The sequence below is a fragment of the uncultured Solobacterium sp. genome (genome assembly GCF_963550625.1).
Classification (GTDB): Bacteria; Bacillota_I; Bacilli_A; order Erysipelotrichales; family Erysipelotrichaceae; genus Bulleidia.
This window is the reverse complement of the sequence record NZ_CAUVCV010000006.1, coordinates 1-107,196: the sequence shown is the minus strand read 5'-3', so window position 1 is coordinate 107,196 and position 107,196 is coordinate 1. Positions and strand designations below refer to the sequence as shown.

At 36.5% G+C, this 107,196-nt stretch carries 87 protein-coding genes, 8 tRNA genes, 1 other RNA gene, 1 pseudogene and 1 riboswitch; of the genes and pseudogenes, 22 read left to right on the top strand and 75 right to left on the bottom strand.

Going from position 1 to position 107,196, the window contains the following annotated elements:
• Positions 1-47: 47 nt before the first annotated feature.
• The 6 genes from RYK16_RS05125 to RYK16_RS05100 all read right to left on the bottom strand — a co-directional run bounded on the left by RYK16_RS05125 (position 48) and on the right by RYK16_RS05100 (position 594).
• Positions 48-121, bottom strand: a tRNA-Gly gene (locus tag RYK16_RS05125).
• A gap of 14 nt (positions 122-135) precedes the next feature.
• Positions 136-211 (bottom strand) — tRNA-Lys (locus RYK16_RS05120).
• Between the two features lie 8 nt (positions 212-219).
• Positions 220-294 (bottom strand) — tRNA-Gln (locus RYK16_RS05115).
• A 48-nt stretch (positions 295-342) separates the two neighbouring features.
• Positions 343-427, bottom strand: a tRNA-Tyr gene (locus tag RYK16_RS05110).
• Positions 428-435: 8 nt separating this feature from the next.
• Positions 436-511, bottom strand: a tRNA-Thr gene (locus tag RYK16_RS05105).
• Between the two features lie 7 nt (positions 512-518).
• Positions 519-594, bottom strand: a tRNA-Val gene (locus tag RYK16_RS05100).
• A 212-nt stretch (positions 595-806) separates the two neighbouring features.
• Between RYK16_RS05100 and RYK16_RS05095 the strand changes: the two genes are divergently transcribed.
• Together RYK16_RS05095 and alr are read left to right on the top strand one after the other, a co-directional pair.
• Positions 807-1,250 carry a hypothetical protein gene (locus tag RYK16_RS05095; RefSeq protein WP_314851213.1) on the top strand — a complete coding sequence of 148 codons (444 nt, stop codon included), beginning with the start codon at positions 807-809 and terminating at the stop codon, positions 1,248-1,250.
• A 9-nt stretch (positions 1,251-1,259) separates the two neighbouring features.
• Complete coding sequence (gene alr, locus RYK16_RS05090) at positions 1,260-2,378, top strand: alanine racemase (protein WP_314851212.1); 1,119 nt, start codon at positions 1,260-1,262, stop codon at positions 2,376-2,378.
• Positions 2,379-2,393: 15 nt separating this feature from the next.
• Here alr and RYK16_RS05085 read toward each other — a convergent pair whose 3' ends face one another.
• From RYK16_RS05085 to RYK16_RS05060, 6 genes and pseudogenes are all read right to left on the bottom strand, one after another.
• On the bottom strand, positions 2,394-3,215 hold the full coding sequence (locus tag RYK16_RS05085; RefSeq protein ID WP_314851211.1) for a metallophosphoesterase: 822 nt from the start codon (positions 3,213-3,215) through the stop codon (positions 2,394-2,396).
• 5 nt (positions 3,216-3,220) lie between these two features.
• On the bottom strand, positions 3,221-4,645 hold the full coding sequence (locus tag RYK16_RS05080; protein ID WP_314851210.1) for an MATE family efflux transporter: 1,425 nt from the start codon (positions 4,643-4,645) through the stop codon (positions 3,221-3,223).
• 31 nt (positions 4,646-4,676) lie between these two features.
• The gene (locus tag RYK16_RS05075) at positions 4,677-5,495 is read right to left on the bottom strand and encodes a serine acetyltransferase (RefSeq protein ID WP_314851209.1); all 819 of its coding nucleotides are present in this window, start codon (positions 5,493-5,495) and stop codon (positions 4,677-4,679) included.
• Between the two features lies 1 nt (position 5,496).
• A complete protein-coding gene (gene cysK, locus RYK16_RS05070; RefSeq protein ID WP_314851208.1) occupies positions 5,497-6,429 on the bottom strand; it encodes a cysteine synthase A in 933 nt (310 codons plus the stop codon).
• 280 nt (positions 6,430-6,709) lie between these two features.
• The gene (locus tag RYK16_RS05065; RefSeq protein ID WP_314851207.1) at positions 6,710-8,827 is read right to left on the bottom strand and encodes a DEAD/DEAH box helicase; all 2,118 of its coding nucleotides are present in this window, start codon (positions 8,825-8,827) and stop codon (positions 6,710-6,712) included.
• 73 nt (positions 8,828-8,900) lie between these two features.
• Positions 8,901-9,257 (bottom strand): annotated as a pseudogene (locus RYK16_RS05060) (oligopeptide/dipeptide ABC transporter ATP-binding protein); the annotation flags it as partial.
• Positions 9,258-9,489: 232 nt separating this feature from the next.
• On the opposite strand from RYK16_RS05060, the gene guaC reads away from it, so the two are divergent.
• From guaC to RYK16_RS05040, 4 genes are all read left to right on the top strand, one after another.
• Positions 9,490-10,476: a GMP reductase gene (gene guaC, locus RYK16_RS05055; protein ID WP_314851206.1), complete on the top strand. Its 987-nt coding sequence runs from the start codon at positions 9,490-9,492 to the stop codon at positions 10,474-10,476.
• 59 nt (positions 10,477-10,535) lie between these two features.
• On the top strand, positions 10,536-11,696 hold the full coding sequence (locus RYK16_RS05050) for a CobW family GTP-binding protein (protein ID WP_314851205.1): 1,161 nt from the start codon (positions 10,536-10,538) through the stop codon (positions 11,694-11,696).
• Between the two features lies 1 nt (position 11,697).
• Positions 11,698-12,639, top strand: coding sequence for a GTP-binding protein (locus RYK16_RS05045; RefSeq protein WP_314851203.1), 942 nt, complete (start codon positions 11,698-11,700; stop codon positions 12,637-12,639).
• A 116-nt stretch (positions 12,640-12,755) separates the two neighbouring features.
• On the top strand, positions 12,756-15,095 hold the full coding sequence (locus tag RYK16_RS05040) for an LTA synthase family protein (protein ID WP_314851202.1): 2,340 nt from the start codon (positions 12,756-12,758) through the stop codon (positions 15,093-15,095).
• Positions 15,096-15,121: 26 nt separating this feature from the next.
• Here RYK16_RS05040 and RYK16_RS05035 read toward each other — a convergent pair whose 3' ends face one another.
• Complete coding sequence (locus RYK16_RS05035) at positions 15,122-16,423, bottom strand: carboxylesterase family protein (RefSeq protein ID WP_314851201.1); 1,302 nt, start codon at positions 16,421-16,423, stop codon at positions 15,122-15,124.
• 481 nt (positions 16,424-16,904) lie between these two features.
• On the opposite strand from RYK16_RS05035, the gene RYK16_RS05030 reads away from it, so the two are divergent.
• Together RYK16_RS05030 and RYK16_RS05025 are read left to right on the top strand one after the other, a co-directional pair.
• Positions 16,905-16,981 (top strand) — tRNA-Arg (locus tag RYK16_RS05030).
• Between the two features lie 374 nt (positions 16,982-17,355).
• On the top strand, positions 17,356-19,749 hold the full coding sequence (locus RYK16_RS05025) for a hypothetical protein (RefSeq protein ID WP_314851200.1): 2,394 nt from the start codon (positions 17,356-17,358) through the stop codon (positions 19,747-19,749).
• A 161-nt stretch (positions 19,750-19,910) separates the two neighbouring features.
• Here the strand turns inward: RYK16_RS05025 and RYK16_RS05020 are convergent, their stop codons facing one another.
• The 5 genes from RYK16_RS05020 to RYK16_RS05000 all read right to left on the bottom strand — a co-directional run bounded on the left by RYK16_RS05020 (position 19,911) and on the right by RYK16_RS05000 (position 23,404).
• Positions 19,911-20,267: a VOC family protein gene (locus tag RYK16_RS05020; protein WP_314851199.1), complete on the bottom strand. Its 357-nt coding sequence runs from the start codon at positions 20,265-20,267 to the stop codon at positions 19,911-19,913.
• On the bottom strand, positions 20,264-20,950 hold the full coding sequence (locus tag RYK16_RS05015) for an MBL fold metallo-hydrolase (protein WP_314851198.1): 687 nt from the start codon (positions 20,948-20,950) through the stop codon (positions 20,264-20,266). Before RYK16_RS05015 ends, RYK16_RS05020 begins: the two co-directional genes overlap by 4 nt.
• A 224-nt stretch (positions 20,951-21,174) precedes the next feature.
• The gene (locus tag RYK16_RS05010; RefSeq protein ID WP_314851197.1) at positions 21,175-21,918 is read right to left on the bottom strand and encodes a GNAT family N-acetyltransferase; all 744 of its coding nucleotides are present in this window, start codon (positions 21,916-21,918) and stop codon (positions 21,175-21,177) included.
• Between the two features lie 166 nt (positions 21,919-22,084).
• Entirely contained in the window at positions 22,085-22,654 is a 570-nt protein-coding gene (locus RYK16_RS05005; RefSeq protein ID WP_314851196.1) for a histidine phosphatase family protein, read from the bottom strand.
• A 309-nt stretch (positions 22,655-22,963) separates the two neighbouring features.
• Entirely contained in the window at positions 22,964-23,404 is a 441-nt protein-coding gene (locus RYK16_RS05000) for a hypothetical protein (RefSeq protein ID WP_314851194.1), read from the bottom strand.
• A 231-nt stretch (positions 23,405-23,635) separates the two neighbouring features.
• On the opposite strand from RYK16_RS05000, the gene ftsH reads away from it, so the two are divergent.
• Positions 23,636-25,492, top strand: coding sequence for an ATP-dependent zinc metalloprotease FtsH (ftsH, locus tag RYK16_RS04995; protein ID WP_314851193.1), 1,857 nt, complete (start codon positions 23,636-23,638; stop codon positions 25,490-25,492).
• Positions 25,493-25,549: 57 nt separating this feature from the next.
• Here the strand turns inward: ftsH and rpiB are convergent, their stop codons facing one another.
• The 11 genes from rpiB to RYK16_RS04940 all read right to left on the bottom strand — a co-directional run bounded on the left by rpiB (position 25,550) and on the right by RYK16_RS04940 (position 36,769).
• Entirely contained in the window at positions 25,550-25,996 is a 447-nt protein-coding gene (gene rpiB / locus RYK16_RS04990; RefSeq protein WP_294022519.1) for a ribose 5-phosphate isomerase B, read from the bottom strand.
• A complete protein-coding gene (locus tag RYK16_RS04985) occupies positions 25,993-26,766 on the bottom strand; it encodes a prolipoprotein diacylglyceryl transferase (RefSeq protein ID WP_314851192.1) in 774 nt (257 codons plus the stop codon). The genes rpiB and RYK16_RS04985 overlap by 4 nt, the downstream gene beginning before the upstream one ends.
• A 57-nt stretch (positions 26,767-26,823) precedes the next feature.
• Complete coding sequence (locus RYK16_RS04980; protein WP_314851191.1) at positions 26,824-27,468, bottom strand: DUF308 domain-containing protein; 645 nt, start codon at positions 27,466-27,468, stop codon at positions 26,824-26,826.
• Positions 27,469-27,571: 103 nt separating this feature from the next.
• Complete coding sequence (locus RYK16_RS04975) at positions 27,572-28,294, bottom strand: L-2-amino-thiazoline-4-carboxylic acid hydrolase (protein ID WP_314851190.1); 723 nt, start codon at positions 28,292-28,294, stop codon at positions 27,572-27,574.
• A 191-nt stretch (positions 28,295-28,485) separates the two neighbouring features.
• Positions 28,486-28,841: a transfer-messenger RNA gene (ssrA, locus tag RYK16_RS04970) on the bottom strand.
• 119 nt (positions 28,842-28,960) lie between these two features.
• Entirely contained in the window at positions 28,961-29,422 is a 462-nt protein-coding gene (gene smpB / locus RYK16_RS04965; protein ID WP_294205592.1) for an SsrA-binding protein SmpB, read from the bottom strand.
• Positions 29,403-31,781 (bottom strand): ribonuclease R, encoded by a 2,379-nt coding sequence (gene rnr, locus RYK16_RS04960; RefSeq protein ID WP_314851188.1) that lies wholly within the window; start codon positions 31,779-31,781, stop codon positions 29,403-29,405. The genes smpB and rnr overlap by 20 nt, the downstream gene beginning before the upstream one ends.
• 115 nt (positions 31,782-31,896) lie before the next feature.
• Positions 31,897-32,121 (bottom strand): preprotein translocase subunit SecG, encoded by a 225-nt coding sequence (secG, locus tag RYK16_RS04955; RefSeq protein ID WP_006525712.1) that lies wholly within the window; start codon positions 32,119-32,121, stop codon positions 31,897-31,899.
• A gap of 65 nt (positions 32,122-32,186) precedes the next feature.
• Positions 32,187-33,338 (bottom strand): hypothetical protein, encoded by a 1,152-nt coding sequence (locus tag RYK16_RS04950; protein ID WP_314851186.1) that lies wholly within the window; start codon positions 33,336-33,338, stop codon positions 32,187-32,189.
• A 156-nt stretch (positions 33,339-33,494) separates the two neighbouring features.
• Entirely contained in the window at positions 33,495-35,288 is a 1,794-nt protein-coding gene (locus tag RYK16_RS04945; RefSeq protein WP_314851184.1) for a glycerophosphodiester phosphodiesterase family protein, read from the bottom strand.
• 98 nt (positions 35,289-35,386) lie between these two features.
• Positions 35,387-36,769, bottom strand: coding sequence for a Sapep family Mn(2+)-dependent dipeptidase (locus RYK16_RS04940; RefSeq protein ID WP_314851182.1), 1,383 nt, complete (start codon positions 36,767-36,769; stop codon positions 35,387-35,389).
• 165 nt (positions 36,770-36,934) lie between these two features.
• On the opposite strand from RYK16_RS04940, the gene RYK16_RS04935 reads away from it, so the two are divergent.
• Positions 36,935-37,330 carry a hypothetical protein gene (locus RYK16_RS04935; RefSeq protein WP_314851180.1) on the top strand — a complete coding sequence of 132 codons (396 nt, stop codon included), beginning with the start codon at positions 36,935-36,937 and terminating at the stop codon, positions 37,328-37,330.
• Positions 37,331-37,512: 182 nt separating this feature from the next.
• On the opposite strand, the gene eno is transcribed toward RYK16_RS04935, so the two are convergent.
• The 26 genes from eno to RYK16_RS04805 form a co-directional block, all read right to left on the bottom strand.
• Complete coding sequence (gene eno / locus RYK16_RS04930; RefSeq protein WP_366756396.1) at positions 37,513-38,862, bottom strand: phosphopyruvate hydratase; 1,350 nt, start codon at positions 38,860-38,862, stop codon at positions 37,513-37,515.
• 59 nt (positions 38,863-38,921) lie between these two features.
• Positions 38,922-39,674, bottom strand: a complete 753-nt coding sequence (gene tpiA, locus RYK16_RS04925) for a triose-phosphate isomerase (protein ID WP_294019895.1) — start codon at positions 39,672-39,674, stop codon at positions 38,922-38,924.
• A gap of 11 nt (positions 39,675-39,685) precedes the next feature.
• Complete coding sequence (locus RYK16_RS04920) at positions 39,686-40,864, bottom strand: phosphoglycerate kinase (RefSeq protein ID WP_314851178.1); 1,179 nt, start codon at positions 40,862-40,864, stop codon at positions 39,686-39,688.
• Between the two features lie 185 nt (positions 40,865-41,049).
• Positions 41,050-41,376, bottom strand: a complete 327-nt coding sequence (locus RYK16_RS04915; protein WP_314851176.1) for a hypothetical protein — start codon at positions 41,374-41,376, stop codon at positions 41,050-41,052.
• 9 nt (positions 41,377-41,385) lie between these two features.
• A complete protein-coding gene (locus tag RYK16_RS04910; RefSeq protein WP_314851174.1) occupies positions 41,386-42,093 on the bottom strand; it encodes an HAD family hydrolase in 708 nt (235 codons plus the stop codon).
• 110 nt (positions 42,094-42,203) lie between these two features.
• Positions 42,204-43,652, bottom strand: coding sequence for a glycogen synthase GlgA (gene glgA, locus RYK16_RS04905; RefSeq protein WP_314851173.1), 1,449 nt, complete (start codon positions 43,650-43,652; stop codon positions 42,204-42,206).
• A 17-nt stretch (positions 43,653-43,669) separates the two neighbouring features.
• The gene (gene glgD / locus RYK16_RS04900) at positions 43,670-44,782 is read right to left on the bottom strand and encodes a glucose-1-phosphate adenylyltransferase subunit GlgD (RefSeq protein WP_314851171.1); all 1,113 of its coding nucleotides are present in this window, start codon (positions 44,780-44,782) and stop codon (positions 43,670-43,672) included.
• Positions 44,783-44,793: 11 nt separating this feature from the next.
• Complete coding sequence (locus RYK16_RS04895; RefSeq protein ID WP_314851169.1) at positions 44,794-45,927, bottom strand: glucose-1-phosphate adenylyltransferase; 1,134 nt, start codon at positions 45,925-45,927, stop codon at positions 44,794-44,796.
• 115 nt (positions 45,928-46,042) lie between these two features.
• The gene (gene ung / locus RYK16_RS04890) at positions 46,043-46,708 is read right to left on the bottom strand and encodes a uracil-DNA glycosylase (RefSeq protein WP_314851168.1); all 666 of its coding nucleotides are present in this window, start codon (positions 46,706-46,708) and stop codon (positions 46,043-46,045) included.
• A 60-nt stretch (positions 46,709-46,768) separates the two neighbouring features.
• A complete protein-coding gene (locus RYK16_RS04885; RefSeq protein ID WP_314851166.1) occupies positions 46,769-48,622 on the bottom strand; it encodes a DUF885 domain-containing protein in 1,854 nt (617 codons plus the stop codon).
• Between the two features lie 53 nt (positions 48,623-48,675).
• Positions 48,676-49,302: a hypothetical protein gene (locus tag RYK16_RS04880; RefSeq protein WP_314851165.1), complete on the bottom strand. Its 627-nt coding sequence runs from the start codon at positions 49,300-49,302 to the stop codon at positions 48,676-48,678.
• Positions 49,303-49,370: 68 nt separating this feature from the next.
• A complete protein-coding gene (locus RYK16_RS04875; RefSeq protein ID WP_314851163.1) occupies positions 49,371-51,359 on the bottom strand; it encodes an FAD-dependent oxidoreductase in 1,989 nt (662 codons plus the stop codon).
• 751 nt (positions 51,360-52,110) lie between these two features.
• A complete protein-coding gene (locus tag RYK16_RS04870) occupies positions 52,111-54,555 on the bottom strand; it encodes an Sgo0707 family adhesin (RefSeq protein ID WP_314851161.1) in 2,445 nt (814 codons plus the stop codon).
• Positions 54,556-54,687: 132 nt separating this feature from the next.
• Entirely contained in the window at positions 54,688-57,012 is a 2,325-nt protein-coding gene (gene secA / locus RYK16_RS04865; RefSeq protein WP_314851159.1) for a preprotein translocase subunit SecA, read from the bottom strand.
• Between the two features lie 3 nt (positions 57,013-57,015).
• Positions 57,016-59,130, bottom strand: coding sequence for a type I pullulanase (gene pulA, locus RYK16_RS04860; RefSeq protein WP_314851157.1), 2,115 nt, complete (start codon positions 59,128-59,130; stop codon positions 57,016-57,018).
• A 2-nt stretch (positions 59,131-59,132) separates the two neighbouring features.
• Positions 59,133-60,956: a 1,4-alpha-glucan branching protein GlgB gene (glgB, locus tag RYK16_RS04855; protein WP_314851155.1), complete on the bottom strand. Its 1,824-nt coding sequence runs from the start codon at positions 60,954-60,956 to the stop codon at positions 59,133-59,135.
• Positions 60,957-61,104: 148 nt separating this feature from the next.
• Positions 61,105-62,787, bottom strand: a complete 1,683-nt coding sequence (locus RYK16_RS04850; protein WP_314851153.1) for a phospho-sugar mutase — start codon at positions 62,785-62,787, stop codon at positions 61,105-61,107.
• Positions 62,788-62,867: 80 nt separating this feature from the next.
• Positions 62,868-63,134, bottom strand: coding sequence for a phosphocarrier protein HPr (locus RYK16_RS04845; RefSeq protein WP_006525883.1), 267 nt, complete (start codon positions 63,132-63,134; stop codon positions 62,868-62,870).
• A 121-nt stretch (positions 63,135-63,255) separates the two neighbouring features.
• Positions 63,256-63,732 carry a 23S rRNA (pseudouridine(1915)-N(3))-methyltransferase RlmH gene (gene rlmH / locus RYK16_RS04840; protein WP_314851151.1) on the bottom strand — a complete coding sequence of 159 codons (477 nt, stop codon included), beginning with the start codon at positions 63,730-63,732 and terminating at the stop codon, positions 63,256-63,258.
• Positions 63,729-64,769, bottom strand: coding sequence for a S1C family serine protease (locus RYK16_RS04835; RefSeq protein ID WP_314851150.1), 1,041 nt, complete (start codon positions 64,767-64,769; stop codon positions 63,729-63,731). The genes rlmH and RYK16_RS04835 overlap by 4 nt, the downstream gene beginning before the upstream one ends.
• Complete coding sequence (locus RYK16_RS04830; RefSeq protein WP_314851149.1) at positions 64,693-65,514, bottom strand: MBL fold metallo-hydrolase; 822 nt, start codon at positions 65,512-65,514, stop codon at positions 64,693-64,695. The genes RYK16_RS04835 and RYK16_RS04830 overlap by 77 nt, the downstream gene beginning before the upstream one ends.
• Positions 65,514-67,019, bottom strand: a complete 1,506-nt coding sequence (locus RYK16_RS04825; protein WP_314851148.1) for a peptidoglycan DD-metalloendopeptidase family protein — start codon at positions 67,017-67,019, stop codon at positions 65,514-65,516. The genes RYK16_RS04830 and RYK16_RS04825 overlap by 1 nt, the downstream gene beginning before the upstream one ends.
• A gap of 14 nt (positions 67,020-67,033) precedes the next feature.
• A complete protein-coding gene (dnaB, locus tag RYK16_RS04820) occupies positions 67,034-68,395 on the bottom strand; it encodes a replicative DNA helicase (protein WP_314851146.1) in 1,362 nt (453 codons plus the stop codon).
• Positions 68,396-68,397: 2 nt separating this feature from the next.
• Positions 68,398-68,847, bottom strand: coding sequence for a 50S ribosomal protein L9 (gene rplI, locus RYK16_RS04815; protein WP_314851144.1), 450 nt, complete (start codon positions 68,845-68,847; stop codon positions 68,398-68,400).
• The gene (locus RYK16_RS04810; protein ID WP_314851142.1) at positions 68,831-70,801 is read right to left on the bottom strand and encodes a DHH family phosphoesterase; all 1,971 of its coding nucleotides are present in this window, start codon (positions 70,799-70,801) and stop codon (positions 68,831-68,833) included. Before RYK16_RS04810 ends, rplI begins: the two co-directional genes overlap by 17 nt.
• On the bottom strand, positions 70,776-71,726 hold the full coding sequence (locus tag RYK16_RS04805; RefSeq protein ID WP_314851140.1) for a DUF2232 domain-containing protein: 951 nt from the start codon (positions 71,724-71,726) through the stop codon (positions 70,776-70,778). The genes RYK16_RS04810 and RYK16_RS04805 overlap by 26 nt, the downstream gene beginning before the upstream one ends.
• A gap of 176 nt (positions 71,727-71,902) precedes the next feature.
• On the opposite strand from RYK16_RS04805, the gene RYK16_RS04800 reads away from it, so the two are divergent.
• The 3 genes from RYK16_RS04800 (at position 71,903) to RYK16_RS04790 (ending at position 73,333) form a co-directional block, all read left to right on the top strand.
• A complete protein-coding gene (locus RYK16_RS04800; protein ID WP_298663608.1) occupies positions 71,903-72,304 on the top strand; it encodes a hypothetical protein in 402 nt (133 codons plus the stop codon).
• Positions 72,305-72,357: 53 nt separating this feature from the next.
• A tRNA-Pro gene (locus tag RYK16_RS04795) sits at positions 72,358-72,431 on the top strand.
• A 152-nt stretch (positions 72,432-72,583) separates the two neighbouring features.
• Positions 72,584-73,333, top strand: a complete 750-nt coding sequence (locus RYK16_RS04790; RefSeq protein ID WP_314851139.1) for an MBL fold metallo-hydrolase — start codon at positions 72,584-72,586, stop codon at positions 73,331-73,333.
• Between the two features lie 86 nt (positions 73,334-73,419).
• Here RYK16_RS04790 and RYK16_RS04785 read toward each other — a convergent pair whose 3' ends face one another.
• Positions 73,420-74,631: an aminotransferase class I/II-fold pyridoxal phosphate-dependent enzyme gene (locus RYK16_RS04785; protein WP_314851137.1), complete on the bottom strand. Its 1,212-nt coding sequence runs from the start codon at positions 74,629-74,631 to the stop codon at positions 73,420-73,422.
• Between the two features lie 107 nt (positions 74,632-74,738).
• Entirely contained in the window at positions 74,739-76,028 is a 1,290-nt protein-coding gene (locus RYK16_RS04780; RefSeq protein ID WP_314851135.1) for a glycosyltransferase family 2 protein, read from the bottom strand.
• An 85-nt stretch (positions 76,029-76,113) separates the two neighbouring features.
• On the opposite strand from RYK16_RS04780, the gene RYK16_RS04775 reads away from it, so the two are divergent.
• Positions 76,114-76,599, top strand: a complete 486-nt coding sequence (locus tag RYK16_RS04775; RefSeq protein WP_399554528.1) for a VanZ family protein — start codon at positions 76,114-76,116, stop codon at positions 76,597-76,599.
• A gap of 49 nt (positions 76,600-76,648) precedes the next feature.
• On the opposite strand, the gene RYK16_RS04770 is transcribed toward RYK16_RS04775, so the two are convergent.
• The 11 genes from RYK16_RS04770 to RYK16_RS04720 all read right to left on the bottom strand — a co-directional run bounded on the left by RYK16_RS04770 (position 76,649) and on the right by RYK16_RS04720 (position 91,368).
• A complete protein-coding gene (locus RYK16_RS04770) occupies positions 76,649-81,925 on the bottom strand; it encodes a Cna B-type domain-containing protein (RefSeq protein WP_314851132.1) in 5,277 nt (1,758 codons plus the stop codon).
• A gap of 727 nt (positions 81,926-82,652) precedes the next feature.
• The gene (gene rpsI, locus RYK16_RS04765) at positions 82,653-83,054 is read right to left on the bottom strand and encodes a 30S ribosomal protein S9 (RefSeq protein WP_006526831.1); all 402 of its coding nucleotides are present in this window, start codon (positions 83,052-83,054) and stop codon (positions 82,653-82,655) included.
• Positions 83,055-83,069: 15 nt separating this feature from the next.
• Complete coding sequence (gene rplM / locus RYK16_RS04760) at positions 83,070-83,504, bottom strand: 50S ribosomal protein L13 (RefSeq protein WP_006526830.1); 435 nt, start codon at positions 83,502-83,504, stop codon at positions 83,070-83,072.
• Positions 83,505-83,596: 92 nt separating this feature from the next.
• Positions 83,597-84,682: a tRNA pseudouridine(38-40) synthase TruA gene (gene truA / locus RYK16_RS04755; RefSeq protein WP_314851131.1), complete on the bottom strand. Its 1,086-nt coding sequence runs from the start codon at positions 84,680-84,682 to the stop codon at positions 83,597-83,599.
• Entirely contained in the window at positions 84,679-85,479 is an 801-nt protein-coding gene (locus RYK16_RS04750; protein WP_314851130.1) for an energy-coupling factor transporter transmembrane component T, read from the bottom strand. The genes truA and RYK16_RS04750 overlap by 4 nt, the downstream gene beginning before the upstream one ends.
• Positions 85,472-86,332 carry an energy-coupling factor transporter ATPase gene (locus tag RYK16_RS04745; RefSeq protein WP_314851128.1) on the bottom strand — a complete coding sequence of 287 codons (861 nt, stop codon included), beginning with the start codon at positions 86,330-86,332 and terminating at the stop codon, positions 85,472-85,474. The genes RYK16_RS04750 and RYK16_RS04745 overlap by 8 nt, the downstream gene beginning before the upstream one ends.
• On the bottom strand, positions 86,308-87,135 hold the full coding sequence (locus RYK16_RS04740) for an energy-coupling factor transporter ATPase (RefSeq protein ID WP_314851127.1): 828 nt from the start codon (positions 87,133-87,135) through the stop codon (positions 86,308-86,310). Before RYK16_RS04740 ends, RYK16_RS04745 begins: the two co-directional genes overlap by 25 nt.
• Before the next feature lie 187 nt (positions 87,136-87,322).
• Complete coding sequence (locus RYK16_RS04735; protein ID WP_314851126.1) at positions 87,323-87,835, bottom strand: hypothetical protein; 513 nt, start codon at positions 87,833-87,835, stop codon at positions 87,323-87,325.
• 68 nt (positions 87,836-87,903) lie between these two features.
• Positions 87,904-88,890 (bottom strand): aspartate-semialdehyde dehydrogenase, encoded by a 987-nt coding sequence (locus RYK16_RS04730; protein WP_314851124.1) that lies wholly within the window; start codon positions 88,888-88,890, stop codon positions 87,904-87,906.
• Positions 88,887-90,224, bottom strand: coding sequence for an aspartate kinase (locus RYK16_RS04725; protein WP_314851122.1), 1,338 nt, complete (start codon positions 90,222-90,224; stop codon positions 88,887-88,889). Before RYK16_RS04725 ends, RYK16_RS04730 begins: the two co-directional genes overlap by 4 nt.
• The gene (locus tag RYK16_RS04720) at positions 90,211-91,368 is read right to left on the bottom strand and encodes a homoserine dehydrogenase (protein ID WP_314851120.1); all 1,158 of its coding nucleotides are present in this window, start codon (positions 91,366-91,368) and stop codon (positions 90,211-90,213) included. The genes RYK16_RS04725 and RYK16_RS04720 overlap by 14 nt, the downstream gene beginning before the upstream one ends.
• Positions 91,369-91,457: 89 nt before the next feature.
• On the opposite strand from RYK16_RS04720, the gene thrC reads away from it, so the two are divergent.
• The 3 genes from thrC to RYK16_RS04705 are packed head-to-tail and all read left to right on the top strand — an operon-like array spanning position 91,458 to position 94,252.
• A complete protein-coding gene (thrC, locus tag RYK16_RS04715; protein WP_314851118.1) occupies positions 91,458-92,948 on the top strand; it encodes a threonine synthase in 1,491 nt (496 codons plus the stop codon).
• On the top strand, positions 92,935-93,807 hold the full coding sequence (gene thrB / locus RYK16_RS04710; RefSeq protein ID WP_314851117.1) for a homoserine kinase: 873 nt from the start codon (positions 92,935-92,937) through the stop codon (positions 93,805-93,807). The genes thrC and thrB overlap by 14 nt, the downstream gene beginning before the upstream one ends.
• 4 nt (positions 93,808-93,811) lie before the next feature.
• Complete coding sequence (locus tag RYK16_RS04705; RefSeq protein WP_314110894.1) at positions 93,812-94,252, top strand: ACT domain-containing protein; 441 nt, start codon at positions 93,812-93,814, stop codon at positions 94,250-94,252.
• 31 nt (positions 94,253-94,283) lie between these two features.
• Here the strand turns inward: RYK16_RS04705 and gpmA are convergent, their stop codons facing one another.
• The 4 genes from gpmA to RYK16_RS04685 form a co-directional block, all read right to left on the bottom strand.
• A complete protein-coding gene (gene gpmA / locus RYK16_RS04700) occupies positions 94,284-95,030 on the bottom strand; it encodes a 2,3-diphosphoglycerate-dependent phosphoglycerate mutase (RefSeq protein ID WP_314851116.1) in 747 nt (248 codons plus the stop codon).
• A 127-nt stretch (positions 95,031-95,157) separates the two neighbouring features.
• Positions 95,158-96,333 carry an alanyl-tRNA editing protein gene (locus tag RYK16_RS04695; protein ID WP_314851114.1) on the bottom strand — a complete coding sequence of 392 codons (1,176 nt, stop codon included), beginning with the start codon at positions 96,331-96,333 and terminating at the stop codon, positions 95,158-95,160.
• A complete protein-coding gene (gene pfkB, locus RYK16_RS04690; protein ID WP_314851112.1) occupies positions 96,334-97,233 on the bottom strand; it encodes a 1-phosphofructokinase in 900 nt (299 codons plus the stop codon).
• Between the two features lie 67 nt (positions 97,234-97,300).
• A complete protein-coding gene (locus tag RYK16_RS04685) occupies positions 97,301-98,668 on the bottom strand; it encodes an NCS2 family permease (RefSeq protein WP_314851111.1) in 1,368 nt (455 codons plus the stop codon).
• Between the two features lie 82 nt (positions 98,669-98,750).
• Positions 98,751-98,850: riboswitch (purine riboswitch) on the bottom strand.
• A 176-nt stretch (positions 98,851-99,026) separates the two neighbouring features.
• On the opposite strand from RYK16_RS04685, the gene RYK16_RS04680 reads away from it, so the two are divergent.
• Positions 99,027-99,383, top strand: coding sequence for a CidA/LrgA family protein (locus RYK16_RS04680; protein WP_314851110.1), 357 nt, complete (start codon positions 99,027-99,029; stop codon positions 99,381-99,383).
• A complete protein-coding gene (locus RYK16_RS04675; protein WP_314851109.1) occupies positions 99,376-100,068 on the top strand; it encodes an LrgB family protein in 693 nt (230 codons plus the stop codon). Before RYK16_RS04680 ends, RYK16_RS04675 begins: the two co-directional genes overlap by 8 nt.
• A gap of 78 nt (positions 100,069-100,146) precedes the next feature.
• Here the strand turns inward: RYK16_RS04675 and rpsR are convergent, their stop codons facing one another.
• From rpsR to rpsF, 3 genes are read right to left on the bottom strand one after another with little or no spacing between them, the layout of a single operon-like run.
• Positions 100,147-100,377 carry a 30S ribosomal protein S18 gene (gene rpsR, locus RYK16_RS04670; RefSeq protein WP_006526812.1) on the bottom strand — a complete coding sequence of 77 codons (231 nt, stop codon included), beginning with the start codon at positions 100,375-100,377 and terminating at the stop codon, positions 100,147-100,149.
• A gap of 17 nt (positions 100,378-100,394) precedes the next feature.
• The gene (gene ssb, locus RYK16_RS04665) at positions 100,395-100,877 is read right to left on the bottom strand and encodes a single-stranded DNA-binding protein (RefSeq protein WP_298664992.1); all 483 of its coding nucleotides are present in this window, start codon (positions 100,875-100,877) and stop codon (positions 100,395-100,397) included.
• The gene (gene rpsF, locus RYK16_RS04660; protein WP_298664995.1) at positions 100,877-101,182 is read right to left on the bottom strand and encodes a 30S ribosomal protein S6; all 306 of its coding nucleotides are present in this window, start codon (positions 101,180-101,182) and stop codon (positions 100,877-100,879) included. The genes ssb and rpsF overlap by 1 nt, the downstream gene beginning before the upstream one ends.
• A gap of 250 nt (positions 101,183-101,432) precedes the next feature.
• On the opposite strand from rpsF, the gene RYK16_RS04655 reads away from it, so the two are divergent.
• The 3 genes from RYK16_RS04655 to RYK16_RS04645 all read left to right on the top strand — a co-directional run.
• Positions 101,433-101,648, top strand: coding sequence for a helix-turn-helix transcriptional regulator (locus RYK16_RS04655; protein WP_314851108.1), 216 nt, complete (start codon positions 101,433-101,435; stop codon positions 101,646-101,648).
• A complete protein-coding gene (locus RYK16_RS04650; RefSeq protein ID WP_314851107.1) occupies positions 101,645-104,842 on the top strand; it encodes a helicase-related protein in 3,198 nt (1,065 codons plus the stop codon). The genes RYK16_RS04655 and RYK16_RS04650 overlap by 4 nt, the downstream gene beginning before the upstream one ends.
• A 2-nt stretch (positions 104,843-104,844) precedes the next feature.
• On the top strand, positions 104,845-107,196 hold a 2,352-nt coding region (locus RYK16_RS04645; protein ID WP_314851105.1), incomplete at its 3' end, for an Eco57I restriction-modification methylase domain-containing protein.

The window sequence follows — 107,196 nt, the reverse complement described above, 5'->3', positions numbered from 1 at the left end:
AAAAATAGGTAGCTATAAGTTACCTATAGCTACCTATTTGAATGTAATGGAGCGAGTGATGAGAATCGAACTCACGTATACAGCTTGGAAGGCTGTCGTTCTACCATTGAACTACACTCGCATATCTTACAAAAGTGGTGTCTCGGAAGGGACTCGAACCCTCGACCCACTGATTAAAAGTCAGTTGCTCTACCGTCTGAGCTACCGAGACATCTTAAATGGCTGGGGTAGTAAGATTCGAACTTACGAATGAGGGAGTCAAAGTCCCTTGCCTTACCGCTTGGCTATACCCCAATAATCAAGTCCAACTCGTAAGCATCACTCGATGCATCAATCAGTAAATGGTGGAGACGGGTGGTTTCGAACCACCGAACCCAGAGGGAGCAGATTTACAGTCTGCCGCGTTTAGCCACTTCGCTACGTCTCCAAATAAAATGGTGCCGACTATAGGAATCGAACCTACAACCTATTGATTACAAATCAATTGCTCTGCCAATTGAGCTAAGTCGGCAAAAAAATGGTGGAGGTTAACGGGCTCGAACCGCTGACCCTCTGCTTGTAAGGCAGATGCTCTCCCAACTGAGCTAAACCTCCATCTATCCCTTACATTCCTGTTTCATGGAATGCTTTAATATAGTAGCATGGTGACTTTTTATCGTCAACACTTTTTAATTTCTTTTTTTAAATTATTTTCAAAAAGAATTCAAATCTCATTTATAGAGGTTTACTTTCATATGAATATGAAACCCACAATAAAGAATTTTAATGAATGTGCTACAATAGTATATATTTTATGGAGGTTGTATATGAAAATCTATAACGCCAAATATTTAGATAATAATCAGCGGTTTATTGTGGCAATTATCACTGGATTGATTGCGGCTATTATACTAGGTACCTTATATGGACTTATTACATCATTTTTACATATCGAGTTCTCTGTGATGTTTGTTGCGGTTGGCTATGGCATCGCTGCAACAATCAAACATTTTGGTAGAGGTGTTCATACTAGATTCATGGTAGTTGGGGCAATTATGACTTTCCTTGCAATTTTTATCGGTGACTTGGTAAGTGCCATATCACTCAATGGAGTTGCTGTCCTATTCACGAGTGGAAATATACCTGTTATTACAACCACCTTCCTATCATATCTTCGTAGTTTTGCTTCATCGAATCCATTTACATTAATTAGTTTAGCATTCCGCTTAATTGGAATATATATTGGTTATACGCAATCCGTCATTTTATAGAGGTGTAATATGTATAGAAAAACATGGATGCAAGTCAATCTAGACAAGATTGAACGCAACTTGATCAAATTAAAAGATATCTGTCAGAAAAAAATTATTGCTGTTTTAAAAGCAGATGCGTATGGCTGCGGTGATATTCACGTTGCCCGTGCGGTATTGGAAGCAGGTGCAGAGATGATTGCTGTATCTTCTTTAGATGAAGCTCTCGTTCTTCGCAATGAAGGTTATTCAGGTAAACTCTTAATACTTGGTGCTACAGAAGCTAGTGATATTCCTGTTTTGATTAAACAAGGTATTTCTTGTACAGCTTACTCTAACGAATGGGTAGAACACGCAATCCAACAAAACTGTGAAGGTTTGCATGTACATCTAAAGATGGATACCGGCATGAGTCGTATTGGTTTTCGTACGATTGACGAATTACATCTAGCCTTCGATAAACTCCAGACCACAAAATGTGATATGGAGGGTATCTTCACACACTTCTGTTGTGCAGACAGTAATTTAGAACTCACAAACCTACAGTTCTCTAAATTTAAGGAAGCAGTCGAGTCCTTCTCTTACTCCTTTCCTTGGGTACATTGTGATAACAGTGATGCAACAGCATTCTTTAAAGAAGATACATCCAATGCCTGCCGTATCGGTATTTCACTGTATGGAATTTCCACTTATGAGAAATCCCTTGAACCCGCAATTTCTCTTCTAAGTGAAATCATTATGGTAAAGCATATGCATGCAGGTGATACAGTTGGATATGGTGCTACTTATACTGCTAAAGATGATGAAATTATTGCTACCCTACCAATTGGGTACGCAGATGGCTTCATCCGCGCTAATCAAGGTAGAAAAGTATATGTTGATGGACAATACGCTGAGATTGTAGGACGTGTATGTATGGATCAAGCGATGATTCACTTAGAACATGAAGTACCAGTTAAAACAGTTGTTGAAATCTTTGGTGATCACATCTCACTAGAGAAGATGGCCGAAGAATTAAATACAATCCCATATGAAATTATCTGTCTACTCAGCAGCCGTGTAACGCGTCGTTACATTTGGCATAACCAAATCCAAGACGAAGAAAATTCTCGTTTGGAAAAGAGTATTTTAGCAAAAGAGAAGAACTAAAACGATGAGCCTCGCTCATCGTTTTTCGTTGATTGGTAAAAGATCAATAAATCCTAACTCGGGATTATTATATAAGCGAACAAAGAACTTATTTCCTGTCGCAAAACCTCTTGATATGTATAATAGTCTTCCATCAAGATTCTTAATACCATGTGTATATTTTGGAAATAGACCCTGTTGTGGTGCATATAATCCTTGTCTTAAGAATGGAATTGCCCATTGGCCACCATGCGCATGGCCGCTGATAATTAAATTAACCGGTAGCTGCTCATAGAATGCCACATGGTGTGGACGATGTGATAAAAGAATACGATAATACGACGTCATACAGAGAGAGTCAACCTCCTCTACTGTCTTATCCATCTTAGGGCCACCATCTGTTAGACCAATAATCTCTAATAATTGGCCATTGATATTCATCACTTCACTATCATCAAGTAGAACTTGCACTCCATCTGAACGCATCGCAATCACATAATCATGTAGTTTCTCTTTTAACATCTTATCGTGATTTCCACTGATATATACTCGTGGATACGCATTTAATGCATGCATGAGCGCAAGCATACTTTCGTTATCTCCCCTAGGCGTAAAGATATCACCAGGAAAAACAATTACATCTGGTTTATGTTTATTTACCATACGAATAATACGCACATTATCTTTACCAAAACTTTGAGAGTGTAAATCAGAAATAACACAGATACGTACACGTTTTGAAATGAGTGGTGAATAAATCTTTTTACGTGTCGCATCTATTTTATGCGGCCACCCTAAGAATACAATCAGCGCAACCAATAAAACTGATACCACAGATACAATGATAATTGTCTGCATACCTTCTAACCTCCAACTCCACTTAACCAATTTGTCTTATATAACCGAATTAAATATAATACACCTCTTATCGCAATATCAATCGTCATTGCAAGCCAAGCACCCATAAGTCCCATGATTGGTGATAAGAAGAATGCTAGTGTAATACGAATCCCCCATAAACTCAATAAATTTAGTATAAATGGAATTACTGTATCACCCGCACCTCGTAACACACCTGTAATAACTATGGATGCCGCAAACAGCGGCTCTGCAATCATGACAACACGAATTACGTTTACACCAAGTTGCTGTACATCTACATCTGGTGTTAATATTGCAAATATTATCGGAGATGTAAAAAACAATATAATCGCAAGGATACCCATAATAGCCATACCCAATAGTGTAATGATATTGGCAAAGTCTTTCGCAAGATCTTTCTTACCAGCACCAATTGCTTGTCCAATTAATGTTGTGGCTGCTGCTGCGATACCATATCCAGGCATATAACAAATTGACTCTACTGTATTACCGAAGGAATGTGCCGCAATCGCAACTGTTCCAAGTGGAGCGATAATCTTTGTGGACGCAATTTGTCCCATACATAAGACACTTTGTGCTAATGCATTTGGCATCCCTATCTTCCACGCAGAAGATAATACGTCTTGACTTGCAAACCAATTTCCGCGAATCTCTTTGATGTGTAATTCATTCGATTTTGTTAAGGCTACCTTGAAAGAAATCACTGTGCAAACACAAACTGCAAGTGATGTACCAAGTTGTGCTCCTAAAACACCTAAATTAGCTCCATACACCCATATCTCTAAACCAAAGATGGAAATCATTCTAGATGGGAAGATTAAAAAGAAATTGAAGATTATATCTAAGATGCACATCAACACAGCCATCTTACCTGGAGTCTTCATATCCCCTGCACACTGCAACATACTATTCACAAGATAATTCAACTGACGAATTGGGAGGAAGATTGCATATAATCCAAGATAATTCGTCGCATCTTTCCATATCTCTGGTTGAGCCTGTAACCATGACGGTGCAACTTGAGCCCACACATAACAGACTCCTGCAATTAGAAATGAAATGAACAATGAAGTTAAAATGGACCCTTTAAATATCCTTTTACTACGTTCAAGTTTACCTGCACCTACTGCATGAGCAACCTGTACAGAGAATCCAATCGCTACGCTATTAATGAGTTCTCCAAATAGCCAGGTACTCGACATAACAAGACCAATTGAAGCAGAGGCTAATGCACCCAGTGCACCAACCATCGCTGTATCAATAAATCCCATGACTGTTTCGGTGATGACTGCTAGGATTCCAGGGATACTTAAATCTCGTATAAGTTTTATCTTATTGGAAAATGTTAACTGTTCTGCATTCCGTATTTTTTCTGCAAGCTGTGTATTCATACGCCTATTATACAAAAAGGTACTCCCTTTGGAGTACCCCTTATACCTATTTATTTGGATTAAAATATACAGTTGTGCCAGCTTCTACAGATTTTGTAATCCACACGCTCGCTCCGATAACACAACCATCACCAATTACGGTATCACCACCAAGAACTGTTGCATTGGCATAAATAACAACATTATTACCAATGTTTGGATGACGCTTTCCACCCTTCACAAGTTCGCCATTCTCATTGACTTTGAAACTCTTTGCGCCGAGTGTAACACCTTGATATAGCTTCACATGGTGACCAAGTACTGCCGTTTCACCAATGACTACACCAGTACCGTGGTCAATACAAAAGTAATCACCAATTGTTGCACCGGGGTTAATATCAATACCTGTCTTTTCATGAGCATATTCTGCCATAAGACGAGGAATATATGGAACGCCTAACTTATATAAGACATGCGCAATACGATAGATAAAGATTGCATAGAAGCCAGGATATGCAATGACTACCTCTGACTTGGTTCTAGCTGCTGGATCGCCATCATAGATTGCCTGTATGTCTGTTAAAACGGAACGCTTAATCGCTGGTAGTTCTGCCAAAAACATATCTCTTAAGTTTCCACAGATGGAACAATCGGCACCCTTAAATTGTAGAGACGCCTGAATCTCCTTCTGTAGACCTTCCGATAAATAGTTTAGAGCTTGTTGTTGGTTTAACATGCCTGCATGATAATAATCTGGCAAAATCACTGCTTGTACTTGCTTTAAGATCGTAATGATATTTGTACGATCTGGTATACGCATTTTTAATGCAAGATCTTTATCTTCAATTTCATTTAGTTCATTGAGTAGTGTTTCGTAATTTTCCATTTTATTCTGCGAATAATGCAGTTGATAAATAGCGATCTCCTGAGTCAGGTAATAATACAACAATTAGCTTACCTGCATTCTCTTCTCTCTTCGCTACTTCAAGTGCAGCGTGCACTGCTGAACCTGAAGAAATACCAACTAATATTCCTTCCTTTCTGCCAATTTCAGCACCTGTTGTGAAGGCTTCTTCATCTGTAACTTTGATTACTTCATCATAGATTTCTGTATCTAATGTTGTAGGGATGAAACCTGTGCCGATACCTTGAATCTTGTGTGGACCTGGTGCACCACCTGATAATACTGCACTAGTTGCTGGTTCAACACCAATCACCTTCACATTTGGATTCTTTTCCTTGAGATACTTACCTGTACCAGAGATTGTTCCTCCTGTTCCGATAGCGGAAATAAAGATATCAACCTCACCATCTGTATCTTCCCAAATTTCTGGTCCTGTTGTTAAGTAATGTGCTTTGCGATTTGACATATTTTCGAACTGCTGTGGAATAAATGAGTTCTCAATACCTGCCGCAAGTTCTTCTGCCTTAGCAATTGCGCCCTTCATACCCTTGGCACCTTCTGTTAATACAACCTCTGCACCATAGCCCTTAACCATCTTACGACGTTCAACAGTCATTGTATCTGGCATTACTAGAATAACACGATAACCCTTCGCTGTACCAACGGCAGCTAAACCAATGCCTGTATTTCCTGATGTAGGTTCAATAATTGTAGAACCTGGCTTTAATAAACCGGCTTCTTCAGCATCTACAATCATCTGATATGCAATTCTGTCCTTTACGGAACCCGTTAAGTTAAAGTATTCAACCTTAGCTACAACACGTGCCTTTAGGCCAAGTTCCTTTTCAAAGTGTGTAAATTCTAATAGTGGTGTGTGACCAATTAATTCAGTTGTTGATTTTTTGATATTTGACATAGTATTTTCCTCTTTTCTCTCATGTAATATATGGAGCGGTAAAAACAAAAATCCGAGCATGCAATCATATGCCCGGATTTATTTACTATTGTGCTTACGAATCACTGCAATAAAGGTAAATTAAAGCAGCCCCGACGCAGAAACAGCATTCATCCGGACATCATTTAAATTACAACAGCAACACATTTGATTCATCACTAGTTTGTTCATGCCCGTTTCCTCCTGTTCACCGTTCTTATTACGGAAAATATCATAGTACTATCAGTTTTATTTGTCTACTCTAATGATTCATCTTTTTTCTTTCAATTTGTATCAGGGTTTGTACATCATCTTCTTTCAACTGCTCTAATTGATCGGATATCTCGGATTCATCCGCAAATTGATTGAAGATATTTTGTTTATCATGTAATCGTTTTACCAGTACTTCATCTATCGTATCTGCCGATAATAGTCGGTATACAAATACGTGATTAACCTGACCCATACGATAGATGCGAGAGATGGCTTGCATTTCATCAGATGGTTTAAGCTGGGGTTCACAAAGAATGACAATCTCTGCCGTCTGAATGTTTAATCCAATTCCTCCAGCACGAATCTGTATTGGTAATACCTGTGCAACAGGTTCATCAAACTGACGTAGAATTTCCTGTCGTTTCTCTAGCGATAATTTTCCACTAATGACTGGCAAAGATTTTCCTAATAGTAAATCTGTCACGAAAGATAACGTTTCTATGAAATAAGAGAATATGACTACCTTTCTTCCTTCACTTAATGCCTGCAAGCATAATTCAACCATTCTCTCTGCTTTTGTGGAGTTAAGTGAATCCCAAGATACTCTACGCATTGCCATAAAGTTTCCAGATTCAACTGCTTTGCGATAAGAGAATATCTCCTCCTCATTCATCATGCACCATTCGTCATGAATCGTTAGCTCGGGAAGTTCCATAAGTACATCCGCACGCTTGCGGCGTAAATATACTGGTGCAATCTTCTTGCGGAACAAATCTGCTTTCGCTAGATATTTCATATCTTTTACTTCGCTTGCAATTGAAGGATTTAAACATTCAATTAAATAACACATTTCATCTACGTTATTTTCAATCGCTGTACCAGTCATATAGAGTGCATACTCGGCTTGTTCGATCATTCGAACTGTGTTACGTGTACGCTGTGCCTCTTTATTTTTAACAAAGTGTGCTTCATCCACAACAACCATATCGAGTGGGAAATCCTTATCAAGGATGATCTTATCCAATCCTTCATAATTGATGATTGCAATACCACCATCACTCTTCCAGATTTCAAAATTACTAAAACTGGTTCCATGCAACATATATGCTTGCATGTCTGTTAGTTTTTCAATCTCACGCTTCCAGTTAAGTAATATCCCAGCTGGACAGATAACAAGAAAATAACGATGACCTTTATGATGTAAATGATTCATCGCCGCAATTGCTTGAATGGTTTTTCCTAGACCCATCTCATCTCCAAGTAATACTCTTTTCTGATGCAAGATATACTTGGTTCCAAATTCTTGATAATGACGCAACTCCGTATGGAATGATTCTAACAATAATGGTGTTGCTTGTATTTGTTTCAACAGCGAAACATCAATATCTTCATCAATATCATCCTTGATTTCAATTTCCGCAAGTTTTTCAATTACCGTATAGTATTGAATCGCATGTTCTCTGTAGTCCTGCAATATCGTTTCAAAATCTACATTTTTTAGTGCAGTACAATTATCATAAAATTGCTTAATTGTTTCTGCGTAAGAAGACCGGTTAAAGTACTTTACATCTTCTACGGCTTTTAAAAAACTCTGTTTCTTTTTTCTACCACTAAAAATCCAACCAAAGAAATTTCGAATCAGACCACTATTATCATAGGCTTCTTGGATTCCGCGCTCTGTTTCTTGATAGATTGAATTTAAATTCGCAAAGTTTTCTTTTGTATGCAGATAGAAGTAAATTTCTTGAAGAATCTCTTTATCTCTGTCTGTTAGATGTTCTAAGTCTATACGATAGTGGATCTGACTTTTAACAGCTGCAATACTACGGTGTAGTGCCAACATAAGTTTATCTGCCGTTTCATCCCCAATACCATCTAACGCTTCTAGTTGTCTACGATTATATTTCAATAAATCATACATCGTTGTGATGTGGTTGTCTTCAAGTGCCTGCAGTGGAAGTCTAGCAAAAGATTTCGCTAGATCTGTAATTGGAATTTGTCGAATTTCATCCTCAACTTTATCCATGATGATTCCTTGGCAACGATCATGAATCATTTGAATATTTTTCTTTTCTTGCGTACGCAATGAAAAGAGTTGATCTTTTATCATCTTCAACTGTTCACGTTCATACCGAATCTCTTTATAGTTGATATTTCCTATATACATTTTTCCTCATATGAATTATAAATTGTTCTTATAAAAAAACAAATGACCATAATTATAGCCATTTGCTTATTTTCTATTTTGTCCACTTTGCGAATTCTTCATCTGTCGCAAGAACTGTATGCGTTTCAGTAATCTTATGATAGCTTCCTGCAGTGTAATCAACACCCTCTTTGGTCTTATCATAACTAAGTGCGATGCGTTTTTTCTCTACGACTGGATTGGCTTTTGGAATCGCAGATAAGAGTGCTTTTGTATATGGATGTACTGGATTTTCAAAGATTTCGTCCGTTGTACCTGTCTCTACAATATGGCCTAGGTGCATAACTCCAATATGATCCGAGATATACTTTACCATCGAAAGGTCATGTGCGATAAAAAGATACGTAATTCCAAGTTCTTGTTGTAAGTCACGCATTAGGTTAACAACCTGCAAGCATCGCCATGCTCATTGCTACAATTAGACCAGTTACTGCTATCTTCTTTCCTTTCATTATTTATGTAAATATTTTCTAATTATTTTATGTAAATTATTTCATTTATAAAGATTCAAATTAAAAATTATCTTTGTATTTCTTTATCTAACGCAAGATATTTCCTTCGAATCATGATATTGTATATGAGGATACCAAATTTTCCCCATTTTATAGAAAGTGGGTTTTTTTATGGATAATTTTACAGTTTTTGATTATGAAGACATTCAACTAATACCAAATAAGTGTATTGTTAACAGTCGTGCTGAATGTGACACAACAACAAAATTTGGGAAACATCGTTTTAAATTACCAGTTGTTCCAGCAAATATGCAGACGGTTATCGATGAATCTCTAGCAATCAAACTTGCTGAAAATGGATATTTCTATATTATGCATCGTTTCACTCCTGAAAGTCGTCTTTCATTTGTGGAAATGATGCACAAAAAAGGACTGATTTCTTCTATTAGTGTTGGCGTAAAAGAAAATGAATATACCTTTATTCTTGATCTCGCTAGCCATCAGTTAATTCCAGACTATATTACGATTGATATTGCTCACGGTCACTCCAACGCCGTCATCAATATGATCAAACATATCAAAAAACACCTACCTGATACATTTGTCATTGCAGGTAACGTAGGCACACCTGAAGGTGTTCGTGAACTTGAAAATGCAGGCGCAGACGCAACGAAAGTCGGTATTGGTCCTGGAAAAGTATGTATCACAAAACTTAAGACAGGCTTTGGCACAGGTGGTTGGCAGTTAGCTGCTTTACGTTGGTGTGCGAAAGCTGCACGTAAACCAATTATTGCCGATGGCGGTATCCGTTCAAATGGCGATATTGCAAAGTCGATTCGCTTTGGCGCAAGTATGGTTATGATCGGTTCCCTATTTGCTGGACATACCGAATCACCAGGTAATACTGTTATGCAAAATGGTATTGAAATGAAAGAATACTTTGGTAGTGCCTCTGAATATCAAAAAGGCACCCGTAAAAATGTGGAAGGCAAAAAGATGCTTGTGCCATGTAAAGGTTCTATCATGGATACACTAATCGAAATGCAACAAGACCTTCAATCATCCATCTCTTATGCAGGCGGAAAAGATTTAAACGCAATTCGTTATGTTGATTATGTCATTGTAAAGAATTCTATTTTCAATGGTGATACGCATTAGGCATTCTATTTGGTGAATTTGACGCAAAGGATATAATAATAATGAAAGAAGGTAACGAAATGACAAAGATTGATATTATCTCCGGCTTTCTAGGAGCTGGAAAAACAACATTGATACAAAAGTTAATCAAAGAAGTATATGCAGGTAAAAAAGTAGTTCTTGTTGAAAACGAATTTGGCGAAATTGGAATTGACGGTGGTTTCTTAAAAGATGCCGGTATCGTTGTCAATGAAATCAACAGTGGATGTATCTGCTGTACATTACAAGGTGACTTCCGCAATGCTTTACAAGAAGTAGTCAAGAAGTATGACCCTGACCATATCATTATTGAGCCTTCAGGTGTTGGTAAATTATCCGATATCTTAGCAGTCGTAAAAGATGTAGAAGGTTTACATCTAAATAGTTACAGTACTGTTGTAGACGCAAAGCGTTGTGAAATCTACCATAAAAACTTTAAGGAATTCTTTGATGATCAAATTTCAACAGCTGCTTGTGTCATCTTATCCAGAACTCAACTTGTTGATGAAGAAACATTACAGAAGGATATCACCATTATCCGCGAATTAAATAATGACGCAAGAATCATCACTACTCCATGGGATGACCTATCAGGTCAAGCAATCATCGAAGCGATGGAAGGTTCTACAGATGGCTTCCCAGAACTTGAAGAGGAAGAAGAATGCTGCTGTTGTGGATGTGGTTGTCATGATGAAGACGATGATGAAGATTGTTGTTGTGGTCATGAGCACCATGAACATGAACATCATCACCACCATGAGGAAGAAGAGTGCTGCTGTTGCTGTGGCACTCATGAACAAGAGGAACATGAACATCATGAACATGAGCACCATCATCACGACCATCACCATGACGAAGATGAAGGCTGCTGTTGTGGATCTCATGACCACGATCACGAACACCATCACCATCACCACCATCATCATGGGCATGATGCAGATGAAGTATTCACATCTATCGGTATCGAAACAGTTAATAAGTACTCTGTAGAAGATATCGCATTAGCACTTTCCGAACTAGATGAACATATCATCCGTGCAAAGGGTATTGTTCCTAGTCATGATGGAAGTTGGTTATTCTTTGACTATGTTCCAGGAGATGCAGATATCCGTATTGGTTCCCCTGCTTATACTGGTTTAATCACAGTCATTGGTGATAAGGTAGATGTTGCTCGCATCAAAGAAATCTTTGCGGTGAAGTAAGATGGCAACTCCTGTATATCTCTTTACGGGATTTCTTGATTCCGGTAAAACTTCTTTAATCTTAGACACACTAAACGACCCTTCCTTTATGGAAGAAAATAGCCGTACGTTAATCATTTGTTTTGAACAAGGTGAAGTTCGATACAACGATAAATACCTCGCAGAGCGCAAAGCATTCGTTGAATATATGGACTCTCCAGAGGATTTAAACGTAGAAAAGATTCGCGAGTTAGATACCATCTATCATCCAAACCAAGTATTTATTGAATACAACGGAACCCTCGCAATCACACCGTTTATCTTGTCACAGATGCCAAACTTCTGGCCTTTGGTACAGATTCTTACAACAGTAGATGCGACAACTTTCCAAATGTATATTAACGCAATGCGTTCTGTCATTTACGAGCAGTTAAAGTACAGTGATACAATTATCTGTAATCGTTGTACACCAGATACCTCCGCATCAATGCTGCGTGGCAATATTAAAGCTATTAATAAAAAAGCTCAGATTTTCTACGAAGGCGAACACGGTGCCCAGGTCACTCTTAAAGAAGGTGTACTACCATTCAATATCAATGTCCCTATCATCGATATCAAAGATGATGATTATGGCATTTGGTATATGGACGCAATTGAAAACCCAGATAAATATGATGGAAAAGAAATTATCCTACGCGGGAAGTTCACCGAGACATTACCAGGCTATCATCAGACCTTTATCATGGGCAGACAAGCAATGGTATGCTGTGCAAATGACACAAGTCTTTGTGGATTAACGGTTACAGGCGTTAAAGTAGAAGAACTTGTAAAGGATAACTGGTATGAAGTACAAGGTAATCTTAAGACCATCCCATTGGATAATGGCGGTAAGACACTCGTCCTATACGCAAACCGCATTCAAAACTACCAAAAACCACAAGATGAGTTCGTATATTTCAGCTAATCACTAGGGTAATTCTTAAGAATTACCCTTTTTTATTCTGAACTTTTTTAATTTTCACCTATGTTAGTTAACGCACTTTACTCATTTGTGCTACCATTATTCAGGGAAGTGATAAAATGATGAAATTTTTAAAAGAAAAACTAAATATTCGTAGAGCCGTTTGGTTCTTACTCATTTCGGCAATGTTCTTACTGTTTTATGCGCCACATCTTTCCTTTGATGTACACATGAAAAAAGGTATCCAAGGTACTGTAGTGGTTTCAAACTTCAATACAGACCGTGGAGAAGAAATCTTTGCAAACTATAACTATAACTCTCATAAGACATGGCTAGATGCACAACCATCTTGGGAAGTAATTCACCTCAGTAACATTCCAATCGTTACAAACTCTTTACGTTTAGGCTTTAATAACGTAAAGACAGACATCTCTATTACGAAGATTGACGTTTCATTTGGACCATTCAAACTTGCAGAGTATACACCAGAGAATATCTCTAACAAGATCATCGCCTCTCAAGGTATGGTCATCAACACAAATGACAGCACCATTAACTTAACCGTAAACGGTGTTGAAGGCTGGCTCCAGCTTGAAACCCAAGAGTACCTACCAAAAACAGCTTGGGTTGCAGTATATCTTTCTATCTTAGTACTAAGCTGGATTATCGCATATCTTATTGACAAGAAGCTTTTATGGTCAAAGCACATTCCAGAAAATGAAATGATGTTAATTGCGGCTCCGATTTGGTGCTTCTTTATGTCAGAAATCTGTACTGGTAACTACTACTACATCAACTTGATGAATCGTTTCTATAACGTTGCTATCTATATTATTCTATATAAAGTAATCTACTTAATATTCCGTCGATTACCAATCTCAGTTCTAATTAGTAACTTATTTGTTGTAATCTTCGGCATCGTAAACATGTACGTAACACAGTTCCGTAACCGTCCAATCGCACCATGGGATTTAACCGCAATTGGTACAGCTGCAGATGTCATCTCAAACTATCAAGTTCAGATTCGTTACTTCATGGTTATCGCTATTATTATCGCCATCTTAATTTATCTTTTGATGCGCTCTGTTCCTCGCGATACCACTAAGATTAATGTTTACTACGCAACATACCCTATTTTGATTATTGTTGTAGCACTCTTCTTAAATAGCGTTGGTCAATACTATCTATGGGATATGAACCTATTATCCATCTTCCAAACAGATGGTACAGCACTAAGCTTTACAGGTCTCGTAAATCAATACATCTCTGATCAACCAAAGAAACCTGAAGGATATTCTGTAGAGGAACTCAAAGAACTGGGTAAACAGCTTGCTGAAAGAGCTGCAGCCAACGTTGATCCTAATGGTACTAAACCAACGAATATCATCATGGTAATGAACGAATCCTTTGCGGATATGAATATTGGTGGTACAAACTATGCTGATAACATCATCCCTTACTACCTGTCTCTAGAAAATACGATTCGAGGAAACCTCTACGTCGATGTACGTGGTGGTGGTACATGTAATAGTGAATATGAATCCTTAACAGGTAATACAACTGCATTCTTTGCGGGTGGTGTATATCCATTCAACATGTATATGCATAGAAACGTACCTTCTATGATTTCCTACTTTAACCAAAGCGGTTTTACTACAACAGGTATTCACCTTGGTAAATCCACAAACTGGAACCGTGCTTCTGCATGGAAAAAACTGCAGTACCAAGATAAAGTATTTGCAGAAACCTTTGATGGTCTGGAAACAATTCATGGATATCCAAGTGATGCACAGAATTTCAAAGTCCTAGAAGAAACATATGAAAAGGAAAAGGACAAGAAAAACTTTATCTTCAATATCACCTACCAAAACCATGGTGGTTATGATGATAAGGATGACTTAAAGAAGACCGTCAATTTCAGTTCTATTGGTGGTGGATATGGTCATGCGGAAAACTACTTCTCATTAATGAAGATTTCTGATCAAGACTACAAGAACTTGATTGAATACTTCTCAAAGGTAAAAGAACCTACCATGATTGTGATGTTTGGTGACCACCAACCATCCTTAGGTGCAGAATGTGATAACCTTTTATTCCCACATGCAGGTACGCCTGAAAACGACATGACACAATATATTACCCCATTCTCCATTTGGGCAAACTATGATATTCCAGATGAGACAATTGATAAGTTAAGTATTAACTACCTATCTTCACTCATTATGAAGACCGCAAACTACCAAATGACTCCATACCAGGAATTTTTATATGAACTAAAAGATAAGTATCCTGTAATTGGTCTATATGGTTGTTATGACGCAGCTGGTAAATACTACCAATCTGTATATGATATTGATGATGCGGATATCAATACATACCGTTGCTTACAATACAATAACGTATTTGATTCTGACCGCATTTCATCCCTATTCTATCCAGAAGGAAAAGAGAGTAACTAAAAAGAACACTTCATGTGTTCTTTTTCTTATAGAAACATACGAATAAAACTATTTTCTTCCGTATAAGGTTTCCAACCTTTACCTGGTTCAGCACACTTCATAAAATTCGTCCAAGCAGAAACCATTTCATCGCTAATCTTATAATCGCGCACTTCCATCTCTCTCCAACAGCGACTCAACGTTCCAAACATATACCATAACTCAGCAGAGTGGAATGCACCAGCGTCATCTGATGGCAATTTACGATTAAATAAATATAAGTATGTCGGTTTCCCGTGATATTCATTTCTTAAATTCGCAAAATCAATCATACTCTGATAGTACTTAGACTTACGCATCGGCTCATCTACACCTAAACCAAAGTCATTGCCATTAGCACCTATAATATATGGGATATTCTGTACATCACCACGTTTTGCTAGTTCATCCAAAGTATCTTCAAGCACAAAGCCATCAACCACTGGTCCAAACAACAAGCGATTATCATGCTTGGAAAGCTTTGGTAAGATATCCACTAACTTCTGAGCAGGAATTTGACGTAATGCTTGAATATTCTTCGCACCCACAAGCTTCATAATTTCTTCACCAGTTTCATACGCTTCTTCAACAGTCTTATGTTTAAAGATAGGATTATCTACCCCAGCACCACTTTGAATAATTGCCTTGGCAATCATACCACGTGTTGTAGGACTGGAAATTAATGTCTGAACACTAATTGCACCTGCGCTTTGTCCAAATAGTGTAATGTTATCAGGATTTCCTCCGAAGGCCTCGATATTCTTACGAATCCAACGAATCGCAAATACCTGGTCTAAGATTCCATAGTTAGAAACGCAATGTGCAGGATCTTCCTCTTTTAGTTGTGGATGCGCAAAGAATCCAAATACACCAACACGATAATTGATTGTCACCAGTATGACATCATTCTGTACAAAAGCTTCTCCATCAAACGGAACTTCATTTCCATATCCATGGTCAAAAGCACCACCATGGAGCCAGATTGCGACTGGATATCCATGTTCCGATTTACGATTTGGTGCCCAGATATTTAAATACAGACAATCTTCACTCATTTCTGGATAAGGATACTGCTCATAGTTATAAAACTCTTTCCGATAAAATGGATTCGCTGCCTTAGGTTGTGGGCAAATCTTACTATATTCCAAAGCATCTCTAACGCCTAACCAACGATCAGGTGCCTGTGGGGAACTAAAACGTAAATTCCCAATAGGAGGTTTCGCATAAGGTACACCCTTAAAAATTAATTTAGATTCTGTCTCTTCACCACGCAATATACCCTGTTCCACTTTTATTTCAACTGTTTTCATAAAAACCTCCAGTTCGAATTCTAATCGTATTTTTCAACATTATATCATTTCTAATTTTCAAACTAATGAAGAATACATGAAAAAGAGATCCGCTGGCACAGATCTCGATTTCTTTTTTATTTTTTTGGGAGGGAAAGAAATTTATAATTTCTCTGTCAATTAAGACACTTATAATATACCCAAACCATGTGTTAGATATATGGTGAAATAGTGAAAGTATTGTGAAAGTGTATTTTTCATATAATTTTTCTATATTTTTTATTAGAAATGCTTATTTAAGCATACATTTTTAATATTAATATTGTTTTTATCAATATTATAGTTTCATTATCTTTGTAATAAGTTTTCAAAAACATATCTAGCTTAAGTATTTTTAAATCATAGAAAATAGTTAAATATAACAAATAAATCAAAAAAAGTATAATATTAAATATGGTGGTCTTAATATGCATTCCAAAATGTATCATTCATGATTCCCTACGTCCTCGTAGCTCAGTTGGATAGAGCGACTGCCTCCTAAGCAGTAGGTCGTGCGTTCAAATCGCATCGAGGACGCCATAGTATATGAACTCTAAGCCTTTATTCATCAGGCTTAGAGTTTATTCTTTTCAAGTTTCCAAACATGATTTATTAGATAATGTCATTATAAAATGACAGAAAGCACACACCAAAACAACGGGAGGTTTTCTCTCGCTCATTCTGATGAAACTATATATCGGCTTTCAAATTCAAATCCGTGTCGTCTGCTCCTTAACTAACCACGCAAGCAGGCAATGCGGTAACGGTTGGTACGGCAATTATCAGTTACCGCAGGCACTTCCTAAAATCGAGTTTCATTCGTATTCAGTTGTCACTCTCATTTGTTCAAATAGCTATGGTATAATTTTATGTAGATACCAATAGATATTGAAATTCACGAGGAAATAATTGCTATGGACGATAAAAAAGAACTTCAAGTTAAACTTGTGCCAAATAATGAAATGGCTATTGCGAATGAATATGACTTTGATAAAATCATTTTCGACTTAGATAGTCAAGTTGATTTGTTATCCAGCCAAGCGGATAAATATGATTATTTAGTATCTGTTGGTAGCGGAATACTTTGCGGCTTGCTTGATATTCTTTGGGTTGGAGAGTTCAATTTAGAGCGAGGACGAACTATAGCGAACGATAAAGTTGACGAATTCGTTAAAAAGACCGCCAAGATGTTTGGTTGTAAAGATAATGATTTGCAGTCTTCAGTTAAATTCCTTGAAAAAAAATTTCCTATACCGAGTGACGGCAATACACCTGATTTTGGTGGCGGATTGCAACATCATCTGCGTGATTTTGCTCATCATCCAACAATAGTGGGATTGATGTTTTCGCTACTCACTCAATTTACTTCAAAATCATATGGCACAGATGTAAACGGTTGTTTTATGGTTGTGAATGTTCCTGAAAAGAGCAAGGCTTTTATCGGTAAAGATGTTCCTACAAAAATATTATTCGGCACTTTGGTTTGGTTTTTCCATCTTGTTAGTGATATGGCTGGATCAAGCAGTTCTGTTGGAAAAAGCGGAGGCACAGGAATACCCGGTCCGATACTGGCTTTAGCAAAAGAATTATCGGTACTTCCAGTCTTTAAAAATCTAAAGGTTGATGATAATTCTCTATCTATGTTTTTATCAAAACTCTTCAACGGAACTTTACTTGCAAAGCACGATAAATCTGGGGAAATTATCAAAGACACTGTATTAAAGTTCGATTTGCGTGGAGAACTTGGTGTTGGAATTGAACTTGGACGACAAGCTATTCCTGTTATTGCAAATGAATGTATCGTAAGGACTTTTTATTTTCTTCGCCGTCTTGCAATGGAAATGCATGCAAATAATGTTCATTCAATCTCTGATATGAAGAATATTGACTGGGCAAAAGTAAAGCCATCGAACAATCCGACGATTGCGAGAATGCTTACAATTTCAACTGGAGTTTTTACCACTCTCGATATAGGTGAAGCTGTAATTTCTCAAAAATATTGGGTTTCTGTTAACTATATAGGTGTTGGACGGTTTGCTATTGCCATAGGCGAAGATGTTAATTGGTGCTTAAAGGCAAGAAAAGTCAAAAAAGTAAAGCAAATGTATGAGGATATAAAACGGTTTTCATTTTCACAATCAGATGAAAAAATTTATGAAAGAATAGGTAATGATATGGATATAGATAAACTTGGCTTAACAGTTGAGCAAACAGAGATTTTATATAATCTTGAATACTATAAAACACTGAACGATATAAAAAACACTAAGCTACCAATTAACAACGACGGTGTAAAACAATTAAAGCAGGAATGGCTTGATGAGTGGAAAAAGTATATAGCAAGAGGTTTTGCGAGCTTTTTGCAAATTGAGGGTGTGGAACTCCATTGGTATAGCGATGAAAAAGAACTAATACAAAAAGTGGAAGAAAACGAGCCGAATAATACTTGGTTTCGTTTAGTGCTACTTGAGGCTATGCTTTTTGAGCCATACTATCCGTTAAGTCTTGAAAAAGATAAAAAAGGTAATGATATACCGAGTCGAAAATATAAGGAACTTCAAAATATCATTAGTGGTTATAAAAAAGGTGTTGGCGATAGCTATCTTGATTTGATTTTCAGCGGTGATTATTATACAAAAGGCTATATAAACAGACTTAGAAAATGTTATGATAAAGTACTGCGTGAGTTAAATGAAGTTCTAAAAACCGTCTTAACATCGATAACCGTTACTGCAGGCATTGCGATTGTTGCTACTGCAACAGCAGGAGTATTTGCACCTGCAATCGCCGTCGCTTTGGTCGGATCAAATTTTGCAGGACTCAGCGGTGCAGCCCTAACCAGCGCTTGTTTGGCTTATCTTGGCGGCGGAGCGATTGCGATAGGTGGATTAGGAATGGTAGGAGGTACAGCAGCTATTGTTGGCGGCGGTGCTATTCTTGGACTTGGCGTCGGTGCAGGTGTAGGTGGTGCTGTTGGTGCAGCAGGTTTGATGGGTAAGAAAAACACCATTATGCAGTCCGCAAAGTTACTCGTATCAATTAGGGAAATATTCCTTAATGATGAACACGATGTTGAATACTCAAACAGCATTTACGAAAAGTATGTTCAGAATATCACAGATATTGAAAAAGGTTTGGTTGAGTTAAGACTAAAGGCAGATGTAGCAAGCGGAAGAGAGAAAAAAGAATTAAAGGACAAAATCAAAAAGACAGAAGAGTCTGTCGAAGCTATGAAAATCGCACGAAAGAGCTTGCTAAAATTCAAAACTTCTTTTGAAGAAGGATTAAAAGTATCCTCAACTAATTAACAATTACAAATAATGGCGGCAAGGATTTTCCCTGCCGCCATTGCTATTAAAATATGTCTGCTTCGATTGTTCTGATAAATCACACAAATATTTATATAGAAGTTGTTTAGAGGAAAGGTAATCCGTATTAAAAGCCTTATAAGCTTTTCTGTCCTTTTACTTTATGGCAAGATTTCTAACCAATATCCATCTGGGTCTTCGATAAAGTAAATACCCATTTCCTCATTTTCAAAACAAATACAACCCATTTCCTCATGCTTCTTATGAGCTGCATCAAAATCATCTACCCTAAATGCAAGGTGAAATTCACACTCACCCAAATCATATGGCTGTGGATGATCCTTGAGCCAAGTGAGTTCCAATTCAAACTCACCAACCTCACTCTTCAAGTAAACAATAATAAAATCATCACTTGTCTTTCTTCTCACCTCGTGTAAGTCGAGGGCTTCATTGTAGAAACGAATGGATCTTTCTAAATCTGAAACATTTAAATTCTCATGAATCATTTTAAACTTCATATCTCTTCTCCTCTCGCTACCTCTGTGTTTCTAATGCGTGACTGATACTCTGGGTATTCCATGATAAAACGTTGAATCACGCTAGGATCTCCCCAGTAGTGAATTGGATAGATGGCATCACAGTCCACATTTTCTAAAAAATATAATAACCCGTCAGCGTAGTGCATTTCCAGTCTTGGGTCAAGTGGAACAAAAGCAACATCAAAATGTCTACCCTTAATTTTTCCAATCTCCGTGTGATATATAGTGCGAAGTTCTAGGTTTTCCTCTTCCGGTTCACCTTCCCAATACCAATCGTTTAAATCGCCACCATGGTAAATCATTCCTTCATCAGTAATAACAATGAAAGCGACACCACTATCGTTTGAAAATAGAGTCTCAACTTGAATTCCACCATCAAACTGATAGCATTCATCAGGTTTAACAAAGCGATGCTTAATCTTCGATAATCTATTTTCATCACTGATGTCGTTTGCTAATATGGCTTGATAACGCATCTCCATCTGATTGAGAAGGTCAAATATCAACGGATTATAGTGATCATTGTGAGAGTGACTACAAAAGACCATTACGTCCTTCTCCTTATCGAGAGGTGGTAGCTCTCCCTTGTAATAATCAAAGATACAATAGTAATCTTTGAGTTCAACCAATATACCACTATGAACTAGATATGTTATTTTCATGGTATCACCCCCTTGGAATTAACCCACTAACTTTCCTATATTACCTAAAATCAATAAATTAATTTGTATATTAAATTTTTTATCCTACTTTCTGAACTTAATAACCATAATTTTTAAATATTTAACCACATATACGTAATATCACCATTCTTGCATGTTTAGCAGCAGTATACTAGTTTGATAACCTTCGTTTCCCTTCTCCTTCATTTATATATTTTTTCGATTTACGATTCCTCAAAGATAAATGCTTGAGCAAACTCTTTATAACCGATTGATTTTGCTACTTGAATCGATGCAATGTTATCTAAAGCACATTCCCATTGAGGAACAATACCTGATTGAATATGGTGATGTGTTGCTAATGCTGCACATAATTTTGCATAGCCTTTTCTTCTATACTCCGGTAAAGTTACTATTCCTGTATGCTGAATATCCCCCTCCATATATGGCATATCTGGTGCATCACATAACGCTACAAGTTCATCATCAATGATATATCCAAAGAAAAAGCCTTTATCAACTTTTCCTTCAAAATAGGCTTTAAGCCAACCTATTTCAGTAACTGATGGATATGCTTTTTTGAAAAAAGTCTCAAACAGTGGATAATCATCTCTTTTTAGTATTCTTGCATCTTTATAATCAAAAACACGTTCTTTTACAAACTCCATTAATTGGTATGCTTTTAAAGGATAAGTCTGGTTGATTGTAGTAATCAATTCCTTAGCATCTGTTAGTTTCGTAAGTTCATCAAAATAAGACTGGTATTTAGGTGAATAAGCTATGATACAAGCATCTCCTTTACACAAGATATATATCGAGTATTTACATCCAAATCCTTTTAATATAAGACTTCTTTCATCGGCACAAACAAACTGTATACCATGTTCAAAATTACTTATATCTACTCCACAAAAGTAAGAATAATAATCATATGTTATTTTTTTAATTTCTCTAGCATCTATTTTCATATAATCCCTATCTATTAATATGAGTTTTAAAAATAACTATCTAATATAGCATCTTTATAAAATATTATACATTGCAAAATATGCTCTAAAGAGAAAACAGTAACCAATATTAAATAGCAACAATACTATTTCTATTTTTTATTACAACCTTTTAAGTTCAAAACATCTATTTGTGAAAAATAATAGAATAAATATTGTTTTCATGATATTTAATTTCAAAAAAACTGGTCGGTTCAATTTTTCCATTCAAAATAATATCATTATTAAAGGTGATTCTTCTACTTTTCTCCAAAGCATTGGTTATTATAATTTGACAGCAATTCAATAAATATGCACAGATAGCCGTAGCATGAGAAACAACCAATACCTGCTCACCTTCATTTATGCTTTTCAAAATTTTATTAATAACAATTTTCATCCGTTCTTTTGCTTGGTTTAAAGATTCTCCATTCTTATTAGCATAATCATAATCTAAATATTGTTTTAGCCAAAAATCCTCATAAGCTTCCCCAATAATTCGCTCATGCAAATCATATAAAATCTCAATTTTATTACTTATTTGCTTTGCAGTTTCTACTGCTCTAGTATATGGAGATGTATAGCAATAATCTATATTTAAAAACAATGCACGCTTAGATTCTGCAAGTTTCAAACCTTCAGTCGAAAGAGGGATTAATGATGTTTCTAGATTAATCTTTTCAGGAATTGAGTGTCTCATTAAATATATTGTTTTCATTTTATCCTACACTTTTATTTTTAATAATCATGATTTGTCTGTACTTAGCTTACTAATACTTCAGAAGCATTCACATACATCATTTGCTCGAGATTCAGATTGTTAATGATACTTGTTTAAATAATCAATAAAAATAGTTAGGAATACAAGCACTGATTTGTTATCATCATCTTCACAAACCACACCATATCTCTTGTTTTTATATGTAGTATTTGTTATAGAACCAATCGTTTTCCCGGAGGCTGTATCGATCACCCTATATTTCCCCAAATTGAAATCGCCCATTGCTACCCAAGAATTAAAATTTGTCTAATAAACCCTTCTATTCCCTTCTGTTGCAATGATGATATCCCCAAAAGAATGACCTAGATTAAATGAATATTTTACATATTCTTTCTTACTGAAGAGTGTTTTATCTTCAATTACCTTTTTCTGAATACTACCAATCTTTCCCTTTGATACTTCGTAAAAAGCCAAAGTATACCCATCTTTATTTGTAGTTAATAAAGTACTATATAGCTCTTCGTTCTTTTTCGTATAAACTCTATATATGCCATCACCTATTTCTTTATCACAATCTACAAATAAACAATATTTATTTTCTTTTGCAATCTTACCCAGTTCTGATTTAGTAGTATTTTTTTCAATTATGCTAAAAGCACCTCCAAGAACGGTTAGTCCCGTACTAACAGTTGTCCCTACAATCACTTCTTTCATAGCACCCTTAAAAGCATCTTTAATTATCCCCATAATGTCCCCTTTAACTAACTATGTATATTCTAAATCTTATTAAAAATACCCCATTTTTTCAATGCACGATTATAAAATCATCATAATGATATGCACTGATACTACACTTATTATTTTGATTCTGTCTTTAAAACCAATAATAAATTCATTTCACATCAAATCACATAGTATTTTATTAGCACTCTCTAAATGAATGTGCTAAAATCTTTTTATCCGAAAGGAGTTTTATATATGAATGATAACAAGAAGAGAAAACCTCTTGTGTACTACTATGCATTTGTCGCAATTGTATTAGTATTACTCAACTTGGTTTTACGACCTGTACTTCAGCAGGCACAAATTGAAGAAGTTCCTTATAGTACATTTATTCAACAAACCACCGATGACAAAATTGATGAGGTGACAATTGAGTCTTCTCAGATTGTATATAAGCTCAAAGATGGTGATACAGTATACTCTACTGTAAAAGTAAATGACCCTGATTTAGTTGATCGTCTCGAAACTCATGATGTGAAATTTTCTGGTACACGTGTACAACAGGGTTCGCTATTTATGAACATCTTCTTTGGTTGGATTCTTCCAATCATCATTGCGGTAATGTTAATGCGTTATGTTAACCGTACAATGCAAGGCGGAAAGGATTCGCCACTTGGAGGTGGCGGTCTAGGTGGTATGTTCAACCTAGGTAAGTCAAATGCTCGTGTATACGATAAAGATAAAACAACGATTCGTTTCCATGATGTTGCTGGTGAAGATGAAGCAAAAGAAAATCTTCAGGAGATTGTAAACTACCTACATGATCCAAATCAGTTTAAATCCATTGGTGCGACAATGCCAAAAGGCATTCTCTTAGTTGGTCCTCCAGGAACAGGTAAGACCATGCTTGCAAAGGCAGTTGCTGGTGAATCAAACGTACCATTCTTCTCTATCTCGGGTTCAGAGTTTGTAGAGATGTTCGTAGGTATGGGTGCCTCCAAAGTTCGTAGCTTATTCAAAGATGCAAAAGAAAAAGCACCATGTATTGTATTCATCGATGAAATCGATGCGATTGGTGGCAAACGTAATGCAGGTAACTTTGGTGGTAATGATGAACGCGAACAAACATTAAACCAGTTACTCACAGAAATGGATGGATTTGAAGGTAATAACGGTATTGTCGTACTAGCAGCTACAAACCGTCCTGAAAATCTAGACCCTGCTCTACTACGTCCAGGAAGATTTGACCGCCGTGTTCCAGTTGAGTTACCTGACCTTCAAGGTCGTGAAGATATCTTAAAAGTACACGCAAAGAAAGTTAAAACCGAGCCAGGTATTGATTATAACGTAGTTGCACGCATGGCTTCTGGTGCTTCTGGTGCAGAACTTGCGAATATTATCAATGAGGCAGCTCTACGCGCTGTACGCGAAAAGAGAAATGCAGTAAGTCAGAAAGACTTAGAAGAAAGTATTGAAGTTGTTATTGCAGGATATCAAAAGAAGAATGCAATTCTAACGGATAAAGAAAAACTAGTTGTTGCATATCACGAAGTAGGACATGCATTAGTTGCGGCATTACAAACACATAGTGCACCAGTACAGAAGATTACAATCATCCCACGTACAAGTGGTGCTCTAGGTTATACAATGCAAGTAGAAGAAGGTAATCATCCTCTTTACACAAAGTCTGAATTAGAAAACCGTATTGCGACACTTACAGGTGGTCGTGCAGCAGAAGAAGTTGAATTTGGACAAGTTACTACAGGTGCATCCAATGATATCGAACAAGCAACAAAGATTGCTCGTGCTATGATTACACGTTATGGTATGAGTGATGAATTCGATATGGTCGCAATGGAAACTGTAAATAACAAATACCTTGGTGGCGATGCTTCACTAGCATGTTCAGATGGTACAGCTTCAACAATTGACCAAAAGGTTGTAGCACTCGTGAAACAACAACACGAAAAAGCAAAACAACTATTAACGGAACACAAAGCAGATCTTGATCGAATTGCACAGTTCTTATATCAAAAAGAAACAATTACTGGCGAAGAATTCATGGCGATTCTTGAAAAGAAAGAAGACTTTGAATTACCAGTAGTACAATAGCCTTCACATTCGTGAAGGTTTTTCTTTTTGCCAAAAGAAAAAACCGGTATTCACCGGTTAAAAGTTTCTCGCTTCAATGTCCATCACCATGTTTACTCTACGTTCATGGCGGCCACCTTCAAATTCAGTATTCATGAATTCATCTACAAGCATCTTCGCTGTTTCGATTCCAATGACTCTTGAACCAAACGCAATGATATTTGCGTTATTATGTAATCTTGAATATCTAGCACTATATGGTTCAGAGCAGATACATGCACGAATACCTTTAACTTTATTACATGCAATACCGATTCCAACACCAGTTCCACAGATGGCGATACCACGTTCTACCTCACCATTTACAACAGCCATTGATACCTTTTCACCCCAGATAGGATAATCTGTGCTTTCAGATAAATCTGTACCATAGTTAATAACCTCATGACCTTGTGATTCAAGATATGCAACAAGTTCCTTCTTCATCTCTACGGATGCGTGATCATTTGCAATACCGATTCTCATGCGGCTACCTCTTTTTTCAAATCTGAATGATTCTGTCTATTCCATAACAAGAATGCTCCTGCTAAGAATACAAAGATAGAAATAAACTGTGATGTAGAGAAAATCCAAATCTGTCCACGGATTAAATCACCACGTAAGAACTCAACTAAGAATCTACCTAATCCATAAAGAACTAAGTACCATGCTGCTGTATCTTCAGGATGCTTGCCCTTCAATAAGTTTCTCAATAAGAATGCGAAGATTAAGAAGTTGCCAGCAGAAGAAATTAACTCTGTAGGAACAACCTTGATACCAGCACCAGGTCCAAGAGACTCTGCTGGGAATTCTACACCATACCAAGCTGTTGTTTGAATACCATAACAGCATCCTGCAAAGAAACAACCGATACGTCCAAAGCCTTGTCCAAGTGAAACTGCAGGCATTAATACATTTGCATACTTCATGAAGTCCCACTTCTTCCACTTACAGTAGATCCACGCCGCAATAATACCAGCGATGATACCACCATAAACTACAAATCCTTCATTACTCAAAATTACGACAGGATTCTTAACAAATGTATCCCATACCGTCGCAATATAGAGTAACTTCGCTCCAATAAATCCAAAGATGATGATAAAGAAAATCATTCCATCAATCTTTTCATATTCTAGTCCTTGCTTTTTTGCTAGACGTTCTGATAACCAGAATGCGAACAAAATACCAACTGCAATCATGAATCCATATCCATGTACAGTTACAGGACCAATTTTAAACCAATCATTAAACATTAAAAACTTCCTCCATGTATCTATTTTAAGTGATTGTATTGAAAATGAGAAGTCAGGCTATTCCGACTTCCCTTCTTCACTATTCTCTTTTTCAGTTTCTACTATTCTTTCTTCTTCAACTTCTGCATCAATAATCTTTCCATTTACTTCAAAGCTCTTTAAGAACTTATGGAATTTATCTGCGATAAATAAGACTACGAAGATATCAGAAACTCCACAGTAAACTAAACTTACTCCAATTACAACAAACAAGATTTTTTGTAGTTCTGCTCCAGTCAAAACAAACATAACAACAAAACCAAGTACGATAGAAACAGCTGCTAATACAATGTACGTTGCGTATTGGGATGAACCTATTCGTTTCGCAACGACTGCATTCTGTAACTTATCAAAACCATCCGCAACGATAACAAGTCCAAGTAGGATTGGAATGATATCTAGCAAGATTTGTTGTTTAAAGATAATAATAAGACCAGCAAATATTGCCATGATTCCGATTGAGAATTCATTACGACGCAAACTCTCTTTTACATTGATAACAAAGTATGTTGTAAGAGAAACAATACCATATACAACTAATGCAATACCTAATACATAAGCAATCAGATCTCTACTACTTTCTGGATAAACGATTAGTAATAAACCTGCAAGAATATATCCAATTCCAACTAATATAGATCTCCATTTAATTTGTTTTAACATAGTAACCCCTTTTCCATAGAACTATAGTATCACCAAAATCACAAAAGAAATAATAGGAAACACATCTTACTAAAAAATTCTTTATATTTTTCAGTATTTGAACTTATATTTTCTTTGTCAGAATCAATCCATCGTCCTTAACAAAAATAGGATTATTTTCTACCAAAGGATTTTCATTTGTGACGATTGTATACTCACAAATATCATCACCGTTTGAACATGTTTTTGATCGTATTAGATATAGTTGTAATGCCTGTATCATCTGATGATCCATATTACAAAAATGTGGCAAGATCTCCATCATTTCATGTTCCTCACAATAGTCTTTAATCGGACATCCTCTTAGTACAAAGTGAATACCATCATCGATATCATGTTGTACTTCCATTCCCCAAGTATTGTTCCAATCATTATGAAGATGTGGTTCTAGTTTTTTCTGATATTTATCTAACGATTTAATGATAAGATTCCGCACAAATTTTCTTTCTATCAAAAACTTACCTGGAATTTTTCGAAGTGTATTCAAACCATCTTCCATAACATCATGAATTACAGTATTGATTTCTTCCGTTGTTAGGTTTCTTCCTACCACATCATATAGAGCAATTATCCACGCTACTTCATAGAGATTGTGACTCATTGAATTTGCTTCACCGCCAATATCTGGTGCTTCATCCAAGATTTGATTATATCGTTCTTCTACCTTTTGCCAATAAGGTTCTACCTTATCTATACCATATCTTTTTGCAAGTAAATTTTGACATGCACGTTTCATTCTCTTTTGGTATTTTCTTGTAATTGTTGCCTTTTCTTTCTGACTTAGCATTCTTATCACTATTCCTTTCGGTTATACTTACAGTCAAAAACACACATAACAACTTCATTATTAGCTCAAAATTTAATCTAACTTCAGTTTTAGATTAGCACAGTTCACTATAACTAACAATGTGATTCACAATATTCAAATTTTTTCCACATAGTCATAATAAAAACGACTCTAAGGTCGTTTTTATCTTTTAGTGGAGCTGAGGAGAGTCGAACTCCTGTCCAAGAATAGTCCCACATTTGCGCATCTACAGTTTATCTCACTGTAAAGTAAGACAATAACCACGACAGTGAGCGAACAAGTTATTGAATTTACCTGTAAATTGTCGGGTTCCCCCTACAGGCATTGGGTTCACCGTATCCATTTATTTACGCAATCAATACAGAATGGCTAAAGCATTGATTGGGTTGCTGCAACGCATCAAGCGTTCTTAGGCAGCAAAAGCGAAACTATTTGTTCTATTTGCGTTTAAATTTATTTAGTGATTAGGTCACCACTCCACTGCCGCACAAATCAAACATAAACCTGTCGAAACCATGACAGCCCCATTCGTTATTTGTAACGCAATTGGAATATATCACGCTACAAGTTTCATTGCAAGTACCTTGCTAAAAATGAAACTATAGGTTTAAAAACAAAATCCCAAAAAAGGGATTTTATTTTTAATTAATGTAATTTTAACGCTTTCTCCATTGCACGTTTTGCATCACGTAATTTCTCTGTTTCACGTTTGTCATACAGATCTTTACCCTTTGCTAATGCAATTTCGAGTTTAGCTCTTCCATCCTTCAAGTACATGCGTACAGGAATTAGCGTATAACCTTTTAACTTTACTTTTTGATGTAAACGGAAGATCTCTAACTTATGTAATAGTAGCTTTCGATCACGTGTTTCATCAACGTTAAAGATATTTCCATACTTGTAAGGAGAGATATGCATTCCCTTAATCCAAGCTTCACCACGATAAATTGAGATATAGGAATCTTGGAATTGAATCTTTCCCTGTCTAACTGATTTTATTTCTGTACCTGTCAACACAATACCACACTCGAACTTCTCCTCAAGGAAGTAGTCGTGTGAGGCACGTCTATTTAGGGCTACTGTTTTTTCATGCGTCTTTTCTGCCATGCGTCATCTTCCTTCCGGTTGATTTTCCTTTCAAGAAAGGCTTCTTATCGCCTTGTTTTGCATGTCCTGGTTTTGAACCATCAAATTTACCACGTTTAGAAGATGAGAATGATTTATTATCCTTCTTATCTCCAAATTTTTTATCAACAAACTTCTTATTACCGAATTTCTTATCACCGAACTTCTTATCATCTCTTGGCTTACGTGATGATGTTGAACGATGGTCGTTTGAAAAACGATTACGTCCCGAAGTAAATTTAGAAGGTTTTTTTGCAATTGCAAAATCAACAGTACCTGCATCTTTATTCGCATCAACAACTGTTACCTTTATAGGCATACCAATACGATATGTCTTCTTACGTCTTTGACCCACAAGTTCAAAGCGATCTTTATTAAACTCATAATAGTCATCATCCAAGTCTGCAACACGAATCATGCCTTCCACAGTATTCTCTAGTTTTACATACATTCCAAAACTTGTAATACTTGAAATAATACCAGGGTATGTCTTACCAATTCTTTCATGCATGTATTCAGCAATCTTCATATCTTCACATGCATATTCTGCATCTTGACTGTTTCTTTCACGAATGCTTGCATGTTCAGCTTGTTCTTTGCATTTTTCTAAATCAATTGCACGCTGCTCTAAGTTGTCATTTGCTTGGAAACAATACTTACGTAACATACGATGCACAATCAAGTCTGGATAACGACGAATTGGAGATGTAAAGTGTAGATACTCATCTTCTGCTAGACCAAAATGTCCAATACAAGAAGCGTCATATCTTGCCTTCTGCATGCATCTTAGTAGCATCATACTTAATACTGGATATTCAGGAATATCGTGTACTGATGCTAAGTATCTCTGTAATTCATTTGGATAAATTGCTGTTTTACCTAATACTAGTTTATGTCCCATTCCTTCAGAGATACGAACAAATTCTTTCATCTTCTTTGCGGTTGGAGACTCATGTATACGATAGATAGATGGTACATCTAACCACTTCATATAGTTGGCCACGGACACATTAGCCGCAATCATACAGTCTTCAATGATTCTTTCCGCATGACCACTCATGCGTGCATGTACATCAATTGGATGACCACTCTCATCAACTTCCACAACTGTCTCTGTGCCATCAAAGTCAATAGCACCCTTCGCTGTACGATTCGCACGAATTGCGTCAGCACAATCTCTTAAATCGAAGAATAGATCTCCTAAATGCTTATATTCCTCCTGAAGTTTTTTATCACCATCAAGAATTTTGTTTACATTTGCATATGTCATACGCTCTGTAGAACGGATAACACTTGGATAGATAGAGTATTCAGAAATCTTACCATTAAAATCAACATTCATTTGGCATGTGATTGTCAATCTTTCTACATATGGATTTAGGGAACAAATACCATTACTCAATTCGTGCGGCAACATTGGCACAACTCTATCAGTTACGTATGTTGAACAACCACGCGCAAGAGCTTCTTTGTCTAAAGCACTATTCTCTGTTACATAATGTGATACATCCGCAATAGATACCTTTAATACCCAACCGTTTTCAACAGGAGTTACACCCACAGCATCGTCAAAGTCTTTCGAATCATCACCATCAATTGTAACGATTGTTTCATTTGTTAAATCAACGCGGTCTTTCTTATCACTATCTTGAATTTCCTGGGGAATTGTTTTAACTTCTTCCATAACAGCTTCAGGGAATTGTGGATCAATATCGTGATCCAAAAGAATCGCAAGAATATCTACTCCTGGATCATCCTTATATCCAATAACACGTTCAACGTATACAACAATGGCAGTACCATACTTCTGTATACGACAAAGAACCTTCATCCCCTCGACAGGCAGAAAATCTTGATCATATTTCACTGTAATTAATTTATCCTGTAACTTTTCATCATCAGGAATAAACTTTAGTCTCTTTCCTCGTGGTAAGAAGGTACCAATCATGAAATCCTTTGCACGCGAAATAACTCTTAAAACTTCACCATACGTTTCCCAAGGTTTGCAGCGGACAAGAACAGTATCTCCATCCAATGCAGTATTTTGATCTGTAGGATCAATCTTAATTGATTCCCTATCCTCACGGTCTACAAAACCTAGTCCTGAACGGTTGATAGAAATTCTACCCGTCACTACACCAGCCTGTTTTTGTGTTAAATATTGGTTATCATCTGCTCTAAATAATAGTAATTCACGTTCTAATTCAGATAATGCTTGGCTTACTTTTACGAAATCTGATGAAGAAGTCATTCCAAGCGCACTTAAAATATCGTCCACTCTACGATTCTTCTTTGGATGATTTTCAATATATTCTAATAGCTTCTCTTTTAAATTTTCCATAATTCTTCTTTCTGTTACAGCTTATTGAAGCTGTATCTGTTCTTAATCTTCTGTAAATAAGCAATATCTGATAACAACCAATGTCTCTTCGTAAGAAAAAACCGGCTTTCACCGGTTACTTAATCACTCTTATCGCGATAACTAAAGCAAAAAATGCAATTCCAAGTACCAACGTTAGATTAGAAATGACCTTCTCAGATCCTCTTTCCTTTGTGTTGGCAAATAGATTTAAACCGCCATTTCCAGTAAATGCACTAGAAATACCGTCAGATTTTCCACCCTGTAATAGTGATAAAATAATCAGCAAAGCCGATACAACCATTAATATAGCGTTAAGCATCTAAAAAGCTCCTTTCGCTTGCCACAGTATTATAACATCGCTTTATATTGATGTCCAATACCACTTTACTTCTTCTCAGGATCCTCTTCTTCTGATTTAGAAGTTTCTTCATTTACAACACCCTCATCCTTAGCAGGCTGTTCTTCTACTACAGTTTTCTCTTCCTGGATAGTTACTTCAGGCTGTAATTCTTCTTTATCAACTGAGTGCTCGTCTTTAACAGACTGCTCTTCCACTGTAACAGTTTCTGCTTCCTTTATAGACTCTTCAGGTTTTGTAGTTTCTTCTTGCTTTACAGGCTGTGGTTCTACTACTTTCTTTGCATCACGGCGTTTAATATAGACAACACCAAGTGTAATAATCGCAACTAAATATAATAGATATCCTATACCAACACCCTGACGAAACGCAAAGATTGGATTCCAAATGATAAATGAAATTAGCGCTATAAGGATAGATTTCTCTAATTTCTGTTCATCTTTTACAAGTACACCACGAATCACAAATACACCAAGAGCTATGATCGCTGATGCAACGAATGGTCTTGTACCGAATGCAGGTACTTCAATACGACCATTACTCATAAATCTCAAGAATGGTGAAATAATTAATGCAATACTCGCTCCTGTTACAACCTTATCTGCTTTATATGCAGCCTGTAACTTTGCAATTAAACTACCTTCAAAACATGGTGTCGTATCAAATTCATCCTTTTTGAAAAATCTTAAATATACAAATATTAGTAAGATAACCAAACTAATATCCGCTAGAATTCGAATAACATTGACTGTGCCTAATAAATAAGAATATCCAGATCTAGGGATTGAGAAATTAACAATTCCAAATGATAACCATGAATAAAGATTCTCTACCACACCAGTACCAAAATCTACAAGAGCTTCTGTCTTTTGTAAATTTTCAATTTGCTTTACGAGATTTCCAATTAAACTAAATAGCCATAACAAGTTAACAATTCTAAGTGTAATGAATACTTTTTCATTTTTCTTTAATGTAAACACTATTTCAATGACTGATGAAATCAAAAATAGTGTTGCCATACTAGCCATTGCGTATAGATTTAATTTTCCGAAGCTTGGCAATACTGCAATCTTAAAGAATGAAGCTATAATGATTGCCAACTGGCTGCATAATAATGCAAGGAATACTTTATTAATCAGAGTTTTCTCTTTTGTTAAATTACGAATGAAGTTTTCCATATTATCTCCCTTTTATATTTATAAAACCACTATAAAGCCAGGAATGATTCACCTTATCTTTACAGTGGTTTTATTATACATCATTGTTGATTGTAAGAAAATTAATACATTATAAATTATTTAGATATATATCACTCACAAATACATGCATGCATATTAGAATTGCGGGAAGAAAATTCGTAGCAACCTTGTAAAATCAGGTAAATCACTCTTTCCATCTCTAATGTTCAAGGCCAGTTGAACACTATCTGTGATAATACCATCTACATCTGACACCATAAAGCGTATGATTGATCCAAAGGAATTTGCAGTCCATACGTCCACTTTCTTTCCTGCTTCATGTAGGTTATCAATCCTTTTTGACGTTGCTAATTCTTCTTCCAACCCAACCGCATCCACTTCCATTGTCTCTATTTCTCCATAGGCAATAAAGCATAGATACTCTGTTTCTACATCAGGATAGGTACTCTCAACTTGTGTAATCAAGTTTGCATTCAAACTGATAATACGTACTTGATTAACCATATCTCTTTCTACAAGCATTTGATAGACATCATTTGCCATCTGCATACCTGCACTCTTTCCCTTTAATTCAATGTAGAGTTTAATTTCATCTTTTGCAGTATTTAGTATCTCTTCTAAGGTTGCGATTCTCACCTGATGCCCATCAGGAGCTGTAATTCTGAGTTTTTTTATCTCCTCTAGCGTGAGCTCCTGTATTGTACGCGGATCATTACATAAGCGTTTTAGCGTATTATCATGGAAGATAACATAATGACCATCTGCAGTTCTTTGAACATCTATTTCGGATGCAGAGGCACCAGCCTCTATTACAGCACGAATTGACTCTACTGTGTTTTCTGTCGATAAATCTCCGCCACCGCGATGTGCAATTACTTCTGTTGCATATTCCTTTGGGAATAAGTCATCAAAAATCCTTGCACCAACATAACCTAATACAAGTGATACCAAGATACTTATCGTTATAACAAAGCGGAAACTCTTTTGGAAAAGAACTGGAGTTGTAAACTTTTCTTCTTGATAACCCGCAAGTGTACATTCATCATAGACACGAGTGATACACATTGCTTGTGCCTGAATAAATATCATTGTAAATAAGAAGATAAAAATCAGACCCATAATCACTACCATAATAATCAGATAGTGGTACCAGAATTTCGCTTGCATAAACCAATGTGATACATAGTACGGTATAACAATAATACTTACTACCCCTACCACAAGTATCAATAAGAACATTCCAAAGAATTTTAAGTACGACAAAACAATTCTCTTCCAATTCTTGAAAAATAAACTTCGGGATTCATGCATGGATGTAGCTAGTGAATAGTTATCAAAAAGAACTCCATGGAAAGTAAATACATGAATAATGCCAACAAAGTCTAAAAGTAATACTAAAATAACATATGCAAGCATATATACGTGGTTTGATCGTATGACAGAATAAATAAACTGTGGTACTGCATGTTTTGTTAGACGCAAGCCTATCATTGCGGTATTTAGTGGAATAATCACCGCAAAGTACATTCCAACTAAACAACCTCTAAAGTTAATGAACTTTCGAGATATGCGAACTGCAGTAGAAATGATTTCCTTCATCTTTTTCTTTTGATTGTATAGAATATTACGGCTTAATAAAATCAGTATGATAATATCAAGTGCCATATATATCGTAAATAATATTGTTAAAGCAATTAAAACAACCCAACCATACCAACTACGTAGCAATGATGGAAGTTCCCCACTACTGACAGAGTATATACCCGTTAGGTTCATGATAGAGCCAAGGATGCCTTCCGCAAAAGAAACCATCATAAAAAGAATGATTTTTGCAGGAATCTGATAATATAAGATTTCTGGTAACCCATGCCAATAATAGCGTAATGAAAATACTCTATCTTGTGCCGGTAACTTCTTGGTTGTTTTCATACATATTATTTAACCACATAATTACACCATTCGCACATGGATTATCCATCATAAAAGGAAGTATCCGTAGATACTTCCTAATTTAAATCATTTAGTTCTTATTGTTCACAAGCTAAATCAAAGAGTACGTTTGCGTAAATTGCACAAGCAAGAATCATTGTTTCAATTTCAAATCCTTCATCTGCTTCATGTTCAGCACCTACCCATGACGCATATTCACGTGTTGGGAAGATAGGGCCAAATGCCGCAAAGTTGTCAAAACTACGAGCATATGTACCACCACCGATACGTAGAGGAGGTGTATAAGTATCACCACTAAATGCACGATAGTGCTTCAAGCAAGTTTGAATCAGTTCACTGTTAGGATCATTCAATAACCACTTAGAATCATCTACTAATTCTGTATCAATATGTAATACTTCCTTGATAATATCTGCACTTCTCTTTAGTAAATCACTACCTTCGCACTCATTTGGATAACGATAGTCTAATGCAAAATACACCTGACCATCTTCAATATTTGCCTTACCCATATTGAAAGTTAAAGGCCCCATATATGCACCATCATACGCAACCTTTAATCCAACACCATATGGATCCTTAAATAACTTCACAGCATTTAAGCTGAATTCATCGTTATAGCAACTACCAACAAATTCAAACATCTTCACAGCCGCATTTACGCCCATATAAGGACGAGACGCATGGAATGGCTTACCATCGATATGATAATGTGTTCCAGCTTCATCTCCATAGCATTCACCAGTTAACTCATTGGCAAGTAAGAACTTTTCAAAGTATTCTTTTGCAAGCGGCTTATCAACGATTACATCAGCCTTACTGATAACTACATTAAATGCAGTACCAGACTTCATATACTTGATACAAGAGTCAATCTTGCCTTGTGCAGTAAAGTCTAAAATACCCTTTTCTGCATAGATACATGGGAAGTCTGCATCTGGTACGATACCCATAATTGGATTCTTACGTACTTTTTTATAGTAAAGAATTCCTGCAGATGTGTTCTCTTCATCTGTACCCAATATCATTTGAATATTATGTTTTAACTTATAGCCCTTGTCTTTTAATATCTTCATTGCGTAATATGCCGCAATTGCAGGACCCTTATCATCACAAGTACCTCTACCCATGATATAGCCATCTTTGATTTCTCCACCAAGTGGATCAAATGTCCAGCCGTCACCGATAGGCACAACATCTAAATGTCCAAGTACACCAACAGATTCTTCTAAATCACCATACTGAATCACACCAGCATAACCATCTACATTCTCAACTTTAAAACCATCGCGTTTACCAATCTCTAATGCTTTGTCTAAGCACTTTGCGATGTTTGGTCCAAAAGGTGCTTCTTTTGTTGCAGCAGCATCATCACGTACGGATTCAATCTTTACAAGCTGTCGTAAATCTTCAATCATATTATCTTGATACGCACGTGCTTCATCAATAAATTTCATCATTGAAATCCTCCTACTCTAATAGTATCATTCAATTCTTTTTTAAAGGGAATCCACATGATAAATTATTTGTATTTTTTTTGGAATTTGACACGAATCATTTGGCCTGTCTTGACAAGTACTTGCATGTAAGATTACTATTTTCTATATTTTTAGGAGGTCTGCAACATGAAGCAACAGCGAATGAATCTTCTCTTACGTATATTATTTATTGTTTTAATCATTGCGATATCTGGTGCAGCAATTCTTCAAATCTTCGCACCAGAATATATGGGTAGTCATGCGGCATATGGTATCTCAACAGGATGGCAAAGAGAAATTGGTTTTTGGAATATAGCAGTCCTTGTAATATTAATTACTACATATCGTCATTACAATTGGATCTATTTACAATCCATCCTACTCGCTTTGATTCTTGGTGGTATAGGTATTGGCACAAACCATTTTATCCATTATTTACAAATGCATGAAACCGTTAATCTAGTAGGAGCAATCGAAAATTATCTACTCGTGATTGGTTGGATCATTGGATGGAGTATTGAAAAGAATAAACAACACAAATAATATATAAAGACACTTGGGGTACCTGCAAAAATAAAAACCTCTCATATTATTATCTTTTTGTTAAAAAAGAAATGAACTAGAGAGGATTACTATGAATTTATACCAATACTAAATTCATAGTCTATACAAAATCTATATTTATGAAAAAAGTTCACATTGAAGTGAACTTTTTCAAATCATTCTTATTTTGAAGAAAGAGCCTTAACGTTGTAGAAAGCCTGTCTTCCACGGTATTCTGCAACTTCACCTAATTCTTCTTCGATTCTCATCAACTGGTTGTACTTAGCGATACGGTCTGTACGGCTCATAGAACCTGTCTTGATCTGGCCAGCGTTTGTAGCAACTACTAAGTCAGCGATTGTTGAATCTTCAGATTCACCTGAACGGTGAGATACAACTGCTGTGTACTTAGCTTCCTTAGCCATTTCGATAGAATCTAATGTTTCTGTTAATGTACCAATCTGGTTAACCTTGATTAATACAGCATTAGCTGCCTTTAATTCAATACCCTTCTTGATATATGTTGTGTTTGTAACGAAGAGGTCATCGCCAACAAGCTGAACCTTTTCGCCTAAACGTTCTGTTAACTTAACCCAACCATCCCAGTCGTTTTCAGCTAAGCCGTCTTCGATTGAGATTAATGGATACTTCTCTACCCATGAAGCTAACATGTCAATCATCTGTTCAGATGTCTTATCACCTTCACCAGAACGTGTTAATTCATAAACACCCTTTTCAGCGTTATAGAATTCAGAAGCAGCTAAGTCCATAGCGAAGCAGATTTCTTCACCTAACTTGTAGCCAGCCTTCTCAACAGCTTCAACCATTAAAGCTAATGGTCCTTCGTTACCTAATGTCTCTAATGGACCGTTATTTCCAGGTACGCATGATGGAGCGTATCCACCTTCGTCACCTACAGCTGTATTGTACTTGTAGGACTTTAATACCTTCTTTAAGTTATGGAATACTTCAGAACCCATACGAACTGCTTCGTGTAAGTTCTTAGCGCCTACAGGCATAATCATGTATTCTTGGCAGTCTGCAGAAGAATCAGCATGCTTACCACCATTTAATACGTTCATCATTGGGATTGGTAATACCTTAGCGTTTGCACCACCAATATACTTGTATAATGGTAAGCCACAAGCATCAGCAGCAGCACGAGCAGCAGCTAATGAAACAGCTAATGTAGCATTTGCACCAAGGTTGCTCTTGAATGGTGTTCCATCAAGATCAAGCATTGTCTTATCAATTAAGTTCTGGTCAAATACATTTAAACCGATAACTTTTGGAGCAATCTTTTCATTTACGTTAGCAACAGCCTTTAATGTACCTGTTCCTAAGAAACGGCTCTTGTCACCGTCACGAAGTTCTAAAGCTTCACGTTCACCTGTAGAAGCACCTGATGGAACGATAGCACGTCCCCAAGCACCTGACTCAGTTGTAACTTCACATTCTACTGTTGGATTTCCACGGGAGTCTAAGACTTCGCGTGCATGCACTTCAGCAATTGGATCAATAAAATTAGGCATCTAAATTTTCCTCCTATGATAACCTAAAACATATTCTCTCAGCTAAGCTGAGTAAGAACCTATTTTGTAGCGTCAATAATTTCCTTGAAGGATTCAACCTTTAAGGATGCACCACCGATTAACGCACCATCGATGTCTTCGCAAGCCATATATTCCTTGATGTTTGTTGGCTTAACAGATCCACCGTATTGAATACGAACTGCTTGAGCAGTTGCTTCATCATATAAGCCCTTCACTGTTTCACGAACTAGCTTGCAGCAAGCTTCAGCTGTATTTACATCAGCACTCTTACCTGTTCCGATAGCCCAGATTGGTTCATAAGCGATAACCATCTTGGATACTTCTTCAGCTGTTAATCCAGCTAAAGAACCAGCTAACTGAGACTTAACAACTTCTTCAGTCTTACCAGCATCGTATTCAGCTTCTGTTTCACCTACACATAAGATAGGTGTGATGTTGTCAGCGAATAATCTCTTGCACTTAGCAGCACAAGCAGCATCTGTTTCGTTGTAATATGTACGTCTTTCGGAGTGACCGATAATGCAGTATGTAATACCGATTTCCTTTAACATTGGTACAGATACTTCACCTGTGTATGCGCCAGAATCCTTTTCATGGCAGTTTTCAGCAGCGATTAATAAGTTCTTAGCAGCCTTAACGCAAACGTCTAAGTCTACGTATGGAGCACCGATACCATAATCAGCGGCTTCTGTGCCTGTTAACACTTCTTCAATACCCTTCATGAACTCAGCAGCTTCAGAAGGTGTCTTGTTCATTTTCCAGTTACCAAAAATTACTGGTTTTCTTGTCATGTTTCTTTTCCTTACTTCTCAGGAATAATAGCGATTCCTGGGAGTTCCTTTCCTTCCATATATTCTAGAGATGCACCACCACCTGTAGAGATGTGGCTGAACTTCTCTGCGAAACCTAAGTTCTTAGCAGCAGAAGCAGAGTCACCACCACCGATGATTGTTGTAGCACCTTCAAGGTTAGCTAATGTTTCGCAGATAGCGATTGTACCCTTAGCAAATCTTTCATCTTCGAATACACCCATTGGTCCATTCCAGAATACTGTCTTAGCACCTACTAATTCATCTTGGAACTTCTTGATTGTTTCAGGACCGATATCTAAGCCCATAAAGCCATCTGGAATTTCTCCAGCAGGTACTGTCTTGATTTCTGTTGGGTTAGAGAAGTCATTTGCTACAACTGTATCTACAGGTAAGAACAACTTTCCTTCACCCTTGTTCATGAACTCATTAGCTAATTCCATCTTGTCAGCTTCTAATAAAGATGTACCAATCTTGCCACCCTTAGCAGCTGAGAATGTATAAGCCATTCCTCCACCGATTAATACCTTATCTGCAATCTTCAATAAATTTTCGATAACACCAATCTTATCAGAAACCTTCGCACCACCTAAGATAGCAACGAATGGTCTTTGTGGATCATTAACTGCCTTACCTAAAACATTAACTTCCTTTTCAACTAAGAAACCTAAAGCTGAAGGAATATGTGTTGGAATACCAACCGTTGATGCGTGAGCTCTGTGTACAGAACCAAATGCATCTTCTACGAATAAATCGCCTAATGAAGCCCAGTATTTACCTAACTCTTCATCATTCTTTGTTTCGCCTTTCTCATAACGAGTGTTCTGCATCAATACGATAGAACCCTCTTTTTGAGCAGCAACCGCTTCTTCAAGTTCAGCACCACGAGTTGCATTTACAAACTTAACAGGTGCACTCTGTAGGGAAGCTAAGCAATCCGCAACGATAGACATGTCGTTCTTTGCATAGTCCTCATCAGTCTTAATCTTACCTAAGTGGCTCAAAAGTAATACTTTTGCTCCATTTTCTGTAAGATAATTAATTGTTGGCAATGCTGCACGAACACGATTATCATCAGTGATTACATTTCCCTTGTGTGGAACGTTGAAGTCAACACGAACAATGACGTGTTTTCCTTTAACATCTAAGTCTTTTACAGTAACTTTAGACATTTGAATTATCCTCCTATGTACTGCAGAAATTATAACACTTGCGAGCCAAACTTGAAAATGAAGAAACGCAAATAATGAGGGTTTTAAGACATTTTTTAAAGATTATCAAAAAGTAAGCGTTTCCAAAATTTCCGTAAAATTTATTTTGTGTAAAAAATAACAAATGGTCTAATCAAACTTTCTGATTAGACCTCTTTTTTCTTTAAAAATTTATTCCCAATTACCATTCCAAGACCCATTATAACTACATAAATTCCTGCAAAAGACATAATGCCCCAGCCAGCAAATAGATTGAGACTAACCGGAATGAATAGTACTATCACTAAACCTAAAATCAACCAATCAAAACCTTGTACTCTTCCATATAACAATCCACCTATAAGAAATACAATTGGATTCACGATTAATAGACCAAAGAAGAAAATCGCACGATCTAATGCCATATAAGAAAATATAAGATACAAGCCTACTATTAAAGTAATCGCTATTGCTCTATTTTTTAACTTATTCATATTGTTCCTTTAATCTAGTCGAATATACTCTTTCAAGTCCTCAAAACTTCCATGTAATTCATGCTCAATATCAATCTCTTTTGGATTGATTAAGCAATCTGTAACGTAAAAGATATCCAAACCTAACTGCTTTACAACACCATCTTCATCAATATCATTACCAACCATAAGGCATTCACTACCGTCTAAACCTAATGTATCTAATATCTCTTGATAATATAATAGACTAGGTTTGCATGAATGACTATTTTCATAAGTAGTAACTAACTCAAAATCACTTGGTTCTAGTCCTGCCCAACGAATTCTTTCTTCAGTAGCGATTCTTGGAAATACAGGATTCGTTGCAAGCACAACCCTATATCCCTGCTGCTTTGCATACTGAACAATCTCTTTTGCAAGTGGTTGGAAACCACAAGTACTCTGCACTTTCGGGAAATCTTCCCGATAGAACTCATCAAATTTTGCACGGTCATTTCGTGTTTTTTCATCCCCATACACTTCCGCAAAGCACTTCCAAAATAAATCCTCATTTGTTAGTGTTCCATCATTTTTTATAACAGCTGTAATACCAGTCCAAATCGTATGGATTAACTCATCTGGTTTATATCCAAACTGCGCCATTCTCTTTGCCATTAATCCAAAATATGTTTTCACAAATATATCCTGATCCATTGGTAATAATGTACCATCGAGGTCAAATAGTATTGCTTTCTTCATGCCAAGTACCAACTTTCTAATATTATTTTAATCATTTTCACATTTTATTACCAATCAACATAAAAAGACAGATATTCTCTGCCTTTTTAATCGGATATTCTATAAATCACTTAATCCCAGTTACAAATTGAGTAATACAACTGTTCATACTGATTTGCGCTTTGTTCCCAACTAACGTCAGTATTCATCGCACTCTTCACTAAGCCCTTCCAGCCAGTCTTATTGTTGTAGTACTGCTCTAATGCATAACGTAATGTATACATCATGTCATTAGGATTTGCTGCCCAGAAACTAAAGCCATTACCTTCGCCTGTATATTGGTTATATGGATGAACAGTATCCTTTAGACCACCAGTTTCACGTACGATTGGAAGCGTGCCATAATGCATGGCAATTAACTGACCAATTCCACATGGTTCATAGATGGAAGGCATAAAGAACATATCACAACCTGCATAGATTAGGTGTGCAAGATCTTCGTTATAACCGCAATAGTATACTGCTCTACCTTTATATTCTGACTCTAACCACTTAAATGCATTCTCTGCGTTAGCTTCACCTGTACCAAGCACAACAAACTGAACATTCTGGTCCATAATCTCACGTAACTTCTCTGTGACCATGTACATGCCCTTTTGTTCTGTTAGTCGAGATACGATACCGATAAGCGCAACATCGCTCTTCACCTCTAAGCCAAGTGTTTCCTGTAGAGCCTTCTTGTTTTCCTTCTTACCAGACACATAGTTTCTGATATCAAAATTCTTTGCGATATGTATATCTGTCTTTGGATCCCAAGCTACAGTATCAATGCCGTTTACGATACCCCAAAGATCTCCACGACGATAACGCAGTACAGAATCCATACGTTCACCATAGGTTTGTGTCAAAATCTCTTCAGCATATGTTGGAGATACTGTTGTAATCTTATCTGCGTATACAATCGCAGCCTTCATAAAGCTGATACCTGTATCAAATTTAATGGAACCATTATCGAAGTAACTGTAATCAAGCCCTAGGCAACTCTCCATCATTTCGACACCAAAGTTACCTTGGAATGCTAAGTTGTGGATTGTATAGACATGCTTAATCTGTTGATAACGATAATCATCTGCATAGCATGCATGTGCTATTAATGGCATCATACCAGTCTGCCAATCATTTTCATGAATAATATTTGGCCACCAATTAATGAAATAAATCATATCTAATACAGCACGTTGGAAGAAGGCAAATCTTTCGCCATCATCTTCATAGCCATATAGTCCATCTCTTTCAAAATATCCTTGGTGTTCAACGAAGTAATATACAACTCCATCTACATCACAACGATAGAAAGTGGCTGGTTGATCAATCCATCCAGAACGAACTTGAATTGTACCAAGTCTTTCTAACTTATCATAATGTTTTTCAATAATCTTTTTGTACAAAGGCAAAACTACACGTACATCATGACCACGCTTCGCTAATGTTCTTGGCAAACTACCGATAACATCAGCTAGACCTCCCGTTTTAATAAATGGTAAGCCTTCTCCTGCCACAAACAATACTGATCTGCTCATTGAATACTCCTCGCTTCCTAGATGCAATCTCTACGTTTTACGTAAATAAGATTATCTTCTGTTCCAACAAGTTCTTTTACCTTATGGATTGTCGCGTACTTATCAACGATGACATGATCCAGGTGAACGCCATCACCAATAACCGCACCCGGTAAAACAATACTATTTTCAATTACAGCATCTTTACCAATCTTTACGTTTCTACTGATAATTGAATTCTTAACTGTACCATCTACTTCACAACCATTCGCAACTACGCTTGCACTAACATCTGAATCCTTTGTAAACAAGGATGGACTAGAGTTATTTGTATGTGTATAGATTGGCCAATTGGACTTAAATAAGTTAAAGGCAACCTTGTAATCCTTCAACAACATATTAATACGATAGTATTCTTTTTGATTGTTGATACATGCAACAAATCCCTTAACTGCATATCCACGAATATCTACTTCGTTTACTACTTCACGTAATACATCCTTAAACCAATATAGTGATGAAATTTCAGCACCAGTCTTTACTAATGTAATAAACAAGTCTTTTCTCATTACATATGCTTCTAAGGAAACAGAGCGTGTCTTGTACTTTCCACGGTTCTTATCGATAGAAAGAACTCTCTTATCCTTATCCATTGTGAATGTATCGCATCCATGGAATGCTGTCTTAGCATCAGATGTATTCGTATAGAGTGCTGTAATATCTGCACCACTTTCAATATGTGTATCTAATACTTCGCTAAAGTCAATATTATAGATAAAGTAGCTTGGTGCGATGACAACATATGGGTTCTTATCTTTCTCAATGTACTGCATGTTCAAGATATAGTTTGCAATATCATGATTATATACTGGTGATGAGAATGTCTTTTCACCAAATAAGATACGTAACTTACCACGCTTAGAGTTAATGTTGTAATGACGACCATCTCCTAAGTGTTCAATTAAGTTACGAGGTTTTTCTTTACAGTAAACCTGAACACTATCAATACCAGAGTTTGTCATATTACTGAGAATAAAGTCGATAATACGATATCTTCCCATAAACGCTGTTGCTGGAACAGGTCTGAAATCACCAAGTCCCTCAATATTTACGGAACTGTCTTCAAATGAAATAATACCTAAAGCTTTCATGATTTCTCCCCCTACTCCATAACATCCTTGGCAATCAATTCAATATGATCGCTATCTGCTGAGCCTAAGACAACACCCGGTCCAATCTCCACATTATCCGCGACAATGCAACGTGTAATCTTCGCACCTGCACCAATCTTAGCACCTGTTAAGATGACAGAATCTTGTATATTAGCACCTTCATCAATAAAGGAATTTGTACCTAATACCGAATTCTTAACCTGTCCTAATACAACAGTCCCCTGTGTAATATAGCTATTATGTACAACCGCATTTTCACCAATAAATTGTGGTAATGCATTGATATCTTCTGTATAAATCTTCCAATCAGGGTCACCTAAGTTGAGTGTATTGTCATTATTCAACAGATCCATATTGGATTCCCAAAGTGAATCAATTGTTCCAACGTCTTTCCAATATCCCTTAAAGCGGTATGCCGCAAGAACTTTATTATCATCTAAGTATGCAGGAATGATATCCTTACCAAAGTCATGTGAGGAATTTTCATTCTTGTCATCTTCAAGCAAGTATTTACGCAATGTCTTATATGTAAAAATATAAATACCCATTGAAGCTAAGTTACTCTTTGGATGTGCAGGCTTCTCTTCAAACTCTTGAATCATGTCGTTTTTATCACAGTTCATGATACCGAATCTAGAAGCTTCTTTTAGTGGTACCTGTAATACGGCAATTGTCGCATCAGCACCTTTTGCGATATGATGTTTTAACATCTTTTCATAGTTCATCTTATAGATATGGTCACCTGATAAAATCAGTACATATTCTGGTGCCATACTATCTAAGAAGTCAATATTCTGTGTAATTGCATCTGCTGTACCACGATATACTTCAAAACCCTTCTGATCTCTTTCACGTGGTGGAAGTACGAATACACCACCATCGTTTGTATCAAGACCCCAGAACTGGTCCTTTGCAACATAAGCATTTAATAAAACTGATTCATATTGTGTTAAAACACCTACTGTGTTAATACCTGAATTTGCACAATTACTCAGTGGAAAATCGATAATTCTATACTTTCCTCCAAAATGCACCGCAGGCTTTGCGACCTTCTTTGTTAAGTCATGCAGACGGCTTCCACGGCCACCGGCAAGAATCATCGCAACCATTGCATTAGATCTCATAAAGTCCTCCTTATTAAAACTATGGATACGCTTACATTATAAACTAATATTGATAATCAGAACATTACCAATCCGCAAAATAAATAGATTTTTACTCATTTTTTTGGTGAATTTATCAAATATATTTAATCTGCCAATCAATTCCCTTACGATGATTATTTTCCAGAAATTCATTGGCTTTCTTGAAGTGATCACAGCCGAAAAAGCCATTGTATGCAGACAGAGGTGATGGATGTGCAGCCTCCAGTACAAGATGCTTCGTTTTATCAATCATGCATGCTTTATTTCTAGCTGCTCTTCCCCACAATAAGAAGACTACCGGCTCCTCTTTTTCATTGATTTTTTGAATCACATGGTCCGTGAACGTTTCCCATCCCATGCCAGCATGACTCTGTGGATGAGAATCTTCTACAGTCATCACTGTATTCAATAGGAATACGCCTTGTTTTGCCCATGGCACAAGATATCCGTTGTTTGGAATTGGATAGCCATATTCTGCTTGTAATTCTTTGTACATATTCAAAAGACTTGGTGGTATCTTTACACCTGGATTTACAGAAAAACACAAACCATGAGCTTGTCCTTTTTGGTGATATGGATCTTGGCCAAGAATAACTACCTTGATATCCTTATAATCACAATGATGAAAGGCAGAGAAAACTTGTTGTTTTGGTGGATAAATCTCTTTTGTTTCATAGGCATTCTTTAAAAAGTCAGATAGCTTCAAGAAGTATTCTTTCTTCCACTCTTGATGCAACCATTCTGTCCATTGATTATCCATTTTAATATGTACTCCTCTTATATAAAAAATCATACCACTTCGGTATGATTTTTTACTAGTTTATTGATAGTTATTTTCTTTTTTCTTACGGATAAATACAACAACTAAAATTAATACTGTAGCTGCCAACGATACCCAAAGACCAATCTTACCTGGATTGATAAATGGCTTGTTAGAAGTAGATGTTGTAGCACTTACACCACTAGCTTCAAGATACTTTTCTAAGTCCTTTTGTACGATATCAAATGGACGATCACCATGTGTTAATAACATACGGTTGAATTCTACTACATCAAACTTTCTTCCAAGTGCAGCTTTCGCCTGATCACGGAAGTGAAGGTAATATGTTAGACCTATACCATAAGGAACAATAGAAGCTGGTTCTTGTGTTACAGCCGCAATAACATTGGATGCTGCTGCCGCATTTAATCCTAATGATTCATAGTACTTTCCTAACTTCTTCTCATCCCATCCCATACCATTTACTAAGAAATCAGCCTGTGCAGGTAAGATGTAGTTAAGGTTTGTATTGATACGATTTTCTTCCTTTGCACCATCATTTAACTCAGAATATGCCCAAGCAACATCTTCACAGTACATTGCCCAACCTTCTGTATAACCAATATTGCTGAGCTGTGTACGTAATGGATTTGGATTTGTATTCAAATACCAAGTAATCTGGAATAAGTGTCCAGGGAAACCTTCGTGTGCTAAAGTAGTAAACATTTCATTCGTTGAATTTACGTTAGCACCATTAATCTTGATAACGTTATTTACGATGTCATCGATTGGTGGCTGCATGTAATATGCAACAATCGCATCATTAGCAACAGATGGATCTAAGTAACTTGCTGTAAATGTTACTTCAGGACCTTCAGGGAATTCCTGTAATTGTCCTTGTAATGTTTTTAAAATCTCTGTTGGATCTTTTTCTGGTAATGTTTCTTCTAAGTTATCAGACTTCTTAGCGTTCAAGTATAAACTTCTAGCTTCATCAATTAACTTCTTTAACTGCTCATCTGTTAATTCAAATAACTCTTGTAAAGAAGCAGATGAACTAGACTTAGAGCGTAATAATGCTGCGTAGTATTCTTTTCCATCTGGCAAGTCATATAAGCTTAAAGATGTACGAGTTCCACGGAATGTTTCAAGTTCTTGCGCAAGTTTCTGATATTCAGGAATATATGTATTTAAGATAAAGTCACGATTTTTTTCTTTATATGCAACACGTTGTTCCTCTGTCAAACCTTCAAACTTATCAATATTTTGATTAAAAATTTGAATAAGTGGATTGTTATCAGTCTTCGCAACAAACTTTGCTATACCATCTAATGTGCTATCCAAAGCAGCGTCTGTCATGAAGTATCCGTTTGCTACCTGTGTACGAGTGACTTCTAATGCTCCTTCAATATATGCTGGAACACTCTCTAATACTGATAGATAGTCGTCAATATCTTCTTGCTTATAGAAAATAAACTCTGTAAAGTTTGTAATCAGATTGCTTTGAATACCACGGTTTGGTAAGAACTGGAAATCAAACATTGGATAGTTTAATAACTCACGAGTACTTTCTAAGTAATACTTATATGTATCGTAGTCATGTTGTTGTACATCAGACAATGTATCATAATCAAACTGTTCTAATGCCTTTAAACTCTTTTCAACCTTTGCAATACTCTCTGAGTTATCAATCGTAGGTGGTTCACCAATCGTTGGTTCTGGCTTTGTAATACCATATTTCTCATAATCCTTTAATGCGAAATGTAGTGATATATAATCACTCTCCATCAGTTCGATGAACTCATCTTTCATAAACTGATCAAAATCCGCATTTGTTTCTTCTGCATGTACAGGTGAAATTACACAAAGAAGTGCCATGGCAATTAAGCCAAGTAAAAACTTTCTTATCTTCATTTATTCATTCTCCTTGTTCCTTAGTATAACAGAAGTATGCTTTTTGAGAAATATTACGATTTATATTCTGTTCCACCCCATTCAACAACTGTAAATCCATTACGTTCTACACTGTCTAACTTCTGGGGTTGAATCGTTATTGATTCTTTCAATGGTTTCCATGCCATCATGACACGAATGACTGTATCTGGCTTTGGAGAAATGTCGAGTGCCGCATGATTTGTATAGTTTTCATTCTGAAAGGAAATTAAGTTATATGCATTATCCTGCATGTGAGGTAACCAATAGATAATAAACTCATTTCTCTCACGATCATTTAGTCCTAGTTTGGTAAGTGCTTCTTCTAAGAAAGCCTCTGTTTCAGACCCCTTCACAACAAAACCAGTCGAAAAATCTGGAGTATAGTTTACAACACCTTCCCAGAATAAGCAGTAATATGAATTCTTATTATCTAATGCATGTAATGTTCCATCCGGTTCTGCCACAACTTTCCAGCCATCATTATACTTTGGATAAGTTGCAGTAAATTTCCCATCGAGATTTACTTTTACATCTACCTCAGTTGTATTCTCTGGATATAGATAAATAACAGGCTTCTCAGTAGGTGGTTCCCAGAATAGTTTACACCCTGTCATAAAAATAATCGTACACGTAAGAAATACCTTTTTCAGTTTATTCATATCTATTTCTCCTGATTTACAAGAAAGGTCTGAGCGAACTCAGACCTTAGCTTATTTATTCTAATTACTTACTTTTTTGTATCAGCTAGTAATGTATCAGCAGATAACTTACCGAATACTACTGTATCTACTACAGCGTTACCACCTAAACGGTTAGCACCGTGGATACCACCAACTACTTCACCAGCAGCGTATAAGCCCTTGATTACTTCGCCCTTTTCATTGAGTACGCGTGCTTCTGGGTCAATTGTTACACCACCCATTGTATGGTGAACGCAAGCCTGACGAGGAGTTGCAACCCATGGTCCCTTTTCAAGTTTTGTGGAGTATAGAGTTCTTCCGAATTCATCGTTTCCACTTTCAACGCTCTTGTTGAATTCATCTACAGTTGCCTGTAATGTTGCAGGATCCATGTCTAACTTCTTAGCGAGTTCTTCTAATGTATCCGCGTAAACAATGAAACCATTCTTTTCTAGATATTCAAATGTAAATCCGTCACCACTTCTCCATGATGGATCTTTAATATCTTTATAACCAGCACCATCGCCACTTTCAAGGATATAGAACATCTTATCTGTTTGATTTAGAACGCCACCGCAAATCTGGTCACGACGACCGTCTTCACGAACGAAACGCTTACCTTCCTTATTGATGAAGATAATCTGGTCTGTACCATTAACATCACGTGCTGGGAACTTAGAAATCTGACCGTCAACTAAGTTACCTAAATATAGAAGCTGTAATTGTTCCATATCTGTTAATGAAGCACCAATATCCTTAGCCATTGTGATACCATCACCCTGTGATGCTGAGAAACGGTTTGTTGTACCTGTCTTAGAAAGATCTGGCCACTTACCTGTTGTGTTGTATTCTTGAACCATCTTAGCGTTAGCGCCGAAACCACCAGTTGCTAATACGACACCGTCTTTACCAGTAACTGTAATTTCTTTGCCTGTGTGGTTATCTGTAGCCTTAACTGCCTTAACTTGGTTATTATCAACTACAAGCTTAGTAGCTGTTGTTTCTGTTAATAATGTAACCTTATCGCCATACTTTTCAAGCATATCAGCATATACGGAGATAAAGCCTGTACCCATCTTCATTGTAGATGTGTGTGTACGTTGCCATAGAGAACCAGCACCCTGAGAAATCTTATCCTGGAATTCCATACCCATGGATTCGATCCATTCATAGCCACCAAATGCGTTGTAGCATAATGCCTTAACTAAATCTAAGTTAGCAACCTTATCACCATTGATCCAAGTCTGTAATGCATACCATTCCTTGGAGTCGAATAAGTCTGTTCTACCTGCAGCCTTGTATGCATCCCACTGAGCTTGAACTTCTGCTTGTAATGCTGCATGTTGTTCATTAATTGGTGTTTCAGCTAAAGCCTTCTCAATAGTAGTCTTAACTGCATCACTCATTTCAGCATGTTGCTGTAATGCTGGATCTGGTGCATTATAAATAGCACCACAAACTAATGTATCACCACCGACTTCACCGGCTTTTTCGATAATTGCTACGCTCTTACCACCTTGTAAGAGTTCAACAGCACTTGCAAGACCAGCACCGCCGCCACCTACTACGACAACGTCTGCTTCAACGTCTTTTCTTTCTTCGTATGTTGCGTCCTTCTTAAATGCATCTGGATCGCCACCTGCTTGTTTGATAGCGTCCTTAACAGCAGTCTTAATAGCTCCTGATGTAATTGTTGCACCAGTTACGTTATCTACCGATAAACTTTGATACTTAACGATTTCTTCTGGAATTAATTGAACAGGTGCTACACCCCCAGTTGTAACAACCTTTCCAGCCTTGTCAACAAGTTCTCCACCGATACCAGGTGTTTCAGCGTGAGAAGTAACCTTGACTGACTTGATTTCGTTTTCTGTTACTTCAACTTCTACAGTGACGTCGTCATTCATACCAGTAGCTGAAGCTGTGTATGTTCCGGCTTTCATCTTTGCGGAAGTTGTTGTTTCAGTTGCCTTGTTACAGCCAATTAACGATCCGGCTAAAACAAGAGTAACTAAAGAAATACTCAACTTTTTCATTATGTTTTTCCCTCCATATGATGATTTTATGATAAACCATTTTTTCACAAATTAACACCCCCTTTAACAAATTAATTTTTGTTTTTATTCTCACTTGTAATTTTTTATTACTTAATGTTTCTTTATTGCCATGTAGATTCCAACACCAGCAAGAACTGCAAATGATAGTGAAAAAAATCAACATGTATAAACAGGTTGATTTTTACCTGCATGTATCTTAGCCATCTCTAGTTTATGTTCAGCCATCGGCATTGCTTGGCGAAATGTCTATATTCCAGAAAGTGAGAGCACAAGCAACGAGGCATATATACCAAAAAATAGTTTATGCATTAAACAAATAAAATCAAACTATACTTCAATCTTTTCTAAAAAAGGGTATCTTAGTCACTAGTTATGATGACATAGATATCCTTTTTTTGTATATGATTGACCCACAACTAATTTTGCTTAAGTATTCCGAAAGATTCAGACCACGTGTTATTTACGCGCTAATTTACAGGATTGGCTTCTCATTGACATCAAACATTCAAGCATACAATAGGAAACAGAAAAAATAATAAATACAATGTTACTCTTCAGACAAAAAGACAATACCGTAGAGAATCACTCTTTGGAATTGTCTTTTATCAAAACTATCCCCTCTACGGGATTTTATTGCATGTTTTTTGAAACCCCATGCTATTTTAAATTACCTTTTTAATAAAGTGTAAGAAAAGAGAATTCCCAATATTTGAAAATTCTCTTCAATTTTTTAAGCAGATTTAACTCTCTTCTTTAATACAATTACACCAATGACTATTGTAGAGAGAAGTACACCTGTATACATCCAGATATTTGTATTATCTGATGTCTTTGGAGTAACTTTTTGTGGGGTTGGGTTCTTTGTTGTGTTAGTTATGTAATGATTAATGCCATCATCTACATCGGCATGGTTCTCAATTACCTGACCATCTACATTATTATCAACCTTGACATTGAATTGGAATGTTACACTGTCTCCAGCATCTAAATCAACTTTCTGCCAACGTAGTGTTTTTGTTGACGGATCATAAACACCAGCTTCGTTTGCTGTTCCATCTACATATTGTGTATGCATAGGGATCATATCACTAACAGCCACAGTACGCTTTTCACCAGTTGTATTCTGATAGGTGATTGTATAAGTTAAAATCTGTCCAGCCTTTACAGGTTGATTATTAATACTTCTATCTAATCTTCCTTCTTCATGAACATCTTTTGTCGGTGGTGTTGGAGTAGGATTCTTTGTTGTATTTGTTGTAAATGTATTGTCACCAGATTTAACCGTCGCGGTATTTTCTATCACAGCACCATTTACATCTTCATTTACTTTAACCTTGAAACGGAATACAACTTCCGCATCAGCAGCCAATGCATTCTTTTGTAAAGTTAATGTTCTTGTTATTGCATCATATGAACCTGCAGGAGAAGCAGAACCATCTACATACGTTGTATTTTCAGGGATAATATCTGTCATGGTTACATCACGTTGTGATGTCGTTGTATTTTTATATTTGATGGAATATTCTAATTCATCCCCTGGTTTAACAGGTTTATTATCAATACTTGTTGTTGGATCTGCAGCGAATGCTACATCTTTAACTGGTGATTCATAAGGTTCAATCACCCATACACCAATAAAGTGTGCATCCTTATTATTGATTACTTCTTGCTGCTTATCATATCCTCTAAATACCCAGTTTCCTTCAGGTACACTCACTTTTGTGACATTTCCTTTTGGAGTATCTGGAGTGACTGTAGTGCCATTAGGAATATTATGAACATCATCTGGTAATAAAACCTTCACTTCAGTTGGTAGTTCTTTTCCAGGAGTGCCACTAATATATTCATGAGTCTTGTTGTAGAGAACCTTAGTTTCCACCTCGTTAGAAGGTGTAATTACATTATCAACTGTTTGCGTTACTTTGTTTTTAATTACAGTTCCGTTATCTACAATCTTTTCATTTGTCTTAACTTTGAAGACAATCTCAAACTTCTTGCCACTATTCGCTTTTCCTAAGTGCTTTTTATCAATATGAATAGTTACTTTCTGCCCATTCTTTTCAACAGTATAATCATCATTTTCTGTCAAAGTCTGTCCAGCAAGTTTTACAGTAGCACTCTGGAAATCCAATCTTTCATCAAATTCATCGGTCATGCTCATTTTACTGAAAGAACCAATGATATTTTTACCTGCAGTAGGGATTGTATATTCTGTTGTATATATGAGTTCTTCCCCAATTTTAGCAGGAACTTCTGCTTTATCTACTTGCTTTGTAGGTTCTGGAGCTTTTGCTTCCGCAAAGAAGCCAAATAGTCCACCACAAATTGCTGTTGTTGTATATTCAAAATGCATCTTGTTGTCTGTTGAACGTACTGCAAATCCAGATGCGTTGTACTCAGCATCTCCACTTGTTCCTCTACCATCTGATGGTTCCCAAGTTGTTTTATCTCCATTGGTTGTACGTGTAAGATAGTTAGCATTATTCATAACAATCTTATCCACAGAATTATTCATATCATAGATTGAGAATGTTTCTTTACGACTACCTTTAACGACATCGATATCTGATGGCAACATAACCATCTTAATGTCACATGGAGTACCGTCCTGATATTTAAATTCTGTAGTTACATCCGCATCAAATGCATATGCACCTTCCAAATTATGCGTAATATTTGGATGTGTTGGATAGATGTAATCCATAATCTGAATAGACTTTGTACCCCAATTTTCATCAACTGTTAAAAATGGGAGAACTGTCTTATTTGGATCGTTATACTCACTATTTCTCGCAAGGAGAGCTGTATTTACTTTATTGATAGTCACAAAAACATCTACATTCTTCCCATACAAAGTACCTGCATTGGAGAATTTCAATTTAAGTGGTTCATTGAATGTTTCTGCAGTATTATTTTTATCAACCTTCAATGAAAATACTGTTGCCTGTTTCCATGTTCCATTTGGATCAACAATATCTTTCACGACTGAGGATGATTGTGAAATAATCTCCATGTTTTCTTGTGTGAGTGAGAACTGGTACAACTCTAGTTTTGATAAATCTGTATCATCCTTCACCTCATCAAGCGCAGCCACGTGTAATGTAGAAATTGATGATATTGCCAGTAACATGGTTATTATTGCTACCTGTAAATATTTCCATAGCTTCTTTAACATCTTACCCCTCCAAACTAAATATATAATCTATATTATTATAATTCATTTACTAAGAAAATTTCTCTATTTTTGTAAAAATCAAAAAGAAAGAATGTATATTTCTATATCATTCTGTCTTTCATTATACATATTTTATTCTGATATTACATTAGATTGTATTTTCATTAATGTAGAAACTGTCTGTTCAGAAATATTCTGCATCATTGCATTAAATCGATTAAAGCCCTCTTCACGATATGCATCGATCGGTTTCACATTTGCATAACTACGTAAGCGTACACTTGTTTTCAAATGTTCCATCACATCCACATGATGAATCCACTCACGATCAAGAATCTGTAGGAATATAAACTTCACCATACTTTGTAGTTCTTCTTGTGGAAGCTCTGCGGTCTTTGTATGGTATACATCCATGATTGCGTCAGTAATCTCTTCTTGTGATCCTCTATGGATTGCTTCCGCATACTGCATACCATCAATTCCCATGCCATTCAGGTACTCTGCAAGTTTTTGCTTTGCATCATTCTTGTTAGGAATCTGATAATATTCGTCAATTGCAGAAGATACATTCTCTTTGATAAGCTCACGAACAAGTGGTTCCATATCTTCAAGATCGAGCACCTTATCTCTTTGGTCATAAATTAGATGGCGTTGTGTCATTAATACATCGTCATACTCTAATGTATTCTTACGTGTATCAAAGTGTAAACCCTCAGCACGTTCTTGTGTGCGGTCAATCAGTGCTCTCATCTTATTGATATTTTCCTTATCATGTTCGAAGCGCTCAATCAAACCTTCACTTTCGTCTGTATGATATTCCACAATTAAATCATCATCCATCGAACAGTAGAATCTTGAAAATCCTGGATCACCTTGTCGACCAGAACGTCCACGTAACTGATTATCAATACGCTTTGCTTCATGGCGTTCACTACCAAGTACCGCAAGGCCACCTAGTTCTTTGACACCATCACCTAGCTTAATATCTGTACCACGTCCAGCCATATTTGTCGCAACTGTTACCGCAAACTTCTGACCAGCCTTTGCAATAATCTCCGCTTCATTCTCATCATTTTTTGCATTTAGAACATGATGAGGAATATTCTGCTTCTTTAACATTTCGCTGAGTGCTTCGTTAATACCAATAGATAAAGTACCGATTAATACTGGCTGACCCTTTTCATACAGTTCTTTTGTATGTGCAACGATAGCTTCATATTTCTCATGTCTATCTTTAAATACCAAATCCGGTTCGTCAATACGAGCTACTGGTCTGTTTGTAGGTACTTCATATACCCGCATATTGTAGGTATTTAAGAATTCATTTTCTTCTGTTTTTGCTGTACCTGTCATGCCGCTTAACAAATCATATAAACGGAAAAAGTTCTGATATGTAATCGTTGCAAGCGTAATTGTTTCTTGTTTGATACCAACATTTTCTTTAGCTTGAATAGCCTGATGTAATCCATCGCTAAATTCACGTCCTGTCATCTTTCTACCAGTAAACTGGTCAACAAGAATAATTTCATCATCCCCTACAACATATTCAACATCTCTTGTCATTAGATAATTTGCACGCATTGCATTTTGAATATAGTGCACTATGCTTGCATGTTTACCATTATAGATGTTCTCGATGCCAAAGGCACGGTCAGCTTTCTTTAAACCAGCCTCCGTTAATACAACGGTACGATCTTCGCGGTCAATTTCAAAATCGATATCTCTCTTACAACTCTTCGCAAAACGATCTGCTTGAATATACTGTTGATCCAAGACCGGTCCTGGACCACTGATGATTAATGGTGTTCTAGCTTCATCGATTAAGATAGAATCAACCTCATCCAATACTGCATAATGTAAACCGCGTAATACACGCTGTTCCTTACGCATGACCATGTTATCTCTTAGATAATCAAATCCAAGTTCTGAGTTTGTTGTATATGTAATATCACAAGCATATGCCTGTCTCTTTTCACTTTCAGAAAGAGAATGTAAGTTACATCCAACCGTTAGGCCAAGGAAAGTATAAACGCGACCCATCCACTCCGCATCACGCTTTGCTAGATATTCATTGACTGTTACAACATGTGCACCCTTACCTGCTAAGGCATGTAAGTAAATTGGCATAACTGCTGTTAATGTCTTACCTTCACCAGTCTTCATTTCCGCAATATCACCCTCATGTAGTAGGACACCACCTAATACCTGAACACGATACGGGAATTCATTTAATACACGCTTTGCTGCTTCACGAGCATTCGCAAAAGCATCAGGCAGTACATCTTTTAAAGATGTTCCTGCCTGTATTTTTTCTTGTAGCTGTCTTGTTACTTCACGTAATTCATCATCTGTTTTCTGCGCATATGTTTCTTCCAATTTCAAAACTTTATCTGCGAGTACTTCAGCTTGATGAAAATGTCTTTTTTCACTATCGAATAGATTTCCAAATAATCCCATATTCTACCTCTTGCATACGATTAGGCTTAATGCTGGAACACAAACATGATTTGATTTGCCTGTTTGGCTATTACCATTTTCATCAAAGATGACTTGCCACTTCTCATCAAAACTATAGAAGCGATCACCTGTTGATGGGTTAATCATGACACGAATCGTTTCTGCATTACCCTTCGAACCTGCAATATCATAGAATACACTTTGGTCATCCGCAACCCAAACCTTCACTTTTTCATTAATTTCTAACGCAGTTTTCAGACAGAATTCACTTACTGATCTGCGAAGTGCTGTTGCCTTACGGAAATACTTCACAACTTCTTGATAATATTCCATTCTTTCCCAATCCATACGGTTAATTTCATCTGGAGCGTTATAAGAATTATGATTATCCTTCTTTGTATCACAGAATTCAAAACCAGCATGCACAAATGGCACACCTTGTGAAACCATCGTAATCGCAATCATCATCTTCTGACGACGAATACGTGTTGCTCTATCTTCATTATTACAACATGCATGCATCTTATCCCAAACTGTACTATTGTCGTGTGTTTCAAATCCGTTAATAGACTGATCTGGAGAGAAGAATCGCTTATAATGTGGTGTATCAAGAACGTTTGCTGTTAAACCTGCTAAACTAGCAAATGCATTTTCCCACTTACCAGTCGCATAACCACGTTCATACTTTTCACTTTCACTTGTCTTGCCCTTAATTACATCACGGAAATAGTCGTTAAAGTGACCAATGTGAGGCATTGCCCCTTGGTTATGAATATTTGCTTTTTGTGATCCTTGTAACATCGTTGGCATATCCCAACCTTCACCATAAATTAGGGCACTTGGGTTATTGCGAATTGCTTCATTACGAATCTTATTCATTGTAGCAACATCTATAATTCCCATTAAGTCAAAACGGAAGCCATCGATACCATATATTTGCATTAAACTACGAATAACATATACAAGATACCTAGAAGCCATCGGCATCTCTGAAGCGAAGTCATTACCACAATATGAACCGTTAGACATATAACCTTCTTCGTTATAACGGAAGTAGTAATATGGCACTAGGCTGTCAAATGCAGTTTCCGCAACATCATAGACATGGTTAAAGACAACATCTAATGTTACGCGTAGATGATTGCGGTGAAGACATGCTACTAGTTCTTTAAATTCTTTCATGCGTACATATGGATGATCTGGATCAGAACTGAAACTTCCCTTTAACGATAGATACTGACGAGGATCATACCCCCAGTTGTAGTTGAGTTCTGGCTTGAAATCATCAACCGTACTAAAGTCTGTTAATGGCATGAACTGAACATGCGTTACACCCAAGGACTTAATGTAGTTTAATCCAGTTGGAAGTCCTCTATATTCTGTTCCATCCTCACACAATGATTTAAACTTTCCATGTGTTGTAGTACCAGTAAATGGATGCATAGTCATATCACGAACACTGCATTCATAGATGATTGCTTCTGTAGGTGCGATTGTATCTTCAAAAGGATAATCTTTAATCTTATCTAGTTCAGATAAATCAATCACTGCACTTGCCTTTGCATTTCCATTACAACTATATGCATATGGGTCTAAGGATTTAACCACTTTACCATTACGCTCTACTAAATATGTATATGTCGCATGTTTAAAGTCACCAGGTACCTTTACATACCAAGTACCCATTTCACTAGGTTCCATTGCCTTTAATATTTGAACACCACTAACGTCTAAGGATAGTGATACATTTACCGCAGTTGGTGCCCATACCTTGAACCATGTATATTCAGGTGTATAGTGTGAGCCTAAATCATCTTTCTCATAACCATACAGGGCATTAAAACGTTCCCGCTTTACAATTAAACGTGCAATCAGCGGTGTATATCTACCATGACTTTCACGAACCTGATAATCCATGCGGAAGTTAGGTTCATATAAACCCTTTAGACGATATAGGATAAAACTGTCGTGAGTTTCTACACCTTCTATTGATAGTTCCTCGACATAACCACCAAGTCCTGTCAATTGAAAACGACTCGATTCACCATGATAAAAGCTACGATCAATCGTTACAGTTATTTTTCCAAAATCATCTAAATACGCATTAAATATTGACATCTTTATTTCTTACCTCTTTTTTTTGCTACAAACCAAACTGCCGCAAATGGTGCAAGATTCATCTTCAAGATATTCTTTCCATCTTTCTTCGAAGTACGAATTGCTCTAGGATGGATCATTCCATTACCACCGTAAATTTGGTCATCTGAGTTTAATATTTCTTTATAGAATCCACCTTGTGGCATTTCTAACTCAAAATTCTCATATGTTGTATTACTTAAGTTCAATACACACACAAGGTATTCATCCTTACTACTACGATAGAAGGAATATACACTTTGTACATTGTTGTCCGCATCAATCCACTTGAAGCTATCATAGCTATAATCTGCTTCATACAAACATGCATGCGATAAATATAACTCATTTAACTTCTTCATAAATAAATTGAAGGAATAGTGCTTTGGATACTGGAGTAATTCCCAGTCAATTTCACGAGTTTCATCAAACTCACGGAAGGAGCCCAGCTCATTGCCCATGAAGTTTAACTTCTTACCAGGATGCGCATACATGTATGCATACAAGTTCTTTGCTTGTGCAAACTTCGCATCATAATCACCCCACATACGGTCGATGACAGTATGTTTACCATGTACATTTTCGTCATGGCTAAATGGCATTAAGAACTTCTCACTATAGAAGTATGCCATTGAGAAAGTCAACTTGTGGTGATCATAATAGCGGTAGATAGGATCTGTTCCATAATACTTGAGCGTATCATTCATCCAACCAAGATCCCACTTATAGTCAAAGCCCAATCCATCTTTTTCCGTCGCTACTGTTACGTTAGGGAAATCAGAACTATCTTCCGCAATCATCATGACAGTTGGAAATTCCTTATGCATGTAGTAATTCAAGCGTTTTACAAAGTAGATAGCACCATCATTCGTACCCCTATCACGATTACCAGCCCAATAAATGAGGTTAGAAACCGCATCAATGCGGATACCATCCATATGATACATATTTACCCAGAAAGCAGCTGATGACATTAAGAAGGAACGTACTTCTTCATTCCATAAGTTAAAGTTCATCGTACCCCATTCAGAGTTTGCGTCATATTCATTTGGATATTCATATAATGCTTCTCCATCAAAGTAACGTAACCCAAAGTCATCCTTTACAAAGTGAACAGGCACCATGTCGATGATAATACCAATTCCAGCCGCGTGGCAGCGGTCCACAAAGCGGTTAAATTCCTGTGGATTTCCATAACGACTTGTTAGGGAATAGTATCCACTTACCTGATATCCCCAGGATCCATCAAATGGATACTCACTCAAAGGCATTAACTCAATGTGCGTATAACCATTCTCTTTGATATATGGAATCAATTCATCTGCAAGCATGTCATAGGAGTATGGATGCTCACCATTACGTTTCCAACCACCAACGTATAACTCATAGATATTCATTGGCTTATCAAAGTTTAAACTACGCTCTTGTAGCCACTTTTCATCTGTCCAAGATAGTTTGCTTAAATCAGCTAGCTTACTAGCCGTATTTGGTCTTGTTTCGCTATAGAAAGCAAATGGGTCAGCCTTATATAGAATATTTCCTGTTCTTGTTTGAATCTTATATTTATAAATTTCCCACTCATTTAAATATGGAACTGTAATTGTCCATACACCTTGGAAGTTCATTCTTTCCATCAAAATTTGATTTTCATCCCAGTTTGTAAATGATCCAACAACCCATACATTTTCCGCATGAGGCGCATATACTGTGAAGCGAACCCCACCGTCCACAAAGTGGGCGCCAAACACCTCGTATGCATTCAATGAATGACCCTGATGAAACTCTTCAATGATACGTTCTAAATTCATATGTGATCCTCCGTAACTACGTTACATTTATTTTAACATTGCCAGTATTGAATAGATACAGATAGATGACGAAAAACGTACAAACAAACATAGAATTCCAAACAAAAAGATGCAGATATCAACCTGCATCTATCTGTATTCAAATTTCTTAGGAGAATAAAGGCTTAAGTACTGCTGCTAACTCATCCTTTTCCTTCTGTGCTTCAGCCAAGTCTTTACCTAAAGTTGTAAAGTATGTCTTGATCTTAGGCTCTGTACCAGAAGGACGAACCACTACTGTCGCACCATCTTCTAAACCGAAAATCAGTACATTTGCTTTAGGTAATCCTGTCTCTTCAGGCTTGTTATAGTCTGTTACAGATACAACCTTACGTCCAGCAAATTCTACTGGTGGATTTGTACGTAGAGTATTCATAATGCCAGCCATCTTATCCATACCAGAAAGACCTGCAAACTCATAACTATCTACCTGATTGAGGAAACGTCCATACTGTGCATAGATTTCTTCCAAGCGCTGTTTGATGGAAGAACCAATACTACGATAGTACGCAGCCATCTCACAGATTAACATGGAACCAACAACCGCATCCTTGTCACGTACATAAGAGCCCGCTAGGTAACCATAGCTCTCTTCAAAACCAAAGATGAAACGTTCTTCTTCGCCATTTGCTTCAAGTTGTGCAATCTGATCACCAATCCACTTGAAACCCGTTAATGTATGACGTAACTCAACACCATAGTGCTTCGCAACTAAATCTGCTAAAGGTGTAGATACAATAGACTTCACGGCTACTGGATTCTTAGGCATTGTGCCCTTTTCAATGCGTCCAGCACAGATATAGTCTAATAAAAGTACACCCATCTCATTACCGGATACGAGTTCATATGAACCGTCCGGACACTTCATTGCGATACCTACACGATCAGCGTCTGGGTCAGTCGCAAGCATCAAGTCTGCTCCTACCTTTTTCGCAAGTTCCAATCCCTTTTCTAAGGCTTCATAAATTTCAGGGTTTGGATATGAACATGTTGTAAAGTATCCATTTGGATATTCCTGTTCAGGAACGATTGTAATATCTGTAATACCCATATCGCTTAAAACGCGTGTTACAGGCACAAGACCTGTACCATTTAATGGGGAATAAACAAGTTTCAAACCTGCGGTCTTGCATAGGTTTGGACGAACTTGTCTAGATTCAATTGCTTGATAGAGTGCTTCCTTGCAACCTTCACCAACAAACTGAATAAGACCCTTCGCTACACCCTCCGCAAAGGAAATATATTTTGCACCTGTTAATACATCTGTCTTCTGAATCTGATCGTATACAATCGCAGCCGCGTCATCTGTCATCTGACAACCATCTGGTCCATATGCTTTAAAACCGTTATATTTTGCAGGGTTATGAGATGCAGTAATCATGATACCTGCGTTGCATTGATAGTATCTTGTTGCAAAGCTCAAGGCAGGTACAGGCATTAGTTCATCATAAAGACGAACATGAATACCATTTGCTGCTAATACAGCAGCCGCATCCTTCGCAAATGTCCAACCCTTTAAACGGCTGTCATAACTGATTGCAACAGTTTGTGTACCACCCTGTGTCTTAACCCAATCAGCGACACCCTGTGTAGCCTGGCGAACAACCCAGATATTCATACGGTTTGTACCAGCACCAAGAGTACCTCTTAAACCAGCTGTACCAAACTTCAAAGATACTGCAAATCTTTCCTTGATTGCTTCTTCATCATTTTCAATACCAGCTAATTCTGCGTGTAAATCAAAGTCGATTAAATTTGCAGATAGCCAACGTTTATATTCATCTAAATACATAATTTTTAGCTCCTTATTCTTATTTTAACATAAGAAAAAAGAAAGATGTCAAAACATCTTTCTCCCCTTATCGTTATCTATTAAGCAATAACTTTTTGAGCGCGAAGAACATCTTCAATTGTCTTAACAGCTGAGTCTTCGTCATCACCTTCACAGGAAATTGTAATTTCAGACTGTGTAGGAATACCAAGTGACATAACTCCCATAATGGACTTCATATTCACTGTACGTCCCTTATAGGATACCTTTACTTCACTCTTAAACTTGCTTGCAGCATTTACAGCTACTGTAGCAGGACGTGCGTGTAATCCTACTGGGTCAACAACTGTAACAGTAATCTCTTTCATTGGTTTATCCTCCTGATCATTTTTACTTACTATATCTGTATTTTATAACATACTTGTTTCATATACAAGCGTTTACATTGTAGGAAGTTGCAATTCGATACAATATTTCTATGTTAGAAATTTACTTATGATATGGCTCGTTATGTAGAATGCGGAAGCTACGATAAATTTGTTCTACCACTAATATTCTACAAAGTTGATGTGGAAAGGTTGCTTTTGAGATACGCCAACGGAAATCAGCCCGCGCAATCAGTTCACTACTCAACCCCAAAGAACCACCAATCACAAATGTAATCTTACTTCTAGCATGGTTATAACAATCCTGGATTTTATTTGCCAAAGCCACAGAATCGATATCTTGTCCTGCAAGATCTAACAAGATGAGATATTCATCATCACGTACATTCTTTAACAACCGCTGTCCTTCTACAATCTTTACTTGCTCATTTTCAGCAGCAGAATTTGTCTCTGGTGCTTTTTCATCCAGAACTTCAACTACTTCAATCTTATCGTATGGACGGATACGCTTTATATACTCAGCGATACCTTCCTTCATCCACTTCTCTTTGAGTTTGCCACAGGCAATAATCTTAATCATTGCAGAACCACACCTATCTGCTTGCTTTCACCACCACGGATAATAGATACATTCACAGTATCACCAGCAGAATGCATGTACAATCTTGTAAGCACATCTTGATAAGATGTCATTTCAATACCATCAATCATTGTGATGATATCTCCTTCCTGAAGGCCGTCTTCTGTATCCATCTTTTCAACTACTGTTTGAACATATAATCCTGACTTCATATCAATGTTGATGCCATGCGCACTCTTCTCATATGCAAGCATACTTGATACATTGCGTACCACAATACCTAGTGCACCACGCATCACTTTTCCATTTGACTTGATTGCATTATAAATCAGTTTAATTTCGTTTGCAGTAATTGCATACTCCATACGAGAATTTCCTTGATATGGTTGACTTGCCACTACTCCAACAAGTGACCCATTTAAATCGATTACTGCACCACCTTCTTGAATCGAAGTAATTGGTGTATCCATTTCTAGCATGGAAGATAACCAAGTAGTTGTACTGCTCATACGCCATACACCTGGTTCTGAAGTAATACCACTGCTAACAACAGCACTACCCGTCGTTAGATTTCTACCACTCATCACTACGACATTAGCACCTTGCGCTAAAACATTTGTATCTAAAATTGTAAACGGTTTTACCTCAAAGTTTGTTGTAACCTGAATAACAGCTAATCCACTATCAGCATCATCTCCAATAATTGTAGAAGTAACACGCACACCACTATCAAACACTACATTAGGACTTCCATTCTTTATAGCCTTTGTTGTTGTTAATATATGTACTGTTTCCTTCTCTTTTGCAATGATAATACCACTATAGTAAGATCCATCACTTTCTACAGTTACTACACTACTTCTGCTCTTTTCTATCGCACTAGTATAGTCTGATGTTGTATAGTTTGTACTATTCATATCCTCAAGAGAATTATTACCTATATTATTCTTTTGAAGATTCCTAATCAGCATCATTGTTAGGACTAGATTCCATACCAATAATAGCGCTAACGCTACCGGCATCAACTTTTTCATCATATATACCCTTTCTAATCATCTCATATTGTCCTGCTGCACATACTAGTAAATTTTCATGCAGTGAACCCCGATGATTTTGTAAAGCATGTATTGTTGTATCTAAAGCTTTCTTGCGTGTATTTGCTTGTTCACTTAAATGCGCAAGAATAATCATCTTTGTTTTCTCTGTAACAATTTGATCTATTACAGCTGCACAATCTTCGTTACATAAGTGCCCTGTATCACTGTAGATTCGCTGTTTCGTAAATTGTGGACGACTAGTCGCCATTAGCATCTGTACATCATGGTTAGACTCTAACACGATGTAATCCGCATCTTTAATACGTGGAATATGTTTCTCATTGATATATCCCGTATCTGTGATATATACCAGTTTTTCAATTCCATTTTCAACAATATATCCAACTGTATTTAACGCGTCATGCGATAGTGCAATTGGTGTAAAGCGCAAAGTTTCAATCGTAAAGGAGGAACCAGGTTTTACATAAAAGGTATCTATCTTTGGTATCTCAATCGGTGAGTAGATTGGTAATGATGAGAAATGTTTAATTTGAGAGATATGATCAGAATGATTATGTGTGATTAATACCGCATCTAAATCATCTAATGATATCTCAAGTTCTTTTAAGCGCTCAAATATATATTTCTTTGTTGTACCACAATCAATCATAACTTTTGTAGTACCGTCCACAATCACAAAGCTATTCCCTTTTGAACCACTCGCTAATAATGCAAATTCCATCATCAGTTCAAATCCTCACAATTCATCAATGTAGAACATGCATTTATTGGCTCATCATCCTTATATATGCTAAATGTTAAATGTGGTCCCGTCGCTTTACCAGTCATACCAATCTTACCGATTACATCGCCTTTTCTAACAATGGTATCAACTTCTAATGAGCACGGTAAGTACATATGCCCATATACACTCTGATACCCATTATGGTGGTCAATGATTACATAGTTACCCAACTCATCTGTATAACCCTTTTCTTTAATACTTCCTGTATCAACAGCCAGTACATTTCCCCATCGATTATATCGATTGATAAAATCAATCGACTCAAACCCTGTATAACAGCCATACTCACAGATGATTTCAGGATGTTCAACAGGATAGGCTAAGTTCCCACTACCAATACCTAAATCACTATTCTTTCCAATCGCAATCACTTCATCTTGTCCTGCTGCTGTTACAACCGAAGATAACTCTTGTCCAGCATTTAATACTCCATTCACCCATGTTTCATGATAGAGTACATTCTTTGAACCATTCGCACCAATCTGTCTAACCACTGTTTTACCAGTTTCAACCGTATTATCTTCTAATACAGAGGTCTTATAGAACAATGTTTCCTTCTGTAATCTTTGTTTATAAACATATACATCGATTGGTGAAGTAAAGTAAGTTACACATAGTTTTGTGCCTGGAGTTAATTTTTGGTTTACATCTGTAATTACATCTTGATTGATACGCATTAACTGCTCTACAGTTAAACCGTAATTCTGTATACCTATTGAAGCTAGTGTATCTCCTTCTTCAACCGTATAGTATTCAAGGCTCTCATTATCACCATAGGATAAGTAACGTAATACTTCTTCTTCCGTAGTCTTAATCTCTCCTACGGATGCGTACGCATCCGCAATCTGTATTGTTTCATTGATTTTAAAACCCATTGTCATTTCACCATATTCCATTAGATTCGAAATTGTCTGGTGTTCATGAATGGCTTCTAAGGTACTTTCATCAATAAAATAGGATAAATACTTTTGTAACGCTTCTTGATAAATTTCTTCTGATTTTACAAATATTCTTGCATACTCTTCATCTTCGTTTGAGAAAGAGATTGATTTACAAGCAATACTATATAGAGAATGGTCATCTAAATACTGCATGATTTTAGCATCTACATCTGTATAGACATTTGAGCTCATCTCTTCAACAAGATACATGTTACTAGCAATACTAATATGTGTATTTGGAAACATGCTCGCATACTTTTTATCATAAACGGTATTTAGATGTTCATCCATATAAGTTTTATCTTTTATAATACCTATCAACTTTTGATCTTGATACAACTTATATACTTTATGCACATCAGAAGTAATCATTTCAACAGTTTGATTAAAATCACCAACTGTCCCAGCCACAACACCCTCATAGGAAGGATAGAAAAAAGAAGGCACGATTACAATTGCGATTGATAACACTAAGCATACCGTTACAGCAATCAAATTTTTCATGCCTTCCTCCTTCATTATTGTGGTTTATTTGGGGCAATGTTATATAGTGCGTTCGTATCTGCTTCAAACGCTACATAAACTCTACCTGTTGCACCATTACGATGCTTTGCTAGATTGATTTCTAAACGTTCTGTTCCAGACTCTCTAGCTTGTTCTTTTGCTTCTTCGTTATAGTATGACTCACGATACAACATCATAACGATATCGGCATCCTGCTCAATCGCTCCAGATTCACGTAAGTCACTTAACATTGGTCTTTTATCTTCACGTGCTTCAACACTACGACTTAACTGTGACAAGGCTACAACCGGAACATTTAGTTCACGTGCAAGTGCTTTTAAGCTACGAGAGATATCAGATACTTCCTGCTGACGATTTACGCCAGAACGATCGGATGGCCCGCTAATCAACTGGATATAGTCAATCATAACCATATTTAAACCATGCTCTGCCTGCAAACGACGACACTTTGAGAAGATTTCAGGAATCTTGATTCCTGCCATATCATCGATATAAATATTCGAAGCTTTTAACTCTGCTGAGGCTTCGTTTATACGATTCCACTCTTCATTTGTTAAACGACCTGTCTTTAACTTATCACCTTGAATGTGACTCTTCGCACTTAACAAACGCATCGCTAACTGTTCTGCGCCCATCTCAAGTGAGAAAATCGCAATCGCACCTTTTTGAGCTTGTGGAATGAGTGCAACGTTCATCGCTATGTTTAAGGCAACCGCTGTTTTACCCATAGATGGACGCGCAGCCAAGACAATCATATCACCACGCTGTAAACCATGTGTAATACGGTCGAAATCATTAAAGCCTGTTTTTAACCCCGTAATCTCAGATGAATTCTGCGATGCTGCACGAATTGTTTTTAACACTTCATTTAAGACATCGTTAGGATTCTTAAACTCACCCGCTTTACGGTTACGAGATACATTCAAGATTTCTTTCTCTGAACGATCAAGATAATCATTTAAATCCGTCTGTCCATTAAAGCCTTCTTCCACAACTCTTTCAGCAGCTTCAATCATACGACGCATCATCGCCTTATCACGAATTAAATTAACATAGGTTAATGTATTCGCACTTGTGACTGCAGCGTTCATTAAATTTAGAATGTATTCCATTCCACCAGACTTGTCTAATAAATCCGTATCCTTTAAACGTGTCGCAACAGTTGTAGAGTCAATCTGTGTACCCTCTTGATACAGTTCTTCGCATGCATGATAGATACGACGATTGGCTTCGATAAAGAAATCGTCAGCTTCAAGCCCTTCTTCTAATGCTGTACGAGAAGAACTTGGGTATACAAGCATGGTTCCAAGTAAACTAGCTTCTGCCTCAGGTGCAGAAGGTAATACGCGTGGCATATTTAGTTCTCACTTCCCAGTACTTTTACAACGATTGTACCGATAACATTTTTGTGCAATTCAACTTTCACTCTTGTTGTGCCAAGACTATGAATTGGTTCTGTATCAATAATCTTACGCTTTTCGACTGTAATACCTTTTTTATTCAAAGCCTCAACAATTTGCTTTGTAGAAACAGAACCGAAGACTCTTCCTTCTTTACCAGACTTCACAGTGAAAGTAATTACTGTATTTTCTAATAACGCAGCTTTTTCACGTGCTTCTTGTTCACGTTGTGCTTCTAGTGCAGCTTCTTCTGATTTCTGTTCTTTTAAGATTTCTAAACTAGCCTTAGATTCTGCCACTGCAAGTCCTCTTGCGATTAAGAAGTTTCTTCCGTAACCATCAGAAACATCAACGATATCTCCACGCTTCCCTACTTTTTTAACATCTTGTTTAAGAATTACTTTCATCATCTGCCTCCTTCTTCTGTTGTTCAATAATATGAATTAACTCTTCTTTGAGTTCTTTTACTGTCGCATCCTTACGTTGAGTTGCGGCAGCTGTCATATGTCCACCACCATGCATAGCTTCCATAATTGCCTGTACATTAATTTCACCATTTGAGCGTGCAGAAATACTATTGATTCCTGTACTCTTATCCTGCGCGATAACAAAGGCTGCCTTTACATCTTGAATACTTAATAAACTATCCGCAACCTGACTCATAATTGAACGCGTAATCTTCTCGTTTTCTACAGCTGCAATTACGATACCATCTGGATAACTTTCACTTGCATTCATAATTGCACTCTTTAATGCAAACTCTTCATATGTATCTTTCAGATAGTCATATGCAACCTGAGGATCAGCTCCGAGTTTACGTAAAGCACTCGCCGCATCATAGGTACGTACACCTGTTCTTTCACGCCACTTACGTGTATCAATCGTCATACCTGCAAGCATGAATGTAGCTTCTAATTCAGAAATATCTACTTTACTTGATATAAATGGAATCATTTCAGTCAAGATTTCACAAGTACTGGAAGCACCAGCTTCGATATATATTAGAATAGGCTTTACACCCATATCTGTGCTTCTGCGGTGATGATCAATCACCACAATACGTTTCGCCATCTCCAATAGTTTTGCACCATTAGACTGTAGAATGTTGTGATGATCTGTCATGATAACAAGTGTATCATCCTTAAGTTGGTTGATTCCTTCACCTTCCGTCACAAATGTTACACCTTCTGCTAGTTCCTGCTCATTTTCTTTCATTGCAGCTTCTAACTTTTCTTCAATACCACCCGTCTTAGCGATAATGCTGACCGGTTTATTGAAAGCAGATGCCATCTTGGATAAACAAATTGCAGAACCAATACAGTCAAAGTCCGCATTCTTATGTCCACAGATAATTACGTTGGAAGAATGTTGAATAAGGTCACGTAATGCATGTGCCATTACACGTACACGTACACGACTTCTCTTCTCGGCAGCTTCAGTTGAACCACCAAAGTATTTAACATCTTCGCCAACTACCTGAATCGCAACTTGGTCACCACCACGCGTTTGCGCAAGATCCATTAACTTTGTAACTGTCTCATCAAGTTCCGCAAAGTTTGAACTACCCTTGGCGAAAGCCATAGACAATGTGATAGATACTTCAGCCTTCTGTGAAGCCTTACGTACAATATTTAGAATTGAGAAACGATCTGCCGCAATCTCACGATAGATTCTTTCATTAAGTACTAATAAGTAACGATTGTTATTTAATCTTCTTAAGAATACACCGTACTGCTGGAAGTATTCGTTGAGCGGTGTACGAATTGTCGCATTGATATTTGCAATATCCGCATCATCCGCATACATCGTACTTTCTTCATAGTTATCAAAACTAGCTAGACCTAGTACAACATGTTCTTCGTTATACTTACCACGATACTTATCTAAAAGTGTAATATCTTTAAAGAATATCGTCGGTGCATTTTCACGCTTACTTACTTCATAAACATATTGGTCAATCTGAACATTAACCTTTTCTGTTTCCCCGGAAATAATATCATTTGCTTCAGGTAACCAGGTCAGTAATTTAGAACCAATACGATCAAGTCCTCTCTCCTTGAAGAGCTCACTCTGCCAAGTAATGACATAGTTTTCATCATAGTTCATCATACCTACGCCACCAACTAGATACGCATCCGCGTAAGAACCACCTAAATACTTTTCTAGACCAATGGCCTCTTCTTCATTCGCAGATTGAAAAAACTCTAAGAGATACACTGCTATGAGAGCCTCTGCAATCAATACCAAGATACCTGGCAAGATATTTAATTTGAAAATCAACTGCAATAAGATAACAACAGCAAGTTGGATAGCAAGTGCCACAAAAACAAGCTGTTTAATTCGATTCATTTTTTGTTGCATGATATCCCTCCTCTACTATTCGTTGATGCATATTTGTCGTGATATATAAAAATCCATAAATTGCAACTGGAAATGACATAACTATCGCTAAGATAAACACTACAAATGTTAAGATTTTGCGACTTTCCTTTGCCATTAATCCAATCATAACAAGTAATCCAACAACACCCATCGCTGTCAGATAGAAATAAGCAAACGTACCTAACGCTGAAATAATCGTTAGAGCCGGTTCTGTTTTAATATAACCAGAACCGATATAGAGATACCCAAACATTCCAACTAGTGCCACATATCCAATCCACTTAGGCGGAAAATATAGATAGAGCGGTGTTGTTTCAGGAATCTTCATACGCAATCTCTTGAGTAATAATCTTGATGAAATATGTGTCACTATCGCTTCTAATACACCTAACATCAGCGTACTTACGAAGAATACATTACGCAATAATACATTGATATCCACATTTGTATTTACCGTTAAACCCATTGATTGTTGCATCATATCAAAAGTTTCACGTAATTCTAATACAAGTTGGTCAAAACTTACACCAAAGATAGCCACATTAATCACAACCGCAAGTAGTTCTGTAAGACCTCCAAGAACCATCGTTCTTAACAATAACCTCTTACTCTCTACATTTTGATAGATACCACATCCATATACCAAACCAATAATCGCTTCAGCGACAAAGAAGAATACTGCAAATGGACTTGCGAAAATAAAGGACACAAAGATGATAGCAGTTAAAACCATCAAGCTATCACGCAGTCCATATTTCGCTCCAAAATATACCATTGGTAATGGTAATAGGAACACAAACATACTGCTGAATGTTCCTTGGAACTGTCTATCGATTAACATAAATACGCCGATTAAGGCAACCATCATTGCCCCTTCGGTAATCTTTCTTACATTTTGATTCATAATAATCTCCCAAAAAGCACTATGAAAAGTTGCTTTTCGCATGCCAATATTATACCATAACCAACCAAATTCGATTCCCTTAGGTTTTGCTAAATCACTTTCATGGAAAGTCTCATCATTTTATCACTTTTATTACAGTATTAAATTCTGCTATGATACTCCCCAAGGAGGTCCCTATGTTAACAAAAATTCTCTATTTTCTGATTGAACTAATCACTTCTATTCATAATACAATTTTGACATGGAATGACAATAATCTGATTGGATTATCTGATAAAGACTTGCACTTTGTAGTCATTGGTATATTAGGAATTTTAATGATTGCGATTATATATCCACTCTTCAAATTCCTCGCAAAGCGACATCACTTTCTCACATTAACCTTTATATATGTATTTACACTCATTATTGTGATTACCTTTGCAATTGAAATTGGTCAAGGCATTACCCACACCGGTACAATGGACTTCGTTGACATTGTGGCAGGTATTGCAGGTTTTCTATTAATGTATATTGTGCTAGCAATTATTACGAGTGTTATTAGTGGTATTCTCTATCTCATAAAGCAATCAAAGTAATAAATTTTCACTCTCCACTTTTTCTCTATTTGATATAATATGCAGTAGGGTATCGGGGTGTGGCTCAGCTTGGTAGAGCGCTTCGTTCGGGACGAAGAGGTCGTGAGTTCGAATCTCGTCACCCCGACTATAAAAATCCGTATAGCGGATTTTTATTTTGAAGATATTGAATATCATCAGGAACATGAATACCACTCAATATTCCTAAGAATGCTTTATAATGAATCTAAACAATCGTTCATTTCTAAATGAACTAGAATCGCTAGAAAAAGAGGTTTTATGTCTATTTCATTTACTTATTGTGGAGTTGCCTGTGGAGTAATCTCCATTGATGATAAATTCTATATTGGCATCGATCCCGATTTATCTCCGAAAGGAACTAAAGTTCAGTTCAAAGGGTTCGTATCTGAGAAACAAAATGATGTCTACAACGATACAACTCTCCTAAACAAAGTTAATATCTGGTTAATCACACATAATCACCAAGATCATCTAGACGATATTGGAAGAAACTACATGCGTGAGAAAATTGTTATTTCTCCCAATAAAAAAATCATAAAAGATTTGTCATGTTCAAATAGTATCATCTTAAATTGGGATGATGAGAAGAAATTTACTATTGATGAGTATCATATCATCATCAAAGCCATACCAGCATATCATGCAAGTAATTTCATCATGCAGGTAATTATAGGAAAAGTAAATGGATATCAAATTTCAATTGTTGGACCATCCGAAACCAAAGTGCTTTATTTTACAAGCGATACTATTTTCTATCCAAAATTAACAAACTATATCTCGAGAAATATAGATGCTGTTTTTGCTAATTTAGGAGCCGTGAAATCTGAGTCATTTGGCGGACCATTCACAATGAATTTGAAAATGTTAAGTCAACTAAATGATTTACTACATCCCAAAAATATTTATCCAATTCATATTGATGACTATAGCCATTATCAGACAACAAAAAAAGAAGTTATAGCCGCAGGATATAAAGTTCTAACCATCGGTGAGAGAATAGATATTTAAATTCATGTATAACACATTATGGGCACGAATACTTCGTGCCCATAAGTGTAAATGTCTCTTACCTCTATTGTTCTAAACTTATACTATTACCAATTTGCGTTGAATACATATTGATTCAAACGTTCAAACGCTTCTTGTACACGTGATAAAGGTAGTGCTAGATTCATACGAATACTATATGGTCCATGAAACATGCGTCCATCTTGCCAAGCTACACCAACACGATATCCTGCTTTTTCAACTTCTTCGATTGTTTTATTATGTTGCTTACACCACTTCTCACAATCAATAAACAACATGTAGGTTCCTTCTGGCTTCATTAACTCTACACCTTCGAAGTTCTCATTGATATACTCTACTGCATAATTTACATTACCAGTGATCACTTCACGTAATTCTTCTAACCATGCATGCCCTTCTGGTTTATAGGCACCAATTAATGCATGCATGGATAATACATTCATATTGTTGTAGTGAGATTTTGAGGCTTTTGAATGGATACGATCACGTAGCGTCTGATTATAGATGATGTGATATGCTCCCACTAGTCCTGCAAGATTAAACGTCTTACTTGGTGCGTATAATGCAACTACATGTTCATGTGCCCATGCATTCACAGATTGTGTAGGAATATGCTTATATCCCTCTAATATAATATCTGACCAGATTTCATCTGAGATAACAACTACATCATGACGTTCAAAGATTTCCATTGCTTTTTGAATTTCATCCAATTGCCACACACGACCACAAGGGTTGTGTGGGGAACAGAAGATTGCCACATGAATATGATTTTGCTTAATCTTCTCTTCCATATCTACATAATCCATCCGCCAGATACCATCTTTATCTTTTATGAGCGGACTATGTACAATATGAAAACCATTATTATTTAAACAATGCGTAAAACCAATATATGTTGGACTATGTACTAACACTGCATCTCCAGGGGCAGCGTAAGCTGTTAAGGCAGACAATAAACCACCCAGAACACCATTTTCATATCCAATATGTTCTGGTAATAATCCTGTTACTCCATTACGCTTATTTTGCCAATCGATAATACTGTGATAGTATTCTTCACTTGGCGCAAAATATCCAAATGCAGGATGATTCACACGCTTTATGATTTCTTCCTGTACAGAAGGAACTGTAGGAAAGTTCATATCTGCAATCCACATTGGAATTACATCAAAGCCCTCATCAGGCAACTCAGGTTTTCCAGTTGTTCCTATCCCATCGACCGCAATCGCATCTTTGCCATGACGATCCATAATTGTTGTAAAGTCATATTTCATTGTAGAATCCTCCTAGTGATTCAAACATCTCTATTACCATCATAATCCTAATACCAAATAATTTCATTATATGAAAAATGAAGTGAACTCTCTCCGGTTCACTTCATTTACTGTTCATTCTTTTTATTTAATTCTTCTGTTGAGTGATGCTCAATTGGTGCCCAATGTACTTTTGTAAACAATGCCTGTATAGAAATTGGTAAATATGACAACAAGAACAACGGGAACAACAATAAATGCTTAATTTTAGCCCAGTTATTGGTCTCGATACGATCCCACTCCATACCAACCGTAATAGCCCCAATAATCATTAAGGAGACCCATAAGCTTCCGATAGTCTTAAATACAAACCACAACATCTCTCTTTGGAAGACAAGACGTACATAGTATGGCATTAAACCAGCCGAAGCTAGAATCCATAATACAAAGCCAAAAATCGCAATTGTTAATAATCCGGCAGGTAGTACTGTCATCAAAATATCATAGAAGGCAAGACGTCTTCCCTTTGCAGTAATGACACCTTTTGCAAGATCGCCCAAATATTTACCATCAATCTGATAGAAGCCCTTTGCCCAACGCATACGTTGTTTCCAAGATTGTTTCCAAGTAGATGGTTGTTCATCATATAAAATTGCAGTATCACAATAGCCAATCTTTAATTGATTAATCGTACTTACAACTGAGAATTGAATATCTTCTGTCAAAAGGTAGTATGGCCAGCCATCGTTATCTTTCATTACTTTCGCAGAAACGACAAAGCCTGTACCCGAAATCATACATTGTGCTCCCAGTAGCATACGAGGGTAATTTAAATGACGAGCCTCATGCATAAACCAAATAGAGTACGCTGCCGTCAACCAGTTTTCATCAAAATTCTTAGAGTTACGATACGTTGTCATCGCATCAAATTCGCCCGTATCAAATGTCTTATTTACTTCATATAAGAAATTCTTATCGATGATATTATCCGCATCAAATACCATGAAAGCTTCATAGTAATCTTCACCCTTCAACTCAATCACATGATGATAAAGAAAGTTTAATGCATACCCCTTACCGACTTCTTCCTGGTTGAAGCGTTCATATACAATTGCTCCGTGTTGGCGTGCTACTTCAGCTGTCTCGTCTGTGCAGTTATCCGCAACGACATACATATCATACATGTCATCTGGATAGGTCTGATTGCGTAAACTATCCAATAATTCGCCAATAACACCTTTTTCATTACGGGCAGAGATAAAGATTGCATATCGATGATTCTTTTTTGCGTCAGGTAGCTTTGGAACCTTGCGTTTAAATACACTTACCGCAATATAAACAATCTGATATAGATATAACAAGATCATTAGTCCAAAGATAATATCGGTGATTAATGTAAACTGTTCAAGAAATTTCATTTGACCTCCGTCCACACATCATTTATTTTTACATACTTTCCACCATGTGTGTTAAAATTCTTCTATGCAAATTCAAATTCTACCCATGTTACCGGATTTCATCGCCTTAGGATGTCTATATTATTTTGTCTTTTTACAAAGATGGAAACAACTACCAAAGAAAAAATTGATTTGGTATAGTGCACTCTATCTGTATATATGTGTCATGATGATGTTAACACTGATGCCTATCATCATACACATCCCTAATATATTCAGTGGATTCTCATCAAAGACAAACTTCTATCCGTTTATCGACTGGCAGTTACAGCGTGGAGATTATCTAACTGAGTCATTATTAAATATATCATTGTTTATACCATTTGGCTTTTTAATTCAACAAAATACAACTCTCAAACCATGGCAAGTTATTCTTATCGGGTTATTTTCAAGCATCGGTATTGAAGTATTACAACCATTACTTTCATTTGATCGCGTTAGTGACGTCAGTGATGTAATTACTAATACCATCGGCACCTGTATTGGTGTATATCTCTATCAAATATATCTACTTAAAACAAATTCTAAGTAATAAAGCGATTAGCATCCATTGCTAATCGCTTTTATTTGTATCAACTACTTTATCTAGACAATTGATTCTTCTTAATTACAGCAGCCGCAAAACCTAAGATTGATACCAACAACATTGTCGCAAATGAAGCTATTCCATTTGAATCTGATGTTGGTGGAGTTGGTTTCTTTGGCTCTGTATAGGTATTTACGAAAGTCGCAACAGGTATCTGTGTACCATCATCCTTTACAACCATAGTATCTACAACTAACTGTCCATTATCATCGGTTACTGTATAAGTAATCGTATATGTAGACGCATCATATGCATAGTTAGAGTCACTACCGACCTCTTCACTAATTTCATAAACATAAGTACCTTCTTCAGTGAATTCAAACTCACCAAATTCTGTTTCACCAGCGCCTGTTATCGTAACTGCCTTCACACCATTTGAAGAACCTTGTGGCATTGGATTATTTGGATTTAATGTCTTTAAGCGGAATGTGAATGTCGATGGATTTTCAGGGCTTCCCACAACTACTTTCTCGACAGGTGGATCTACCTTAACCGGATTTGGTTTATACACATTTGTAAATTCAGCTGTATTCACTTCTTCCGTACCCTTTGTAATGACAAGTTCAGATTGTAGATCACCATTAACATCCTTCACTTTATAAGTGAATGTGTATACAGTCTGGTCATAAGTATATCCTCTTGCTGCACCTTGTACTTCTGTTAGTTCATATACATAAGTTCCAGGAAGTTTGAATTCGATATTACCGATAGAAGTTGTACCAGAACCTGTAATAGTAGCTTCCTTTATTCCATCTACACTTCCTTCTGGCATAGGATTATTTGCATCTAATGCCTTAAAGTTAAATGTAAACTTCGCAGGATTTGCTGGATTGCCTTCTACTGTCTTCTTAAGGTCAGGATTTACTGTTACTGGTGTTGGCTTGTATGTATTTGTTACAGTGAACCCATCTGTTTGATTACCAGTAATATTCTTCTCATATCCTGCAATATCTGTTTCTTTAACTGTATATGCATATTCATGTCCATCCGTCTTGTCATATAGTTCAAGATTGGTGAATGTATGTGTCCAGTTATTTGCTGCATTCAGTGTAATACGATCAATCTCATTACCATCCTTCGATAGAATGATTTCTGCAGAAGTCCCTTCAGTTCCTACCCAGTTCTTAGTAACTGGGATATCGATGGTCTTCATATTGGTATTTGTAACAACATAATTTGTCGCATCACCTGTTATCGTCGTTGTATAACCAGCTATCGCATCTTCAGAAATTGTATAAGTGATGAGCTTACCATCTTTATACTTAGGCATATCTGTAAAGGTATATTGCCAGTTATTATCAGCGTTTAGTGTTACATTTGCTGCTTCTTGTCCATCCGCTAAAAGATGAATTGTAGCACTTTCTGCTGCCTTACCAATCCACTTCTTTGTTACAGGAATCGAAACCTTACCGTCAATCGTATTTGTAATCGTAATAGTTGAAGTCATATCTCCAGAATATGCCGTAGAGTAGTTTGTTACTGCATCTTCCTTCACTGTATACTGAATTTCATGACCATTACGATATCTTGATAAGCCTGTAAAGATGTACTGCCAACTATTGGCACTATTTAAGTCAACTTCATCAACTTTCTCGCCATCCGCAAATAACTTCACATGAACACTAGCAGGGCGCAATGATTGTGCATCATTATTATCTACCCATACCTTCTTTACAGGAATGACAATCTGTTCAGGTGCGTGTGTATTCGCAATATCATAATTACTAATGCTTGTAGAATAATCTGCTACTGCATCTTCGCTGATTGTATAAACAATCTCTGTTGAACCTTTAAACTTAGGTAAATCAGTGAATGTAAACTCCCAGTTATCATCTTCTGTAACTGTCTTATTCTGAACTTCAACACCATCTGCAAGTAATCGAACTGTAATAGATGATGGACGCTTTCCATCGTTATCATCATCATCAACCCAGAACTTCTTACCAGAAACAGAAACCTTTTCTTGTACGAGTTTATTTGTAATCTCTAGTGCCACTGCATCTGTTGGGGAATTTTGATTGACCTTACCAGAAGTAGAAGTTACCTGATACTTCTTTCCACTATAGGTTACCTGTCCTTCACCATTTACTCCAACTTCTTCTACAGAGTATTCGATTGGTGTCTTTATTGTCGTACCATCTGATGCAGTTTCAACATTGTATTGACGTAAGTGTGTGAATGTTGCTTTCCAGTTATTGGCAGCTGTAATATCTACAGTCTTACCAGTATCTACACCATCCGCAAATAACTTCGCTGTAATAGAGGTTACATCTGGTGTAGTGATTGGATTACCATCTGCATCTATCCACTTCTTTGATACAGATACATCCATTACATCAATCAATTGGTTCGCAACAGGAGGTACCTTACGCATAATTGACTCATTGTTATAAATGACATTTGCAGAGTTATATGCAATTGCACCTATCAAAGATGGATCATACGTTGGAGTCTTCATTGTTAGGTAAGCCGATAATACACGATATGGTTCCAAAATCGTACCATCCTTACCAACAATCTTAATTGCAGTTACCTGTGAATAATCTGTAGGTGTTGTTGTCCAAAGTGGACTATTTAATTCGTTTACATCGTTTAGATTTGGATATTTATCCGTACGATAGTAAATATCATACAGGCTACTAACATCATCTGAACCAATCTTTAGTTCAACTGGGCCTTGTAATGTATTACTGAAAGCAGAATTTCTGCCATCTCCAACAAATGGGAATACGTCATACATCACAATCTTATTCATTGGTGTGTTGTAGTAGTTACGAACACTAATACGATATTGGAAAAGACCACTTGTATTTGTAACATCCGCAAAGTCAGTTGTAATTGTATTATTGGTGAATGCTCTACCGTAAACGGCAGCTCCGCCTTCTACATTTGGCTCCAAACTACGGATATGCTTATCTGAGCGAATGCTTTCTACGTTATTACCCAAAACCTTGGAAGTTGCCTTCAAAATCTTTTCATTGGTAATACCGTTCATATTAATATCCAAATCATCATTTACAAAAATGTTTGGATCATATTGTGCAGTCAATTCTGGTGGAACACCATGTGTCCAATTGTCTGCATAGAAATATACTTCGTTATTGTTATTTAAAGTATCATTTTCAGCCTTACTAGGGATAATATCATCATTGATGACCAGTTCCTTAATATCAAAGGCCATATTATCAAATTGATATGCATAACCAGAAGGCATCTTGATCTTAATCGCATCACGGCCTGTATTATTGTAGTTCTTTATAAATTCAGACGACCAACCTTCAATATTATTTACTACACGTGCTACATTTGTTAAGTTATCAAAAGAAACGCCTGTAGGCAATAAATCAATGTATGTTGGATTCTTGAAATAACGTGCACTTGATAATTCTGTAAGACTAAAGTTTACACGTGCAGTAAACCGTTCATTTGGCATACCTACTCTTTGGAAGAACGTTTGCTTCCATAAATGTACTTTTTCATTAAGTGGTGTAAAGTAAGTATTCCACGCACCAGTTAAGTTTAGTGGTGTCTTAGAGCCATCATCGTTCACCTTATTTGAAGTTACTTTAATGACATTCGTTAACGGTTTTGTCGCACTATATTCCTCATGGAATGGATCCATAAACATCATCTTCAAGTTGAATATGATACTGTTTGTTGGCTGAAGTGTTACATCCTTTAGATATAAACCTACCTTCTTATACTGAGGTACTATCGGTGCCGCATTAGCAGGGTCTAAAGTACCATCATTAATCTGATCAAGATAAGACCGTAATTGCGTCTTACCAGTTTGATTCATTTCACTCTTAAACAACCAATTTTGACCATCAGGTGTCACAGGAAGAATATCATATGTCCCATCATCCTTATAACCTCTAATTTCAACCTGGCTCATTTGGAAACCAATCTTAGAACCGAAAGCAACCAGATTACCGTAGAATTTTGTTAAGAATAGTCGGTTATCTGTATTTGCTACATCTTCAATAAATTCGATATCTGTCAAAGGTTTATCAAGTTTATTGATTAATGTAACCCCGTAGTCAACTTCTTGTACCGCTAAACTATTCTTATCAAACTTGAGTGTTTTAAGTCCACGCTTTGAAAGCATACCGTCACCACTAAAGTCATCACCTGCCAAACAGAACTTCTTTTTATCTGACGCAAAGTTATGCTCATTTCCTGCAACCTTACCAATCGTATCTTCCGCAGCACTAGGGTTATAAGGTAATCCTTGTAAAGTCGCATTATTTTCAAATACGACACGATTTGAACCATTTAAGTATTTCGCCCCCGGGAAAGAGAGTCTTAACTCTGAATATCCTGGTAGGTTATCACGATAATTGTCATATAAATGCGGTGTACCAGTCGGAACATCATATCTCAATGTTACTGTCTTACCATCTGCACCTAGTGTCCAGTTTGGATTCTTTGCAGGATCAAAGTGTGCTGTCACCGTTTGGCCAGCATAGTTAATATATGTTGGAAGTGTATCTGTGATGACAAGAGAACGATATGCACGATCGTATTTATTCAATCTAAAATTAAAGATGACGTCAGATGTTCTATCATCTGATAAAGAATTTGGATCCCCTTGCTTATTAATACCACCATAAACAAGCTGATTATCTGTTTCTTCACCTGCAACCTGCTTAATTAACCATGGATTATTATACTTAATTGTATATGTCTGCTCTTTAAGAGTCGCAAGATTTGTCTTTGAACTATCATAAACACGTACGATAGGTTTCAACTCAAAATCCTTTGGCGTAATACCATTGGAAAAACTCATAACATAAGGAAGTTCTAACTTAACGGTATTATCAATCTCATTAAGATAAATACGCTTAATAGTTCTTCCATCGTTTGTTACGATAGTTTCCTCAGATTTGATAATAGGCTGTGTCTTGGCAGCCGGAGTAGAGAAGTTATCCAAGTATGTATTACTTTCAATATTATTAGTGTCATTAAAATTCTTAGAAGACTGTTTTGTATTTACTTCAACTTCTAGGTATAAACCATCAACAGGCTGTGTTAAACCAGTACCGTCAATTTCGATACCTGTTGAAATATTATCTGTTCCACTAACTTCCGTTTGTGATGTTGGTTTTACATTAATTTTCAAAGTACCATTAGCCCCAAAATTAATCGTCTCCGAGACAGGTGCTGGTGTAGAACCAACTGCATGTGTTGGTAAAATATTTACCAACATCATACTCATCATCAAAACAACAGTCATAACATGAGAAAACCATCTCATCTTCCTATTCTTCATACTCATAAATCCCCCTTTACTTTTTTTATATCTCACGATACAAACAGAATAATTAACTTTTTATTTTGATTCATCAATTTGCATTTAACTCACATACATTTGCTTGTTCCTACATGACTTTATATGTATCGACTAATGAAACTTCGCAGTTGTATTCATGTTAAATTTTAAAAGATAATTTTGTAATCGTCAAAAATGATGACTCACCATTTTTTACATCAAAAATACATTATTTTATGATTAAAATGCATATCATTTTTGACGCAAAAACCGGATACATCAAAAGATAAATTTTATACACTATATTCAAAATCTCTATACTGTGTCTATATTTTTAAGGCTTCGACATCATGATAAAGAAAAAAATTAATATTATTTTTTAGTCTTTAAATTGATAAATTTTCCTATACAAAAATACTATTTTTTGAATCAATTTTCTAAACTTTCTTAAGGAAAACTTAACATTTTTAAACATGCAAAAAAGGAAACCAAGATATTCTATTGATTCCCTATACAATGTATGAAATTTATAGTTTCTAATAAATTATATGAATTCTATGTACCAATTCAAATTCAAAATTCTTTTTCAGTACTATATTGATGCAAGCTCCTGTCTGTTATCTAGAAAGTAAATTCTACTACTTTCTTATTGTTATTATTTAATCTAAAAAAACACCCTGCAAATACATGCAAAGTGTTTGTTTGTTGTACTGTCCAATCCAGCAAATTAACGCTTGGAGAACTGTGGAGCGCGACGAGCACCCTTTAAACCGTACTTCTTTCTTTCCTTCTCACGGGAATCACGTGTTAGGAAACCAGCCTTCTTTAATGCTGGTCTGTAATCTGCAGAAGCTTCTAGAAGAGCTCTAGCAATACCATGACGCATTGCACCAGCCTGGCCAGTATAACCGCCACCTGCTACGTTGATCTTGATATCGAACTGTTCCTTAGTTTCTGTGAGTACTAATGGTGAATTTACTACCATGCGTAATGTTGCTTGTGGTAGGTATTCTTCTAAAGTACGACCATTAACTGTTACAACACCTGTACCCGGAGTCATGAAGACACGAGCAACGGACTGCTTACGGCGTCCTGTTCCAACATAAGTTACTTTCTTCTTAGTTGCCATCTTGTCTTATCCTCCTTACTTTACCTTCAGCTCAACAGGCTTCTGAGCTGCGTGTGGGTGTTCAGCACCTGTGTAAACAAATACATGCTTACGTTGTACATCACCCAATTTGTTATGTGGTAACATACCCTTGATGGCTTTTTCAACCCATTCAACAGTGTAGTTTTCACGCATAACCTTTGTACTTCTTGTACGAAGTCCTCCTGGATACATAGAATGACTATAGTAGAACTTCTTTGCATCCTGGTCACCACTAATCTTAATCTTGTCTGCATTGATTACAATTACATAATCTCCACAGTCAACGTGTGGTGTGTAGGCAGGCTTGTGCTTGCCTCTTAATAATGTTGCTACCTGAGTAGCTAGACGTCCTAATGTGCAGTCAGTTCCATCAACGATATACCACTGACGAACAACTTCACTTGGCTTTAACATAGTTGTTTGACGCATTTTTACTTTCCTCCATATGTAGTTTCCGGGGCTACATTGGCATGAAGTGCCATTTACCATTTTAGCCGTTGATACCCCGCAAGTCAATTAGATTATTTCGATTCTTCTACTAAATTTGATACAATTTTTCCACTTTTTGTATAAATCTGAATCGGCTTGAAGTTTACTTGCTTTTGTAAGCGTTTCTCAAGTTGTGGAAGTAGTGTTTTTGCAAGCGGGATACCACGTTCTTCTTCAAGAATATGTAATGAAGCGTCCCCTTGATTGATTTCATAATATCCCAATAATTCTTGACTATGTCTTGTCGTCATCGCATAGAACTGGTGGCTAGCATTCTCTTTGACTACTTGCTCTAATATAGAAAGCTCTTGGTTTGTACAAGAGGTATCATCTCCCATTAAAAACTCACGAACCATTCCTGTTTCATCAAGCGCCAATGTCTTAAAGTAATCAACATACTCTAATGTCAGTCCTTCAGCAGGACTATTTTTATGTGGGAAGCTTTTACGCTTCGCAGCTAGAATCTCTTGAATATGAGTTGGTTCATACTTATGCTGTCCGATTTCAATTAATACAGAAGCCATCATGCGAACCATATATCGTAAGAAGCCCTTTCCTACAAAAGATAGCGTAATAACGCCATCCTCTTCTGTTAATGTGATGGAACGTACAGTTCTTACTTGATCTGGATATTCTTCCAAAGAACTGGAATTCAAGGATGTAAAATCATGTGTTCCAACAAGATAAGGAATACCTTCCCTCATTTTTTCTACATCCAAATGCATTGGGCATTGGAAAACTGTATCTTTTGTAAATACGTTGTATGGCCCATGATTGATACGATAGTTATATTGTTTAAAGCGAACGTTATATCTTGCATGGAAACAATCATCCTCTTCTTCAACTGCCATGATATGAATATCATCTGGCAAAAAGGCATTGATTGCGCCCATCCACTTACGAGCTGGCATCTTGCGCTTTGTATCAAACATGAATACCTGTGCGCTAGCACTTACCCCTGCATCTGTTCTACCAGATCCAATAACGTTTACCTTTTCCTGTGTAATACGTTCAATCACTGCTTCGAGGATTTCCTGAATGGAATCTCCCCTGCGCTGTGATTGCCAGCCAGAATAATTTCTTCCAACATAAGATACAACACATTTATAGCGCATCATAATAGAATCGCCAATCCAATCATCACAATTAGAGTTGTAAAGGCACCAAGTAATAAGAAGTAATCACGCTTTTCCATCTTTAAGACTTTATAACGTGTACGCTTTTCTCCTGGTGCATAACCTCTAGCCTCCATAGCATTCGCAAGATCTTCTGCACGTTGGAGAGCAGATACGAATAATGGAACAATCAGGGAAAGAATCGCCATGACTCTCTCCATGAGTTTACCTTCCTTCATATCAACCCCACGCGATTGTTGCGCCTTCATAATACGCTGTGTTTCTTCAATTAAGTCTGGAATAAAACGTAGCGCAATACTAATTAACATCGCAATTTCATGTGCTGGTACATGGAATCTCTTTAAAGGCATTAGTAAATCTTCAATACCCAAAGTCATATCTAAAGGTTTTGTTGTGGCAGTCAAGCATGTTGTAATCATAATCATCAACATGAGTCGAATCGCAATATAAAGTGTTTGGAATACTGCATCACTATAGATGACAAAACTTCCAAGTGTTAGTAATGGTTCGCCTGTCTTCATCACAAATGCATTGATGATTAATAAGAAGAATAACATCATCAACATTGGCTTCATAGATTTCCAAATAAAACCAAAACTTAACTTCGAGATGAGTATCGTACTAGCGGCCACTACAAAGATAACACCATAACCAATCCAGCCCGCTGGAATAAACACTGCGATTAACATCACCAACATCGCAATGATCTTCGCGCGTGGATCCATCTTATGGATTGGGGAGTCTAATGGCAGATAACGTCCAAGTGTAAAATTACCCATGTTTCTTCACCTGCCTTACGATTTCTTTCGCAAGCGTTGGAATATCATTAATTTCATCTGAAATCTCAAATCCCTTCTTACGTAAGCTATCTTTCATCTGAATCAGTGCTGGAGGTAAAATATTCATACTGCGGCATAGTTCAGAATTATCAAAGAACTTCTTTGTACTATCATGGAAACGGATTGTTCCATCTTCCACTACAACTACTTCATCACAATATTTATAAACCTGCTCCATATCATGTGATACGATTAGCACTGTCTTATTATATTTACGGTTTAATGCATAGAATAATTCCATCATCTGTACCGTACCGATTGGATCAAGACCAGCAGTTGGCTCATCCAAAACAATAATCTTTGGATCCATCGCTAGGATACCTGCAATCGCCGTTCTTCTCTTTTGTCCACCAGATAATTCCAGTGGGCTTTTTTCATAGTTCTCAACGCCAAGACCAACTAGTTTTAATGCGTCCTTTGCTTTTTTAATAGCTTCTTCTTCCGTACATCCAAAGTTCTTTGGCCCAAACGCAACATCCTTCAAAACAGTTTCTTCAAATAACTGATATTCAGGGAACTGGAAGACAAGACCAACATCACCACGTAAAGACTTCAATTTCTTCGGTGTTTCTTTTGCGTCGATTGTACGGTCAAGAATATGAATCGTGCCTTCGGTTGGTAAAAGTAATGCATTTAAATGCTGAATCAGTGTACTCTTACCAGAACCTGTCTGTCCGATAATTGCTGTAATTTTATTTTCTGTAATATTCAGGTTAATATCCTTTAAAGCATCATATTGGTAAGGTGTACCGGTGCTATAAATATGTTTTACATGCTCGAATGTAATTGGCATAATTCTTCCACCAGTCCTTCCTGTGTAATATGCGATGAAACATGCAGACCACATGCCTGCAATTCCTCACTCAACTTTAAGCTGAAAGGAATATCAAACTTCATCTTCTTTAACTTCTCTGGATCTTTAAAGATTTCCTTTGGTGTTCCTGTCATTGCCACATGACCACCATCCATCGCAATCACATAATCGCTCTTAGCGACTTCATCAATATCATGTGTGATAGAAAGAATTGTCAACTTGCTTTCACCATGTAATTCTGTGATGACACGTTTGATTTCATCTTTACCTTGTGGGTCTAACATTGATGTTGCTTCATCAAAGATGAGAATCTTTGGCTTCATTGCAAGTACACCTGCAATCGCAACACGCTGTTTCTGCCCACCACTTAATCGTGTAGGTTCTTGATTCAGATACTTCGTCATTCCAACAAGAGCTGCGTTTTCTTCGATGATACGGTCCATATCTTCTTGTAGCACACAATGATTTTCAAGTCCAAAAGCGATATCATCTCTCACCGTTGAACCAATAAACTGGTTATCTGGATTCTGAAAAACAATACCGATATTAGAACGAATTTTATTTAAGTTTTCTACATTTAATTCCATGCCATCAACCATGATTGAACCGGAAGCCTTCTCTAAAAGACCCGCAATCAACTTCGCAATCGTGGATTTTCCACTACCGTTGTGTCCAATAATTGTTGTATAGGTCCCTTCCTCGATTGAAAAGGAAACTTCATCAATTGTCTTAGCACTTTCATCATATGCAAAACTGAGATTTTTTACTTCGATAATCCCCATGTGCTCTTATCTCCTGTACTTCTTACGCAGCTTCTGTATATCTACAAAGCGTGCATATTATATCATTCTTTTTCCATTACACTCAAACTACAAACCTGAATCTAGTGAATTTACATCAAATTCATAAAATCGTATAAAAAGTTGAAGCTTTCACTCCAACTTTTTTCTTATGAAAACTTGTTTGTTCCTACTTCTGAATAGAGTAGTTCTGGTAGTTACCGTTTAATACAGAAGCTTGGTTGGCAACGTTTAAGATATCGCTAATAATAGCACCATCTTCCACGAATAGCTTCTTTGTGATACCTTCTTCTGCACATTCATAGCCAGCAGCCGTCATGATATCAGAGAAAGCCTCACGGTTTTTTTCGCTTTCGAATGATACATAGTGATGAATTGTCACGAGTGTATCTTGTTCAAACATACCGTTTAAGGAACTAGCTTCTGCTAGCAATTCTTCTACAAAGTCTGGATTAAGATATGGATATACACCACATACTTCCTGTACTTCTGGAGAACGATCACTTGCGTCATAAGTAGGCTGTGCTACTCCATCTCCGTCTGACAAGGTTATAAAATGTACTTCATTATCATCTTCTACTTCGTTATTTTCTGTTTCTTTCTGATCTTTTAATAGCTTTACTGCAACGACTGCACCAACACCGACAGCCACCGCAAGAGCACCAAATAGTCTATTTAACATAGTTGTCTCCTCTCTGTCTCTATATGCCATATTTTAGCACATCTAGCTAAAATACCCTAACGGAAACATTATCTACTTTTTTCTAAATAGGTCATAATACTAACCGCATTAGAAGCTGCACCCTTACGGATCTGATCTCCACAACACCAAAGACTAATACTATTTGCGCAAGTTGTATCCTTACGAACACGTCCTATATATACAATGTCTTGATTCGAAGTTTCTACCGGTGTAGGCACATGGTCTTCAATAAGTTCAACACCAGGGAAGTTTTTCATCTCTTGGCGAATCGCATCTAAGGATAGTTCTTGTTCAGTTTCAACTGTCAAGGAAATTGAATGGGAGCGATATACTGGTACACGTACACAAGTGCAATTTACCTGTAAATCATCCGCATGCATGATTTTACGACCCTCATTATGCATCTTCATTTCTTCTGCTGTATAACCATTGTCTAGATATGAACCAATCTGCGCAATACAGTTATAGGCAATCTGTGCTGGGAAGACATTTGGATGAACCTCTTCACCCTTATCAAGCTGTAAAATTTGCTCACGTAATTCACGCATACCTTCAACACCTGCACCACTAACAGCTTGAAACGTTGTCGCAGTTACATGCTTGATTTTAGATAAGCGATGAATTGGCGCAAGTGCCATAAACGCAATAATTGTAGAACAGTTTGGGTTGGCGATAACCCCATGATGACCTAGTGCATCTTCACCGTTAATCTCTGGTACAACTAACGGTACATCATCCTGTAAACGGAAAGCACTAGAGTTATCAATAAGTACTGCATTTGCTTTTTGAATCAAAGGTAGATATTCCTTTATAAGTGCGTTGGATACAGCACCAAGCACATAATCTAGCCCTTCAAAGGAATGCTCATCTACAACTTGTACTGTGATTCCTTTGCCATGAAATGATAATACACGTCCAGCTGATCTTGGGCTGGAGAATAGACGTAATTCTTCTACTGCAAGGTTTTGTTCTTCAATGCATTCTAGCATCTGTCTACCGACAGCACCTGTCGCACCTAAAATTCCAATTTTCATGCATGTTCCCTCTCTTCTTGAATAAATCTATCATAAATACAGCGAATCGCATTGTGGAAGTCATGATTGGATACACCTACCACAACAGATAATTCATCTGCACTCTGGTTAATAACTTTAATGTTAATTTTATGATTACCAAACTCACTTAAAAGTTGTCCTGAAGCACCAGGTACTTGTTTCATACCTCTACCCACAATGGCTACCATTGCTAAGTCTTCTTCTAACATCAACTCATCAGGTTCTAATTCTTTCTTAATCTTTGCAAGAATCTCATACTTGCACTGTTCAATTGCACCCTTTTGTACAATCACAGTAAATGTATCAACTGTAATTGGAACACTTTCGATTGAGATATGATACTCCTCAAAAATAAACAACAATCTACGTAAGAAACCAACTTCTGTTGAACTATGACTCTTTACAACCGTAAAGGAAGCGTAGTCTCTACGTCCTGTAATTCCAGTTACAGTTGAAGTGCCGTTTGCTTTATCGTATTCTTCACAATCATCTTGAATAAATGTACCCGGATTCTCTGGGTCATTTGTATTTAAAATATGGATTGGAATATTCTTTTCACGTACTGGGAAAATCGCATCATCATGGAGTACATTCGCACCCATGTAGCTCATTCCACGAAGTTCACTATATGTAATAACTGGAATCTGCTGAGGATTATCAATGATACGTGGATCTGAAACCAAGATACCAGATACATCCGTCCAGTTTTCATAGACTTCTGCATCCACAATATTGGCTAAGATTGAACCCGTAATATCACTACCACCACGACTCATGACTTTGATTTGTCCATTTGGTAAAGCACCATAGAAACCTGGGATAACATACTTCTTATCCATGTCCATAACCTTGTCTAAATTCTGCTTAATCTTATCAAAGTCAAAATCACCATTATATTTGAACGCGATAACATCTTTCGCATCTAAAAACTCTGCGCCTAAATATTCTGCCATGCATCGTGCTGTTAAATACTCACCACGAGAAACGATATAATCTACAGGTGCATGCGCATCTAACATCTCTTTAACACTAGTAAACTCTTTTTCTAAATCAATTTTCAGGCTAAGCGAATCACAGATACGTTGATATTTCTCTTTTACAAGATTAAAAATTGTTTCATAGGATACACCATAATTTATATGTGCATGTAAAAGATATAGTAAATCCGTCACCTTGTAATCATCACGGTTTTCTTTACCACATGCACTAACGACAATAAACTTACGATTCACATTCGCATCTACGATGCGCTTTACTTTTTCAAACTGATCTTTACTGGCTACAGAAGAACCACCAAACTTACTTACAATCATACATTACCTCCGCTACAAATACCGCATCATCTTCCAATACCTTTATCACAGAATCCAATTCCACAAAAGATATTTTCTTTGTAATGCATGTATCTTCATCAATTCTTTCTTCTATTACATCTTCTATGCGATTTAAATTGACAGAACGAATATAGAATGAGGACAATCGATTCTTATTATCCACATGAACACCTACTCCAGATGAAACCTCAGTATCTTGATGAAGCACTAAATCAATTAAATCCTGTACAACCGCATGTGCAGTTGGATAAGAGCCTGCACCCTGACCAACATAAGTCATCTTACCAAGTGTTTTCGAATCACTTTCAATCGCATTGAAGTTCGCCGGTATTGTCGCAAAGATATTCTGCTTTGGAATAAATGTTGGGATAACTGTACCACTTACACCACTATCAGACTTTACACCTGAGCCGATTAATTTACACACATAACCATGCTTGCATGCATACGCGATATCCTTTGCACTGATATGACGAATCCCGTAGATATCGATATCACCAACATTCGCAAGTACACCAAATCCTTTACAACTTGAAAGTACTACTTTATACGCTGTATCCATACCATCAATATCGTCTGATGGATCAAATTCCGCATAGCCACAAGCTTGCGCTTCTTTTAATGCAACCGCAAACTCTGAACCTTCATCACTCATCTTACTTAAGATGTAGTTTGTTGTTCCATTGAAGATGCCGCGGAAACTATTAATATCATCGATACGCTTAGTACGATCTAGGTTGCTCATCCAAGGAATACCACCACCACAAGCGGCTTCATACTTTAAACTAACACCACGCGTACGTGCTGTTTCTAATAGTTCTTCCAAATGATTCACCAGCATCTTCTTATTACTTGTCACAACGTGCTTTCCGTTGAATAACGCTGCTTTGACATAGCTGAATGCTGGCTCATCACCACCAATACATTCCACTACCACATCAATATCAGGATCTTCCACAATATCATGGATATCCACTGTCATGCGCTCATCCGTAATATCCTTTTCATAGCGCACCAATATCTTGGAAATCTCCAGTTGCGATACTTCTTTCGTATTCTTTCCATCAATAATTTTTCTAACGCCAGAACCAACAGTTCCATGTCCCAATAAACCAATCTTCATATAAACCTCTGTTTCTAAAATAGATACACTTGTATTTAAAACACAAACAGTGTATCATTTTTCTATATTTGAAACAAGAAGGAAGCCCTATGAAATATATTAGTACACGAAATAAAGAAAAAACCGTATCCGTTTCTGAAGCGATTATCCAAGGTCTCGCTGATGATGGCGGACTCTATACACCACAAGCACTTGATCAAAAGGTAGATTTAGCTTCTACCCTCAAGATGAGTTATTTAGAGCTAGCCCAATACATTCTATCTCTTTTTTTAAGTGACTTTAGTCACGAACAAATCCAACAATGTGTTCAAAATGCCTATCAAAACTCATTTGAAAACAACGAAGTAGCACCACTACGTAAATACAGCGATGGTTGGCTTATGGAATTATGGCATGGTCCAACCAGCGCCTTTAAAGATGTAGCCTTGACACTACTACCACATTTATTAACAACCGCATACCAAAACCAGAATGAACATGACCTCATCTCCATTCTGACTGCCACAAGCGGTGATACCGGCAAAGCCGCAATCAATGGTTTTGCAGATGTTAAAAATACTGCTATTACAGTCCTCTATCCAGAAATCGGTGTATCCGATATCCAAAAGAGACAAATGCAAACATCACTTGGTAAAAATGTTGAAGTCATCGCAGTCAAAGGTAACTTCGATGATTGCCAACGTATTGTAAAGGAGGCGATGAAAGATCCAGTTGTGCTTGAGGCATGCAAACACATGAAACTTTCCTCTGCAAACTCCATTAACATCGGTCGCTTACTTCCACAGATTGTCTATTACTTTGACTCTTATGCAAAACTTGTAAATCATGGTGATATTCAATTGGGAGATGCAGTTAACTTTGTTGTACCAAGTGGCAACTTTGGCAATATCCTTGCTGGATATCTTGCAAAACAGCTAGGCTTACCAGTTAAGAAGCTAGTATGTGCTTCAAACTCCAACAATGTTCTAACAGAATTTATTCGAACAGGTACATACAATGCGAATCGAGCATTTATCCCAACGATATCCCCATCAATGGACATCCTAGTTTCTAGTAACTTGGAGCGTCTATTATTCCTTCTCAGCAATCATAATGATGTGTTAATTAACCAATATATGTCTTCTCTTAAGAACGATGGCCAATACACAATCTCTGATGATTTACGCAAACAATTACAAGAAAGCTTTGCGGCATATGATTGTTCAGAAGATGAATGCAAGAAAGTAATACATGATACTTTCCATAAAGAACATATCCTCATCGACCCACACACAGCGGTAGCCGTACATGCATGTCATGCATACAAACAGGAATCAAATGACACTACACCATGTATCGTATTATGTACTGCAAGTGCCTACAAGTTTGCCAAGGATGTTTATACAGCTTTAACAGGAAAGTCTTGTGCTGATGAATTTGAAGCGATGAACGCATTACATGATTACACATCCGTAGTCATACCAAAGAATCTTGCATGCTTAAAAGATATGGAAATACGTTTTACAAATACGGTTAAAAAAGAAGACGCATTAGCCATAATCGCAAAGCGCTTGGAGGGTCTACAACATGATCACAATTAAAACTCCTGCCACATCTGCTAACCTTGGTTCTGGATTTGATTGTCTTGGTATTGCACTAAAACTATATAACATTTTCCAAGTTGAAAAGTATGACCACAACTTCTTAGAAAATGTAGAGGAGGAATACAATAACGACAACAACCTCTTCCTACAGGCATATCGCCTTGGTTGCGAGACAATCGGTAAATATGATCCAATTCACGTTATCTTTGATTGTCATATTCCAATTAGCCGTGGATTAGGAAGTAGTGCTTCCTTTATCATTGGTGGATTAGTCGCTGCTAGTGTTTTACATAACAATATTCTAAGTGAAGCAGAAATCTATCGTTTAGCTTGCAGTATTGAAGGTCATCCGGACAATATCGCACCATGTTTATATGGAGGTCTATGTGCTGGCATGACAATTGATAAGAAACACTTCCTATCACATAGATTACCAATCCACAAAGATTGGGAATATACAGCTCTTGTACCTAATGTTGAAGTTAGTACAGAAAAGGCCCGTGGTGCATTACCTGATTCATATCCACGTGCTCAAGTTGCCACAGCCATTAGTAACGCAATTCTCACATCACAAGCATTGCAAGAAGGAAATCTTTCCCTACTTTCAGCCGCAACACGCGATATTGTGCATGAACCATATCGTCAAAAGTTAATCCCTAACTTTGAAGTCATCCAACAGATTGTAAAGGAAGACACTGATGGCATCTTACTTATCAGTGGTTCTGGATCAACTTGCTTATGTATTGCGAAAAAGGAATTAAGTACAGCAGCACGTTTGAAGATTGCATCACTTCCAAATCATTGGCAATGTTTGCAATTAGACGTTGCCTATCACGGCACAGAGATAGAGAGGTAAGCACATGCAAAACTCTGAATATCTAATTGTTCATAAGAAGATTCTACCTGAATATTTTAGCCAGGTTATCCAAGCAAGATCTCTGCTTGAAAATCATGAAGTTGAAACAGTCACGGAAGCTGTCAAAAAAGTAGGCATCTCTCGAAATACCTACTATCGCTATAAAGATTATCTATTTGAAATTTCTGATAACGCCACTTCGCGCACGATGACAATCTCTCTCATTCTAAAGGACGAAAGTGGCGCATTAACAGCAGTACTACAAACATTGAGTAAAGCACAAGCAAGTGTCTTAACAATCTCGCAAGCTATTCCAGTGGATGGATACGCAACAGTATTGATTAGCTTAGATATCTCTAAGATGGAAAATACTCCGGACAATCTATTAAAACAATTACTCAAACATTCTTGTGTACGTAAAGTACAACTTGATGCAATTGCATAAGAAAAGAGCCATTTGGCTCTTTTTAGTTTGATTACTTTTGAACGCTTCCTTGCTTAGCAACTGCAGCCATCTTCGCTTCGATAGCAGCCTGGTCACCTAAGTATTCCTTAGAGATGAACTTTCCGTTGTCATCGAATGTGTAAACGAGTGGAACACCTGTAGGAATATTTACGCCGATGATCTCTTCATCTGTTAAGTTTTCAAAATACTTAACAAGAGCACGTAAGCTATTACCATGAGCAGCGATGATTACACGCTTACCAGCCTTCATCTGTGGTAAGATTTCCTGTTCATAGTAAGGAACTGCACGAGCAATTGTATCCTTTAGAGATTCAGCTAATGGAAGTTCATCCTTATTTTCATTACGGTAAGCTTCCTGTAATGCTGGATTTCTTTCATCTGTTGGATCTAAAGCAGGTGGCTGAACGTCAAATGATCTTCTCCAGATTTTAACCTTTTCTTCACCATACTTCTCAGCTGTTTCAGCCTTATTTAAGCCCTGTAAAGCACCATAGTGTCTTTCATTGAGCTTCCAAGTCTTAGTAACTGGTAACCATTCACGGTCCATTTCAGATAATACAAAGTTTAATGTGTGGATTGCACGCTTTAAATATGATGTATAGCAAAGATCAAAGTCAAATCCTGCTTCCTTTAAAGAACGTCCGCCAGCCTTAGCTTCCTCTACACCTTTCTCAGAAAGTTCAACGTCTGTCCAACCTGTGAAAAGGTTGAGCTTATTCCATTCACTTTCACCATGTCTAATTAAAACAAGTTTCATTTTAAGCCTCCTTCGCTTTTTAACAAATCAATCGTATCACATGACTTTATGATGTCAAACGAAAATATTCACATCTACTTACGCTTTTTGTGATAGTTTTTAAAGAATTTATTATTTCCAGGAAATGTTAGGAAACAATATGCATTGTAACCCCTGTTAGAGTACCAAATACATTTGAAATTTCTGTTGGGGTTGCTGTACAACTGCCCTGCATCATTTCAGAATTTCCACCACCTTTAGCGTTTATCCGTGTGTTAAATGCAGCACGAATTGATTGTAAATCAACAGCCTTACTCATGATGACATAGGCATAACCTACTTCAGTTTTCGCAAGTACCATAACTGTTGAAATACCCTTTTTAATACAGCAATTGCAGAATACGCGCATTGCTTCATAGTCCGCTAACACAGCAGTATATAGAATCGAATCATGCATAGGAATGTGTTTTGCATCCTTTAACATTATCTCGGTAGATAATTGACGATAGGATTTTTGCAGATCTAAATAGCGTTGTCCAAGATTACTAACCGCACTTGATAGTTCTAATGGCTTTGCGGAAAGCAGTTTTGAAATCTTACTATTTTCTTGTTGGATGTGATTGAGATAGGCAAATGCTTTTCTTCCACTTAACAAGAATACTCTTGTTTTATTACCTGATTTTTCAAAATTGATAACCTTGCAAATTCCGATTTCTCCAGTGTGATTAACATGCATACCACAACATGCACACATGTCATAATCCTCAATTGATACAATACGTGTTATTCCTGCAATCTCAATCTTAGAGCGATACTCATACTTTCCGGTTTCACTTGGGGCACAAAAGATTTCACGTACTGGTAGATTTGCCCAGATTGCCTGGTTTACTTGTTGCTCAACATCTTGAATCATTTCCTCTGTTAAATCACCTCGGAAATCTGCACAGATATATTCACCCATATGAAAACCAACATTGGAATATCCATACAACTTCTTTACTAGGCCCGAAAAGATATGTTCTCCCGTATGATTCTGCATTAAGTCATAACGATATTCCCAATTGATTACACAATGTACTTTTTCTCCTAGCGGAAGTGGTTGTTTTAAGATATGTATAATCTTATCTTTCTTCCGTTGTACATCAAGTACTGTAATATCTTGGATTGTACCTTTATCACAAGGTTGCCCACCACCTTCTGGATAAAAGATTGTATCCTTTAAAACAATCTCATAACCTTCCTTGCATGCATGGCAAGATACAACAATCGTAGATAACTCTCTTGCATAAGGATGACTATAATAATATTCTTGAAATTCGTTCATCTACTTCACCATTTCTTTATACAAGATATCTACCGCTTCTTGCTCAGCAATACCATAGGAGAATGCTGTCGCTGACCCCATTGCCACAGATTTCTCTAGTGCTATTTGATCATCTTCTCCATTTAATTTACTAGCTAAGAAAGCCGCAATCATGGAATCTCCTGCACCTACAGAATTTAACACTTCTCCATTTGGTGCATTACAATGAAATACCTTATGGTTTGCTAGTAAAGCTCCTTTTGAACCCAGTGATACAAGTACGTTTTGTGCACCCATCGATACCAACTTGCATGCATACTCTTCTACCTGTTCTTCTAATACCTCTTGACCAAATATTTCTGATAGTTCATGTTGATTTGGTTTGATTAAATATGGGTGATATGGTAGGACCGTTTTTATTATAGTTCCTACCGCATCAACGACAATCCGTATCTTTCTACCTTCAAGGTATTTCATCACATCCGCATAGAAGTTATGATCAACTCCTGAAGCCATACTGCCGGAAAGAATGAGGATATCTCCATCTGTAAGATGCTCTAGTTTTACATACAACTTTTCTATATCTTCTTTTTCAACCGTAGGACCACTCGCATTAATCTCTGTTTCCTCTACGTGTTTCATTTTTATATTGATACGAGATTGGCCATGATCCAACTTAATAAAATCAGGGATTAGTCCATGATTACTTACGCGTTTCTCAATTTCATCACCTGTAAAACCAGCCACATAACCTAGTGGTGTGCTAATTCTCCCTAAATGCTTTAGTGCAACCGACACATTAATACCTTTACCACCGACATCAATTTGTTCAAAGATGGATCGATTTAACTTTCCTTCTTCAAACGTTCCTAATTGTACGATGTAATCAAGTGATGGATTCATTGTTACTGTATAAATCATACGTATACCTCTTTAAAGTATTATAAATGAAAAAAAGGTTCACAATAAAGTGAACCTCGTAATTTCTTTAGATAATGAAGAACTTCAAGATGAATAATCCTGTAAGAATATACATCAAGAGTGATATCTCCTTAGCCTTACCTGTAATTACATGGATAAATGTGTAAGAGATAAAGCCAAATGCGATACCTTCAGAGATTGAATATGCAAAGCCCATCATTGTAATGCATACAAAGCATGGGAATGCCTTTGTAATATCGTTCCATTCGATGTTAACAACCTGCTGCATCATCAAGAAACCAACTACGATTAATGCTGGTGCTGTCGCAAAGGAAGGAATTGTTAAGAATAATGGAGATAAGAATAAAGCAGCTAAGAATAAGATACCTGTAGTAACACTTGTTAAACCTGTTCTACCACCTTCCGTAATACCAGAAGAAGATTCAACGAATGTTGTGATTGTGGATGTACCTAAGATAGCACCTACTGTTGTACCAACAGCGTCAGCTAATAATACACCCTTAATTCTTGGTAACTTACCGTCCTTGTCTAACATATTTGCCTTAGAAGCACATCCGATAACTGTTCCAAGTGTATCGAAGACATCTACGAATAAGAACGCAAATACAACTACAATAAAGTTCGCAAGGTGACTTGCCACAAACGTAAAGTCAAATTGGAAGAATGTAGGAGCGATAGAATTTGGCATTGAGAAGAACGCTGTTGGGATTAATGAATAGTAACCTAATTCTGGATTTGGTACATAGATACCTACTAATTGGCAGATAATACCTAATACCCAAGTTAGTAAGATACCCCATAACATATATCCCTTAACACCCTTGATTAACATAATCACAATAGAGATAACACCAATCATACACAAGATAACACCTACACCCTGTGATGAGAATGTTCCATTCGCAATACCACCTGTAAATGAATATAGACTAACGAGTGTTGGGCCATCAACGATGATATGTGCATTTTGTACACCGATGAATGCAATGAAGAAACCAATACCTACAGATACAGCTACCTTTAACTGTACTGGAATCGCATTAAAGATTGCTTCACGAACACTTGTTAGTGACATGATGATAAAGATAATACCTTCCACAAGTACTGCTGTTAAAGCAACCTGCCATGGATAACCCATAACACCACATACTGTGTATGCGAAGTAAGCATTCAAACCTAAACCAGCAGATAATGCAAATGGCATATTTGAGAACGCAGCCATACAGAAACATGCAATAGCGGATGCGACTGCAGTCGCTGTTAAGATGGAACCTGCATCCATACCAGAAGCACTTAAGATGGATGGATTGAGAGCAAGAATGTACACCATTGTAATAAATGTTGTGATACCTGCAATCACTTCTGTTTTAACTGTTGTGCCGTTTTCCTTTAAATGAAATAACTTTTCTAACATAAATATCCCCCTTTTTTCATTCACACATCGCCGCCTAAAATTTAAAAATCCTGCCGAGTAGCATCTCAACAGGAAGTCACTAAAAAAGAATAGAGACAACCGTAGTCCCGCCATTAAGGTAGCAGGGTAGAGACACTTCCGCCAATTCGGAAGCATATACGATATGTGGCACATAGGTATTATATGAAATTACCACACCATTTACAAAGGGAATTTGTTAAAAAACCAATTTTTCCAACATTTATCGCAAAATGTATATATTCACCTTAATGAAAGCACTATCATCAAAAAAATCAATAATACCCGTATCATTCTAAGGGAAATGGTGGGATAATAACTAACGTTTGGAGGTTTTTCTATGAAGCACATGCGTCAGTTTTTAATTATCCTACTATTTACCTGTATTGGTGAAGTATTACATACTTTTATACCACTACCAATCCCTGCTTCAATCTATGGCCTTGTACTTTTATTTATCGCACTGAATCTCAGGATCTTTAAAGTTGATGAAGTACACGATACAGCAGATTTCTTAATCGAAATCATGCCAGTCATGTTTATTCCTGCAGCCGTAGGTTTAATTGGGTCTATGGCTTCCTTACAACCAATCTTAATACAATCCATCATAATCATGATGGTTTCTACAGTGATTGTTATGGTTGTCACTGGTAAAGTATCGATGCTATTAGGTAAGGAGAAATCAAGCAATGAATAATGTTATGTTAACAAGTGCCACAATGGGTGTGGTGATATCCCTAATTGGTTTCTTTATTGGTATCCTCTGTCGTGAGAAGTTTAAACTGCCAATCTTTAATCCCTTACTAATTGCGATTATCTTTACAATTGGTTTTGTATCTATCTTCCGTATTGATTATGATTCTTACTTTTTCTCCGCAAAGTATCTTAGTTGGTTATTAACCCCTGCAACAGTCGCTTTGGCAGTACCACTCTATAAAGAAATCGATAAGCTCAAAGCGAATTGGAAGATGATACTCATTTCTATCGCTTGTGGTTGTGTCAGCAGCGTTGTAACAGTACTTGTTCTATCATTTGTATTCCGTTTCAACCATGCGCAATACGTTACCTTCATACCAAAATCCATCACAACAGCCATTGGTATGGGTGTTGCAGAAGAGTTAGGTGGTATTGTACCAGTTACTGTTGCGGCAATTATCGTTACAGGTATCTTTGGCGCAATCATCGCAGATATTGTATTTAAGATTTTCCATATCACCGACCCTATTGCCCAAGGTTTAGCACTTGGTGCTAGTGCACACGCAATCGGAACATCCAAGGCAATCGAACTCGGTGACCTACAAGGTGCTATGGCAGGTCTTGCAATCTGTACTTCTGGTATTATCACAGTTGCCCTAGCAACAATCTTCGCTGGTATTATCTAAACAATTTAAGAAGCGTAAAACGCTTCTTTTTTTCTATGTACACAAAAAAACGACTATCTTAGATAGTCGTTTATGTCATTAGTCTTCTACGTATGGTAATAAAGCCATTTGACGAGCACGCTTGATAGCGATTGCTAACATTCTCTGGTACTTCGCACGAGTTCCTGTAACGCGACGTGGAGTAATCTTTCCATTTGCGCTAACGAATTTCTTCAAGAGCTCTACATCCTTATAATCGATATAAGTGATGTTGTTTTTTGTAAAGTAGCAGACCTTTCTGCGGCCCATTCTTTGTTTTCTGAATGCCATTGTCTGTTCTCCTTTATTTAGAATGGCAGGTCATCGCTGGAAATATCCATTCCGATTCCTGCGCCGAAGTCATCACTCACAAAATCATCATTTACAGATGGCTTTGGTTGTGAATACGGCTGTTGATAACTGTTGTCTTGATAACCACTGTTCTGTGCTCTACTCTGTGATTGACTCTTAGATTCAAGTAAATTTACAGTATCACAAACGACTTCTGTAATATAAACCTTTTGTCCATCACGATCATAGTTACGTGTTTGGATTCTTCCTTCAACACCCACTAATGCACCCTTATGTGCATATGAGCCTAAGAAATCGGCAGCTTGTCGCCAAGCAACACAACTGATGAAGTCTGCAGACTGCTGATTGTTTCCATCCTGTCCACGAGCCACACGACGATCACATGCAACAGTAAATGTCGCAACGGATAAGCCACTAGCTGTCTTACGAACTTCAACATCACGTGTCAGTCTACCAACCAAAACAACGCGGTTAATCATTACTTAGCTCCCTTAGCCGGAGCTTCGTCACGGGTAATCATGAAACGAACAACATTTGCGTTGATTCCCATCAAACGATCGAATTCCTTTAAGCAGTCATTTTCTGCTTCAAATGCTGTTACTACATAGTAACCCTTCTTCATGTCATCAATTGGGTAAGCAAATTCGCGCATTCCCCATTCGTCTGTCTTTGCAATCTTACCACCATTGTCAGTGATGATCTTGCTGAGAGTTTCGATTAATTCAGCTCTCTTTTCTGTTTCAACAGATTCGTTGATGATGTACATGACTTCATACTTCTTCATTCCGTACACCTCCTTCTGGTCTAACGGCCATTTCTGGCAAGGAGCGGGAGTAACCCACTCGCCACAATATAGTACCAGTTCCCTAACCAAAAGTAAAGAAAAAATCACTTCTATCATTACGATATAAAGTGCTCTCAAGTGAAATTTTTGAATATCGTATTTGTTTAAGAAAATCTTGCAGATATGCAAGTTATCTATTTATGATGAAATATGAATAGGTTATAATAGTTGTAATGACGGAGAACATGTTATGGAACAAGTATCATATAAAAAGTTGTTTAAATTACTTATTGATAAGGATTTAAAGAAGACTGAATTTGCTGCAAAGGCAGGTATTAGTCAGAATACGTTAGCTAGAATGGGAAAAGGACAATTCATTTCCATGGAACTTCTAGTGCGCATTTGTAAGTATTTAAATTGCACATTTGATGATTTGGTAGAGATAATCAATAAAGAGAATAATTGAAAGCAAAGATTGGGGTTGGAATGATGGCTGTAACAAATAATGATTTGTCAATATTTACTAATAAGAACGAGAATGGAATTAAACTGTCTGATCGTTTGAATACGGTTTTAACTAATTCAAAATATTTTGATGTATTAGTTGGATATTTTAGAATTACTGGGTTTTACTTATTAAAAGAACAATTGGAAGATGTGAAAGAAATACGAATATTGATTGGATTAGGAGCGGATATAGAAACTGTCCGAGCAATGGATATTTTCGAACTTTCTGGAGCCAATGCTACTCGTAAAGTACAAAAAGTAATAACAGAAGAATTTAATAACACAGAAGATGATAATTTAGAAATGGAAAATGGAGTATTTAAGTTTTGTGAGTGGATTAAATCTGGAAAACTTAAAATTCGCATGTGTTATGAAAAAAATGTACACGCAAAATTGTATATTATTAGGAAGGATCCAGATAAAGTACCTGATCAATTTGGAAACTTAATTACAGGCTCTAGCAATTTTACATTTAATGGTCTAGATAAAAATGTAGAATTTAATGTAGAACTTAAAAATCAATCTGATGTTCAATATGGCTTGGATTTTTTTGAAGAATTATGGAAAGATTCTAAAGATATAACAGAAGATATTCTAACAACCATAAACAACGATACTTGGATGAATAAAAATATAACTCCATATGAATTGTTTTTAAAGCTTCTCTTTGTTTATTTTGAGGAAGAGATCGATTCTAGACAGAATGACTATGAATGGCCAGATGGTTATATGAATCTACAATATCAATCAGATGCTGTTACTCAAGCAAGAAAAATTATAGCTCGTCATGGTGGTGTGATCATTTCTGATGTGGTAGGTTTGGGAAAAACATATATTGCAGCAATGCTTGGAAAATTATTAGATGGCAGAAAGCTTTTTATTGTGCCACCAGTAGTAAAAGATAACTGGGAAAGTGTATTGGCTGATTTTGGATATAAAATGTCTGACAAAGTTGTATCGCTTGGTATTATTGATCAACTATCGGAAATGGATGATATAGCTTCATATAAATATGTTTTTATTGATGAAGCCCATAGATTTAGAAATGCATCTTCTACTGAATTTCAGTATTTGAAGAAAATTTGTTATGGTAAAGGCGTTATTTTGATTACCGCAACACCTCAGAATAATACGATTCTAGATATAGCAAATCTAATTACTTTATTCCAGGATTCAAGAAATTCCTCAATAATTCCCGGAAATCATAATCTTGAAAAATATTTTAACGAATTATATAAAGAAGTCAGAGTTTCAAAAAATGATCCCACAGTTGTATCAAATATTGCTGCGGAGATTCGTGACAATGTTTTAAGGCATGTGCTGATAAGAAGAACTAGAAGTGAAATAACTCAATATTATAAAGAGGATTTAGAAAAACAGGGTTTAAAATTTCCAACAGTAAATGATCCTATCCGTTTGGATTATATGTATGACGAAGAGATGGAACAAACTTTTACAGATACAATAGAATTGCTTAAAAAATTTTCTTATGCAAGATATGCTCCTTTACTATATTTGAAAAATCAAAAGAAAGTCGGATCAGATAAAGCTAGACAGCAAAACATGATTGGATTTGTTAAAACAATGCTTGTAAAACGTCTAGAAAGTTCTATCTACGCTTTTCTTAAATCTGTAGAAAGATTGAAAATATCATCTGAGGGTTTTATCAATTTATACAATAAAGGAAAAGTTGTTGTAGGTGCTGCTTCAAGAACTAAATATAATTTCAATGATTTTGATCAAATGGAAGAAGAAGCATTTAATGTTTTTATTGATTCAAATGATATCGATTGTTTTAAACCTGATGAATTTGTGGATGATTACATTGATAAAGTTAAAGCTGATGACGAGATTCTTCAAGAAATTTTTGATATGTGGAGTAAATATGACATCAAAACAAGGGATGCAAAATATAATTTGTTAAAACACAATATTGATTCTTTTGGAAATGATACAAAATTAATTGTTTTTTCAGAAGCTAAAGACACTGTTGATTACTTAAAAGAAAAATTGGAACGAGATTATGGAGACGTTGTAATTGATTTTGGAGGTGGAGATTCCATGTCCAAAAAACAGTATATTCAATACAATTTCGACCCACATTTTAACTCAAAAGGTATAAATGATAAACGTATTTTGATTACTACAGATTCGTTGAGTGAAGGTATCAACTTGCATAAAGCATCAATAATTATTAATTACGATCTGCCATGGAATCCAACAAGGGTAATGCAAAGAGTCGGTCGTATAAATCGTGTTGGATCAGAAAATGAACAGTTATATGTTTATAACTTCTTTCCAAGAGCTAATACACGAGAACACCTATCTTTAGAAGATTCAATAAGAGCAAAAGTTCAAATGTTTAATGAACTTTTAGGAGAGGATTCTAAAACCATAACGGATGACGAGCATGTTACTTCATATAACTTGTACGATTTCTTGATGATGGCTAATAAGTTGGATGATGAAGAAGATATGATGTCAAATGGAAAACAAATGTCTTACATCAAGATGTTTAATGATATTATTTCAAATAATCCTAACTTAGCCAATAAAATACAATCTTTGCCTGATAAGATCAGGGTAGCACGAAAGTCTAATGATACAAATGCTATAATAACATTTATAAAACAAGGCTGGATTAAGAAGTTTGTTAAGTATGAAAATGGTACTTCAAGTGAAATAGAATTTGAAGAAGCTGCAAAATTATTAGAAGCAGAAGAAAATGATAAAGGAATTGAAATTCCAAATGACTATTTTGAAGGCTTTACCTCAAATAAAAACCTATATTCATCAATATTAGATTCTTCTAAAACTAGCAATTTTTCAAATACAGCTTCACCTAATGAAAAAAAAGTTAGAAATACATTAAGAGCATTACTAACAAATTCTTCGTTAAAAACTGCTTACAGAGAATATTTAGAGAAAGTTGAAAATGCTATAAAACGTGGTTCATTGAATTCAAGAGTTCTAAAAGATGTAAAAAATGCAATAGATAAAGATTCTAAGTCTTTTGATGCTATTATTAATGCATTTAAATCATCAATTGATGAAGTGTTTTTAATGGAAAGAACAAATTATGATGTGCAAAATTCACTTAATAAACCAAAAGTGATTGTTTTGTCTGAATATCTAGAAAAGGATGAAAAATAGATATGGAGAATCTTAAATCATTATTAACAGTTCCTTATAGACAAGAGAACTATAAACAGTTTACCGCGGATTTTTTGAATGACATGGAGGCTGTTCCTTTACAAGAAAAAACAGATATTCCATCGATGTTTAAAAATTCTATTCAATCATATACGATATTTGGTAAATACGAAGATAACGTGGGAAAAAGTGTAATAGTTTTATCTGTTAAAGTAAAAAATAATAGTTCTGCTCCAAAAGCTCAAAGAAATTTTGTGGCATATTTATTAGAAAATCAATTTACTGATTTTAATGCTGCTTTAGTTGCATACTTTGACGATGCTAGGAAGAACTGGAAACTTTCATTTGTAACAATTGAATATGAATTTAATGAAAATGGAGTTGAATTACAATTTAAACCAGCAAAAAGATTTTCTTTTTTAGTAGGAGAAGATGAGCCGACTAGAACTTACTTCCAGCAACTAAATCCAATATATGAATCAAATACCAATCCTTCTTTGGAACAAATAACTGAAGCTTTTAGTATTTCAAGGTTATCTAAAGACTTTTATGAGGAATATAAAAATAAATTCTTTGAATTATATGATTACTTATCTACAAATAATGTTTTTAAAAATGAAGCAAATAGAGTTGGTTATAGAGGAGAAGATGGTGTAAAAAAATTCACAACAACTTTCTGTAAAAAGACTATGGGACAAATAATGTTTCTTCACTTTATTCAAAAGAAGGGATGGCTTGGCGTTACTTCTGAATGGGGTGACGGTGACAAATCTTATTTGCTAAATAGTACAAAAAACTTCACAGGGAACTACTTCAATGACTTTTTAGAGCCACTATTTTATAACGCCTTAAATGCTAAAAGAGATAATGACGAATATTTAGGTAAAAAGATACCTTTTCTAAATGGTGGGCTATTCCAAGCAATTGAAAATTATGATTGGGAAAATACTGATTTTGAAATACCTAATGATTTTTGGTTTAACGATAAAGAAACTGGTTTACTGAATGTTTTATCTCAATATAATTTCACAGTTGATGAAGCTGATCCAGAAGAACAAGAAGTTGCTATCGATCCAGAAATGCTAGGTAAAATTTTTGAATCTTTATTAGATACTAATGATCGTTCTTCATTAGGAGCGTTTTATACACCTAGAGAAATTGTGCATTTCATGTGTGAAGAGTCTTTAGCAGCTAGATTAGCTAAAATGTTGAATTTAGATTATGATTCTATTTTGAATTATGTACGTTACGGTGATGCTCTTAAAGAAACTGACTTTGTAAAAGGATTGGCAGAGGATATTGACGAGTATGTTAGTGAATTCACTATAGTTGATCCAGCTGTTGGATCAGGTGCATTTCTTGTTGGTATGTTGAACCAAATAGTTAAATTACGTACTAATTTACTTGAATTAACAAACAAAAAAATAGATAAGTACGAAATTAAACTACAAACTATTCAAAATTCATTATATGGAGTGGATTTAGAATATGATGCGGTAGAAATTGCAAAACTACGTTTGTGGCTATCTTTGATTGTTGATCAAGAAACAAATGGTGATGCGCCAAAACCTCTTCCAAATTTAAATTTTCATTTGAGAGTAGGAAATTCATTGGTTGATACTTTTGAAAATATAAAATTATGGAATATTAGATGGAGAGGTTCAAAGAAAGAATCTAAAGCTGATCTTCAGATGAATCTATTTAATACGGATACTGTAGAAGTAATCTTAAAGAGATTGAAGGATGCGAAGGTTAAATTTTTCAATACATCAGGTGAACACGAAAAACAAAAATTATCTCGTCAAATTGAACTTGAACAGATGGAATTGATTAGAGCTGAGTTGGTCGCACAAGGAAAATATGATGTTTTCTACAGAATTGAAGACATGATTAAAAATAAAACCAAACCTTTCTTCATATGGGAACTAGAATTTGAAGAAGTTTATAAAAACGATGGATTTGATATTGTTATCGCTAATCCACCTTATGTTCAGTTACAAAAAGATGGTGGTAAGTTGGCAAACGAATTAGAAGATCAAGGATATGCAACATTTGCAAGAACTGGTGATATATACTGTATTTTCTATGAAAAAGGTTTAAATCTTCTAAAAGATAAAGGCATATTATGTTATATTACTTCAAACAAATGGATGAGAGCTGGTTATGGTGAAAAGTTGCGTGGATATTTAGCAGATAATTGCAATCCTTTAAAATTGATTGATTATGCAGGTAATAAAATATTTGAATCTGCTACTGTGGACGTTAATACTTTGATTGCATGTAAAGAGAAAAATAAAGGAAAAACACTTGCTGTTACTGTGGATGATGGATGCACAAGTAATTTGAGCGATTAT

Coding starts and splice junctions, on each gene's coding strand:
- RYK16_RS05095 (WP_314851213.1), top strand. CDS start 807: ATGAAAATCTATAACGCCAAATATTTAGATAATAATCAGCGGTTTATT.
- alr (WP_314851212.1), top strand. CDS start 1,260: ATGTATAGAAAAACATGGATGCAAGTCAATCTAGACAAGATTGAACGC.
- RYK16_RS05085 (WP_314851211.1), bottom strand. CDS start 3,215: ATGCAGACAATTATCATTGTATCTGTGGTATCAGTTTTATTGGTTGCG.
- RYK16_RS05075 (WP_314851209.1), bottom strand. CDS start 5,495: ATGGAAAATTACGAAACACTACTCAATGAACTAAATGAAATTGAAGAT.
- cysK (WP_314851208.1), bottom strand. CDS start 6,429: ATGTCAAATATCAAAAAATCAACAACTGAATTAATTGGTCACACACCA.
- RYK16_RS05065 (WP_314851207.1), bottom strand. CDS start 8,827: ATGTATATAGGAAATATCAACTATAAAGAGATTCGGTATGAACGTGAA.
- guaC (WP_314851206.1), top strand. CDS start 9,490: ATGGATAATTTTACAGTTTTTGATTATGAAGACATTCAACTAATACCA.
- RYK16_RS05050 (WP_314851205.1), top strand. CDS start 10,536: ATGACAAAGATTGATATTATCTCCGGCTTTCTAGGAGCTGGAAAAACA.
- RYK16_RS05045 (WP_314851203.1), top strand. CDS start 11,698: ATGGCAACTCCTGTATATCTCTTTACGGGATTTCTTGATTCCGGTAAA.
- RYK16_RS05040 (WP_314851202.1), top strand. CDS start 12,756: ATGATGAAATTTTTAAAAGAAAAACTAAATATTCGTAGAGCCGTTTGG.
- RYK16_RS05035 (WP_314851201.1), bottom strand. CDS start 16,423: ATGAAAACAGTTGAAATAAAAGTGGAACAGGGTATATTGCGTGGTGAA.
- RYK16_RS05025 (WP_314851200.1), top strand. CDS start 17,356: ATGGACGATAAAAAAGAACTTCAAGTTAAACTTGTGCCAAATAATGAA.
- RYK16_RS05020 (WP_314851199.1), bottom strand. CDS start 20,267: ATGAAGTTTAAAATGATTCATGAGAATTTAAATGTTTCAGATTTAGAA.
- RYK16_RS05015 (WP_314851198.1), bottom strand. CDS start 20,950: ATGAAAATAACATATCTAGTTCATAGTGGTATATTGGTTGAACTCAAA.
- RYK16_RS05010 (WP_314851197.1), bottom strand. CDS start 21,918: ATGAAAATAGATGCTAGAGAAATTAAAAAAATAACATATGATTATTAT.
- RYK16_RS05005 (WP_314851196.1), bottom strand. CDS start 22,654: ATGAAAACAATATATTTAATGAGACACTCAATTCCTGAAAAGATTAAT.
- RYK16_RS05000 (WP_314851194.1), bottom strand. CDS start 23,404: ATGGGGATAATTAAAGATGCTTTTAAGGGTGCTATGAAAGAAGTGATT.
- ftsH (WP_314851193.1), top strand. CDS start 23,636: ATGAATGATAACAAGAAGAGAAAACCTCTTGTGTACTACTATGCATTT.
- rpiB (WP_294022519.1), bottom strand. CDS start 25,996: ATGAGAATCGGTATTGCAAATGATCACGCATCCGTAGAGATGAAGAAG.
- RYK16_RS04985 (WP_314851192.1), bottom strand. CDS start 26,766: ATGTTTAATGATTGGTTTAAAATTGGTCCTGTAACTGTACATGGATAT.
- RYK16_RS04980 (WP_314851191.1), bottom strand. CDS start 27,468: ATGTTAAAACAAATTAAATGGAGATCTATATTAGTTGGAATTGGATAT.
- RYK16_RS04975 (WP_314851190.1), bottom strand. CDS start 28,294: ATGCTAAGTCAGAAAGAAAAGGCAACAATTACAAGAAAATACCAAAAG.
- smpB (WP_294205592.1), bottom strand. CDS start 29,422: ATGGCAGAAAAGACGCATGAAAAAACAGTAGCCCTAAATAGACGTGCC.
- rnr (WP_314851188.1), bottom strand. CDS start 31,781: ATGGAAAATTTAAAAGAGAAGCTATTAGAATATATTGAAAATCATCCA.
- secG (WP_006525712.1), bottom strand. CDS start 32,121: ATGCTTAACGCTATATTAATGGTTGTATCGGCTTTGCTGATTATTTTA.
- RYK16_RS04950 (WP_314851186.1), bottom strand. CDS start 33,338: ATGGAAAACTTCATTCGTAATTTAACAAAAGAGAAAACTCTGATTAAT.
- RYK16_RS04945 (WP_314851184.1), bottom strand. CDS start 35,288: ATGAAAACAACCAAGAAGTTACCGGCACAAGATAGAGTATTTTCATTA.
- RYK16_RS04940 (WP_314851182.1), bottom strand. CDS start 36,769: ATGATGAAATTTATTGATGAAGCACGTGCGTATCAAGATAATATGATT.
- RYK16_RS04935 (WP_314851180.1), top strand. CDS start 36,935: ATGAAGCAACAGCGAATGAATCTTCTCTTACGTATATTATTTATTGTT.
- eno (WP_366756396.1), bottom strand. CDS start 38,862: ATGCCTAATTTTATTGATCCAATTGCTGAAGTGCATGCACGCGAAGTC.
- tpiA (WP_294019895.1), bottom strand. CDS start 39,674: ATGACAAGAAAACCAGTAATTTTTGGTAACTGGAAAATGAACAAGACA.
- RYK16_RS04920 (WP_314851178.1), bottom strand. CDS start 40,864: ATGTCTAAAGTTACTGTAAAAGACTTAGATGTTAAAGGAAAACACGTC.
- RYK16_RS04915 (WP_314851176.1), bottom strand. CDS start 41,376: ATGAATAAGTTAAAAAATAGAGCAATAGCGATTACTTTAATAGTAGGC.
- RYK16_RS04910 (WP_314851174.1), bottom strand. CDS start 42,093: ATGAAGAAAGCAATACTATTTGACCTCGATGGTACATTATTACCAATG.
- glgA (WP_314851173.1), bottom strand. CDS start 43,652: ATGAGCAGATCAGTATTGTTTGTGGCAGGAGAAGGCTTACCATTTATT.
- glgD (WP_314851171.1), bottom strand. CDS start 44,782: ATGAAAGCTTTAGGTATTATTTCATTTGAAGACAGTTCCGTAAATATT.
- RYK16_RS04895 (WP_314851169.1), bottom strand. CDS start 45,927: ATGAGATCTAATGCAATGGTTGCGATGATTCTTGCCGGTGGCCGTGGA.
- ung (WP_314851168.1), bottom strand. CDS start 46,708: ATGGATAATCAATGGACAGAATGGTTGCATCAAGAGTGGAAGAAAGAA.
- RYK16_RS04885 (WP_314851166.1), bottom strand. CDS start 48,622: ATGAAGATAAGAAAGTTTTTACTTGGCTTAATTGCCATGGCACTTCTT.
- RYK16_RS04880 (WP_314851165.1), bottom strand. CDS start 49,302: ATGAATAAACTGAAAAAGGTATTTCTTACGTGTACGATTATTTTTATG.
- RYK16_RS04875 (WP_314851163.1), bottom strand. CDS start 51,359: ATGAAAAAGTTGAGTATTTCTTTAGTTACTCTTGTTTTAGCCGGATCG.
- RYK16_RS04870 (WP_314851161.1), bottom strand. CDS start 54,555: ATGTTAAAGAAGCTATGGAAATATTTACAGGTAGCAATAATAACCATG.
- secA (WP_314851159.1), bottom strand. CDS start 57,012: ATGGGATTATTTGGAAATCTATTCGATAGTGAAAAAAGACATTTTCAT.
- pulA (WP_314851157.1), bottom strand. CDS start 59,130: ATGTCAATATTTAATGCGTATTTAGATGATTTTGGAAAAATAACTGTA.
- glgB (WP_314851155.1), bottom strand. CDS start 60,956: ATGAATTTAGAACGTATCATTGAAGAGTTTCATCAGGGTCATTCATTG.
- RYK16_RS04850 (WP_314851153.1), bottom strand. CDS start 62,787: ATGTATTTAGATGAATATAAACGTTGGCTATCTGCAAATTTAATCGAC.
- RYK16_RS04845 (WP_006525883.1), bottom strand. CDS start 63,134: ATGAAAGAGATTACTGTTACAGTTGTTGACCCAGTAGGATTACACGCA.
- rlmH (WP_314851151.1), bottom strand. CDS start 63,732: ATGATTAAGATTATTGCCTGTGGCAAACTCAAAGAGAAGTGGATGAAG.
- RYK16_RS04835 (WP_314851150.1), bottom strand. CDS start 64,769: ATGATGAAAAAGTTGATGCCGGTAGCGTTAGCGCTATTATTGGTATGG.
- RYK16_RS04830 (WP_314851149.1), bottom strand. CDS start 65,514: ATGATGGAATTTGCATTATTAGCGAGTGGTTCAAAAGGGAATAGCTTT.
- RYK16_RS04825 (WP_314851148.1), bottom strand. CDS start 67,019: ATGAAAAATTTGATTGCTGTAACGGTATGCTTAGTGTTATCAATCGCA.
- dnaB (WP_314851146.1), bottom strand. CDS start 68,395: ATGCCACGCGTATTACCTTCTGCACCTGAGGCAGAAGCTAGTTTACTT.
- rplI (WP_314851144.1), bottom strand. CDS start 68,847: ATGAAAGTAATTCTTAAACAAGATGTTAAAAAAGTAGGGAAGCGTGGA.
- RYK16_RS04810 (WP_314851142.1), bottom strand. CDS start 70,801: ATGCAACAAAAAATGAATCGAATTAAACAGCTTGTTTTTGTGGCACTT.
- RYK16_RS04805 (WP_314851140.1), bottom strand. CDS start 71,726: ATGAATCAAAATGTAAGAAAGATTACCGAAGGGGCAATGATGGTTGCC.
- RYK16_RS04800 (WP_298663608.1), top strand. CDS start 71,903: ATGTTAACAAAAATTCTCTATTTTCTGATTGAACTAATCACTTCTATT.
- RYK16_RS04790 (WP_314851139.1), top strand. CDS start 72,584: ATGTCTATTTCATTTACTTATTGTGGAGTTGCCTGTGGAGTAATCTCC.
- RYK16_RS04785 (WP_314851137.1), bottom strand. CDS start 74,631: ATGAAATATGACTTTACAACAATTATGGATCGTCATGGCAAAGATGCG.
- RYK16_RS04780 (WP_314851135.1), bottom strand. CDS start 76,028: ATGAAATTTCTTGAACAGTTTACATTAATCACCGATATTATCTTTGGA.
- RYK16_RS04775 (WP_399554528.1), top strand. CDS start 76,114: ATGTTACCGGATTTCATCGCCTTAGGATGTCTATATTATTTTGTCTTT.
- RYK16_RS04770 (WP_314851132.1), bottom strand. CDS start 81,925: ATGAAGAATAGGAAGATGAGATGGTTTTCTCATGTTATGACTGTTGTT.
- rpsI (WP_006526831.1), bottom strand. CDS start 83,054: ATGGCAACTAAGAAGAAAGTAACTTATGTTGGAACAGGACGCCGTAAG.
- rplM (WP_006526830.1), bottom strand. CDS start 83,504: ATGCGTCAAACAACTATGTTAAAGCCAAGTGAAGTTGTTCGTCAGTGG.
- truA (WP_314851131.1), bottom strand. CDS start 84,682: ATGATGCGCTATAAATGTGTTGTATCTTATGTTGGAAGAAATTATTCT.
- RYK16_RS04750 (WP_314851130.1), bottom strand. CDS start 85,479: ATGGGTAATTTTACACTTGGACGTTATCTGCCATTAGACTCCCCAATC.
- RYK16_RS04745 (WP_314851128.1), bottom strand. CDS start 86,332: ATGCCAATTACATTCGAGCATGTAAAACATATTTATAGCACCGGTACA.
- RYK16_RS04740 (WP_314851127.1), bottom strand. CDS start 87,135: ATGGGGATTATCGAAGTAAAAAATCTCAGTTTTGCATATGATGAAAGT.
- RYK16_RS04735 (WP_314851126.1), bottom strand. CDS start 87,835: ATGTTAAATAGACTATTTGGTGCTCTTGCGGTGGCTGTCGGTGTTGGT.
- RYK16_RS04730 (WP_314851124.1), bottom strand. CDS start 88,890: ATGAAAATTGGAATTTTAGGTGCGACAGGTGCTGTCGGTAGACAGATG.
- RYK16_RS04725 (WP_314851122.1), bottom strand. CDS start 90,224: ATGATTGTAAGTAAGTTTGGTGGTTCTTCTGTAGCCAGTAAAGATCAG.
- RYK16_RS04720 (WP_314851120.1), bottom strand. CDS start 91,368: ATGAAGATTGGTTTATTGGGACATGGAACTGTTGGTTCTGGCGTTAGA.
- thrC (WP_314851118.1), top strand. CDS start 91,458: ATGAAATATATTAGTACACGAAATAAAGAAAAAACCGTATCCGTTTCT.
- thrB (WP_314851117.1), top strand. CDS start 92,935: ATGATCACAATTAAAACTCCTGCCACATCTGCTAACCTTGGTTCTGGA.
- RYK16_RS04705 (WP_314110894.1), top strand. CDS start 93,812: ATGCAAAACTCTGAATATCTAATTGTTCATAAGAAGATTCTACCTGAA.
- gpmA (WP_314851116.1), bottom strand. CDS start 95,030: ATGAAACTTGTTTTAATTAGACATGGTGAAAGTGAATGGAATAAGCTC.
- RYK16_RS04695 (WP_314851114.1), bottom strand. CDS start 96,333: ATGAACGAATTTCAAGAATATTATTATAGTCATCCTTATGCAAGAGAG.
- pfkB (WP_314851112.1), bottom strand. CDS start 97,233: ATGATTTATACAGTAACAATGAATCCATCACTTGATTACATCGTACAA.
- RYK16_RS04685 (WP_314851111.1), bottom strand. CDS start 98,668: ATGTTAGAAAAGTTATTTCATTTAAAGGAAAACGGCACAACAGTTAAA.
- RYK16_RS04680 (WP_314851110.1), top strand. CDS start 99,027: ATGAAGCACATGCGTCAGTTTTTAATTATCCTACTATTTACCTGTATT.
- RYK16_RS04675 (WP_314851109.1), top strand. CDS start 99,376: ATGAATAATGTTATGTTAACAAGTGCCACAATGGGTGTGGTGATATCC.
- rpsR (WP_006526812.1), bottom strand. CDS start 100,377: ATGGCATTCAGAAAACAAAGAATGGGCCGCAGAAAGGTCTGCTACTTT.
- ssb (WP_298664992.1), bottom strand. CDS start 100,877: ATGATTAACCGCGTTGTTTTGGTTGGTAGACTGACACGTGATGTTGAA.
- rpsF (WP_298664995.1), bottom strand. CDS start 101,182: ATGAAGAAGTATGAAGTCATGTACATCATCAACGAATCTGTTGAAACA.
- RYK16_RS04655 (WP_314851108.1), top strand. CDS start 101,433: ATGGAACAAGTATCATATAAAAAGTTGTTTAAATTACTTATTGATAAG.